The organism is Phytoamicus setariae, assembly GCF_016722925.1.
GTDB lineage: Bacteria > Pseudomonadota > Alphaproteobacteria > Rhizobiales > Rhizobiaceae > Rhizobium_E > Rhizobium_E setariae.
This window is the reverse complement of the sequence record NZ_JAEQNC010000009.1, coordinates 57672-173014: the sequence shown is the minus strand read 5'-3', so window position 1 is coordinate 173014 and position 115343 is coordinate 57672. Positions and strand designations below refer to the sequence as shown.

The window sequence follows — 115343 nt, the reverse complement described above, 5'->3', positions numbered from 1 at the left end:
GGCAGAGTGTGCCACCACCGGGTGCGGCATCGAGCGATATGAGGCCGCCATGCGCTTCTACGATCCGAAGGCAGACGGACAAGCCTATACCGGTTCCCACGCCCTGTGGTTTGGTAGTGAAAAAGGGCTCGAATGCCCGCGCCCGCGTGGCGTCGTCAATGCCCGGACCCGTGTCGAGGATATCGACGACGATGTGACCGCGTCCACGATAGCTCTTGACATTGAGCTTGCGCTCGCCGTCGATCCCGGACATCGCCTGCTGGGCGTTGAGAACCACATTCATGAACACCTGATGCAACTGGTCCGGATCGGCGAAGAATTCCGGCAGGGTCACAAGCCGCTCGCGTATCACATTGATCCCGTTGCTGCGCAGCCCATAGGCGGCCAGTTCCAGCACGTCGTCCATGACGGTATCGACAGAGACATTGCGCTTTTCAATCGGCTTCGAGCGGGCCATCGAAAGGAAGGTCTTGACAATGCGCGCGCAACGTTCGGCGGCGGCATGAAGCTCCTTCGTCCGCCGCTTCGTCGCCTCGTCCTTGGCCATTTCATGCAGCATTCCGGAGTAGCCGACGACGATCGAAAGCGGGTTGTTGAGCTCGTGGGCGACGCCCGCAAGCAGCGAACCGAGCGCGGCCATCTTCTCGCTCTGGTGCAGTGCGCCGCGTTGCTTCTCCAGCTCCAGTTCAACCAGTCTTTGACTGGTCTGATCAACAGCAAACACACCGGTGCCGGTAATCTCACCGTTTTCCGCGCGTACGGGAAAGCGGATGAACATGCTGTAGAGAAACGGGTCGAGCGACGGGTGGTATTGTTCCTCGATCTGCACCTCGCCGGTTTCCATCACCTGCTCGATCGAGCGGTCCATCATCGCCGCCTCGGCAGCCGGCAGGATATCGATGGTCCGCTTGCCGATGATCTCGTGCGCGGGACGTCCCAGGCGCTTGACCGTCTCGGGATTGACGAGCGTGAAGATACCGTTGCGGTCCTTGGCCAGCATGGCAACTGGCGCATGCTCGAGAAAGGCGGCCATTCTGGCTTCGCTGACGCTCAGGGCTTCTTCTGCGCGCACTTTTTCCGTGATATCGCGCCCGATCGCCTGAATTTCGATCAATCTGCCGTCGCCGTCGAAGATGCCGGTATCCGTCCACTCCTCCCAGCGAATATCGCCTGATGGCATCAGCACGTTGCGGATGACGATGGTCGCAGTGGGGGACTCCGGCGTTAGCGATGCGAGATGCGCTTCGTGCATCTCGCGGTCATCAGGAAAAATCGTGTCGAAGTCGCTGATCTCGCGGTTCAGCAGCTCGTCGAGCGACAGGCTAAGGTAGCGGCAATAGGCGTCGTTGGCGAAAGTCGTATGCCCGCTCGGATCATGACGCGCCACCATTTCGGTCTGGGTGTTGATCACCAGTCGGTAGCGTGCCTCGCTCTCACGGATCTGCAGCTCGGTGCGTTTGGTGTCGGTGATGTCATGCAGTAGGATGACCTTGCCGCCATCCGGCATGGCGTTGAGCCATCCGTCGATCCAGCGGCCATCGGCCAGTTCGTACTCGACCTCGGTGCCGTCGACATTGAATTTTTCGAGATCGATGAGAGAAGCGATGTCGACGCCCGCCGCGACATCCGCCTGCTTGTCGCCAGCCAGGTGGCCGGCAAACGCATCGTTGAAGAAGACGAGTTTGCCCTCCGCGTCGGCAATGGCAAAACCGTCGCTGAGACTGGACGTGGCAGCCAGCAGCCGCGCCTCGCTCTGCTCCAGGCGGGCCTGATAGCGGTGCATCGTCGAAACAATGCCGGCGATGGTTAGGAAATGTTTGCGCCAACCCGCTGGCAGGGGTGGGATTGTCGTTTCGACCCCGGCGGCCTGCAGCGTCAGATATTCCGCGAGCTTGAAGCTCGGCGCGATATAGGTGCGATGCAGCAGATAGAAAATGCCGAGCAATGTCGCGCCCAACCCGAGCAGGATCAGTGCATACGGCGCGAAACGCGGCAACAGGTAGGCATTGAGATCGGTTTTCGGCAACACGTAGACGAGGCGGAAGGGTGAGGCTGACGACGCCTGGATACGAACCCAGTCGCTGGCAGTTTCCTCGAAGCCAACCCTGATGTTGCCAAGGGGTTTGGGACCCAGCGCTCCGGTTTTCCTGAGGTAATCGGTCATTTTGGCGCGGTCGCCATTGAACGCCCGGCCGTTGATGCTGAGAATGTCGCCCTTATCGGTCGCAACGGCCAGAAGCCCGAGGGGTTGCGGCATGCGTGCAATGACGGCGTCGAAAGATTCCAGCCGTAGATCGGTGCCGACAACGCCGTAGAAGCGGTCTCCGAGATAGACGGGCGCGGCATGGCTTATCAGCATGCCGAAGCCGGCCGCATCCACATATGGCTTGGTCCAATACGGTTGACGGTTAGTATTGTTCTGGGGAAGGCCAAGCTTGTAGACATCGGAGCCGAGCAGGGATGCGAATAGATCGCCGAGACTGCGGATCGAGTGCTCCACGCCGCTGGCCCAGGCGATCGCTCGCAGGCTCAGGCCGGGATAGACGGCGACGAAATCCGCCTGTGCCGAGAGGAAATAGCTGGAATGCGAGCTCGATCCCGCCTTCCGGTCGATGTGCAGGGAAGAGAGCAGATTTATGGCGGCGTCCATCGGGCCGATGGCGTCAGGCGGCTTTGTCGCAATATCCGGGATCGTAAAGATGCTTCCCAGCGCCGCATTGTGGGCGCCGGGGGCCCATTCAAGGCCGTTTACCTCTGCAGAAGGAAGCTTCACGGAAACGGGATTGAATTCGCCCGCACGCATTCTGGACAGGCCTTCCATGCCTGCTATCCCGTCTACCATCGTCAGTCGCATGCGCGCCAGTTGCTGGTCGTTTTCCGCAACGAGCGTGCCCAGCGCGTGATGTTGTTCGTTCATCACCCGCTCGAGCTCGGTCAGCAGCGTCTTTTGCTGTCGCCAGAACTGATCGACGACGATGGCAACGATCATGAGGGAAAGCGGCAGGGCACAAAGCAGCAGCAATCGCGGCGACGGCCCGATGCGGCCATGCCGTACTACCTCGTTGCCGCCCGCCTTTGCGCGTGTCATGCTCTCTCAACCTCATCCTGGAGCCTGCTGTTGTTTCGTATCAAGCCTGTCGCCCCAAGATAATGCAATGCTTCTGCGGGGCAAAATGGGAGTGCTTTGTTTCACGCCGATGTCGCTGGTCGTTTTGCGGTCCGCCGGACGAGCCGGCAACCACCGCCTGGCGTCTCTTTTTTCGTTGCATTGAGACTGCTTGACGAAATATCCTCGGAGCATGAGAAAAATGGGGCGAGAAGGGGTTAAACAGCCATGGCGCAGCTGATTGTTGTCGATGACGACCAGTCGCTCTGCGGCATGATTGAAGACTTCCTCACGACGCAGGGGCACGTCGTGCGATGTGCGACCAGCGGAGAGAGTCTGGATGTACTGGTCGGGGAGGGGGCGGTAGACCTTATACTTCTCGATCTCAACCTGCCCGGCGAGGATGGCTTAAGCATCGCGCGGCGAATGCGGGAGCATCACGACCTCGGAATCATCATGCTGACCGGTGCCATCGATCTGGTCGATCGTGTGGTGGGTCTGGAAATCGGCGCAGACGATTATGTGACCAAGCCGTTCTCGCTTAACGAACTCAACGCCCGTATCGAGGCGGTGCTGCGCCGTCGGCGGTTCAGGGCCGAGGATATGATCCCGTTCGGGGCCTTTTCCCTCGACCTGAAGCAATGGAAGCTGTTCGAACCCAATGGCGACGAAGTGCCGTTGTTTCCGACCGAAATCGACCTGATCGCGGCCTTTGCAACGCGACCCGGCAAGCTTCTCACAAGGGATGAGATCCTTAGTCTCGCGCCCGCCCATGGTACAGATCCCATCGACCGGAGTATCGATTCCCGTATCAAGAGGCTGCGACGCAAGCTGGAGCAGAACGGCCAGAACGGCGATCTTATCGAGACGGCGCGTGGCAATGGCTATATTTACAAAGGCGTTTCTAGAATTTGAACCGGCTTGCCCGATCCGCCTGTGAATAGAAGTGTATTGCCTAGCGCTAATATTGAAATATCAGCCGAATCAGCGCCTACTGCCGCACGGGCAGCTGTTAGGCGGGGAGCATGGAAATGCGGGCGTCCGGGGTCAGGCGCCCGCATTTTTCATGAAAAGCTAAAAACGCTTTGGGTGTTTGCACCGGTGGATGCAATCAGCCCTTGAATGCCTTGACCTGAATTTCGACCAGGTATTCCGGGGCAGCAAGCTTGGACTCGACGGTAGCGCGAACCGGCGCGTTTTCCTTGTCGAGCCAGACGTCCCACACGGTGTTCATGGCGCCGATCGTCTTGATGTCCGAGAGCCAGATATTGGCGGTCACGATCTGCGCCTTGGAGGAGCCGACGCTTACCAGGAGTGCATCGATCTGGTCGAGAATGTCCTTGGTCTGTGCTGCGGTATCGCCAGAGGTGTCGTTGGCTACGATACCTGCCAGGAATACGAAGCCGCCGGCCTCGACGACCTGGTGAAAACGGACGCCCAAGCCCTTGCGTGTAATCGTCATGGTATTTCCTTTCCCTTAACTGAACTGTCCCGCTGGCCGCTCCAAGGAGCTCTGTTTGCCGGCTCGGAATTCGTTTGCATGTGCTCCATACATGGAAGAACGCGTATTGGCGACCTCATTGGTGCCAAAAGTTGCCCGGAATGTGGTGGCAAGTGGATTGACTATTTTCGATTTATGAATTACGACTGACGAAAATGAAAAATCGTCAGTCGTAATTTTGGACAAGAACACATGGTCGACGCACTGGAAAATCAGATGGACTCCCTGCGTAGCGAGAATGTCACCCGCATTCTCGACAGCGCCGAGCGGCTGTTCCGGCACTATGGCTACGCCAAGACCAATGTCGCCGACATTGCCAAGGATCTGGGGATGTCGCCGGCCAATATCTACCGGTTCTTCGCGTCCAAAACCGAAATCCATCAAGCCATCTGCGCTCGGATGCTGACGGCTGTCTATGAGCAGTCGCGTATGATCCTCAGTCAGCCGATCAGTGCGACCGAGCGCCTGAGGCAATGGGTCCACGCACAGCACAAGACGACCCTCGAGACGATGCTCGACCATGAGAAAGTTCATGAAATGGTGGTCGTGGCGCTGGAGCGTGATTGGCATGTCATCGACAAGCATATCAATCGTATCCACGATCTCGCCGCCGACGTGATCCGCGAAGGCATTGCTTCGGGAGAATTCGCCGAGCAGGACGCGGACGCTGCCTCACGATGTTTCGGCGCAGCGACAGTTATCCTCTGCCATCCACAGATGGTCGCCCAGTGTCTCGCCAAGACCAATCGGGCGACGCCAGACGAATTGATCGAATTCGCGCTCCGGGCCCTCAAGAAATAAGCGCCGCGGCTGCCGTAACGAAACCCTTGTGTTCAGGAGTGCGAAAATGTTTTCGCCAGAAACTCTTATTGTCAGGCGCGCATCCGCGCTCACCGCCGCTTTTTTGGGGCTCGCTGTCCTTGCCTCATGCTCCGAGGAAAAGGTCGAGGCCAAGCAGGTCGTTCGGCCGGTCAAGGTGGTCGAAATTGCACAGACCGGCGAGGTTCGCCGCCTGCAGTTCTCCGGGGCCGTCAAATCCCGCACCGAGATGAATCTCGGGTTCCGGGTAGCAGGCAAGATAACCGAAAGGCTCGTCAATATCGGCGACCGGGTCAACCCGGGCGATGTGCTGTCGCGGATCGATACGACAGACTACGAACTGGCCGTCAAAACGGCCGAGGCTAATCTTGCCGCGGCGGAAAAGGCAGTCGAGACCGCTGATATCGTCAACAAGCGCGCGAAGTCCCTGTTCAAGAGCAGCGTGATGTCGAAGGCGCAGGCTGAACAGGCGGCGCTGAGCTATGAGCAGGCTGTCTCGGTCCGTATCGCGGCGGCGTCCACACTCGATCAGGCGAAAAACCAGCTCGACTATGCGGACCTGAAGTCTGATCGCGAAGGCATTGTCACGGCAATAAGCGCCGACACCGGGCAGGTGGTCAGTGCCGGCACGCCGGTGCTTACCGTGGTGACGGAGAACGAAAAGGAAGCCGAAATCGCCGTTCCGGAAAACGACATTGCCCTGTTCAAACCCGGAAAGACCGTCAAGGCGCGCTTCTGGTCCGATCAGGAAGTGGTTCTCGACGGCAAGGTCCGGGAAGTTTCCGGTAGTGCTGACGCCAGATCCAGAACCTTCTCGGTTCGCGTCAGCCTGCCGAACGATCCTCGGGTGTTGCTCGGGATGACCGCCACGGTCGAAGCCGATGTTGTGTCGCCTGATAGCGGGGTCACGATTCCGCTGTCCGCGCTCGCCAAGAAGGATGGCAGTCAGATTGTCTGGACCGTCGATCGCCGGGGCGAAACCGTGCATTCGCGCGCCGTCAGGCTCGCCGATTTTACCGATCACGGAGTCCGGGTTGCTGAAGGCCTGAAACCCGGAGACGTAGTGGTCGCGGCCGGAACTCAGTTCATGACGGAAAACCTCAAGGTCAAGCTGCCTGGCGACTTCATCGCTCAGGTTGCCGCCGAACTGCTGCCGTAAACCCGATCCATCAAAGCGGAACCACGTCGATGAAAACCTCCGATGAAGGCAAGCAATCCTTCAACCTGTCGCGCTGGGCGATCGGTCACCCCAGCATTGCCCGCTTTCTGTTCGGGTTGATCATCCTGACCGGTGTTTTCGGCCTGATGAACATGGGCCAGAAGGAAGACCCGGATTTCACCTTCCGCGTCATGGTGGTGCAGGCCGTTTGGCCGGGCGCATCGATCCAGGAAATGGAAGACCAGGTGGTCAACAAGATCGAGCGCAAGCTGCAGGAAACGCCGCATCTCGATTTCGTCCGTTCCTACACCCGTGCGGGCAGCGCGATCATCACGCTTCAGGTCAAGGGCGATACTGACGCAGCCGAAGTCGCCGACGCGTTCTATCAGGTCCGCAAGAAGGTCGGCGATATCGCCGGCGAGTTGCCCGAGGGGCTGCTTGGTCCCTATTTCAACGATGAATTCGGCGACACCTTCATTACCCTGCATTCGCTCTCCGGTGCTGGGTATAGCTATCCGGAGCTGAAGAAATTCGCCATCCAGGCGCGCGACATGCTGCTGACCACGCCTGGCGTGGAGAAAGCTGTCATCATCGGCGACCAGCCGGAGAAGATTTACATCGATGTGTCCTCCAAAGCGCTGGCCGAGCGCGGGTTGACGCTGAACGACCTGCAGAATGCGATCAAGGGCCAGAATGCCGTCGATCCCGCAGGTTCGGTCGATACAGGCACCCGTTCGGTGCGCATCTCGGTCGAAGGTGCTGTCGACAGGATCGACGACATCCGCAATCTTCGCCTCAAGGCGGGAGACCAGGTAACGCGGCTTGGCGACATCGCGACCGTCTCTGCCGGCCTCGAGGATCCTTATCAGCGCAAGTTCCGTTTCAATGGCGCCGACAGCGTTCAGATCGGCGTGGTGATGGCCAAGGGCTACAAGGTTACCGATGTCGGCCATGCCGTCGAAGAAACCTATCAGCGCTTCCAGGCATCTCTGCCCTATGGCGTCGAAGTCCAGCAGATCTCCAACCAGCCGGAAGTTGTCACCGAGGCAGTCAGTGAGTTCATGCGCGCACTCGCCGAAGCGCTGGCGATCGTGCTGATCGTGTCCTTCCTGTCGATCGGCTGGCGTTCGGGTCTGGTCATCGCCATCACCATTCCGCTGGTGCTGGCCGCGACTTTCGCCATCATGTACGAACTCGGCATCGATCTGCAGCGCATTTCGCTTGGCGCATTGATCATTGCGCTGGGGTTGCTGGTCGATGACGCGATGATTGTCGTCGAACTGATGGAGCGCAAGCTGGAGGAAGGGCTGCACAAGGTCGATGCGGCAAGCTTCGCCTATACGTCGACAGCCTTTCCGATGCTGACGGGCACGCTGATCACCACGGCCGGCTTCATTCCGGTCGGTTTCGCCGCCTCGACCGCCGGTGAATATGTCCGTTCACTGTTTTATGTCGTCGGCATCGCACTTGTCGTCTCGTGGTTCGTGGCTGTCTATTTCACGCCGTGGCTCGGCAACATGATCCTCAAGCAGCGTGCCCATGCGGGCGACCACCACGATGTGTTCGACACGCGCTTCTATCGTACGCTCCGTTCGACGGTGGGCTGGGCGGTGCGCCACCGGATCATCGTGCTCGCGATGACAATCTTCACCTTTGCCGGAAGTCTCTGGGCGTTCCAGTTCATCCCGCAGAACTTCTTCCCGCAGTCCTCGCGCCCTGAAATTCTCGTCGATCTCTGGCTGCCTGAAGGCACCAGCATCAAGGAAGTCGAGAACCAGGCCAAGGCGCTGGAAACCAGGATGATGCCGGACCCGGACAAGAAGTTCATCGCCACCTACATAGGCGAAGGCGCGCCGCGCTTCTTCCTGCCGCTTGACCAGCAACTTCGAAATCCGAATTTTGCCCAGCTGCTGGTCATGGCCAAGGACGAGCCGGCCCGCGAGCGCCTGATCGTCAAGCTCAGAACCATCCTTGCCGAAGATTTCCCTGACATTCGCGGCAAGGTCGACCGGCTGTTTCTCGGACCGCCGACCGGCTGGCCGGTACAGATGCGCGTCACAGGCCCCGATCGCGCCGAGGTACGCCGCATTGCCGATCAGGTGAAGGCGAAGTTTGCGGAAAATCCGCAGCTCGGCGCGATCCATGACGATTGGCTGGAGCCGGTTCCCGCCATGAAGCTGGTGATCGACCAGGATCGTGCCCGTGCGCTCGGGGTCACTTCCCAGCGCATAAGGCAGATGCTGCAGGCCTCGATGTCCGGCGCACCACTCGACGGCTTCCGTGACGGCGAGGAGACGATCTCCATCGTGGCCCGCGAGCCTGATGGCAGCCGCAACCTGCTGACGGCGGTGGATTCGGTCTATATCCCGACTGATTTGGGGACGTTCGTGCCGTTGTCGCAAGTCGCCAAGGTCGAGCCGGTGCTTGCACAGGGTATCGAATGGCGCCGCAATCGCCTGCCGACGATCTCGGTGCGGGCAACCTTGCCGGACGGCGTGCAGTCCAACGATGTGGCGCTGAAGCTCTTCAAAGAACTCCAGCCGCTGCGCGACAGTCTGGCGCCAGGCTACCAGGTCGAGATCCAGGGCGGAGCAGAGGATTCTGCCGAAAGTCAGGCTTCGATCGCAGCCAAGGCGCCGATCATGCTGGCGGTGATCGTAATCCTGTTGATGATACAGCTGCAGCACTTCGGCAAGGCGATGCTGGTATTGGCGACCGGGCCGCTCGGCATCATCGGTGCGGCCGCAGCCCTGCTGATCAGTGGCGCTCCGTTCGGCTTCGTGGCTATCCTTGGCGTCATCGCGCTGCTTGGCATCATCATGCGCAACTCGATCATCCTCGTCGACCAGATCGACCAGGACATCGCGGCGGGCATGGACCGTTCCGAAGCGATCATCGGGGCTGCCGTCCGGCGCTTCCGTCCCATCATGCTGACGGCATTGACGGCGGTACTCGCGCTGATCCCGATCTCGCGCGGCGTCTTCTGGGGGCCGCTCGCCTACTCGATGATGGGTGGCATTCTGGTCGCGACGATCCTGACGATCCTCGTCCTGCCAGCAGCCTATGCCCTGTTCTTCGGCCGGGAGCCAAAGTGGAATAGCGAGGATTCTCAGCCGGTGGAGGAACCGGACACCGAGTTGGCTGCGCCCGCACGCCCGCTTTCGATCGCAGCCGAGTAGGTTAAGTATCGGCAAGCCGCGGATGGCTTGCCGATCCCGGCTGTCGCGCGTAATGCTTGCGCATCTGGAGATGCCGATTTGCGCACGCGTGACTTCATTGCCGGACTTTCCGTCGCTGGACTTATGCTCCCTGAAGCCGTTGCCTATTCCGGCATCGCGGGACTGCCGCCCGAGAGGGCGATCCTGGCCGCGATTGCCGGCTGCCTGGCTTATGCCGCCACGGGGCGCAGCCGGTTTGCCATTGTCAGTCCGACCTCGTCGTCCGCCGCCATTCTTGCGGCCAGCATCGGCACGCTGCCCGGCACGGGTGCGGAGAAGATGCTGTTTGTCACCGTGCTGATCGGTCTGGTCGCATGCCTGTTCCTCGTCGCCTCGCTGATGAGGCTCGGCGCACTTGCCGCATTCGTGTCGCGGCCCGTGCTTGGCGGGTTTGCCTTCGGGCTTGCGATTACGATCGTTGTTCGCCAGTTGCCGGTGCTTGCCGGGATCCCGGTCGATGGCCGGGATATCTTTCATCTGCTGTATGCTTTTTTCTCGGCCTATTCGGGGTGGCATCTGCCAAGCGTTGCAATCGGGTTGGCCGCCCTTGCGGCACTGTCAGCACTAAGACGTATTCCCGCTTTGCCAGGCGCTTTCCTGGTTCTGGTCGGTGGCGTGGCGGCATCGTATCTACTGGATCTCTCGTCACGCGGTGTTGCTGTGGTAGGGCCTATCGACATCGCTCTGAACTGGGCGTTTCTGCAGGGCATCGATCGGACGCAGATCTTGCGCCTTGTCCCGTTCGCGTTCCCGCTTGCATTTATTCTGCTCGCCGAATCCTGGGGAACCATCCGTTCCCTGGCGCTGCGCAACGGCGATACGATCGATGCCAACAGGGAACTTGGCGCACTTGGCGCTGCTAATTTCGCCAGTGCGCTCGTGCAGGGGATGCCCGTCGGCGCGGGCTTTTCTGCTGGCGTTGCAAACGAAGCGGCGGGCGCGACGAGCCGCTGGAGCGCAGTCGTTGCGGCAATCGGCGTGGCTGTGTTGATTGCAATCGCCGGAGGGTATGTGGCTAAGCTGCCCCACCCGGTGCTGGCCGCAGTGGTGATATCGGCGCTGTTTCACGCGCTCAATCCAGCGCCGTTGCTACGGTTGTGGCGGCTGCGGCGCGATTGGCTGGTCGCGCTGGCTGCGGCCGCGAGCGTGCTGGTGCTGGGGGTTTTGGACGGACTGCTGGTTGCCGTGGCGCTGTCTTTTGCGATTTTTATCCGTCGTGTTGCATTTTCGGGCGTCGCGCAATTGGGTCGGCTGGGCGACAGCCATGATTTCGTTGATATCGCGCGTCATGAAGATGCAAGCGAGGTTCCGGGAATTGGAATCTGGCGACCCACCGAAGCATTGTTCTTCGGCAATGCAGAGTCAGTGCTCGGCCGGGTCTCCGCCCGGGCTCTGGGCAGCCGGGATCTGAAGGCTGTCGTCGTCAGTCTCGAGGAGAGCATAGACTTCGACACCACCGCTCTCGATGCCCTGCTCGAATTCGACGAGCGGATGCGCAAGGCGGGTTTGACGGTGCAGTATGCGCGCATGCACGACCAGGTGAAGGACCTGTTGCTGGCTGCCGCGTGCGGCGATGCCGTCGCTCGCAGCAGCTTCAGCGTCGAGGATGCCGTGAATGCGGTGTTGCAGCAGAGCAAACAAGCCGGAGGTTGATATGATCCACTCCTACGAACCAAAACTCGAGCCCGTGGACATCTCAGAATTGCGCCCAACTCAAATGACGGTTGGCATGCGTGAGGTTGGGGCCAAAAGAGCCGAGTGGCGAAAGCGGATGGACATAGACGGCCCCGAGTTTATCGGGCGGCACATGGTGCCCGTCATCGTCGGCCCCAAGAACAGGTACTATCTGATCGATCATCATCATTTGGTCCGGGCGCTGCACGACGAGGGCGTCAATCACGTTCTGACCAGTGAGGTTTGCGACATCAGCTACCTCAGCAAGCAGGAGTTCTGGCGTTTCGTCGATCATCGAGGTTGGGCCTATCCTTTTGACGCCGAAGGCAGGCGACGGGAGTTCGCCGACATTCCCCGAAGCATTTCCGAGCTTGCCGATGATCCCTATCGCTCGCTGGCAGGTGCGCTCAGGCAAACTGGGGGCTACGCAAAGGACACGCTGCCATTCAGTGAGTTCCAATGGGCGGATTATCTTCGCAACCGGGTGGCAAGCAAGCTGGTGGAGCGCGACTTCGACGCGGCGCTGGCAAAAGCCATGGAACTTGCACGGGGCGAGACGGCAAGTCATCTTCCTGGCTGGTGTGGTCCGGCGGATGGGGCGCGGCATTCGGCCTTGTCCTGACCGGAGAGTTCGTATTCCAGCTGGCCAGCGAAATCTGGCGGCTGAGTCTTCTATCTTTGTCGCTGCAACAGGGTGCGCTCATGACCGAACAATCCAGCAGTTTCGATCTTCATCGGTTTGTCGCTGCTCAAGAGACAACCTTCGAGCGAGCGCTTGCCGAACTTGAAGCTGGTCAAAAACGGAGCCACTGGATGTGGTTCATCTTCCCGCAGCTTCACGGGTTGGGATCGTCCCCCACAGCTCAGCGTTACGGTCTGGTATCGATCGTCGAAGCGCGCGCCTACCTCGCGCATCCGCTGCTCGGGCCGCGTTTGGAACGGTGCACGATGGCGGTCCTGCACACACAGGGCCTTACGCTACATCAGATTTTCGGCGCGCCCGACGATATGAAATTCCGGTCGTCGATGACGCTGTTTGCGCTTGCGTCTGCCGATGGGAACGCGCCTTACAAGCGGGCGCTCGATCGCTTCTGGGAAGGCGAGATGGACCAGAGGACGCTCGATCTGCTGAAAATCGGCTGAACCGATGTTGGTTCCCGGCCGGCATTGACAGGGCCAGTCATTGCCGCGAAAACATGCTCTCGATTGATGAGGGGGTTTTCATGGGGCCAGTGGTGGACGTGGTGCCGACATCGACGGAGATGCCGGCATCGACCGATGTTGTGATTATTGGTGGCGGCATCATCGGGGTCAGTACCGCCCTCTTTCTTGCCCTTCGCGGCGTGTCGGTCGTTCTTCTGGAAAAGGGGCATATCGCCGGCGAGCAATCCAGCCGCAACTGGGGCTGGGTACGGCGGATGGGGCGCGATCCGCGCGAATTGCCGCTGATCGTTGAAGCCTTCAAGATCTGGGACGGCATGGAAGCACTGGTCGGTGAAGATGTCGGCTTCCGGCGCACCGGCATTCTGTACATGTGTGACAATGACAAGGACGTGGCCCACCATCAAGACTGGCTGCGCAAGGCCGACGACTATGCGCTGGACTCGAGGATCGTCACCGGTCCTGAACTTGCCGGACTGCGGCCCGGCGCAGCGAAACCAAGCCATGCTGCACTCTATACCGGCAGCGATGGCCGCGCCGAACCGCAGAAAGCCGGCCCCGCGATTGTACGGGCAGCCATCCGTGCGGGTGCGTCGGTGCTCCAGCAGTGCTCCGTCCGGACAATCGAGACCGAGGGCGGGCGGGTCTCGGGTGTTGTGACCGAGCGAGGCCCTATCCGCGCCAGCACTGTCGTGATTGCCGGGGGCGCATGGTCCAGCACGCTTTGCCACGGGCTTGGCATCCGGTTACCGCAGCTTGCGGTCCGATCCTCCGTGATGCGGACAGGACCGGTGGAGGGTGGGCCGGAAGGTGCTGCCTGGGCGGATGGCTATGCCTATCGCAAGCGTCTCGACGGTGGCTATACGATTGCCGAGGGATCGAGCAGTCGCCACGAGATCGTGCCCGACAGTTTCAGATATTTTCGTGATTTCGTGCCGATGATGCTGCAGGAGTGGCAGTCTTTCAGCCTCCGCATCAGTCCTGATTTCGTTGGCCTGCTGGGTGGAAACCAAGACGGACTCCTCTACGAACGGCACAGGGTGCTCGATCCCGCCCCTGATCTCGCCCTGTTGAGAAGAGCGCAGTCGCGCATCGAAAGGGCGTTTCCGGTTTTCCAGGGTGCGCCGATCGTTCAGCGCTGGGCTGGCTATATCGATGCGACACCCGACGCAGTGCCGGTGATTTCGACGGTCAAGTCCCAGCCCGGTCTGGTCATTGCCACGGGTTTCTCCGGCCATGGCTTCGGTATCGGCCCGGCAGCGGGCAGGCTGACGGCTGACATCGTCACTGGTGACACGCCACTCGTGGATCCCACACCCTTCCGTTATGAAAGGTTTATCGACGGAACCAGACATCGGCCGAGCACCGGCGTCTGAGCAAGGCAGGCGGGTCCTGCGCTTGACGCAAATGGGCGTTTGGCCAGCTCTGACTGAGTAATACCCTTCGATGAATGGTGAAATGCCTATGTTTCTTACAGATCACGATATGTCCCGGCTCATCGGTTTTCGGCACGAGTTGCATCGCTTTCCGGAGGTTTCCGGTGAAGAGGGACAAACCGCCGCGCGCGTGCAGGCGTTTGTCGCGCCGATGGACCCCGATCGTGTGTTGACCGGTCTGGGAGGTCATGGCGTGGCGGCGGTTTTCGAAGGCGCGCGGCCGGGCCCAACAATCCTTATCCGGTCCGAGCTGGATGCACTGCCGATCGAGGAACTCACCGAGGTACCCTACCGCTCCACGGTTCCGGGACGAGGCCATCTTTGCGGCCATGACGGGCATTCCACAATTCTGGCTGCGGTCGGGCTTGGCCTTTCCAGGCAACGACCGGCCAGGGGCCGCGTCGTGCTGTTGTTCCAACCGGCCGAGGAGAATGGGGCGGGGGCTGCAGCCGTGATCGCCGATCCGCGGTTTACAGAAATTGCGCCGGACATTTCTTTTTCGCTGCACAACATGCCCGGCATGCCGCTGGGCCAGGTCGCGCTGGTCGAAGGGGTGGTCAATTGCGCCTCTCGCGGCATGCGCATCGTCCTGACCGGCCGGACAGCTCATGCTTCGATGCCGCATCAGGGCAATTCGCCGATGCAGGCGATGGCCGCCCTGATGCCGGCGCTTGCCGAACTGGCCGCTGGTGCGCCGCCCGATCCCGATTTTTCGCTGGTGACGGTCACGCATGCGCGCCTGGGCGAAGCGGCTTTCGGCATCGCCCCGGGGCACGGCGAGATCTGGGCTACGCTACGGACGCTGACGGATGATAGGATGGGGCGTCTGTGTGCGATGGCGGAAGCGCTGGTGCAAAGGGTCGCTTCCGAGGCCGGACTCGCTCTCTCCATCACCTATGACGACGTGTTCCTGCATTGTGAAAATGCACCCGATGCCGTTGCCCATTTGAAGCGCGCGCTGGATGCCGAAGGCATCATGCATGACGCCGGCGATCTGCCGATGCGCGGTTCGGAGGATTTTGGCCGCTTCGGCAAGCACGCGCCGGCCGCTATGTTTTTTCTCGGCGCAGGCGAGGGTGTCGCGAGCCTGCACAATCCGGACTACGATTTTCCCGATGCCCTGATCCCGATCGGTGCGCGCGTGTTCATGCGCGTTGTCAGCGACATTCTGGGGTAGCGGTGAGGGGGATTCGTAGCCCTCGCCGACCAGGATTGTCTCGAATATTTATTTCAGGGCAATAGCACCGGACGCTCCGCAAAAGCGTATAATTGCTGCCGGGCTTTTGACGATGACTGCGAATTATTATGCAGACGTGGAACAAAGCGCCGATATAAACACTTCTGGATAGGGCGTTTTCGTCCGAAATACCGGCTTGTTTGCGCCCGAGTTCAGTGAAGATCGGGAAGTGGAAATGCGACGATGAAAGCGATCGCGTTACTCTGGCTCACAGCATCTTCGGCACTGGCGTCCGTAGACCCTGTGATCAACGATATTGCCAGTATGCGCCCGTTCCCCGCCATCGAGGCGCCGCGCATACCCACCAATTGTACTGATAGCCGCGATCCAAAATATCTCATGCTGTTTTCGCGGGGAGAAAATGGTCGCGCCAAGCTCGTTGGAATCATCATCGTTCACCCGCCGTGCGGTTAGCCCGGGGCAGCTACCTCACTGGGTCTGTCAAACAAGCTCGACAGCCAATGCCGTAGCTTCGCCTCCGCCGATGCAAAGCGAGGCTACTCCCCGAGAGAGGCCATGCGCCCGCAATGCCGATAGCAGGGTGACGATCACGCGTGCACCTGATGCGCCGATGGGATGGCCGAGCGCACAGGCGCCGCCATGAATGTTTACACGGACTTCCGGCAACTTCAGGGACTTTATGGCCGCCATGGTGACGACGGCAAAGGCTTCGTTGATCTCCCAAAGATCGACATTGTCCACGGTCCAGCCAATCCGGGTGAGCAACCGTTCGATGGCGCCTATGGGCGCGGTGGGAAACAGGTTCGGCGCCTGCGCATGCGTGGCATGCCCGACGATGATCGCGAGCGGCGTCACCCCGCGTCGTTCAGCCTCGGATCTGCGCAATAGTAGCAGGGCCGCCGCGCCGTCTGAAATCGAGCTGGAATTCGCCGCAGTGACTGTGCCGCCTTCGCGGAAGGCGGGGCGTAGCGTCGGGATCTTCTCGATTTTCGCTTTCGGGGGCTGTTCATCGGCATCGACGACCCGTTCGACCTTGCCGGCGATGACTGTGACAGGGGTGATTTCGGCAGCAAACCAGCCACCGGCCATTGCCTGTTGTGCGCGTGTCAGCGAGCGGATTGCAAATGCATCCTGGTCCTCACGGGTAAAACCCAGTTCCTGCGCGCAGTCCTCGGCGAATGTGCCCATCAGGCGACCCTTGTCGTAGGCATCCTCCAGCCCATCGAGGAACATATGGTCCATCATCTGGCCGTGGCCCATGCGATAGCCGCCGCGGGCCCGGTCCAGCAGGTATGGGGCATTGGACATGCTCTCCATACCGCCAGCGATGACCACATCGACGCTTCCCGATGCCAGCATGTCATGGCCGATCATCACAGCCTTCATGCCCGATCCGCACATCTTGTTGACGGTGGTTGCGCCGGCGGAATATGGTAGGCCGGCTGCCAGGGCGGTCTGTCGGGCAGGCGCCTGGCCCTGGCCCGCAGGCAGGACGCAGCCGAATACGACCTCATCGACTGCCGTGGGCGGAAGGTCTGCCTGCTTCAGGGAAGCTGTAATGGCGGCTGCGCCAAGCCCGGCCGCGCGCACGTCACGGAAGTCGCCCATGAACCCGCCGATCGGGGTGCGGGCGTATCCGGCTATGACGATCGGATCTTCTCTCATCGGATCGACCTCCTGGTCTAGCTTTGCAGCAACGCCTTCTGCTGGTGAGCCAGCGTATCATTCCTGCCGACAATGTCGCGGATTTTCATATGCCCTTGGCCTGAGAAAGGGCGGGTAACGCAAATCCTGAAGCGCTTAGCAGCGGTCAGCCATGTTCATTCAGGATCTGTGCATCGGAGAGAAGGAGAGGGCGGCAATCCGACCTTGCGCGGGCTGCAGGCAAAGGTGAAGCCGCATTCAAGGCAATCGACCCAATGCTGGATCGATTGCAATCTTGTCGTGAGGCACGCGGGCGTCAAGCCGCGTGCAATTCAGCGTCCAACGGAATTTCGACATCGATCTCCAGGATGGAGACGTGCTGGGTGCGATCCAACTTGATGCTGACACTGTCCGCATCGAGCTGGACGTGCTTGGCGATCACGGCGAGGATTTCTTCCCGCAGGATGGCAACCAGATCCGATTGGCCGAGCGATGATCGTTCATGAGCGAGAAGTACCTGAAGTCGCTCGCGCGCGGTTGGCGCGGACCGCTGCTTGTTGAATATACCGAAAATGTTCATGCAGCCCTCCGACCGAATATCTTCCCGAACAAGCCTTTCTTTTCGCCGGGAATAGCCATGGGCACTTCCTCTCCCGCGAGCCGGCGGGCGGCGTCGAAATAGGCCATAGCAGGCACGCTGCGGTTGTCAGCCAGGGTTACGGGTGCGCCGATATTGGAGGCGCGCAAAACGTCCATGCTTTCCGGAACGATGCCGAGCAGCGGGATCGAGAGAATCTCAAGCACGTCGTCGACCTTCAGCATGTCGCCCCGGTCGGCACGGTTGGCGTCGTAGCGGGTCAGCAGCAGGTGCTTTTCCATGCGCTCGCCCCGCTCGGCCTTGAGGGTCTTGGAGTCCAGCAGGCCGATGATGCGATCAGAATCGCGCACGGAGGATACTTCCGGATTGGTCACGATGACGGCCATGTCCGCATGGCGCATCGCCAGGGTCGCGCCGCGCTCGATACCGGCGGGGCTGTCGCAGATGATCCAGTCGAAATAGCGCTTCAGTTCATTGATCACCCATTCGACGCCTTCAGGGGTGAGGCTGTCCTTGTCGCGGGTCTGGGATGCTGGCAACAGGAACAACGTTTCCAGCCTTTTGTCCCGGATCAACGCTTGCGGCAACTTGGCGTCGCCCTGAATGACGTTGACAATGTCATAGACGACCCGGCGCTCCGCGCCCATGATGAGGTCCAGGTTGCGCAGACCGACGTCGAAGTCGACGAGGACGACCTTTTCATTTCGCATGGCAAGGGCTGCGCCTAGTGCGGCGGTAGACGTCGTCTTGCCAACGCCCCCTTTGCCAGATGTAACGACTATCACTTTCCCCATCTTGCCTTCGCCCCTTTGCTTCTGTTGATCTTCAAACAAGTTTTTGCGCCTTGATCTCGTCGCCTTCCAGCCAGAGCTGGACGGCCTGCCCTTGCAGGTCGGTGGGCATTTCGTCAGCTGTCGTGTAGATGCCGTCGATGGCAAGCAGTTCCGCTTCGAGCTTGCGGCAGAAGATGCGCGCGGAAGAGTTTCCCAACGATCCGGCCAGTGCGCGTCCGCGCAGCGCCCCATAGATATGAACCGAGCCGCCAGCGATGACCTCGGCGCCTGACGCTACCGAGCCCACAATGGTGACGTCACCTTCCGGGAAAATTATCGACTGGCCAGACCGCACGGGCTCCCGGATGATGATCGATTGCATCATCGGTAGAGGTTCCGGCATCGTCTTCTCAACTGGAGCCGGTTTTGCCTCCTCGGTGACCTTCTCTTGCTGCGCGGCTGGCTTCTGGTGCGCAACCGGCTCCGGCTGCGCAACTGATTCCTGCTGCGTGGCCTCGAAATCCGCCGCTGGCCTGCCGCCTTTCATCGCTGGCGGCATGCCAGGTTCGAACAGCGACGGCCTCGCACCTTCGATACCCATGATGCGGACATTGCGCTGGGCAAGTTCCGCCAGCAGGCCTTTCAGCTCTGAGCGGTCTATTGCGAGGTCGGTCACATCCAACACGATCGGACGCTCGAGGAAGAAGCCTGCCGATCGGGCAGCCAGGTCGTCAAGTTTGACGAGCCACTGGCCGAGCGGCATGTCAGGCGACAGCACCATCGCCAGAAACGAGCGACCTTTGATACGTATGGAGCGAGAATCTGTTAGCACTTTGGTAATCTTCGTGAATTTTGTGTTACCCGAGGTCTAAATCGGGATGGTTAACAAATCCTTAATATTCCATGCCTGCCTGAGGCTGGATCGCGTCCGAAGAACGTCTCGGGCAAGCTTGGCGGCCGCTTTGCCAAAGGGCTTCAACCGGTGATCCTCCGGTCATTCGGGTTGGTCTTCCCGGGCATGCGCTCGCCCATCGCCATCCACCTATGCTGAGCAATGCCGCATAATAAATGCGCGGAGTGTGACATTCTTGCTTTGCAGAAACAGGACGGGCCTGCTGAGATGGACGGCCTCCTTCGCCGGGCACTATCGCGAGGCGGACGATCTGCCCGTGCGGGCAATCTGAATCTGACAACGCGGACTATTGGACGGTGGTTCTCCCGCTTCCATTGAGGCGGCATTCTTGGCTTTGTCTTGGCCCTATGCGAAAAGCGCACAAGAGCAACGTGCAAGGCAAGATTGATGAACTCCGTTACAGGCTATTTCGCCCACGCCGAACTGATTGCGGTGCTCGTCGCGGTTACGGGTGATCAGCCGCGGGTGATGACATTGCGCAATGGGGAGGTGCTGCCTTCCGGTCCCTTCGAGATGGGGCATCGTACCTTGCAATCTGGCCTGCGTGAATGGATCCGCGAGAAAACTGCCTATCCGATCGGCTATCTCGAGCAGCTCTACACATTCGCCGATCGCGATCGCGTGGCTGGCGCCAATGGCCGTCGGACAATCTCCATCAGCTATCTCGGCCTCGTCCGGGAGCAGCCTGCGACAGCCGAGACCCAGACGGGATGGCACGGCTGGTACGAGTATTTCCCCTGGGAGGATCATCGCCTGGGGCGGCCCGCGTTGATCGGAGAAATTTGCGCGCTGCTGAATGACTGGGCAGCGCCGAACCGGCAGCACGGAGACGAACTGCGGCGACGGATCGCCCTGACATTCGGGACGGATGGCAACCACTGGAACGAGGATCTGGTCCTGCAGCGCTATGAACTCCTCTACGAAGCCGGCCTATTGGCCGAATCCGGAAACTCCGAGCACATGGGCCTCGGCTGCGCGATGTTCGCCGATCACCGGCGGATTCTGGCGACCGGCATCGCGCGCCTGCGGGCCAAGATCAAATATCGGCCAGTGGTCTTCGAACTGATGCCGGAAAGCTTTACACTTCTCAGGCTGCAGCGCACCGTCGAGGCCTTGGCGGGGCTGACGCTGCATAAACCCAACTTCCGGCGCCTTATCGAACAGCAGGATCTCGTCGAGGAAACCGGCGAAACGGAGAGTGAAAACGCCGGCCGGCCAGCCAAGCTCTTCCGCTTCCGTCACGCTGTTCTTGAAGAGCGGGCTCTGTCGGGATCAAAGCTGCCGATTTCACGCAATTGACATATTCTCAAAGCGAGAATAAATAACGCCCTCATAATACTCGATTCGAGTATAAATGGGAGGTGAAGCATGAATGCCCCGTTTTCAACGTCTGCGCTCTATGAACGCGTTCGCCGCGTCATTCCCATAGCGGAATGGCTGACCTTCGAAGATGACATTGCCGCAATCATCGAACTCAAGCGGCAGCGAAACGCGGTCATCCTCGCCCACAACTATCAGACGCCGGAAATATTCCACTGCGTGGCCGATATCGTCGGAGACAGCCTGGCGCTGGCACGCAAGGCGATAGACGTGGAGGCGGATGTGATCGTGCTGGCTGGCGTCCACTTCATGGCCGAGACAGCAAAACTCCTCAACCCCGGCAAGACCGTGCTGATCCCCGACACGGACGCAGGCTGTTCACTCGCCGAATCCATCACGCCTGAAGATGTGGCGCTGCTGCGACGGGCGCACCCCGGTGTGCCGGTCATTACCTACGTCAATACCTCGGCAGCGGTGAAGGCTGCATCCGACATCTGCTGCACTTCGGGCAATGCCAAGCAAGTGGTGGAATCGCTCGGCGTTCAGCGCGTGCTGATGATCCCGGATGAGTATCTGGCACGCAACGTGGCACTGGAAACCGATGTCGAAATCATCGCCTGGCACGGCCATTGCGAGGTGCACGAACGGTTCTCCGTCGAGGACATCAAGGAACTGAGGGAGAGCCATCCCGGCATCACGGTGCTCGCCCATCCCGAATGCCCACCCGAGGTCGCGGCTGCGGCAGATTTCTCGGGCTCCACGGCTGGCCTTTCCGAATTTGTCGCAACGAACAGGCCGCCGCGCGTGGTGCTGCTGACGGAATGCTCGATGAGCGACAATATCGCGGTGCACTATCCCGATATCGAGTTCATCCGCCCCTGCAATCTTTGCCCGCATATGAAGCGCATCACACTTCCCAGTATTCGCAAGGCGCTCGAGGAGAACCGGCACGAAGTGACGCTGGACCCTGCGACGGCTGTTGGGGCCAGGCATGCGATCGAAAGGATGCTGGCGGTATGACTGGAGAGCTTGCAGCATTCGAGGGCCGTATTGCGATTGTCGGTAGCGGCATTGCGGGGCTTATGACGGCGCTCGAGCTCGCGCCGGAGCCCGTCGTCCTCCTGACAAAATATGGACTTGGCCTGGGGACGTCGAGCGCCTGGGCGCAAGGCGGCATTGCGGCAAGCCTTGGGTCTGATGATAGCGTCGGGTTTCATTTGGCTGATACGCGCGCGGCAGGTGGCGGGCACTGCGACGAGCGCGCTGCGGCCACGATCATCGGGGAGGCGCAGGCAGCGATCGATGCACTTGAGAGTTGGGGTGTTGCCTTCGATCGCAATACGGATGGGAACTTTGCTCTGGGGCTGGAAGCGGCGCACAGCCACAGGAGAATCGTGCACGCTGCTGGCGACGGTACGGGCGTCGCTATCGTCCGTGCACTGGCAAGAGCCGTTGCCGCTACGCCATCGATCACGGTATTGGAAGGAGCAGACGTTCGTCGACTCCTCACATCCGGGGGCAGGATTGCCGGTCTTGTCGGTAAACAAGACGGACAGGCGTTCTCGCTTCGAACAACGCGGGTGGTTCTCGCAACCGGCGGTGTCGGCGGGCTCTACGATGCGACGACAAACCCGCCTGAGAATTTCGGGCAAGGGATAGCGCTTGCCGCTCGTGCGGGTGCGGTGCTGGCCGACATGGAGTTCGTGCAGTTCCATCCGACCGCGCTTGCCCTGGCAAAACAGCCTCTGCCGCTGATCAGCGAAGCCGTCCGCGGCGAGGGGGCCTTGCTGGTCAATGAGCGCGGCGATCGCTTCATGGCTGACACTCCGGGTCTGGAACTCGCGCCAAGAGATGTGGTGGCCCGCGCCATCGGAGCACAGATTGAGCGCGGAGGACGCGTGTTCCTTGACGCTCGAAACTGTGGTGTCCCCTTTGATGCGCGGTTTCCGGCGATATCCAAGATCTGCCGACAGAATGCCATCGATCCGACAACGGAGCCGATTCCAGTTTGCCCGGCTGCCCATTATCATATGGGCGGGGTCGCGACCGACCTCAGCGGACGCAGTTCCGTCACTGGACTTTGGGCGGTGGGCGAGGTGGCTTGCACCGGGTTGCATGGCGCCAACCGGCTTGCCAGCAACTCCCTGCTTGAAGCCACGGTGATGGGATTGAGAGTGGCGCGAGATCTCCTATCCTCGCCGATTGAGCCTGGCAGGCCGTCGCTTGCCAAATCATTGCTTGCGGGAAGGATACTCCTGACGCCCGAAAGTCAAAAAGTGCGTCGCGTCGCATCCAGACATCTCGGCATCGTGCGGCAAGGTTCTGGGATAGAAGAGGCGATCGCAACCCTGCTGCCATGGGCCGAAGGGTTCTCTCCGGCGACAGACCCCGCAACCGTCGGCCTGCTGATCGCCGTCTTCGCGCATTTGCGCCAAGAGTCGCGCGGTGCCCATGCGAGGAGCGATTTCCCAAACAAACAGCCGGTAGGCGATCGTACCATGCTGACCCTATCTGAAGTGCTCGACCTTGCCTGGTCGATCGTTCCGCAAGATTACGCCAGGAGCGCCTGACATGACACTCGTTTCCCCTTCTCGCCTAATCATCGAACCCATCGTGCGGACAGCACTTCTGGAGGATCTCGGCGTGGCCGGTGACATCACGTCGAACGCCGTCATCGCACGGGAGCATCGGTCCTCCGCATTCATCGTCGCGCGCAAACCCGGCGTCGTTGCCGGTCTCGATGTCGCCGAACTGGCCTTCGAGATGGTCGATCCTGCTTTGGTGTTGGAGCGTCGCGTGGAAGATGGTGCATCCGTTGCTGCCGGCGATCTGATCGCCGAAATCCGTGGGCCGACGCGTGGCATGCTGACCGGGGAGCGCACCGCACTCAATTTCCTCGGCCACCTTTCCGGTGTCGCCACGGTCACCGCCGGAATTGTCGACGCGGTCAAGGGGATGGGCGCTGCGATTGCTTGCACAAGGAAGACGACGCCTGGCCTGCGCGCGCTGGAGAAATATGCGGTGCGTGCCGGCGGCGGCATGAACCACCGTTTTTCGCTTTCCGACGCGGTGCTGATCAAGGACAATCACATCGCTTTTGCCGGCGGCGTGGCAGAGGCGATCCGCCGCGCAAAGGCCGGTGTCGGCCATATGGTCAAGATCGAGGTCGAGGTTGATACGCTGGAACAGCTCGAAATGGCGTTGAGCGAAGGCATCGACGCGGTGCTGCTCGACAACATGACGACGGATGATTTGCGACGCGCGGTTTTGATGGTGTCCCGGCGCGCAATCACCGAGGCATCCGGCGGCATCACGCCACAAACAGCGGCCACAATCGCCGCGACGGGGGTCGACTTGATTTCGATCGGTTGGCTGACGCACAGCGCCCCGACCTTGGATTTGGGGTTGGATGTCAACCTGGACCGATAGGATTGGGCCGGCCGCCAGTTCGAATCTACTCAAGGCGACGAATTAAAGTATTGCGCAGCATAGGAGTATTGCCGGCGTTGTCACATTGTTTGTCGGTTAATGACAGTCAGCGGGACGTGGGTACACCAGCTGTCAGCATGCTGTGCAAAGCGCGATGCCTCCTTCGCGATATCCGCAAGCTCTTTCGCTTGCGGCATTTTTTGGGTCCGTCCGGCGATTACCCACCCAGTGCGGTCCGAATGGCATGCACCGCTGTGAGCGCAGTGCGCGTGCGTTGCGTATTCAGGAACTCCGGCCAGCTCGATAGTATCACGACAGCGAAGTCAGAACTTGGATCGATGTAGATCAATTGACCAAAGACGCCCCGCGCCATGTAGGCCCGACGGTGCGGGTCCTCGATCCAGAACTGATTGGAGTAAGCCCCTTGCGGCAGCGTCTCCCTGTAGATGTCTCCAAACATTTCGGGCTTGCCATCGCGAATTTTCTCGATCCAGGAGGCTGGCACCACGCGCCGCCCATTGATCTCGCCTTGTCCGAGATGCATGAGTGCAAAGCGCCCGTAGTCGCGCAAGGTCGCATTGAAGCCACCGTCTCCCAGGGCGTAACCTGCGGGATCGACGGTAAAATAGGCATCCTCCTCCGCGCCAATCGGAGCCCAAAGCTCATGGCTCACCAGGTCGGCAAGTGACATCCCGCTGGCACGCTGCAATACAAAGGCCAGGACATCGGTCTCGATCGAGCGATAGCGGAACGAAGCGCCATGTGCGCATTCGGCCTGCTTGAGCGTCAGAATCAATTCCCATACCGTTTTGGGCCAGGCCGGTTGGCGACCTTTTTTCCAGCCGCTGGCAACGTCCAGCTGCGCCATGTGGGAATCGAGCGCGACGTAGGTTTCATCAAACAGCACGCCACTGGTCATGTCTAACACGTGCTGCACCGTTGCGCCGCGATAGGCTGAGGTCTCCAGTTCCGGTAGATACTGGGTAATCGGAGCGCCCGGATCGACCTGACCACGTCCGATAAGGATCCCGGCGACAGTGCCGACAACGGACTTTGCCACAGATTGCGATAAATGCGGGGTTCTGGCGGCCATTCCATTGAGGTATCGCTCGGCAACCACCTTGCCGCGATGCAAGACGAGGAAGCCGTCGGCATAGTTCGTCTGCAGGAATCCCGAGATGGTCTCCGTTCGACCGTCGATGTCAAACGCGATGCTGTCGACGTCCTGAAGCGCTGTCGGCAGCGGGCTTGCCGGACCCGGGCCACGCCAGACCTGGGTCGTGGGAAGGATGTCGCGTACATTCTGAAAGGACCAGCGGTTCCAGGGCGCGCGATCCCAATCTTCCCGTGGAATGAGGGGGGCGCCCGGAGCATTCGGATCACGGAATGCCAAATCACCATCAAACTTCATATTATAGTGCTTTCATTATATTGGGTCGCGTCAATCCTTGCGCCGCAGGTAGCTTCCACCGACGAACTCGCCGAAGAGGGTCCCAAGCTCGCTCATCGTCGCAAAATTGCGCTTGGCCTTTGGCCCGAGCTTTATGGCGACCGAGTCGATCATCAGGTTGAGGATGACGCCGAGGCTGGCCGTCGAATCCCAGAATGTTTTCACATGCGTGTGGCCCTCGAAGACGAGTGGCGTATAGGTGAAGCCCCAATGACTGTACTTGTCGGTCACGATAATCAGCGGCATTTCCAAAGCCTTGAGCTTTTCTGCCAGTTTCACGCCGCGTGTCGCGTAGGCGGCGGTATCCACCAACACGACAAGGCTCTGCTTGGTGTCGGCTGCGATAATCTCGCCAAAAGTCCCGGTCGCATTTTCCACGAAGATGACGTTGGGGCGCGCCCAAAGCAAACGGCTGGCGAAATCCATTGCCAACCCTTTGGAAGCCTGGAACCCCACCACGTAAATGGTTCGCGTCTTGGCGAGTGCCGTGGCTGCCTCGTCCCAGAGATCTGTGGTGGCGAGCGCATAGGTCTTCACGATCGCATCCAGCTCCAGCCGCAGGCTTTCCTGCAGTTCCTGCTGACGACTGTTGCGCACTTGGAAGCGCGCCATGTAGTCGTCTATTTCTCCGTCCTTCTCGGCGACTGAATCACGCATCCGGTTCTTCAGATCACGAAGGCTCTCGAAGCCAAGGCCGCGCACAAATCGGGTCACGGTCATCTCGCTGACGCCGACGGCGCGCGCGATACTGCTTCCGGTTTCGAAAGGCAGAATCTGGATGTTGTCGATCATGTAGGCGCAAAGGCTCTGCTCCGACGGCGACAATTCGTTCATGCGAGCGCGCAATATCGCCTCGAGATCGATTTTGTCTCCGCTCAGCTCTTGGCCGTCAGTCGGCTTATCACCATTCGTCATTGCCACGTTGATTGCTCCTGGACCTTACCTGCATGCACGGCAGGCACTCCCTGTCCCCAGATGCCCTGACCTTGCTCTAGAATTTCCTCAAGTTGCCTGGCAACTGCAAGCAGCAAATCTTCGCGACCATACCGGGCGATCAACTGACCACCAATCGGCAAGCCGGCTACCGATTGACTGATCGGTAGTGAAATGGCCGGTTGTCCGGTGGCATTGAAAAGTGCTGTAAACGTCTCCTTCGGTTCGAGATCGGCGAAAACACCATCGGCATCGATGCCCGGTCGGGCCGGATCATAGGTGCCGGTCGGCTCGGGAAGGATCGCGCTCGTCGGGGTCAACAGCAGGTCATAGTTGCCGAGGAACCTGCCCAACTGCCGCGTCACCCGATCATAGATCGCAAAAGCGTTGACCAGATCGGCGCCGGTTACCGTGAGGCCGTACCTATAAAGGGCGAGCACGCTCGCTCCCAAGGTGTCCGCATTGATTTCTCGCCTCATATGCGCAGCCATCGCTGGCATACCGGCGGCGCTATCTGCGGCCCAGATCGTCTTTTGCGCCCAGAGAAATTCTGCATAGTCAAATTGCGGCACGGCTTCTTCGACATGGTGGCCGAGGGATTCCAGCCTGGCGCCGGTGGCTCTCACCGCGGCAGCAATTTCCGGCGCGACTCGGCTCCCTGACCAGGACGCCGTGCAAAGCGCGATGCGCTGGCCCTTCGGTGCGTGTTTCATGGCGTTGCTGTAGGTTTCCGTTGGCTGGACGATCTCATACCCATCGCCAGCATCGGGGCCATGGCACAGATCCAGCAGAAGGGCAGTGTCGCGCACCGATCGCGTCAGCATGAATGCCGATGAAAGGCCAAGCAGCGGCGCATTGGCGCGCGGCGAGCCTGTCACGCGCCCGCGTGAGGGCTTCAGACCGATGAGACCGCAGAAGGCGGCCGGGTTGCGGATCGATCCACCACCATCGCTTCCCTGCGCGAAGGGGACAATACCGGCGGCAACTGCCGCCGCAGCGCCGCCACTCGACCCGGCAACGCCACGCGTGGGATCCCATGGATTGCGTGTCGCACCATAGAGCAAAGTTTCTGTGGTGGCAGGCACACCGAACTCCGAGCTCGTGGTGCGGCCGACATTAACAATTCCGCCGTCCCGCAGGCGTTGCCAATACACAGCATCGTGGGCGGCACGGTTTCCCTTTGCAAGCCGGCTGCCGAATTCGGCAGGGCGGCCGGCTTCAATAGGGAAATCCTTCGTCAATGTCGGAATGCCGCAAAAGGGCCCGGCCCGGGGTGTTTCAGGAAGACTGTCGATTGCGTCTCCATAGAGCTCAACAACGGCGTTTATCGTCGGGTTGACGGCTGAAACCGCCCCCGCGACACAGACGCCAAGCTCTCTCGGCGTGACGTCGCCTTTTGCCAACAATTGAGCCAGGCCAACTCCGTCATAGGTAACATATTCATCAAGGTGCATGGCCTATTCCTTGTCGTGCATGGCTATTGGAAGAAATGTGCGTCACCGAACCCACGAGTTCGCGCGTATAGGGATCTTGCGGCCGGTTTAGAACCTGCTGTGTCGGCCCGTTTTCGACAATCCGGCCTCCTTTGAAGACATAGACTCGCTGGCAGATGTTGTTGACGACCGCAAGGTCATGGGAAATGTAGAGAAGCGTCAGCTTCTGCTCGCGTTGCAGGCGGCCCAGGAGTTCAAGAATTTGGGCTTGTGTGGTCACGTCCAGTGCTGAGGTGATTTCGTCAGCGATCAGCAAACGTGGCTGCAAGGCAAGCGCTCTTGCAAGACCAACACGCTGGCATTGGCCACCTGAGAGCTGGCGCGGCTTGCGCCCTCGCAGCGCGCTTGGCAGCTCGACCATGTCCAGCAGTTCATTTGCGCGAACAAGCGCGGAACGACGATCTGCAAGACCATGCCTCCAGAGTGGTTCGGCGACCGCTTCGCAAACGGTCATCCGTGGATTGAGCGAGTCGTAAGGGTTCTGAAAAACCATCTGAACCCGCTGCCTGAAGCGAAGCAGATCGTTGCCTTTTAGTGCATGAACGTCCTGTCCTTCGACACGGATGACGCCAGCACTCGGTCTGTTTTGCAGCACGATCGCCCGAGCCAGCGTACTTTTTCCTGATCCGCTTTCTCCGACGATACCGATCGTTTCGCCAGCGGTAATCTGCAGATCAATCCCATCCAAGGCCAAGAACGAAGATGCACCCTTGGCCGCAGGGGGCCCAAGAAGGCCGCGCGCGGCAGAGAAGGATACTGAGAGCTTTTCGACACTAAGCAACGGCGCGGCTGCCTCCGAAATGGCGGCCTTGTCAACGGAACTTCTCCAACGCCCAGGTTGGGAAGCGATCAAAAGCTGGGTATAGGCGTGCGTCGGCCGATTGATGATCTCCTCAGTCGGGCCCTGTTCGACAATCTCGCCATGGCGCATCACCACGACACGCGAGCAGATTTTCGAAACTGCGGCGAGATCGTGGGAAATCAGGATAATCGCCAACCCACGTTCCCGGTTCAGATCCTTCAAAAGCTTGAGGATGCGTGCCTGAACGGTGACATCGAGGGCCGTGGTCGGTTCGTCGGCAATAAGCAATTTCGGGCCGCATCCGATTGCGGCCGCGATCATCGCCCGCTGCTTCATTCCACCGGAGAATTCGTGCGGATAGGACCGGGCACGCTTTTCGGGATCCGGGATGCCCACATCCTCGAGCAGACCGATTGCCCGGTGCATAGCTTCGCGCTTGGAAAGCCCCAGATGGCGAACCATGGGGGCAGCGATCTGTTTTCCTATGCGGCGCAATGGGTCGAGATGGGAAGCGGGATTCTGGAAGATCATTCCGAGCTCGCGGCCGCGAATGGAGCACAACTGTTCCTCCGCCAGGCCAAGTAGCTCGCCGCCCTGGAACTTTACCCGTCCCTCCGCTGTTGCAGATCCGGGCAGAAGACCCATCAGGGCGCGACAGGTGATCGACTTTCCGGAACCGCTTTCCCCGACAATACCGAGAATTTCCCCGGCCCTTACGTCGAACGAAACCCCTTTCACGGCGGCAAGCGACCCGAAAGCGACAGTGAGGTTTTCTACTTGCAGGAGAGGTGGCGCGTTGTTCGTCATGTTCATATGGCTACCTCACGGCGTTGCATTTGCCCCAAGCCATCTCCGAGGAAGGCAAAGCCAAGCCCAAGTGAAATGGCGGCCAGGCCCGGAAACAGGCAGATCCACCAGGCCTGCTGCACAAAAGCTTGCCCGTCCGCGATGATCACTCCCCATTCGGCAAGTGGCGGCTGGGCACCCATGCCGAGAAATCCGAAACTCGCACCGGCGAGCATCACGAGCACCGCGTCGCTGACAGCGTAGGCGATAATCGGCCCGAAGGCGTTCGGCAGCACATGGCGAAAGAGGATCGCTCGCTTTGGGTAGCCGAGGCACTCCGTCGCCCGTATGTATTCGCTCTGGCGAACGGTCAGAACTTCCGCCCGGACCAGACGCGCATAACTGACCCAACCGACAAGGGTGAGGGCTATCACGAAGTTTATCAGGCCAGGCCCAAGAACGCCGACGATTGCGAGAACAAGTACGAAGAATGGGAAGGCCACGGTCAAATCATATAGCCGCATGAAAAGGCTATCGATCAGGCCGCCGAAATAGCCGCTCAACAATCCGACAAACGTACCGATAAGAAGCGGCGGCAGAACGCCGATTACACAAAGGAAGAGATCGACGCGAGCGGCGTATATGACCCTTGAAAAGACATCGCGCCCGACTTGATCGGTGCCGAACCAATGTGCTGTACTCGGTGCTGCCAGCATGCTGCCAAAATCGATCGCGTCGGGATCGTAGGGGGCGATCAAGGGCGCCGCCAGCGCAACAAGGAGCCATCCACCGAGTATCGCAATCGCGATCATCATCGTCGGGCTCAGATGGATGGCGCGCCGAGTTGCTGCGGTTGACGTGGAAACGTATGACATGGTGGTTTTCCTCACAGTCTTATGCGCGGATCGATGACGGCCGACATCAGGTCGACTGCCAACGTGACCAGAACCGTCGAACAGGCAAAGACTAGAGTTAGCCCTTGGACGACATAGTAGTCCCGGCCGAGAAGCGCGCTGACCATCAGCGAACCAAGGCCGGGGATCGCATAAACGGTCTCGACGATGATTGCCCCGCCGATCATGAAGGCGATCATGACCCCGAGCAGGTTCAATGTCGGCAGAACGGAGTTCGGCAGGATCGTGTTCCAGAATATCTCCCGTTCACTTGCTCCTTGCGCGCGGGCGGTGGTGACGAAATCGGCGGTCGCCTTTTCGATCAGGGCGGCGCGAAGACTTTGAATTAGCACCGGAACTAGCCAAATCGCCGTGGAAAGAGCCGGCAGGAACAGGTGATGCAGATGCTCGGTGAATCCATCGCCGTAGCCTGAGACTGGAAACCAGCCGAGACCCACCCCGAAGAACCGCGACATCATGATGCCGAGCCAGAAAACCGGGATGGTAAGGCCGACGATACCGATGACACGCACCACCTGGTCAACCGTACCTCCGGGTTTGCGGGCGCTGGCGATGGCAAGCGCCACGGTCGGAGGGACGGCAAGGACCACTACGTATCCAGTGAGAAACAATGTCGGCCACATGAACCGCGAGATCAGTTCGCTGACAGGCCGCTGGAAGCGCAATGACAGCCCGATATCACCACTGAGCAGGTTGAAAAAATAGGTCGCATATTGCCGCCAGAGGGACTGATCCAGCCCGTATTCCGAGCGGATAGCAGCGATTGTCTCAGCGCTCGCCCGGTCGCCAGCGAGCAAGCGCGCCGGATCGCCTGGGGCAAGATGCAACAGCAGGAATGTTACGGCGCTGATCCCGATCAACACGCCGAATAGCTGCAGCAGCCGCCGCATCATGAGTAGCAGGAGGTTCAATCTCATTCTCCAATGAGGGGGAACGGCGGTGTGCTTTCTGGATCTGCACACCGCCGTTTTGTTTCCGCTTACTTGGTGAAGGTCGTATCTTCGAGCGTCCACTGCAGTGTCGGGGTGAGTTTGATCCCCTCAAGGCGCTTGGAGTAGGCGACCGCGTTTGGAGCGTAGTAGAGCGGAATCTGCGCCACCTCTTCGGTCGTGATCCTCTGGATTTCCTTGTAGATCTCAGCGCGCTTCACCGGGTCGCCTTCCTTGGTTCCCTGCTCCACCAGTTCATCCACCTTGGGATTGTTGTAGAAGGTGTTGTAGGAATTCGAGCCACAGGAGCCGCAAACCGCCCAGCGAACGGCGAGATCCGGGTCAGGCGTTTCGTTGTACCACCAGTTGGCCGCCGCATCGTAGTCGCCCTTGCCGGTCGCATCCCACCACGCGCCGGAATCGACGTTCACGATCACCGGCTTCAGGCCAATCGCCTGCCACTGTGCCTGAAGGAGGAGAGCCATTTGCTGTTCGGTAGCGCCCGAGGTCGCAAGGATCTTGACTTCACGGCCCTCCATGCCGGACTCGGCCAGCAACTGTTTTGCCTTCGCAATATCGACGGGAATGCCTGGATTGTCCTTGTCATGGAAATCGATGCTGCCCGGAAGGGTCGTGTTGGCGGGCTGGGCATAGCCCCGTGTAATCGCCTTCGCCATGGCCTTGTTGTCGATTGCATAGGCCGCGGCCTGCCTGGCCTTCATGTTGGAGAAGGGTTCGCGTTTGTTGTTAAGCAGGGTCATGTAGATCGTGGTCGACGGTTCGAGCCGCATATCGACGCTGTCGGTCGCCTTTAGATCGTCGATCTGTGCCCACTGCACCGAGCGCATGACGTCAGCCTCGCCGGCTTTCAGCATGGCGACACGGGTCTCCGGCGAGGCCACCTCGCGAAGCTCGACCGTTGCATCCGATTTCGGGTAACCCTTGCGCCAATAGTGCGCATTCGGTTGCAGCACCAGCTTTTCGTTGGGCTTCCATTCCTTCACCGTATAGGGTCCAGAGGTGATCGGGGCGGTTGCGAATGCCTTTTCTGCTCCCTGCTTTTCGACGTCGGCCTTGGACACGATGCCCATGTTCCAGATTTCGAGATTGCCGAGGAATGGCGCAAAGGCCGACTTCAACGTGATCACAACCGTCTTCGGATCGGCTGCAGACACAGCCTCGACCGCACCCAAAGGCGCCGGATAGGCCGACTTCTTGTCGCTGCGGATGCGCTCGAGGCTGAAGGCGACGTCGCCGGCAGTTATCGGCGAACCGTCAGAAAATTGCGCGTCACGCAAATGGAACGTGTAGGTGCGTCCATCGGCAGAAACATCCCAGCTCTCTGCAAGCCCAGGCTCCAGCGCCCCGGTGGTTGGGTTTCGCTGCAAGAGACGGGCATAAAGCTGGCCATAGGTCTCGATGTTTCCCGCTCCGGCGGAGCGCATCGGGTCGAGCGTTGTCGTCGGAAAAGGTGAAACGATCCGGATAACCTCGGCAGCGGTAGCCGGCAGCACCGCGAACGCGGCAACGCCAACTGCTAGACTCGTCGCAATCAACCTTAAAATCTTCATGGTCGCGTTCCTCCCGGCGCTGTGTGGCATCAACGTTATGACGCCTACGAGTTCAAGCTATGTTATTTTTTCAACATGAGTCAACATAAAAGATGAAAAACTAACAGCGCTTGGATCCTGTTTGCAAACCGGTTCGTGAGAAAACATCTGAGAGGGCAAGGCCGTTCGCCCCGTATGATGATCGACTGACAAGCTCCGGTCCCATGGCGCCGCAAAACGCGAAATGCCCAGCGTCTGGTTCCGCTCGACGTCAAACAGGGCGGGAAAATCCATACTTAAGGTCAGCAGTCCGTTAAGCGCGAAGATTTGTGACAGATCAGTTTTTTCCTAATCATTGGCCCAGCAAAGACTATTTCGCTGGAGCGAAGTCACACGATAGACCGTCATCACGGATGGGGCGGGCGAGCATGACCATCAAGGTCTACTCAGGTGCCGGTTGCAGCGCCATGCGATGATTCAACAGAGCACGGGAGACTTCCTTGACAGCGATGACGGAACCAGAACGCATAGAAGTGGACTCAATTGGTCCCGTGGCGATCCCAGTTGATGCATACTATGGGCCACAGACTGCCCGCGGCATCGTCAATTTCCCTATATCGGGCATTCCGATAAGTCATTTTCCGCGCTTCATAAAGTCGCTTGCATACGTGAAAATGGCCGCAGCCCGCGCCAACGTCAGACTAGGCGGTCTAGATCCAGGCAAAGGTGATGTGATTTGCCGCGCCTGCGAGGAGATCATATCCGGTCAGCATCTTGGTGCGTTTCCTCTCGATGTTTTCCAGGGAGGTGCTGGGACTTCAACGAACATGAACATCAACGAGGTTATCGCCAATCGAGGTCTCGAGATTCTTGGGTTACCCCGTGGCGACTATGCGGCCTTGCACCCGAACAACGACGTGAATCTCTCGCAGTCGACTAACGACGTATACCCCACCGCCATTCGCCTCGCGATCCTTTTGTCACATGAACAGCTTGGCGAAGCACTTGAGCTCCTCGCAGGCGCGTTCGAGGCGAAGGCAAGCAGCTTTGCCGACATACTCAAACTCGGTCGCACACAGCTGCAGGATGCGGTGCCGATGACGCTGGGACAGGAGTTCGGGGCGTACGCCATAACGTTGCGCGAGGACGTCGCCAGACTTGGAGAAATCACATCGCTCTTTCGCGAGGTAAATCTTGGGGGAACCGCGATTGGAACCGGAATCAACACGAGTTCCGACTACCAAGCCGCAGCCGTCGATGAATTACGCAAAGTCACGGGACTGCCCGTCGTGTTGGCAGGTAATTTGATCGAAGCCTGCTGGGACACGGGTGCCTTCGTCCTGTTTTCGGGCATGTTGAAGAGGACTGCCACGAAGCTGTCGAAAATCTGCAACGACCTTAGACTTCTTTCAAGCGGGCCGCGCGGTGGTCTGAATGAAATAAACCTGCCGGCTCTGCAGCCCGGTTCATCGATCATGCCTGGCAAGGTTAATCCGGTTGTGCCCGAGGTGGTCAACCAGGTCGCGTTTCAGATCATCGGCTATGACCTGACGATCACTCTTGCCTCGGAGGCCGGGCAACTCCAGCTGAACGTGATGGAGCCGGTTATCGCATACAACGTGTTGCATTCGATCGAGCTCCTCACGAATGCGGTCAACACACTGCGCACGAAGTGCGTCATGGGAATTTCCGCAAACCCCGAGACCTGCAGGAAACATCTTGAAGCCAGTACCGCCGTAGCCACAGCGCTTACACCAGCAATCGGCTATGAGCGTGCGGCCGACCTGGCCAAGCAGGTACTGGTCACCGGAAAAACGATCCGCGAAATCCTTTCGGAACAAGATGACCTGTCCGAGGATCTTATCGCCCAAACTGCGGATTTGCACATGTTGGTACGACCGACGCCGTCCAAGATAGCGTCATAACATTTCCTACTTTCGTTCCCAGCAGGCCACAACCTAAGCCCTGCCAACTGCTCGGCGTTTTTTGAAACGCCGAGCTTTTCCACGACATCCTTCGGCATCATTCCAAGTCGAAGTACGATGAGCAGGTCAAAAACCCAAGAAGTCGGCTATTGGAGGCAGACTTCGAGCGAGGTTTTGCAGCCAGCTGCCGCTAGAGATAAAGATGACGGATCGTGTCATCCTTTAGAAGATCAGCGCTCAGCCCGCTGAGAACGATCCGTCCCCGGATCAGGAGATAGCCGCGCTCGGCGATTGACAATGCGGTCTCTGCATTCTGTTCGATCAGCAGCACGGCTTTGCCCTCGTCGCGAATTCGGGCGACGATCTGGAAGTATTCGTCGATCAATTTGGGCGAGAGGCCAAGTGACGGTTCATCCATCACGACAAGGGAGGGATCGGCAATCAGCGCGCGGGCTAACGCCACCATAGCCTGCTCGCCCCCGGACATTGTTCCCGCCTTTTGCCCCAATCTCTCGCGAATACGAGGGAACAGATCCGCCATGCGATCGATCTGAGATTTGAAATCAAGCGCCGGGTTGCGCGCGGCATCGAACGCAAGACGCAAGTTTTCGCGCACTGTCAACGTGGGAAAGAGACGCCGCCCCTCGGGGACGAAACCTGCGCCGAGACTCGCAAGCCGCTCGGTGCCACGCTCCTTTACGTCCCTTCCGGCAATGCGAATTGTGCCGGTGTCGCTGCGCAAGAGGCCGCAAATGGCGTTGAAAGTCGTGCTTTTCCCTGCGCCATTGGGCCCGAGCAGACACACCATCTCGCCTGGCCCAACGTGCAGGGATACATCGCGGAGCATCGGCACTGGGCCGTAATTGGTACTGACAGAGTTCATCTCAAGCATGTTTTGCGGCCTTTTGTCCAAGATAGGCTTCCTGTACGCGCGGCATCAGCCGCACTTCGCTGAAGTCGCCGTCGGCAATCTTCCGGCCGTAATCGATCACGGCAACCCGGTCGGGCAACGTGGCGACCAACCGCATGTCGTGTTCGATGATCAGGAACGAAAGGCCCGGCCGTTCGACCATGAGCCGGCGCACGTCAGCGATGAGCGCATCGGTATCGCGGTCATCCATGCCGGAGGACGGTTCGTCCAGCATGATGACCTTAGGCTCGGAGGCGAGGGCGCGGGCGATTTCCAATCGACGACGGTCGGCTTGCGGCAATGCACCCGCAAGCGTATGTCGACGTGCGTAGAGGTGTGGTGAGACCGCGCGGATCAGTTCGCCCGCTCGCTCGGCTGCGGCCTCTAGTTCAGCCCTCGCCTTGGCAGGGCGAAGCAGGGCGTCCAATACCCCGGAACTGGTGCGCGTGTGCATTCCTATCAGCACGTTATCAAGCAAGGTCAAGTCGTTGAAAAGCCGGCTGGACTGGAAGGTCCGAGCAATGCCCGCCGCAGCGATACGGTGGACGGGCCATCCTGTGATGTCCTGTCCCTCCAGCTTCACACTTCCCTGGGTCGGGCGATAGATGCCCGAGATCAGGTTTAGCAGCGTGGATTTCCCGGCGCCATTCGGGCCGATGATGCAGACGATCTCGGAAGCGTTGAGGGCGAGATTGACCTCCGCTACCGCGACAAGGCCGCCAAAGCAGATCGATAGATCGCGAACATCCAGGAGCGGGCGGTTCATTGGTTGGCTCCGTAGTTTCTGGCGCGCTGCGGGAAAAGTCCCTGCGGGCGCAAGATGAGGAACAGAATGACGACAACACCAACGAAAAGAAGCCGATAGTCCGAGAAGATACGAAGCTTCTCCGGCAGCATCGTCAAAAGAAATGCGCCGATGATAACGCCGAGCGTGTTGTCCATGCCGCCGACGATAACCATCGTCATGATCGTCACCGAGACCAGGAAGGTGAAGTTGTCGGGAGAGATGTAGCTGACGTAAAATGCATAAATTGTGCCGGCGAATGCTGCGAGGAAGGCGTCAACGCCAAATGCAAGCATCTTGTACCGCACGATGTCGATGCCTTGGCAACGCGCGGCAAGCGGGTCGGCGCGCAAGGCGTTCCACGCCAGTCCCACGCGGCTTTCGTGGAGCCGTCGAGCTGCGACAATCGACAGGCCAACCAGGGCCGCCGACAGGTAGTAGAAGTTGGCTTGGCTGGGCAGGCGGAATCCGAAGATCTCAATCGGCCGGGCAAAGGAATGTCCGAATAGGGTCGGGGCCGGGATGCCCACCACGCCATTCGGACCGCCAGTCCAGGTGAAATTGTTCAGGAGCTGATGGACGACGATGGCAAACGCGATTGTGACGAGCGCAAGATAGCTGTCCTTGGTGCGCATCGACGGAAAGCCGAGCATAAAGCCAAATAGCGTAGCCACGACTGCCGATACGGGGAGGGTAAGCCAGAAAGAGACACCGAAGTTGACCGCCAGAAGGGCTGAAGTGTAAGCCCCGATCCCATACGAAGCACCCGTAGCGAAATTCGGAATGTTGGCACTTCCAAGCTGGAAATTCAGCGCCAGAGCCAGAACGGCGTAAAGTTGCGACACGATAAGAAGGTGAAGCACGTAGCTATTTCCCTGCATGAAGAAGGGATATGCAACGACAAGGATTGATCCCAGCACGACAGCGAGGCGCCGTTGGTCATGGAAAGCGGCGACGATCCGCTCCTCGATCTGTGGGCGCATTTGAAGCAGGCCAAAGATGGCGCCCATCACCGCGAGCAACAGGACGACGATTGCGGTTATGTCCGTGAGCAGGAAAGCACCCAGAAGGGCCGCTCCTCCTATCTCTACCGCAGTAACGATTGCAGCATTTGTTACAACACCCTGGCGATCAACCAAGACGTCGGTGTCAATTCTGGTTTGTGACATGGATCAGACTTTCTCGAAGACGGGCTTGCCCAATAGGCCTGCGGGTTTCAGCACAAGGACCAGAATGGTCAGTACGAACATGAACACGAGCCGGTAGGATGCCCCGTCAGGAACTGCGATCTGGACGAGTACATCGACGCCAGCAATCAACAGACTGCCGAGGATGGCGCCCTGCATCGAGCCGAGCCCTCCGATCACAGCCGCGGAGAAGCCGATCAGGCCAAGCTGAACGCCAAAATCGAAACGCACCACCCCGGCGTGGCTGACGAAAAACACAGCGCCGATCGCGCCCACTGCCGAGGCGATGAAGAAGGTGATGGCAAAGATCTGGTTCGGCCTGATAGCCATCAGGCGCGCAATGTTGCGATCTTCGGCGACGGCGCGGATCCGCATCCCGACAGACGTGTGAGTGAGCAGGGCGAAGAGTGCCACGACCATGGCGACACTGACGCCAATTACGATCAGGCTGAAGGTCGGTATGACGAATTCCCCGATTTGAAACGCCCCGGTTGAGATCGCGGGGAAGGGCTTGGGGTTCGAACCCTGGGGATAGAAAGTGCGGATCATTTCGCGGATCACGGTTCCGAGCGCCACGGTTGCTACCAGCGCCATCATAGCCGGCGCACTCCGGAACCGCCGGATCACCAGCCAGTCAAGCAGAACGCCCAACAGGCCGATCGCGACCATCGAGGCCAGAATAGCCAGCAAAAGCGCGACAGGCGCGCCCAGCGGCGCGGCGACAGTCGTAACGGCTTGCACGGCCGCAAGCGCCACGAATGGCGCGACCATCGCGACGTCGCCATGGGAAAAATGGATGACGTCCAGGACGCCGAATAGCAGACTGAAGCCCAGCGCAAGTAAGGTATAGATGCTGGCGAGCACCAGCCAGTTGAGCAAATGCTGCGCAACCAGAGCGTCCATATGAATTCTCCCTCATTATTGTGCAGCGGCTTTTCAAGTCTTCCTCGTGACCTGGCGCTGTTCTGGGGGATTATTGGCCTCATCCGAGCCGACGCAAGTGAAAGCTCGTGGCCAATGGCAAGGGTTTTCTGATCCAGCCCATCAGAAATTACGACTTTCTGACTCCGCTCTCATCCAGCAGCTTTCATGCGTGGCTGACGCATAGGGCGATTTCGGAATGCTTCCACCAGATCGTCACGGCCAAAAACAGAAACGAGAGGGTGAACAAAATGAAAGAACTGATTATGCGCCGTCGGACTATTTTGGCCGGGCTGATGCTGTCAGCGACGATGACCGCAATGCCGGCGGCAGCTCAGGAAAAGCCTCATATCAAGCTAGGCTTCATTGGCCCTATCAGCGGCGGCAATGCCCAACAGGGTCTCGGAGCTCGAAACGGTTTCCTCTTGGCGATCGAACAGGCGAACGCCTCGGGCTATCCCTACCAGGTGGAGTCAACAGCACTCGATGACGCCTCAGATCCCCAAACGGGCGTTGCGGCGGCATTGAAGCTCGTCAACGATCCCGGCGTCGTTGCGGCGATTGGACATTGGAACAGCCCGGTGGCCCTGGCAACCATGCCGGTCTTCAACCGCTTCCAGGTTCCAATGATCGTTTGGGGCGCCATCAGCCCCAAGATCACCGAACAGAACCTGCCGGAGATTACCCGCGTCACACCGACTCTCGTCACTGAGAACAAGCCATTGGCGGATTGGGCAGCTACAAAACTCGGCGCCAAGAAAATAGCAATCATCGCAGACACCAGCGATTACGGGACCTCCAATACGGAGGCTTTCGACAAGTTTTTCACAGACGCGGGCGGCAAAATCGTCGGCAAAGATCTCTTCCCGGTTGGTACGGTCGATTTCCGCACGACCCTCACCAAGCTGCGGGAGACCGCTCCGGACGCCATATATTTCGGAGGCGTGATCGCCGAAGCCGGGATCCTGCGCAAGCAGATGGTGGAGATCGGGCTAAAAATCCCGATGATTGGCATATCGGGCTTCTACGATCCTGAATTCATTACACTTGCCGGCGCGGCTGCCGATGGCACCATGGTCAGCTACCCGGCCTCGCAATCAAATCCCCGGCTCGAAAAGATGAACGCCGACTATAAGGCGCGCGCTTTTGTCGAGGAGACCAGTCCATACACCAAGTACGCATTCGACGCGACGAACATCCTCCTGGCCGCAATCAAGGAAACGGGGATCGAAGACAAGGAAGCGCTGGCCAAGGCTATTCGCGCGATCAAGTACGACGGTGCGCTCGGCGAGACGACTTTCGATACGAACGGACAAACCCAGATACCGGTCGCGATTGAAATCAAAGAGGTGCGCAACGGCACGTGGGAAACCCACTCCCAGTAAGCACGCCCCTCCGATGCCGGAAACGTCCGGCATCGGAAAAACTGCTGCATAGCCACAGAAACCCATATTTTCCGTCTGCGCTGCGGCTTGTTAACACAGACAGGAGCCCCCGCGGCTCGATGGCGAAAGCCAAAATATTCATAAAAACAAGAGGATCACCGATGATCAGGACAGGTCAACAGTATAGGGATTCGATCCGCGATGGCCGGCGCATATGGGTAAATGGAGAACGCGTAAGCGACGTCACCACCCATCCCCAGTTTAAGCCGATCGTGGATATCCGAGCTCGCATCTTCGACATGCAGCATGAGGAAGCACACCGCGACATCATGACTGTCGTACAGGATGGCGAGTGCAACGCACTTGGCAGCGCCCTTCCATACACGCAAGACGACTGGTGGGCCAAGCGGCGCGCGACGGACCATTTGCTCAACGAGGTGGGCGGTGTGGTCACTCGTGTCGGCGACGAGACCGTGGGTGAAATGTGGTCGCTCTTCGACGGGCAGGACGTTCTCAACGAGGTCGATCCGCAGTTCTCGAAGAACATCAAGCATCACATCCATCGGGTGCTGAGGGAGGATCCCTTCCATGTTTCGGCAAATACCGACCCGAAGGGCGATCGATCGAAAGCGCCCCAGGATCAAGATCCCGATATGCTGTTGCATGTTGTGAAGGAAACTGATGCCGGCATCGTAGTCCGTGGTGCGAAATATGAAACCGCTGCTGCCTATGCCAATCAGGCCTTTACCAAGCCAACCATCGCCAACTGGGGCAACAATGCGTTGAGCGATTATGCCGTAGGCTTTATTTGCGATCTCGGCAGCCCGAACCTGAAATTCATTTGCCGGACAGGCTTCGCCGGCCGAGCTTCTAAAAAGGACTATCCGTTGGCCAACGGGTTTGACGAGGTCGACACGATCGTGATCTTCGACGACGTGCTGATCCCGTGGGAAAACGTTCTGTTCTATCGGCATACCAAGGCCGCGACGTTTATCCGTGCAACTCTTCACCGCTATTCGGCGTTCGCATTTGTCCAGCGCAACCTCAAGGTCGCCGACATGATGATCGGTGCGGCGTTGTTCAATGCGCGCCAGACGGGCCTCGACAAGCAGCAGGCAGTGCAGGAAAAGCTTGCCCAGCTTGCTGTCTATCGTGAAGGCATCAACGCGCACCTTACCGCCGCAATCGCCTTGGCTGAGCGCTCGCCCGCCGGCCTGATGATGCCGAACCAGTCCCTGCTTTACACGGGTCGCGTTCTGGCTTGCTCGCAGCTTCACGAGATGATGCACATCGCCCGGGAACTCTGCGGCGGCCAGATTTGCGTAACGCCGGATGCGGCTTCGTTCGAAAACCCGGAAACCAAGCCATGGCTCGACAAGTACTACAGCATTAACGATGAATGGGTCGCAGACGACCGCCGGAAGCTGCTGGCATTTGCTCGCGATCTTTTGAACTCGGATTATGCCGGTCACCGGCTGACTTTCCAGCTCTTCGCTCAGTCTCCACCGTTCGCACATCTTGCCGCAGTCTATCGCAATTTCAACTGGGATAGCCCGCTGGCATTCGTCAAGAATTCCGCCGGATTGTCGGATCGCGTTTTGGGTGGGCAGACTTTCTCCGCAGCCGACAGCGCAATCTCCAGCTGGTTCTCGAACGACATCAGCACACAGGCAAAACGCGTTGCTGCTGAATGAGCCTCAGGGGGCAGCCTCGTTGGCTGCCGCCAAATCCATAACCTCCCATCGGCCGAATTGGTCGGCTCAATAAACGGAACCCAGAAATGATTCATAAACGGCTTCGTCCCTTCAACACCAAGCAGACCTATCCTGAGCAAAACCTCGACAACGATCTGAGCCAGGGCGTGGTCGCTCGCGGTGCCATGGTCTTCCTGCGTGGCCAGGTCAGCCAGGATCTGGATACCCGGGAATGCTTGCATGCCGGAGATCCCGGCAAGCAGACTGCCAAGACGATGGAAAACATCAAGATGTTGCTCGAAGAGGCCGGCAGCGAGATGGCGCATATTTGCCGGATCGTCGTCTATCTGACCGACATCCGCTACCGTGAAGCGGTTTATCAGGAGATGGGAAAATGGATGAAAGGTGTGCATCCCTGCTCAACCGGCATCGTGGTCCCGGCGCTCGCGCGACCGGAATGGGTGGTCGAAATTGAAGTGACCGCTGTCATTCCCGACGCGGCTTGAGGGGCGCCACGATGACCTTCTCGATTTCCGCACACTGCCCTGAGACCGGCATGTTTGGCGTTGCCGTCTCGTCTTCCTCGCCTTGCGTGGCCGCTCGCTGCGCCCATGCCAGGGCTGGCGTGGGCGCGGTCGCGACACAGAACATCACGGACCCGCGGCTCGGTCCAAAAGGGCTCGACCTTATGGCCTCGGGCCTGTCGGCCGGTGATGCACTCGAGGTGTTGAAGCGCGACGCTCCGTACCTGGAATATCGTCAACTGGCACTGGTCGATTCCCAGGGCCGCACGGCTTCCTTTTCGGGGGCGCAAACGCTCGGGACCCATCGCGTTGCAACTGGCGCAGGCGTAGTAGCCGCCGGCAATCTCCTTGCGAATCCGGGCGTTCCGGAGGCGATGGTAAAAGCTTTTGCCGAATCCGCGGGCCAAAGCCTGGGGGACAGGTTGCTGACTGCCATGCGTGCCGCCGAAGCAGCCGGTGGCGAGGAAGGTCCGGTCCATTCGGTCGGGATGATCCTCGTGCGAAAGGAGGCCTGGCCGATCGCGGATCTCCGCGTCGACTGGGCTGACAACGATCCAATCGGCCAGCTGGCGATCTTATGGGAACGCTGGAAGGGCGAAATGGAAGCCTATGTCTCGCGCGCCCTGAACCCGTCCGAGGCGCCGAGCTATGGCGTGCCGGGTGACATGTAGGCCGATGATTGAAATGTCCTCCCAGACATGACTACAAACGGGGCGCCAAAAGGCGTCCCGCCATTTCCGGACCTGAAATGATGAACACGCTCGATATCCTAGAGAGGCTGATTGCCTTCCCCACCGTCAGCCGGACATCCAACCGGGCGCTGATCGATTTCATTCGAAGCCTGCTCGACGGTGTGGGTATCCCGTCAATGCTTGTGGAAAGCCCCGATGGCACGCGGGCGAACCTGTTTGCCATCATCGGCCCTGGCGACAGTGCCGGCGTCGTGCTTTCCGGCCACACGGATGTCGTCCCTGTCGAAGGACAGGATTGGACACGTGATCCGTTTCGCCTTTCAATCGCAGATGGCCGAGCCTATGGCCGCGGCACCGCCGACATGAAAGGGTTCGTCGCTTCGGCAATCGCCGTGGCGCTAAGGGCGGCTAACCGATCCCTGCAGGTTCCGCTCCACCTGGCCTTTTCCTATGATGAAGAGATCGGCTGTGTCGGCGTGCGAGACCTTTTGCGGGACCTGGCGACACGGACAATACGCCCGATGGCCTGCATTGTCGGAGAGCCCACCGGGATGCGGATCGCAACGGGCCACAAGGGCAAGCTCGCCCTCCGCGCCTGCTGTATGGGCCATGCTGCTCATTCTGCCCTTGCCCCGAAAGCGCTGAATGCACTGCATCTCGGTGCGGATTTCCTCAGCGTGCTGCGTCGTGAACAACAACGTCTTGCGGAAAATGGTGCCAAGGACAACGCCTATGACGTTCCATTCAGCACCATCCACGCGGGTTGCATGCACGGGGGACAAGCCCTCAACATCGTCCCCGATCGCTGCGAGATTGATTTCGAAATCCGGAATGTAGCCGCCGATAACCCGCAGGCGATCCTCGCTCGAATCTTCGACGGAGCCGAAGGGATTGTCGCTCCGCTGCGCGCGCGGTTCCCCAAGGCGGCGATCATCATCGATGAAGTGAACGCCTACCCTGGTCTGGAGACCCCCGAAGAGGCTGACATCGTCAGGCTTCTCCGCCATATCACTGAAGATAACGGCCCAACATGCAAGGTCGCCTTCGGTACCGAGGCAGGGCTTTTCCATGATCAACTCGGCATCCCCGCGGCTATCTGTGGACCGGGGGATATGGCACAGGGACACAAGCCCGACGAATACATTGAGATCGATCAACTGGCGGCCTGCGATACCATGCTTGATCGCCTGGTCGACAAGCTCGCATCCGGGTTGTGACTTGCGTTGAAACGACGAGCGCTGCTCACCTGAAATCCAGCATACTTTGCGTCTGTCGATGCAGAGCGCGCCAATTGCGATGTCGATCGATCCACCTATACGCCGGGCGCGAATAGTTGCCTGCGATTGGCAGGAACCTGCTTTGGCCCCTTGGTTTCGGGTACGGTTATTCGCAATCCCGAGGACGTGGACATTCACCTGAATACAACGGACTATCCGCGACTGGCCATAGCGGCAGACACGGTGAATCCCGTTCGGTGCGGGCATTCTACTGGTCGCCGCCAATACGGAGATAGCATGCGCTTTACACTTCGACAGTTGAGTTACTTCATTGCTGCAGCAGAGACCGGAAGTGTCACGCGTGCCGCCGAACAGGTCAACATCTCCCAACCATCGATTTCCGCAGCGATCTCTCATCTCGAGATTGAATTTGGTGCTCAACTCTTTGTCCGCCATCATGCACAAGGTTTGTCGCTGACACCTGCCGGGCAAAGGTTGCTCGTCGCCGCAAAAGATGCGTTGCGCACCACCCAAGGTCTCTATGAAGTCGTAAATTCAGCGATGGGAGTGGTTGCTGGACCAATCAATCTCGGTACCTTTCGAACTTTCACGCCGTTGATTGTTCCGGAACTCTGGAAGGGCTTCGTTACGCGTTTTCCCGACGTGCAATTGCATATCACCGAGGGGAGCGAAGCGGAGCTTCTGGAAGGCCTCCGAAATGCGCGGCTCGACGTCGCGCTGACCTACGAAATTAGCCTGACAGCTGACATGAATTTTGTGCCGCTGGCTGAACTGCCGACCTACATTCTGCTCGCCGCGGACCATCCCTTGGCGACACGCCCCAGGTTGAAACTGACGGATTTGGAGAAAGAGCCGTTTATTCTGCTCGATCTTCCGCTGACCCGGCAATATTTCCTGTCGTTGTTCGAGCGGGCCGGAATAGCGCCGAGAGTTGTCGCCGAGACCAGCCTACCTGCAGCAATCAGATCCTACGTAGGTGCCGGGATTGGTTTCTCGATGATGACCGTCCGGCCACGTAATATGAGCGCGGAGAACGGTTATCCGCTCGCTTATGTCGAGTTGGAGGACGATTATCCTCCCATGAAGCTCGGCCTTGCCAGCCTCAAAGAGCTGAAGCGATCGCGGGTGGCGGAGGCGCTGGAGGAATTCTGTCGCGAACTGATCTGCGATGGAAGCCTGCCGGGCATGGTACCGATTCCGCCATCCCTCCAGCAGACTGACAAGTCCTCCCTCCTAAGTTTTTCTTGAGGCAAAACGCCAGAAAAGCATTCTTTTCCACTGGTCGCTACGCTGGAACAATGCATGCGTAGTTTCCGCCTCCGGGCGGTCTCATTCAACCAGTTAGAAAGACGGAGTGCTGGGCTTGGACGCGAAGATTGAACAGACCGTTCGCAACAGGTTTCTCGAGGGGATGAGCCATGCTGCCTGCACGGTGAACATCGTTACCACCGACGGGCCAGCAGGTCGCGCAGGTGTTACAGTTTCTGCGATGGCCTCGGTGTCAGCCGACAGCGAGTGGCCGACCATGCTTGTCTGCGTACATCATCTCAGCCCGGCCGCCGCAAGAATCGTGGAGAACGGCGTTCTTTGCGTGAACGTGCTCCGGGACGATCAGTCCTACATCTCCGACACTTTTGCCGGCCGGTTTAAGGATGAGGTCAGCGACAAGTTCGAATGCGCGGAATGGGTATCCATGCCGTCAGCGGCTCCACGCATCGACGACCCGCTCGTTGCGTTCGATTGTCGACTGGTCTCTTCGGAGAAGGTCGGAACCCACTACATCTTCCTTTGCGAAGTGCGGGATCTATACATTTCCCGTTCAGGCTCGCCACTCATCTACGCAAACAGAGCATATGGCGCTTCGATGCGGATTGATGGCGCCCGATCGCTGGCCGCAGCCCGAGCGAATGCCGGAACCCGGTTGTCTGTCGCCTGCTTCCACACTTTTGGGCCTTTCATCATGCCGAGGCTCATCCAGCGGATGGAGGGTATCGGTATCAGGTTGGTCGAAGGCGACCAAAGACGGTTGCGCGAAAGCATCCGCGCCGGCGAAAGCGAACTTGCCTTGTTGTACGACATCGATCTGGACGACGATCTTGTGAAAATTCCGCTCGACCAGTTGCAGCCATATGTACTGCTACCTGACGGCCATCGCCTTGCGGCGCAATCCGAGATCGAGGCGACGGAATTGGCGGAAGAGCCGATGGTGCTGCTCGACGCGCCTCCTAGCGCGGATTATTTCGTCGGTGTAATGCGTGCGGCAGGCGTTGAACCGCTGATTGCCCATCGCACCATCTCCTTTGAAATGGTGCGCGGTATGGTCGGACACGGGCTAGGATATGCCCTTCTCGTCACCAAGCCCGCGTCGGACATGACTTATGACGGTATGAAGCTGGTGGTGCGGCCGTTGGTGAGGCAGCAGGCACCGTCCTCGATCGTTATCGCCCACCGAAAACATGAAATTCTGTCCGCTCCAGCGCGGCGCTTCATTGAATGTTGCCTTGAAGTCTTCAAAGGCTGAGCAGCAACGAGGCAGGCCATCGTGCCTGCCTCGCGGCGCAAGACTGTCAAACCGCTGTGGTGGGTCTTAATGGAACGGTGAGAACTGCAGCTCCTTCGGCCAGTGTCAGGTGGGCAGCAGCGTTCACCAATGCGCTGTCGCCCTGGCCGAGAGAGATGGTTTGCTCCGAATCCGACAGACTGGAGACACCACGGAGCGCAAAGACAACATTCAATCCCCCTGGTTCCGGCCGCAAGACCATCTCTTCCGTCAGGACATTTGCCGGAGCGAGCTGCCATACATCCCGCGCGGCCATGACATTGACGACGCGCACGGCCCCCGCGGTTGGAGCGCCGACCGGAGTCAGGCCCGAGTCAAATGTATGAGGCTGTCCAAGTCCAAGCACCACGGTATGGTCAGCAAATTCCAGAGCGAGGCCCGCGCCCTCGATAAGGGTAATGGTCCTTTCCACGCCGAGAAACGATGAGAAAACGCCTGGGACGGATATGGTTGCTCGACTTACGCGCAGGTCGAACTGCTCGCGTGACGCGCTGGTGGGGAGCAGGCAGATTTCGTCAGTGGATCCAGTGCCATTCTTCCAGGGCATCGTGACATATCCTGTTGACGGCAAGTAGCTTATTGTCATGCATATTCCTTTCAAGCGGCGGCAAAGCGATAGCTGCCTTGTCCTGGGTGATGAAACCTATCGAATTGGCTTCTGCGCATTATCAGCAGGCCTAAAAGGCACCTGGCGCACGTCCGGCCTTTTTCGCACGACCTGTGCTTCCAGCCGCCACATTGTCGGTGTGGCCCGAACTGCCTGCGGCCCGAGCGGCAGGAACTCGCCGGCAGATGTAATATCGATGCAGCGGCGCTCGCCCCGCCCATCCGGCCCATCAACAAAACCGACATAGCGCCCCGCCCGAGGCTTGCAGAGATCATGATGAAGCTTGAGGCCGCCGTTCGGCGTTTGCCGGGTTTCAACGAGCCAGCCGTGCCCCAGAAGCCGGCTTGCCCCATGCAGGTCACCTGCCTGAATCGCTGCGCGGATTAGTGTGGAGGAGACGCGGACGCCCGCGTGCGTGATGTCCGGTGCGATGCTGACGCTGAAGCCTCGCGCTGCCCCGAGTTCCGACAACAGGCTCATGTCGCCCGCGCGCCGGTTGCCGAACCGGAAGTCCGGGCCGGCAATTACCCCTCGGACGCCAAGCGCATCGACAAGGATCCGGTCGACGAACTCTATTGGACTGAGACCGGCAAAGGCATGATCAAACAATGGCGAATAGATGAAGTCCACTCCGTATTGACCCAACTGCCAGCGCTTGGTCGCAGGCGTTGCAAGTCGAAACGGAGCATTTTCTTTACAAAAAAAGCTGCGCGGATGGGGTTCGCACGACATCACCGCCACCGGACGCCCGGCGGCAAGTCGATGCGCCATTCCAGCCAGAGCCTGATGGCCCAGATGAAATCCGTCGAAATTGCCGAGAGCGAGGACAGCGTTTCTGAGCGGATGATCCGAAGCGAGGTCATCCGTGACCACGTCGGGCAAATCGGTCGTCCCGCCGAACAGCGGATAGGCGTGTGACGTTGAGGCCATCTAAGATCGCTCCGATTGAGATGGCCCACACTAGAGTGCGGCATCAATGAGAGAAAATCCGATGTTTCGTGGCTTTGCATAGGGAAATCCTTGTCACCTCCATATGCGGGTCACAGCCCGCTTGTTCGCTGGCTGACGCAAAAAGCCTTCGTTCTCGCTGGCGAATCCCGACGGGCAAATCTTCCTGCGACATCAAGATCCGAAATTCTGAACCCTAGGATCAGGAAATCGTCGTTCCCTTTCGTGGAAGCGCGCTTATCCTCGCCTCTAATTATCTAGAGGTGGTCTCATGACCCTTTATGAAGTCCTCGACGTGTCTGCTGATTGCGCCGCAGCCGAGATTGAAAATGCCTATTGGTCAAGGCGTTCGGCGTCTGGCCACGCTGGCCTGCTCGGCCGGGCAATCGAGTCCCTCCAGATGACCGCAGACGTCGACTACGCTTACTTCGTACTCTCCGACGCGCAACGTCGCCAGGACTACGACAGGTCTCCGGATGACTTTCTGGAGTTTCATCTCGTGTCAATTGTCATCTAACATTGGGGATCAAGCATGCTCGGTACAAGAAGATGTGATGAACCGATTTTGAATGCCGCTGCCGCTGCCGCGCGGGGGGACCGGGAGGCGGTAAGGGCGGCAATCAAACGGTCAGAAGAGCTGGCAGCGCAAAGCGATATGCGTTCGATGTTGCAACTTTCCCAAGGGATTTCGCACGCTTTTCAATGGCTCATTTCCAAATGGCGACCGTCGTGAATCGTCGTTAGACTGAAATCGGCGTATTTCGGCTCGAAATACTGGCTCGGATTCACATCTAACGCAGTGTGATGGATTAACTCCTTCACAACTTCTTTCGACCGCCGCTTTAGCGGCAGATGAATACTCAATATGGCTGGGCTGCGAAAGAGTGCCTAGGCGATGTGAAATATCGGGACAAGCGGTCGACCCTATCTAAAGGAGAAGATCCTGACCTTCATGACGCGTGAAATTGCAAACACGGGTCGTCACGTCTGATATATTTGCGGAGTACGCTTGTGAATTCCGATTGAGGAGATGCCACATGACTGCCCCGCACCCGTCCAGAACACATATCGGCAATCACGCCCTGCATCCTGAAACCCAGATGCTGAACTACGGATATGATCCCGAACTCTCCGAAGGGGCGGTCAAGCCGCCGGTCTTTCTCACGTCGACCTTCGTGTTCGGCTCGGCGGAGGACGGCCGCGACTTCTTCGACTACGTTTCGGGCCGAAAGGAACCGCCGGCGGGCAAGGGAGCCGGGCTTGTCTACTCGCGCTTCAACCATCCAAACAGCGAGATCGTCGAGGACCGCCTGGCGGTCTACGAGCGGACAGAAAGCTGTGCTCTGTTCTCGTCCGGCATGTCGGCGATCGCGACGATGCTTCTCGCGTTTGTGCGCCCCGGCGATACGGTGCTGCATTCGCAACCGCTTTACGGTGGAACCGAAACGCTGCTTGCGCGGACGTTCCTCAATCTGGGCGTTTCCGCGGTGGGTTTTGCGGATGGGGTCAGGGAAGAGTCGGTCAGGGCCGCTGCTGAGGCTGCCATGGCAAAGGGCCGCGTTTCAGTTGTTCTGGTGGAAACTCCTGCAAACCCGACCAACAGTCTGGTCGATGTGGCGATGATCCGACGGGTTGCGGACGCGATCGGCGAGAAGCAAGGCCACACGCCCGTGGTGGCCTGCGACAATACCTTGCTGGGTCCGGTCTTCCAACGACCGATCGAATTTGGAGCGGACATCTCGCTTTACTCGCTGACCAAATATGTCGGCGGACACTCGGACTTGATTGCCGGAGCGGCACTTGGCAGCAAGGCGATCATGAAGCAGGTGAAAGCCTTGAGAGGTGCGATCGGCACCCAGCTCGATCCGCATTCCTGCTGGATGCTTGGTCGATCACTCGAAACACTGCAGCTCCGCATGGAGCGCGCCAACAGCAACGCAAGCGCCGTTGCGGATTTTCTGCGCGAACACCCTAAAGTCGACACGATCCACTACCTGCCGTTCCACGACCCGGACTCCGACGTTGGCCGGACATTCGCCGTCCAGTGCAGCGGCGCTGGTTCGACCTTCTCGTTCGATATTAAGGGCGGTCAGCCGGCCTCATTCAAGTTTCTGAACGCGCTCAAGATAGTCAAGCTCGCCGTCAGCCTGGGTGGAACGGAATCGCTTGCTTCGCATCCCGCCACGATGACCCATTCGGGTGTGCCAGCCGACGTTCGGCATCGTATCGGGGTTATGGAATCGACAATCCGGCTCTCGATCGGCATCGAACATCCCGACGACCTGATTGCCGATCTGGCGCAGGCGCTCGACCACGCGTGAGCGCGACCTGCCTGGCGGCTGCTGTTGTGGAATGGATATTTCCCGGAATGGCCGATTCCGGGAAATCCATTTCTGGCAAAATCTGTCCTGTCAGGGCAATGGTGCATTCGTCTGGAACCCAGACTGTGTAGAACAAGGCCGATCGAATGCTACGGATAATAACCTGTCTGCGAATGTATCGCGTCTTTGCATGACGCTGGGGCGATGCTATTTCGCCGGGATGCCCTGACAGAAACCGTGAGCTGAAAATGATATTCCCAACTGTCGCGGCCGATACCGTCTCGCAAGAGCGAGAGTTGGCCGCCCCCATGATTACCTTCGAAGGCGTGACCAAGCGTTACGGCGACGATGCAAAGTCCTTCACAGCGCTTGACGGCATTGACATGACCGTAAGCCGCGGCGCGATCACCGGTATCATCGGCCGCTCCGGCGCTGGAAAATCCACGCTGATCCGGCTTGTCAACGGCCTCGAAAAGGCGAGTTCGGGACGGGTGGTGGTGGATGGCACCGAGGTCGGACAACTGAACGACGCCGGTCTGCGCGGGTTGCGGCGCGAGGTGGGAATGATCTTCCAGCATTTCAACCTGCTGTCCTCGCGCACCGCCTTCGACAATGTCGCCCTGCCGCTGGAAATTGCCGGTCTGGACAATGTTGCGATCAAGCAGAAGGTCGGGCCGCTCCTGGAACTCGTCGGCCTCGGTGACAAGTCGACGCGCTATCCGTCCGAACTTTCGGGTGGGCAGAAGCAGCGCGTCGGCATCGCCCGGGCGCTGGCGACGTCGCCGAAACTGCTATTGTCCGACGAAGCGACCTCTGCGCTCGACCCGGAAACGACCCAGTCGATCCTGGCGCTGTTGAGGCAGATCAATGCCGAACTCGGCCTGACGGTTCTGCTGATTACCCACGAGATGGAGGTGGTCAAGACCATTGCCTCTCATGTCGCAGTCATTGACAAGGGGCGCATAGTCGAGCAGGGTCCCACCTTCGACGTCTTTACCGCGCCGAAGCACGAGACGACGCGGATCCTTCTGGCGTCCACACTGGGTACGACCCTGCCGGAATGGCTGCACTCCCGCCTGAAGGCAGAACACTCCGTGGGCGACCGAATTCTTGTGCGGCTCACCTTTTTCGGCGCGACGGCCTTCCAGCCACTGACCGCGCGGCTGGTCAGCGAAATCGGCGGCGACGTCAATATCCTTGCCGGCGCCATCGAAGAGATCGCCGGCGAGCCCTTCGGCACGCTTGTCGTCTCCTATCCGGCCGCCCCCGAGGTTATCGAGCGGGCCAACCGCTTTTATGCCGCAACCGGCCTGTCCAACGAGGTGCTCGGCTATGTCGCCTGAGATGCTTTTCGACCTTCTCTGGAAGTCGCTCTTACAGACGTTGCACATGGTCGCCGTATCCGGCCTCTTCGGATCGCTGATCGGCCTGCCGATCGGGGTTTTCCTCGCCACCAGCGGCAAGAACGAGCTTTTTCCGGCGCCGGCGCTGAACCATGCGATCGGGCTCGTCGTCAATGCAGCCCGTTCGACGCCGTTCATCATCCTGGTCGTGGCGATCATCCCCTTCACACGGCTTTTGACCGGCACCTCGATCGGCACCACCGCGGCAATCGTGCCGTTGACGATCGCCACCATCCCCTTCTTCGCCCGCCTCGTGGAGGCGGCCATCCGGGAGATCGACAAGGGGCTCATAGAGGCGGCCCGCGCCATGGGCGCAACGCCAATGCAGATCGTCTTCAAGGTGCTCCTGGCCGAGGCGCGGCCGGCCATCCTCCTGGCCTTCACCATGACCATTGTTAGCCTAATCGGCTATTCGGCCATGGTCGGCGCTGTTGGCGGCGGCGGCCTCGGCGACCTCGGTATCCGCTACGGCTACCAGCGTTTCATGCCGGAGGTGATGCTGGCCGTGGTTATCGTGCTGATCGTCCTCGTACAACTCGTCCAGAGCGCCGGCGATGCGCTGGCCCGCCGCTTCGACAAGCGAAACCGCAAAAGCTGATTAAAACTCCTCCCAAGTCGCATAACATAAAGGAAAGACAGATGATGAAGTTCCTCGCCACGGCAGCATTTGCCGCACTTCTCAGCGTTCCGGCGTTTGCCGAAGACATCAAGGTCGGCGTCACGCCCGGAGAGCACGCGCAGATCATGGAAAAGGTCAAGGAAGTCGCGGCCAAGAAGGGCCTTAACATCGAGATCCTCGAATTCTCCGACTATGTCGTGCCGAACCAGGCACTCGCCGACGGCGACCTCAATGCCAATTCGTTTCAGCACCAGCCCTATCTCGACAGCCAGATCGGCGATCGCGGTTTCGATCTCGTAAGCGTCGGCAAGACCATCACCACGCCGATGGGCGTCTATTCGAAGAAGGTGAAAAGCCTCGGCGAACTCGCCGACGGAGCGACTGTCGCCATTCCGAACGACCCGACGAACGGTGGCCGCGCGCTTCTCATTCTCGCCAAGGAAGGCCTCATCAAGGTCAAGCCGGAAGCGGGTCTGAAGGTCACTCCGGCCGACGTCACGGAAAATCCGAAGAACATCCAGTTCTCCGAACTCGACGCCGCCCAGCTTCCGCGCTCGCTCGACGATGTCGATGCAGCGGTCATCAACACAAACTACGCTCTGGAAGCCGGACTGCATCCGAACTCCGACGCTATCGCCATCGAAAACCGGGAGTCGCCCTATGCGAACGTGATCGTCGTGCGCCGCGCCGACAAGGATGCGCCGTGGGTCAAGACGCTGGTCGACTCCTATCACGACGAGAGCATCAAGACGTTCATCAACGAAGAGTTCAAGGGCGCGCTGATCCCGTCCTGGTAACAGCCGGGCGCGGACCCACGTCCGCAAGATGCTCGAACTCTGACGCCCGGCCGGCCCAGCGCCCGCCGGGCGTCGCTTTGGATCGGACATCGTCGCTGCGGGCTTGCGACAGCCCGGTCCGGCAGCAAGCCTCCCTCGACGATTAAAACGGCGGTTGATGAAGGGCTCCTGCATCCAGATTTGGTCCACTATGTCACCAAGCATCTCCAGCAAGGCGACGGTCATGGCCTTCATTCTGGAAAGGGCAGGGCACATTCAATTCGGCCGGCGGCTATCTCCGAACCCTGACGGACCGGGCGAGGAAAGGAGAATTCGGGCTTGGACCGATGCTGATGGCTTTGCTCAAGGCAAATGGCGGCAACGTGCGGAAAGCCGGGTAGTATGGCAGCAACAGTTCAATGGGTGCGAATGTCCGCGTGGGCCTGAAGGCATCTTGCTCCTCTATTGCCAGCTAGTGGGGATGGCAACGACTTGCTGAGCCCGTTGTCTCGATTTCAAGGGTTTCCGTCGGCGTGCCTTCCTCCTCTGAAAAGTTGTTTGCAGCGCTTGCCCGGCCTTCTGGAAGCGACTGCAGGTGCTTTTCAGGTGGGTTCGTAGGCGATAGGCTCTCATTCGAACAGGAATGATCGGATTCGCATGCCTTCCCAACTCGATATGTTTTCGCATGACAGCGTGCACTCCCGGGTCACAACGCGCGCCAAAGGTCAGTCCAGGCCTCAAAATTCCGCGATGACCGAACAGGACATGCAGAGGTCGCTTGAGGCGACGGGCCGCTATCGCATTCTCACAAAACTTCAGCCCCGGGCAGTCGCTCCCACACCTCGACCAGGTTTCCCTTTGCGTGGGGTCATTCTCGACACGGAAACGACTGGCCTCAATGCCCGCACCGATGAAATCATCGAGATTGGCGTTCTTGCCTTCACCTTCAACGCAGACGGCGGGATCGGCGATGTCAGTGGGCTGTTTGGCGGCATGCGGCAGCCGTCTGGCAAAATCCCGGCGGAGATTACCCGTCTGACCGGAATTACTGACGAGATGGTTGCCGGCAAATCGATCGACATTCAGGCGCTCGAACGGCTCATCGCACCGGCCGACCTGCTCATCGCCCACAACGCCGCTTTTGATCGGCCCTTTTGCGAAGCCTTTTCGCCGATGTTTGTCAACAAGGCCTGGGCATGTTCGGTCGCCGAGATCGATTGGCGCGCGCGCGGCTACGAAGGCACCAAGCTCGGCTATCTCATCGGCCAGTCGGGGTATTTTCATGACGGGCATCGCGCGGTCGACGACTGTTTTGCGCTTCTGGAAGTGTTGTCGGGCGGAGGCCAAAAGCCCGGGCGATCGGCGTTTGCGGAACTCTATGCCGCCAGCCAGCAATCACGCGTCCGGATCTACGCCGAGCAGAGCCCGTTTGACATGAAAGATCAGCTCAAGGCGCGCGGCTACCGCTGGTCAGACGGCAGCGAAGGGCGTCCCAAATCCTGGTGGATCGAACTTCCCGAGGATGCGCTCGATGACGAGCTGCTTTATCTCCGTTCGGAGATCTACCGGTGGCAGGATGCAGATCCGCCGGTCGTTCACCTGACGGCCTTCGACCGCTTCCGTACGCGGAAATAGTCTCTCGCTTGCCAGGTGGGGCAGGGATGGTGACATCGACCTGATCCACATTGGCAGGGCCGTCACCCCCCGATCTATCGGTCCTGCTCATAGGTGCTATGCACAATCGCACTCTTGTCGTTGGTGCGATGCAGCATTATATCTAGGTCATGAAGCCGATCACCTCCTCCCGATTGGCTCCAGCGACCACCGGCACTCCTCCTCCCAGCCGTTGGTCAATATCAAGAAGCTCGGTGCACCTCCTCCCGCACCGGGCTTTTTTTGTATTTGCCAGATCATGACCCGGCATGCCTGCGCCAGGGAACTGGCTTGTCGGCCAGCTTGCTTGTTTCGGACTCCGGAACCCGATCATAGCGGCGCGATCGGACATGGGGCCGGCATCCTTGCGCTCCTTGGCGATCATGAGCGGGCGCGCGAATGGGCGTCGCGTGCCAGCCTGCTGGAGCCCGACAATATTCAGCTGCAATCAAACCTTGCTTGTGCCTGGGCGGTCAGCGGGGATGCCGCTGCTGCGCTGGAGACACTCGAGCGCATTGCGCCAAAGATGAGCCTTGAATTGCTGGTATGGATGGAAAACGACAACGACCTGGACAGCTTGCGTGGCCTGCCGCGGTTCGCTGAAATCATCCACACAATCAGGGCGCGCTTCCAGAACGAGGCGTCACCTGGCGACCCGCCTAACGCCTACCGCCAGCCCAGCGCCGGCGCGACCTGTTTCAGGATCGCCTCGATCACATGGGCGTTATAGTCGACACCGAGCTGGTTGGGGACGGTCAGCAGCAGCGTATCGGCTTCGGCCCGCCAACTGTTTGATCAATTGTTATTCGCGCCGGCGAAAGAAGGCCAGGTCAAGCTTGTGGGCGGGATCATCGTGAACGGGCCCTGCTGAAAGCGGTACGGTCGCGTTGAAAAGAAGGCGCCAATCCGTGCGCGGCAAGGCAACTGCTTCATGGACAGATCTTGAGAGATCGTATTCCGCAATCGGTTCGATCCATGCACCACCGCCGTTCGAAGCCTGTGGTGTGACCAGCATCGCACCATCAGTTCTTTGCGCCTCGAAAGCGACGAGGTTCCGGGTCTGATATGATTTTTTAGAGCGACGTCCTTTTGAAAATGAACTCGGGAAGAGCACGAATGATCAGCATTATCGGCTCCCAGACCCATTTGACGTGGACCACGTTTTTTCGCTTCTCTACGGCACGATAGATTGCCTCGGCAACCTCCTGAGGTTGCGCCGTCAGTGCGGTTGGCAGGTTCATTCCCTCGGTCATTCGTGTGGCGACGAATCCTGGCTTGATCGTAATGACGTGCACACCGGCCTGCGAAAGCCGGTTGCGCAGACCCGATAGGAACGCTGTAAATCCTGCCTTGGCCGAGCCATAGACGTAGTTGCTGGCCCGTCCACGATCGCCTGCTACCGACGATACCCCGACGAGCGTACCCCGACCTTTTTTCTCCATTTCCTGAGCGAACAAGCCCAAGATCAGCGCGGGCCCTTCATAGTTCGACCGCATGACAAGCGCGGCAGCCTCTGGCAATCTCTGGCTTTCTTCCTGGTCTCCCATCGTGCCAACTACACAAATGACAATCTCTGGCGCAGGGGCCAGGCTAGCTACGAAGCCTGCCATTGCCGGTGTGTCCAAGATATCAAATTCCGCCAACTGTGCCACGATGCGGTGGCGGAGCTCGATGTCGATCCGCGTCTCCTCGAGTGTAGTGGCGTTCCGCGCCGCAAGTGTCACCGCGTGGCCGGCCTCGGCGAAACGGTGCGCAATTGCGAGGCCAATGTCTGAGCGTCCGCCGAGTACCAGAACCTGCCCGCTCAAATTTTCAACCTCTCCGCTTGCGCCGAACAGAAACTCACGTCGAGGCCCGCCGCGCGCCGCATTTCACGAAAATTCTCTGCACGCGGATCGGCTCGGCGGAGCGTTGCCGCTGCCAGCCGCGCGTCCTTGGCGAGATAAAAGCGCCCACCGTGGTCGATCGTAATCGCGTCGAGTCTGTCCAGAAGGTGCAACGTCTCCCGGTTGACGGGAAAATCGAGCGCCAGGGTGTAACCTGCCATCGGGAATGAAAATGGACTTTTCTGCTCCCCAAGTCGTTTCAGAACTGCCAGGAACGAGCCTTGGCCCGCCGTCGCCGTCGCGTTCAGCAGTGCCGTGAGGCCCGACGCGGACGCCTCAAGCGGAAGAACGCACTGGAACTGCACAAAACCCCGCCTGCCGTAGATCCGGTTCCATCCCAGAACTGCGTCGAGCGGGTAGAAGAAACTATCCCAATCGACAAGACGCTCGCCCCGAGCAAAACGCCCCCTAAGCCAATATGCCGCGTTAAATGCACGGACCGTGTAGCTATTGAGTGCAGCCGCCGGAGCATCGAACCTCATTCGCCACTTCACGCGCTCGGGCGACTGCAGCGGTCGTTCACGTCGGTCCGGCGGCAGCAGGCCAGCTGCCGCGTGTTCGCCAGTTGTGATGATCGATCGGCCAACCGCATCTCCGCGCGCCAGGCAGTCGATCCATGCGACCGAATAGGTACTATCATCCGCTGCCTCGAATGCCGCCAATGCCTCGAAGAGGTTCGGTGCCAGGACGGCTTTCTCATGGATCCAGGCACTCTCGACCGGCTTGAGACGGATCGCCGCTCTTAGGATGAGGCCGGTAAGCCCCATCCCGCCCAGTGTAAACTCGAAGAGATTGGCATGCTCGATGCGGCTGGCGCGAGTCACACTGCCGTCCGCGCCCATAATGTCGATCCAATCAACGAAGGTGCCGAACGAGCCTTCCTTGTGATGGTTCTTGCCATGCACGTCGGCGGCGATAGCTCCCCCGATGGTGACGAACTTTGTCCCTGGCGTCACATAGGGGAACCAGCCCCGAGGCAGAAACGCCTTGATAACGTCACCAAGGATCACGCCGGCCTCGGCTACGAGGCGACCTGACGACTCATCGAACGACAGCATCCGGTTCATGCGGCGCATATCGATGGTAGTCACGGTGCCTATTGCGCTGTCCCCATATGCGCGCCCACTGCCGCGAGCTACAACACCGCCTGCTCCGACAAGCCCCCGAAGCGTATCCTCGTCCCGCGGTGTCTCAACGCGACAATCTCGCCGCGGATAACCTCCCCAACCTGCGAGTTCGACCTTCATGTAGGACCGGCTTTCTCACCAGAGGAAATGCGATCGGTGAAGACAAATTGCCGGTCCAGATTGTATTTAATAAAGTAGCCCACGACGAGTCCGAAAATGGCGCCGGCTTCGCGTGCCAGGGTCGTTCTCCAGATTAACCAGAAGGCTGTTTCGGTACCCCAGAAGATAGCCGTCGTCACGATGCCCGTGGCCGTGTAGAGCGTGAACTTCCGACCGTGAGATACTAAACCGGACGCACCGTCGAAGAAGATCCACCGCTTGTCCAGAATGTATTTCAGCACTAGCCCGACCAAGGTTCCCAGTCCGACCGCCGTGACGAATCCGAGCGCACTGTCATCGATCGCAAGCATGATCCTTTGCGTAGTCAAGTTGGCGATTATCGAGGCCGCCGCGAAAGCAGCGTAACGCAACATCCGTACCTCTGGCGTCATAAAATCGTCCCCGCCAAAGCCAGTGCAAAGACCAACGCGCCACAAGCATGCGATATCCTATCACGTGCCGCGAACACCACAGGGTCGTCATGCATCAAGCCCCGATGGGTGATCATCACCATTCGGCTGATCCAATAGAACAGAACCAGGCAGATACCCCACAGCGGCAGCGGGTTGGCGTAAAGCACATGAACCGAGTCGGATTGGAGATAAAGCGCAAGCACCAGAATAGCCACATAGCCAGACGAAACCGCCATGCTCGCCATCAAAGGCATGTCACCCACCTCGTAGCGCCGGCCATGTGCTGTAAGTTCGCCGGCGGCCACGCCCGAGATCAGTTCGGCCTGCCGCTTCATCGCTGCGAGTGAGAAGAAGAAGAACATCGAGAATGCCAGGAGCCACATTGACAAAGTAATCGACGGAGCCACACCGCCGGCGACGATGCGCAGCGTATAAAGGCACGCCAGTGCACAAATGTCGACGATCAGGAGGCGCTTGAGCTTGAATGAATAGGCGGTCGTGACGGCATAGTAGCAGACCATCACCCCAAAAAAGAGCGGTCCCAGCAGAAGCGAAATAATCATCCCCACGGCCATCAGTCCTGGGGCGAGTACGGTTCCCGTGGCGAGCGGCAGCGCCCCGCTCGCAAATGGGCGGTGCCGTTTGCGCGGGTGTAGCCTGTCGGGGCCTAAATCGACCAGGTCGTTCAGGAGGTATACGGATGACGCGATCACACTGAAAGCGACGAAGGCCAGTATCGTGCGCCCGAGGGTGATTGCATCGAACTGGTGTGCAGCCGCCATCGGCAGAAATATCAGCACGTTTTTCATCCACTGGTGTGGCCTCAGCGCCTTCAGGAGCGCTGCACCCCGGCTAGCGCGGGTAGTGAGGTGCTCGGCATCCTTCACCAGCGCGTCGACCCGGACCCGTCGACCCGGTGGCAAGTCGACCGTCACCGCCGCTTTGGCGATGCGCCAGACGTCGATGTCGTCCTCCGCATCGCCAATGTAAGTGAAGCGAAATTCCCCATAACGTTCTGCGAGGAAGGCGGCCTTTTCAGGTCCCTTGAGGTTTCGCGATCCGTTCGAGCCGTGTACTTCGTCAAATAAGCCCAGATGCGCCGCGACCGCGTCAGCCAATGTTTGATCCGACGCTGTGACGAGGGCCGTCCTCCCTCCGGAGTCGCGCCACTGGCGGACATGATCTACCACAGCGTCGTTGTATGGCAGATGCGTGACGTCGATCGGTCCAAGTTTGGCCAAATTCCGCTTGAGGGCTGCACGCCCTTCAATCAGGCTGCGGGCAGCTATCGGAACAACACTCAGTTGCTGCTTGGAAAGGGCGGACCAGAACGTTTCAAACAGTAGATCAGTTCGAGTGAGCGTACCGTCGAGATCGACGACCATGACCTCACCTATTTTGCTACTTGGACTCCGGAAATGGCGGATTGACGCCTCTGCCTCCATCGCCCCATCGAGCATAGTCGCTGGCTTTTCCCGGCTTAGGGTCGAACCACGAAGCGCTTGTTCACCACCGACCTCCTGTTCCGTATCGACAAGGCTCGAAAGGTAATTTAGGCCGACCGGGGGCGCTGACCGATCATCATGGTCTAGAGCGGGCCCCAGTTGAATGAGATCTTTTCCCAATTCAGGTGTCCCCCGTGTTCGAAGAACCGGCTCGCCTGCTGGTTCGAAGGTAGTTGCAGTCTCTGCTGGAAAATAGCCCTTTGCTAGTCAGCCAAAGGACGACAGACTTCGCCTTTTGGCTGAATGCCGTTGAAATAGCGCCTTACAGTGTAAACAAGAAAGACCTTGGTGTGCGGATCGGTAATGGCGTTGGCGTAGGTGAGCGGCAAGCTCTGCAGCCGACGGCCGTCTCGATGAGCGAACGCTTGCCGTAGCAGATGGCGGCTTGCCACTTCATCCCGATGTCGGGCTCGATCGCCACGATATGTTGGTCTCGCTGGCGGGAGGCGCCGGAATTGGATCGTCGACAGCGTTGGCGTGTGGCGGAATGACGACCGCTGCATCGGGGCTGGGCTTGACGATGGCATCGTAGGCCGGCTTTCCGTCATGGGTGCCGCCGGCGGTGAACCGGCAGATTGGGACGTCGATCAGGTCGAGTAGCACCCACCTGCGAGGCGTCGCCCATACCGTGATCCGTCATAAAGGGGTTTTGCGAAACGCCCCGTAACATCTCTTCTTACGGGCAAGCAAATAGGCTTTGTCATTCGCTCTTGGGGGTAGCACCTCCGAAGGGCTTAGACGCGACGACTTCATTTGATGGTAGGCAAGCGCGCTGGAGGTAAGCGCACCTTCGTTTGTACTCGTTGCAATGCGGATGTGACCGGATGATGGTTCTTCGAGCAGTATGCCAAGGCGCCGCCCTTCACTGTCATGACCCTAGCTACGGCTGGCTCTGGCTAAATGTCTTCATGATCATGGTCTCGATAGTGATACTGACCGAGACCTTTTTTTGGGCGCCGAACGACGTGATTTTCACGCTTTTTGCCACTGCCGTCATCATGTTCTCGCTCTATGCGCCCGCCGTCGCAACCTATCCCGGTATACAGCGACGCACGCCGGCACGTGGTGCCATGAGGGAGTTGTAAGTCCGATGAAACACTGTTTGCCGATAATCTTGGGCATACTCTTTGTCACACCGTTCCCGCTAGAGGGAAGTTCTGCAACAGCGTGGCCGGATTCCGATGCGTTTAATCGCCAGCAACAGTTGATCAGACAAGCTACTTGTGTGGGAGGTTCGGGATCAACGTTGTCGACGGAGTTGAACGCGGCTATCCTTGGCGGTGAAACGACCACAGAGCCCGCGACCAGGACGGTATTCCATGTATCTCCAGATGGCGACGACAAATGGAACGGCCTTCTTCCCTCACCAAATCTTGAGCGCATGGACGGTCCTTTCGCCAGCATTGAGAGAGCCAGGGATGCCGCGCGCGCAATTGGCGGCCAAAACACGATAGCGTTGGGCAGCGGCGACTACTATCTCGCCAAGCCAATCGTGTTTGACGCTCGCGACGCTAATTTAATCATCACCGCAAGATGCAATGAAACACCTGTCCTGCATGGCGGTCCACTCGTGCACGGGTGGAAGCGGGGGGGCGATCGTCGCTGGTCGGCACCATTGAGTTTGTCGGCGGGAGGAGAAGTTGGCGACCTCTTCGTCAACGGTGTCGTTCAGACGCGGGCGCGCTTTCCCAACGCTCCCAATAATGGAGATCCGACCAAGGGCTGGCTGTTTGCGGCCAAATGCGAACCGCCTATCGACCCCTGGCAAGGCAACACACGCTTTTGCTTCCATCCCGGTGATCTTCCGGCATTGGGAGATCTGAAAGGGCTTGTCGCCAACATTGTCGGCGGTTTCCAACCTGGAAGCCAATGGAGCAACGACACGCTTCCGGTGGTTTCAATCGACGCCGCATCTCGGACTATAGGCACTGAGGGCACCGGTTATTTCTTCACCGCTGAAGGCAGCCGTTACTTCCTGGCCGGCGGGGAGGCTTTGCTAGATGTCCCTGGCGAATGGTGGTATGACGCGGTCGATAGCCAGATCGACTACATCCCCACCGACCAATTGCTTCCCAACTCTGGCGTTGTCGCAGGCGTCCTGGCAACATTCTTCAGGCTGGAAGGGGCCGATGGGATGGTTGTGTCGGGGCTTCAGTTTCGTGATGGGGCTCCACAGGGTAGCGGCAAGGTCGGTACAAACACCAGAGGGTTTGGCGCCATCCGACTAGAGCGCGCGAACCGTGTAAGGCTGCTAGGCAACGTCATCAAGAATATCGGGGTCGGCATTCACGTATCTGAAAGTGAGGATGTTTTAGTTGCAGGCAACTTGATCGAAGACGTGGCTGGAAATGGGATTTACATTGGCACCACCTATGGCAGCTTCGGAAAATCGAACGGCGCCAGAATATTATCGAACTATATACATGATGTTGGAAGGGTTTACTTTGAGGCAGCCGGCATATCTTTCCAAGCCGCAGACAATATCCGGATCGCCAACAACTTGATCGAAAACGTTGCGCAGTTCGGTATCGGCGGTGGCTCGGCGTGGGGACCAGAAGACGCTGTACATGGCGCCGTGATCGAACATAATGTGATCCGCAATGCAAACCAGCGTACGGCAGATGGCGGCGCCATCAAGCTGATGGGCGCGCAGGCCGACCCTCTGAATAGCACCATTCGCTATAATCTCGTTACCGGAACAGGGCATCTCATGAACCGGGCCGACGGGACGTTTTGGCCCCCCGGATATGACAATATCAATGAATGGCCGACCCCTATCAGTTGGGCTATCTATACCGATGGAAAGGCCAGTGGCGTGCGCATAGAAGGAAATACTCTTTCAGGCAACGTATCGGCGATCGGAATCAATGGCGGCTGGAACATCCTGGTGACAGGTAATCTCATCGCACACGGATCGGGCGCGGTTTTTCGCGTTGACGATGCTACCGGTAGGGGGTGGCGCCCGCAATGGGCGCGCCCTAATCGTATCGAGGAAAATACTGTATCGGTTGACAGTGACAGCGGCATTGTAGCGTGCGTCAACGCTCCCGACCATGGGCTTGGATATGTGCAATTCGCACGCAACCGCTACAGCGGCAACTTGAATGATAGGAGCTTCCGATTAAATCCGGGGATTATGCCGTGGGGAAATTTTGGCAGCCTGAGTGATCTTCAGAAGGCTGGGGTGGACAAAGACAGCGTCATCGGCGTCTCGAGCGGTAAATGACACACTGAAGAGGTGGGTATATTTGCCGGAGCAGTTCAGCGCGCCATTTTTGTCAATGTTGCCAAGCGGCTCGGGGTCGTTGGCTATCCGCGCCAGTGCAGCGGCCAGGTCTTCTTCGACTAACGTGCGACTTTTGTCGAACCACCACGCCACGGCTCGGAGCGACCATCTGCAGACATTTGGTCGCAAGGTTCTTAGACGTGCTCTAAACTAACTCCGTCATACGCCAGATAGTCAAGACGAAATAGCCCATGAAAGCTATGAGCGTAAGAGCATCCTGACGGGGGCTCTTACGCTGCAATCGCGCCATTCCGAGGCACAAAAGAAGCAAGACGGGAATCTCCGCGTAGCGCTGCCAGCTGAACCTTTGCGCTGCTTGAGCTGCGAAGTAGCAGGCGAATAAGGACAGTTCTGGACTTAGCCGGAAGCCATCTCTCCATCCGCGCCGCCAATAGGCAAACGCCACGACCACACCCATTGTCAGAAGTGGAAGCGTCAACAGCGGGCGACCATAAATCGTCGGCAGGAACGCTGCCGCGTTCCATACGACCGAATAAGGCCTGGGGCCACCATCCTCCGGGACAAGGAGCCACAGCATGAGAGAAATTGCTGCGATGATGATGACCTCGCGTGCTCGGGCGCGTACGTCGCCGACGAGGTCCTCTTCGCGGAGGAATAGCCAACCGAAGACGCCGAGAAGCATCAATCCATGCAAGACCGGTCCAAGCGAGAATCCGGTGTGCATCTCTTGCCATTCCGGAGGCGTCAGTCCGCCCCAATGTAGGACGAGTACCGTGACAACTAACAAGGACGGCCCGAGCGTCAGTACAGCGAGGCCAATCATCCGCCAAGTGAAGATCCGAGGCCATTGTTCGACCACAGCCATGAGTCCGAATGCTCCGGCCGCGCTGAGGAAGTTTTGCCGTGCGATAGTGGACGCCGCTGCCGCGACGCCGAACGCAAATGGCTGGCGCGGACGAACGGCGAGTGAATAGGCCATTGCGAAAAGCCCAATCATCGAGAGGCATTCGCTTACAGGATGCAGAGCCGGAGTCCAGAAATAGCTCGAGGAGACCAGTGGGAAGCCGATCACCAGAGTCCGCAGCGGAGAAGCGCCGCTGGATCGCAATGCAGCGTAGAAGAAAAGAAGCGCGATTGCTGTCAGGAAAGCAGGTCCGAATGTGGACTGCCAGCTGTTCTGATCGAGCGCTTCGGCTCCAGTTAGCTTTGCAAGGATAGCCATCAGCCAGTGAAATCCGGGACCGCTTGCCGACCATGCGGGGTAGTTCCACTGGACGCCCCACTCTATGAACCAGTTGATTTGGGGCAAGTGATACAGTTCGGCGTCGAGCGCGCCCCATTGTGTCGGATCGAGATCTGAAGACAGCGAGGCGACAGTTGCCGCATACGCAAAAAGAAGACCCGGAACGGCATAAATGTCACGGTTCAACCAAGAAATTTTCATGGCGTGCCCAGATCCATGGCTACGCGGAATCCGACGTCGGGCCTTCTAGCGCCAGGCGTCAGCCTATAACGTGCACTCGCCCTGGCAAACCCCGAGGGAAGAAAGTAGGATCCACCTCGCACCACGCGCACCCTGCAATCTGCCGGATCTTGCGCGGAGCCGTCTTGTGGCGCATGGCCGTAATTGCCGTAACAGTCCTGCACCCACTCCCATACATTGCCGTACAGGTCGTGAAAGCCCTCCGGTGTAGGTTTAAACCTCCGCACTGGCGCGATGGACTCGAAGATATCCAAGCCCTGGGCCGCGCCGCGGCAGCAATACTCGTCGCCAAAGTTGCCAAAAGCGGGATCGAGATTGTTGCCCCACCAGTAGCGCGATTGCGTGCCGGCACGGGCAATCCGTTCCCACTCTGCTTCGGACAGCAAGCGGTAGCGGTGGCCGGTCTGCGCGCTCAACCACGCGGCATAGGACTGAGCGTCGCGCCATGCTACGCCGGTTACAGGATAGTCGTCGTTTTCCGCCTTGAAAAGCGGTGCCCGACAGGCCCTGGCGCGAACACATGCATCATACTGCGAGGCAGTAACCTCGGTTTGCGAGACGGAGAACGAACTTATGTCAATGATGCGGTTGCCTCGCTCGTCAGGGGCCGCCCAATCGTCGCGATCGCCGCCCATCTCGAACTTGCCTGCCGGCACTATGATCATATCCGGCGTCGGTTCAAATGAACCAGCCGCCGCATCGCTGAATGCAAGCACTAAAAGTCCAGCAAAAAGCCATCCTGTCGAGAACACAAGTATTAGACCATCAACCATCAAAGCAAAGCAGAGAGCCAATGCCGAAGCAAAAGAAGTCCGGACATTGGAAGGGCGAAAAATCTTGCATTGGAAGTATTACAACATGGTGCTAGGCACCAGTCAACCTGCTCCCCTCGACCGGCAATTGCCAATGTTTGGGCAAGTGATAGTCAAGGTTGGAGATCAGCACCTTGAAGACAACACGCTGGTGGCCACCGCTAACCTGCTGCACCACGCTATGGGGCACGATCCATTTCGTGCCGCCAGGGAGAGCATGAAGGATGTCCGCGGCCAAATAGTCCCATTTCAGGAATAAGGTAGTGGCTTCGCGTCGGAACCACTCAGCACAAAATGCCACGAACATGCTCGCTGCGGTGCCGTCCTCCTGTAGTAGTTGAGGGGTCGACTGGCGAAGGCTCTCGCGGAGCTCGGCGTATTCCCGGTCGGTCATCCGGTGCTGATGAAGTGGCCTGCCGTCAGGATCTTGCAGACCGCGCCTCAAGAGAAATGCAGCAAGCCATCCTCTACCGGACATTGGTGGAGCGGTGGATCCGGCCGCTTTCCTCAGCTTGGATATCGATATGCCTCTCCCGAATAGAGGTGCTCTATCTTATATGAAAGGTAACGGTGGAACAGCGAGGTTCGCACATGCACCATAGTAATCGCAGCATTGCCAGTCGTCTGTGGAGTGTCGTCAAGGTCGTTTGGACCGTCTCAATCATCGTATTGGCGACCGTCGTTGGCGCTCTCATAGGATGGAGCAACCATGGCATTGCTGGTGCTTTCGCCTTGGGATTTGTCGGTTTTGTCGCTGGGGTGTTTCTCAGTTCCCCCCAGTTCCTGTTGCAAATTCTAGGCTAAGCATAGGACGGGCTGTCACTGCGGTTTGAGGGTAACGGCGACTGCATATAGTGTCACTCTGCTGCCTCGATGCGCGTCGAAGCCCTCTGCCGTCTGGCGATCACCTCCGGATCGTTCGTGAAATCCGTCCTTGGCCCGGGCTTGGTGCCTCGCGACTTGTAGCCGACCTTCTCGCTATTGGTCTTCACCTTCGGTGGGCGCATTTGGTCTTGGCGCTCCCTGATGAACTCAAGCACATCCCCGAGCCGCTTATTCTCCGTGACGGCCGTATGTGTCACGCGCTAATCCTTGTCAAACACAGTGTAGGGCAGGGAGTGTCCCTTCCACCTCACGTCGAGGCGTCCATCTGCAAACGCGTAGGTCTCGATATATTTACCCGCCAGGCCACGCGACACCTCTGTCTCGGCAAGCATGATTTTCTTTCGCTCAAACGAGAAACTGAGCTGAGCACCGACATAGCGCTGTTCTCGCTTGCAGAGAATGTCGCGAAGCCGGTCCGGTGCCATGTTCAACGGACGATGCAGATTGTCGGGCCGGAAGGGTGTCCGCGCAAATCTCTGATTATGCTGGGTAATGAAGCTCAGAAGAAATTGGTTGCCAGAGTCCATGTCTGATATCCCCGCGAGACGCAATTCTTTGACCAGGCGGTCCTGCAGGGTCCGGTTCGCACGCTCCACGCGGCCTTTCGCCTGGCTGGAATTGGCGCAAAGAATCTCGATATTGAGTTCCGATAGTGCTCGGCCAAATTGCGTGTGCCGGACCGCCGCGGCTCCATCTCATTCAAACACGTCGAGCAGTCGTCTAATCTGTCGGGTCGATGCCGCCAGAACCGAACTTGCCGCCACGATCGTCATTCGACCTTCGACAATCTTCGACAGCACCTCGATACGCTGCAAATCGCGCTCGCTCATGACAATCAGTCCCATCCTGCAGCCTCCCGCCAGCACTCAGAACCGGGGGAGAATGACATTCTCACTTTGCTGACTCAGGACATTTTAGCTTTGCGCTTACACACAAAGATAGCATAAGATATATTATGGAACTGATGGTGTGGTCGCCTGCCTTGGCGGTTTGCTGTCCGGACTTCGATGTTGTCTATGCCAGAGCCGGACCTCGTTGGCGCCCGGATTGCCGTTTTGAAACTTTCAGGTGGTGTATCCTGGCTGGAAAACTGGCGATTGACAGTCTCACGAGAATGAGCATTAATCACTTGTATACATATGAATTGAGGAGCCGAAGAGCTCCCGCCGGGGAATATGCGACAAGGCCGTTGCCTTGCGTCGTTACATGCATCGCCATAGACTGAATTTTGACAAACTGGGGATTGCCATCATGACGAAATCTATCTTTTCGGGAGGCTCGATCACACGTCGAGCCACGCTGCAAGGTCTTGCCGCCGGGGCGTCGCTCCTGGCGTCGCCGCTGGTCGTTCGCAGCGCTTTTGCGCATGAGGGCAAGATCAAGCTTGGCGCGCCATTTCATCGCACGGGCATCGGCGCTTCCTATGGCCGATGGTACGAGCGGACCGCTCAGGCGGCGCTGAAACTGATCAACGAAGGCGGCGGTATCAACGGCCACCAGGTAGAAATGATCGTCGAAGACGATGGCACCGACCCCAAGCGCGGCACCGAGGTGATCGAGAAGTTCGCGGCGGAGTACAAGGTAGATGCTGTTTTCGGCCATCTGTTTTCGCATGTCGTTGCTGCGGCGGGGCCGCGCGCGGGCGAACTTAAGATGCCCTACCTGGTGTGTTCGGAAGGTCACCAACTGGCTGGCGGCGGTCTCAACCGTTACACGTTCCAGCCGGGCATCACCGACGTCAAGTCGCAGGTATCCTCGATGGCACCGTGGATTTCGAAAAACCTGGGCAAGAAGGTCACGATGATCTTCCCGGACTATGCCTTTGGTCACGACCATCGCGACTACTTCTCGGCCGCGATCAAGGCGCAGGGCGGAGAAGTTGTCGGCCTCATTCCCATTCCGCCGACGGAAAGTTCGTTTACCCGCTATTTCCCGCAGATCCCCGCCGAGACGGAAGTCATCTACCACGTCATGGTCGGGCCGGCGGTGCTGACCTTCGTCAAGGAACTCGGCGATCATTTCGGCAGCCAGCGTCCGGAGATTTTCGGCTTCATCGATTCACTCGAAGCCGTCGATCTGGCGACGCCGCAGCTTCAGTATCTGGAAGGCACGTATTTCTGGGAGGCCTATCCGCGCTACGCCCAGCCGAAGCAGACGGAATTCGACAAATTCTTCCGAGAAAAGGTCGGTGTCGACGCCAACGGCGCCAGCATCAGCGATCCGAAGGATGTTTCTACCTATTCCCACATGTTTTCTGTCTGGGAAACTTTGTTCGTCATCAAACAGGCGATGGAGATGGCGAACTACAACGGACCCGAGCAGAAGAAGGATTTCATCGTCGCACTGGAATCGCTGGAGAAATTTGGCGAAAGCAACGAGCACCCGCAGGGCGACAAGATCTTCAGCGGCAAGACCCATCAGGTGTTCGGCAAACAGAACATCTCCAAGGTCGAAGCATCGAAGCTGAATGTCGTCCATACCACCTCGATCGAGGACGGCATGTATGAGCCCGAGGTCGATTACACCAAGATGGAACTCTGAGATCGGTTACGGCTTAGGCCGGGGATCTCCGAATGGATGCCCACGCCGGATAATCCCGGCGTGGCAGTCACAGGGATAATTGTGTCCACCGTCATGCGTTGGCGGAGGGGCGGTCGAAGGTGTGATTGCTTATGGGGCTGGGACCCTATCTTTTCCTCGCAGTGCTTGAAGGCCTGGTCCAGGCTTCGGTGTTGACCGTTACAGCTGTCGGGCTGTCGCTGGTTTTTGGCGTCATGCGCGTGGTCAATGTCGCCCATGGCGAGTTCTTCATGCTGGGCGCGGTGTTTGCCTGGTTCGTCTCGACGCTCTTGACCGGTCATCCCGCGCTCGGTTTCATCGCGGCCCTGATCGTCAGCCCGCTGCTGGTAGGAGCGATCGCTTTTGCCAGCGAACGGCTGGTGCTCAAGCGGCTTAACTACGATCCTGAAGCGACCATCGTCGCCACCATCGGCCTGCTCTACATTTTCCAGCAGTCGGCGCTGATCTTCTTCGGGCCCAACGCACAGGCGGTCGAGCCGCCGTTCTACTACACGATCCGCTTTCCGTGGTTTGGTTATTCGGCCTACAAGCTGTTCGTCATTGCCGCTGCGATCGTGCTGATGGCCGGAGTCTGGTTCCTGATGCGCAAGACCAAGATTGGGCTGGTGATGCGCGCCACCCAGCTTGACCGGGATACCGCGCAGGCGTTCGGCATCAGCGTCGATCGTGTGTCGGCGGGCGTCTTTACCTTTGGCGCGATGCTGGCGGCGGTCGCAGCCGTGCTGGTCGTGCCGATCCAGCAGGCCCACTATCTTATGGGGCTGGATCCCCTGCTCCTGTCTTTCATCGTGGTGATCATTGGCGGGTTGGGAAGCATACAGGGCACGGTGGTCGCGGCGATCCTGATCGGCTTGTCCGACGGCATTCTGTCGGTGTTCTTCTCGCCGACGCTGGCCAAGATCGTCTCGACGCTGGTCGTCGCCTTCGTGTTGGTCTTCAAGCCGAATGGCCTGTTCGGAAAGGCCGAGCGATGACGCCCGAATACATCCGCCGTAATTTCATTGTGCTGGCGCTGGCGCTGGCGGGGCTATTCCTGCTGCAGTTCCTGCTGCCGGACTATTATGTGATGACGGCGACGCGAATGATGGTGCTCGCCGTATTTGCTGTCGGCTACAACATGTTGCTCGGCTATGTCGGACTGCTCAGCCTCGGGCACGCGATCTTCTTTGCCGCGGGATTGTACGGCGCTGGCCTGGCAGCTGTGCATCTGGGCCTGGCCGTGCCGTTCGCGTTCCTCGTCGGGGTTGTCGGCGCGTTCATCCTGGCATTTCTGATCGGGTGGGTGGCGCTGCCGACCATCAGGGTGTCGTTCATGATCGTCACGCTGATGTTCTCGCAGGTCGGCTTTCTGACGACGCTTTATTTCGCCAAATATACCGGTGGACAGGATGGGCTGCCCCTCCCCTCCTCCGCGCGACGGTTTGCGATTGGTGACTGGACCGTCGATCTCGCCAGCGAAACCGTGCGCTACAATATTGCCTTCGGGCTTCTTTTACTGGCCCTTGCCGTGTCGTTTGCCGTGCTGACCAGTCGCAAAGGGCAGATCTTCGCGGCTATCCGAGAGAATGAGGGCCGCACCGAGATGCTCGGTTTCAACGTGTTTGCGGCTAAGCTAGAAGCCTTCCTCTATTCCGGCACCATCGCCGGTGCGGCAGGCGCGGCCTATGGGCTGCTGTTCGGTTACATCGGCTCGACATTCGCCTCAATTCAATATTCGATCGAGGTGCTGCTATTTACGCTGCTGGGCGGTGCGGGCACCTTGCTCGGACCGTTGATCGGCGTCGTACTGATGATGACGATGATCGACCGGCTGAGCGAGTTGACGACGGCCTACCTGCTGGTCATTGGCATCGTGCTGATCGCGCTGGTTCTCTGGTTTCCCAAGGGCATTCTCGGAACGATACGAGAGAGGTGGCTGCCATGGCTGATGTAGCGCCCATTCTCGAAACCCAGGGGCTGAAATGCCATTTCGGCGGGCTCAAGGCCGTCGACGGCATCGATTTCCGGCTTCGGGAAGGCGAAATTCGCGCCATCATCGGGCCGAATGGTGCCGGCAAAACCACCTTCGTCAGCTTGCTCTCCGGACGCACCCCCGTCACATCAGGGACGATCCGGTTTCGTGGTGAGGACATTACCCGTATGCCTGCCTTCAAGCGTGTGCGGCATGGTATCGCCTATACATTCCAGATCACCAACATCTACCAGAAGCTGACCGTGGCGGAAAATGTCCGCATCGCCGTGCTTGGACGCATGCAGCGCGACGGCAGTGCAGATCTCGACGACAGGCGGGAAACGGCGGAAGCTTTGCGGGCCGTTGGGCTCAGCGATCGGGCGCAGGAGAAGGCGGGCGAACTGGCCTATGGGCACCAGCGGCTGGTGGAGGTGGCCATGGGGCTGGCGCTCAGGCCATCGGTGCTGATCCTGGATGAGCCGACGCAGGGACTGTCGGATTCGGAAATTGAGGATTTCTGCGCGCTGGTTCGTGAGATCGCCAGAACCGCGACGATTCTGCTGATCGAACACAATATGGATGTGGTGATGCAACTCGCAGACCGGATCACCGTACTCAACCGCGGCAAGTTGCTCGCCGAGGGCACACCCGCCGAGATCCGCGCCAATGCCGAGGTACAGGCCGCCTATCTTGGGACCGGCGCATGATGCTCAAGGTCGAAGGTTTCAACAGCTATTATGACAATCTGCAGGTGCTGCGCGATTTTTCCGTCTCGGTGGCCGCAGGCGAAATCCTCTGCCTTCTTGGCCGAAACGGGGCCGGGAAAACGACGGCGCTGAAATCGATCATCGGCATCGTGCCGCCGCGCAGCGGCCGGATCGAGCTTGATGGTCTGGACATATCCAGTCTCGCGCCCGAGGCCATTCCGCGCCAGGGCATCGGCTACGTGCCGCAAGGGCGCCGGCTGTTCAAGGAACTGACGGTGCGCGAGAATCTCGAGATCGGCCTGATGACCCGCAAATCGGGACCGGCGGCTCTGGAAAGGGCACTGTCCTATTTCCCGGCGCTGGGCGAGCGGATGGGCCAACAGGCGGGAACGTTGTCAGGCGGCGAGCAGACGATGGTGGCGATCGCGCGCGCGCTTTGCATCGAGCCCAAGGTCATCATGTTGGACGAGCCGACCGAAGGCCTGATGCCGTCAATGATTGCGGCGATCCGCGATGTCGTCACCCGGCTCAGGCACGATGGGGTGGCCGTGCTTCTTGTCGAGCAGCGCATCGATGCGGTGCTGCCAGTCGCCGACCGCATTGCCTTCATGGACCATGGCGTCATCCAGGCCCAATGCAGCGTCGACGAGGTGCGTAACGATCCGACATTGGTGCAAAAATATCTGGGCGTTGGGCACTGACCCGATCATATCCGCGGCGTGGCGAGCAGCCAGAGGCCGAATGCGGTGTAGGAAACCATCATGACAGCCAGCGGGATCTGGCTCAGCACAGCGGCCTTCGGTGTTTTGAATATCCGCAGTGCGATCAGATGCGCCATGACGATGCCGACGACATGCCCCGCCGTGATAATGGCAGTTTCAGCGTTGAAAATGCGGGTGACGCCATCGAGCGTGTTGAGAAAGGACGTCGTGGTATGATCATCGGCCGTGCCGAACAGGTTCCAGCCAAGCGAGAACGGATCTGAAATGGCAATCAGGGCATTCTGCCCGTCTATCAGCACGGTCGTCAGATAATGTGCGGCCTGAAAGGCCAGAGAGATCGGCACGATGCTGTAGATCAGTCGTCCGGCGGCCGCTTTCCAATGCCCAGTCGAACCAGCGAGTGCGCATCCCAACGCCACAGATCCCAGATAGAGCGTGGATTGGGCCACGAACATTCCGATCAGTCCCAATGTGCCTGAGGTGACGACGACACTGCGTCCGGGAAACTCGAGCGGATTGATATCGATTGCCGAGAGCCACAAAAAGGTGCGGGAAAAACCGTCGAAAGCGACGGTGGACAGCGTCAGCAGGATGAACAGAACCGCGATCAGCGGCAGGCCGGCGGTATCGATCAGTCCCCTGCCCGGCCAAGCGAGCGCGATCTGCGTCCGATCCCCTTCGATCGGTTTTCGGTCGAACGGCGACAATCGTCCGATCAGGCCGAAGAAGATCGAAAACGGTTCGGCATACCGCATCCAAAAGGGCTCGCCGCAAAGCATGGCGCCGAGAAGATTGACCAGCCAGTATCCGCTGACGGCCATGGCAAGCCGTTCCGGGTCGCTCGGGGCAAGATCGATCAGTTCGAACCAAGCAAACATGGAAAACTGGGCAATGGCGATCAAATAGCCGATCGATGGCCGCAGCGGTAGAGCCGCCCCCTCCCCTGCCGGTCGGCCGCTCAGTTTTCTCAGGATGAAGCGAGGCCCTGTCCACGGATTGAGATGCGGCCAGAGTGGGCCGGTGATCGACTGCAGGACGGTGAAGCAGACCCACCAGATCGTCCAGATCATCGTTGGCAGCGGGTTTCCCACCGGATCGCGCGTCCCCAACAGTCCTGAAGCGACCAACGTCGTCAGGAACAAAAATGCGAGGCTGCTTGATATCCATGGGGCGAGGTTTGGCACCGAGCCGAGCGGTAGGCGCGCTGCGGCGATCTTGTCAGACAGGTGCACGGGCATGAAGGCCAGCAGCAGAAAGGATGCCGCAACCGCCAGCGCAGCGCCGGCAAGATAATAGCCTGTCGGCAGCAGAAGGACGATCGATGCCTCGCTGCCATGTGCCGAGGCGCTGCCGGGAATAAAAGAAATACTGAGGGCTACGGCTGCGCGGAAAAAGCCGGACGGCTTCATGGGAGAGTCTTTCGTGATGCAATCAGCGCATTGAAGCCACTGTTGGACACGAAGGCAAGTCTCTCAGGTTGAGGAACAATGTCGGCTCAGCCAATTGTATCGTTGAAGCTCACGCGATGGCCGATAGTGCCGCCTGTTGCAGGGGCTTTTGCCCCTCCCCTGCTCCATAAGCGCGCAGGAACGTACGGACAGCATTGCGCGCTGCGCTTTCAAGCTGTTCGTCGGAGGGCATTTCGCCCAGCAAAGTCAGCATCTGCAGATCGGCATTGGAAAGCGCAAGGAATTGCCGTGCGGCCAGATCGAAGTCGTCTATCTTCAGCGCACCTGCCACGCTCAGTCGGGCGAAGAGCGCCGAAAGTGCATTGGTGAGTTTCAGGGGGCCATGCTGCCGCCAGGATTCGAACAGATGCGGATAGCGTTCGCCCTCGTTGAGGACCAGCTTGCGGATGAACTTGCCGTCGCTGTTGCAGACGCAGTTCTTGTTGAGGCGAACCGCAAATGCGGCCAGATCGTCCTCGATGTTGTCTGCTTTCTCGGGAAAGGTAGACAGAACTGAAAAAAGCATGCCGTTGGCGCGGGACATCACGTCGTCGATGACCGCCATCATCAGAGTGTCCTTGTCGCGATAATGGTTGTAGACGGTCTGTCGCGAGACGCATGCTTCTGCGGCGATCTCATCGATACTCGCAGCGGCGAATCCGTGTCGGCAAAAGACGTTGGCCGCAGCCTCCAGTATCGAGAGCCGCTTGGCGCATTGCCCGCGTGACATGGTTTCCGCGCGTGCGGCGGGTGTCGTTGTTTTCTTCATAAAATATAAGATAGTGCGCCTTGACGTTTTAGACAATGGTGTCTAATTTTACAGCTGTGTCCAAATATATGGACGACATGAATACCGAGGTCGGTGTGCTCCCAAGCTCCGTATCCTCAACGGCATCATACAATCTGAAGAGAAGCGGAAGGCAAACCATATGGGATGCCAGGGCGCTCTGTTTCGTGAAAGTTTACCCCCATGACGACATCCTTTATTCGTACCGCGATCATACTCGGTCTGCTGTCGGCGATCGGGCCATTCGCCATCGACATGTACCTCCCCGCACTGCCCACCATCGGTCAGGATCTCGGCGCTGACAGCAACGTCACCCAACTCAGCCTGCTGGCTTTCTTCATTTCCTTTGCGCTTTCCCAGCTTGTCTATGGACCGCTGTCCGACATGTGGGGGCGCAAGTTGCCGCTCTACATCGGCATCACGGTGTTTGCCATTGCAAGCGTCGGCTGTGCGCTTGCGACCGACATCGAGACGCTGATCGCGTTCCGGTTTCTGCAGGGTATCGGCGGCGCCGCCGGCATGGTTATACCGCGGGCGGTCGTCCGTGACATGCATACCGGCGTCCAGGCTGCCCGCCTGATGTCGCTGCTGATGCTGGTGTTCTCCATATCTCCGATTCTTGCGCCACTCACCGGCAGTGTCGTCATCGAGTTCTATGGATGGCGGGGTGTCTTCTGGGCCGTCACGATTGCTGCGGCTGTCGGACTCGTGCTGCTTTCGACCCAGTTGGAGGAAACCCGACCAAGCGAGCACCGCGCCGAAAGCGGGCTCGGCAGTGCCATTGCGGCCTATCGCCGTCTGTTGAGTGACCGCAACTTCCTGACGCTGACATTCATCGGCGGGCTGAGCATTTCCAGCTTCCTCGTCTACCTCGCCAACTCTCCCTTCGTGCTGATCGAACATTATGGACTGACGCCGACGCAGTACAGCATCGCCTTCTCCATCAATGCTGTCTCGTTCTTCACGGTGTCGCAGTTCACCGGTTGGTTCGGCGAGCGGTTCGGGTTGGTCCGTGTCATGAGAATAGCGGTTACAGCCTTCGGTCTCGTGATGGTCTCAATGGCCGTGGTGATGGGTGCAGGCTTTGACCAGCTACCCGTGCTGGCGACGTTCCTGTTCGTGGGCTACGGCCTGCTCGGCCTCGTCATCCCGACCAGTGCGGTGCTGGCGCTCGAAGACCACGGAGAGATTGCCGGAACCGCTTCGTCGCTGATGGGGACGCTCCACTTCGTCACCGCGGCGGTGGCGATGGTGATCACCAGCACCTTCTTCGACGGCACGGCCACGCCGATGGCTTTCGGTATCGCACTGGCCGCAGCATTTGCCTTTGTGCTGACCCAGGCGACGATTGGGCGGAGGCGCTCGGCGGAGGTTCCCGCGGAGTGATTCCCTGATACCGATTCTTCGTCGCCCACATCCGATTGCACGGGTGTGGGCGACTTACCTGTGCATGACGGCGACGGGCTCTTGATGAACCCACACCCCCTCCCCTACCGTGTTTAAAGGCATTTGACGGTATACCCGGAAGGGTCGTTAACCTTTTGTTTACTATATTTTTCTTGTCAGCTTGAGAGAATCGGACATAATGACGCTAATTCCGCTCAAATGAGCAATCTAGCGCTATTATGGTAAAATACGATGAACGCGATTCCCAGGCTCCCGTCCTTCGAGTTCGATGAAAAGATCCTCATGCAGGGTGCGGAGATATCCCGCCGCCTCGACCAGCTTCGCATGGAGAAGTTTCCGCCGAACGCCCAGAAGGGTTTGCGGCAGTTCTCGATGGCCGAGGTGGCACACTATCTTGGCGTCAGCCCCAACAACCTCAAGCGGCTTCATCTTGAAGGCAAGGGCCCGATTCCCGCGACCTCGACTGGCGGCCGGCGGTTCTACACCGCCGCCCAGATGCAGGAGCTGCGCTTCTACCTGGACAAAACAGGCAAATCCGACGCCAAGAAATATGTGCCGCACCGCAAGGGGCACGAAAAGCTTCAGGTTGTCGCCGTTGTCAACTTCAAGGGTGGCAGCGGCAAGACCACCACGACGGCCCACCTCGCCCAGCATCTGGCTCTGACCGGACACCGCGTTCTGGTCATCGACCTAGACCCTCAGGCTTCGCTTTCCGCACTGCATGGCTTCCAGCCCGAGCTCGACAAGAACCCGTCGCTCTACGATACGATCCGCTACGACAGTGAACGCAAACCGATCAGCGACATCATTCTGCCGACCAACTTCCCGGGCCTCGACATCATCCCGGCAAATCTCGAGCTGCAGGAATACGAGTACGATACACCGCTCGCCATGCAGACCTCCAACGAAGGCAAACGGTTCTTCAACCGTTTGGGTAAGGCGTTGACCGAGGTAGACGAGCGCTACGATGTCGTCGTCGTCGACTGCCCACCACAGCTGGGCTACTTGACGCTGACGGCGCTGACGGCGGCAACATCGGTGCTGATTACCGTGCATCCGCAGATGCTCGACCTGATGTCGATGAGCCAGTTCCTGCTGATGCTCGGCAATATCACCAAGACCATCAAGAAAGCGGGCGCCAGCGTCAGCATGGATTGGCTGCGCTATCTGATTACCCGCTATGAGCCGACCGATGTGCCGCAAGCACAGATGCTGGGCTTCATGCAATCGATGCTGGCGGAAGAAATTCTCAAGAGTCCGATGCTGAAGTCTACAGCTATTTCCGATGCGGGGCTGACGAAGCAGAGCCTCTACGAAGTCGAGCGGTCGAATTTCACCCGCGAAACCTATGATCGCGCGATCGAATGCATGGATGCGGTCAATTTCGAGATCCAGGGCCTGATCCACAAGGCGTGGGGGCGGCTATGACCGCGTTGACTGCCGTAAAAAACCTCAATTCCCGCATTGTTTTCATTGCGTTAGGTCGGGAGAAGGGAGCTCCTCGTGGCACGTAAGAACCCTTTTGCAAATCTGATGGACGACAAGCCCGCCAATGAAGGGCTTGTTGCGCTCGACTATACGATCAAAGGCGCTTCCCGCTCGATCATCAGCTCAATCGATGAACTTGCCGAGCGCGCCGACAAACTGCTTGAGGGCGAAACGGTCGTCGAACTGGATCCGGCCACGATCGACGAATCTTTCGTGCGGGATCGGATCGAGGACGATGCGCAGGAATTCGGCGAACTGGTGAACGCTATCCGAGAGCGGGGTCAGGATAGCCCCATTCTCGTGCGTCCACATCCCCGGGAAACCGGCCGCTATATGGTGGTCTTCGGACATCGTCGCGTCAGGGCGGCGCGTGAACTCGGGCGCAATGTGCGCGCCGTGGTCAAGGCGATCGAGGATCGCGATCACGTCGTCGCACAGGGCCAGGAAAACTCCGCCCGCGCCAACCTGTCCTTCATCGAGAAGGCGGTGTTTGCCGGCAAGCTGAGCAAGCTGAATTACGACAACGATAACGCCACGGTGCTAGCCGCGCTGTCCGTCGACAAGGCGACGCTCTCCAAGATGCTGTCGGTGGCTGCCCTGCCCTCACCCGTTCTGGGCGCCCTCAGTGGCGCAAAGTCGATTGGCCGGGATCGCTGGTATGAACTCAAGCTGCTGCTGGAAAAGCCCGCGACGCTCGAGAAGGCATTTTCGGTGATCGAAGATGAAGCCTTGCTGGCGCTCGATCCCGACCTCCGCTTCGGTGCGCTGGTCGATCATCTGAAGAGCAAGCGGAAGGCGTCGAAGCCGAAAGCAACGCCCGCGAAAAACTGGGTTCCCGCAGACAAATCAGTCTCGGTCGATATCAAGAACGATGGAAAACGCTATGTGCTTGCATTGAAAGCACGCGATGCCGTCGGTTTTGGAGAGTTCATTTCCGCCAATCTGGATGCGCTCTATGACGATTTCAGACGGCAGAAGTCGATGAAGCAAGGAGACTGAGAACCAGCAAAAGAAAAAGGCCCCCAAACGTTGCCGTCCTGGAAGCCCTTCTCGTGTCTAAGCAACTAGAGAATCGCATTTCCCGGAATCCCTGTCAAGAGTCTTTGGCGCCGATTTGGTGAGTAGATTTCTTTTGCCTTCTTGAAAGGTGAAGAGACATGGAAAATGGAAGTGTGACGACGCCCTTTGGGCGGCGGCCGATGACGCTTGGAATGTTGGCAAATCAAATTGCCGCACAGCAGATCGCTCCGGAAAAGTCAGTCGACAAATGGAAGCTGTTTAGAGCGCTGTGCGAGGCGAGAGTGCAGATCGGTATCAGCGATCGCGCGCTTTCGGTTCTCGACGCGTTGTTGAGTTTTTATCCAGCCGCGCAGTTGAACGAGGCGCAGGGCCTTGTCGTGTTTCCTTCGAATGCCCAGCTTTCGGTACGCGCCCATGGGATGGCGCCAGCGACGTTGCGCCGTCATCTTGCCGATCTCGTGCAGGCTGGACTGATCCTGCGCAAGGATAGCCCGAACGGCAAGCGCTACGCCCGCAAGGACCGCGACGGCGATATCGAGCAGGCGTTCGGCCTAAGCCTGGCGCCATTGCTTGCGCGGGCCGAGGAAATCGAAGCCGTTGCCGGTCAGGTGAGGGCAGAACAGCAGCTGCTGCGGGTGACGAAGGAGCGCATCACGCTATGCCGGCGCGACATCGCCAAGCTTATCGAGACTGCCATGGCTGAAGCCGCACCGGGCAACTGGGAGCAGGTATTCCTCCAGTTCCGCAGCATTATCACGGGCATTGCGCGGAATGCGACCAGGGGCCAGCTGGAGGCTGCGCTTGAAGAACTGGAGATGCTTCGTGAAGAGATCATCAACATTCTGGAAATGCTGGTAAATAGCCAAAAAACAAGCGCCAATGAGTCCCATACTGAGCGTCATATACAGAATTCAAACCCACAAACTATTACTGAACTTGAACCGCTCTCTGAAACGAGAGTGGGGCAAAGTCGCGACAACAAACGACCGGACGTAATACCGGAGCTGAAATCTTTCCCACTTGGATTGGTTCTTCAGGCCTGTCCCGAAATTGCTATGTACGGGCAAGGCGGGGCAATCGCCACTTGGCGCGACCTGATGACCGCGGCCGTGGTGGTCCGTTCAACGCTGGGCATCAGCCCGAGCGCCTATCAGGAGGCTTGCGAGGTTCTCGGGCCGGAAAACGCCGCCACTGTCGTTGCGTGCATGCTTGAACGGGCAGGGCATATCAACTCGGCGGGCGGGTATCTCCGGACGCTGACCGACCGGGCGCGGAAGGGTGAATTCTCACTCGGCCCGATGGTGATGGCTCTTCTGAGAACGAATGGCGGGCATCTCAAAAGCGTGGGGTAGGTCAAGCTAGGCTTCGATATCAAGGGTGAGGGGCCGTCGAAGTGCGGTTGATGATCTCGACGGGGAGTTTTTCGTTTCTTGGGGAATTCCTTGAGATAGGTGCCGGTGGAAAGCGGTGATGTTTGTAGCTGACGGGTGATGGCGCGTGCGTTAATCTGGCAGCACCGTTCGGCGCCATTGCTCATTTCGAAAGACGTCTCATCTCGAGAGCGACCAAGGGATGGTATTGCCGCTGCGCGGGCGAAAGGCAAACAGCCCGGCCGCCAACCGCTCGACATGATGAAGATCGATGTCGGCAATGAAACGCTGGAACGTCCACCGGCTGAAGCAGCAAAGCGGTTAAATCTGCGCCGCTCTGGGTGAGCCGGTCTTCGGGAGTGGGAACCACATGATTGTTCAAGCCTGTCTCAACGGCGCCCGCGCCAGCGATTTCCATTCGCGAATTCCGCTTAAGCTGGAAGCCATGGCGCAAGATAGCGCACTCTGCATCGACGCGGGGGCGGCCGAGCTTCACCTCCATCCGCGTGGAACCGACGGGAATGAAAGTCTTGTGGCTGTGGACGATACCATTCTGGCCGTTCGGCGTACCTGCCCCGGCACGTTTATTGGTGTTTCGACGGGAGCGTGGATTGAGAATGACGAAAATCGAACCCGCGCTTGCATTGCCCAATGGAGGGAACTGCCGGATTAAGCCTCAGTGAACCTGTCGGAGCATAATGCACCTGCCATCATGGAATCACTTCGACATCGTGGCGTTGGAATTGAAGCTGGGCTCGCCTCGATTGCCGACGCTGAGCGCTTTGTAAAGCTTCCTGGCCATAGTCGAGTTTTGCGTGTTCTGATAGAGCTCGAAGAGCAGACTCTGAGTGTAGCATTTCAGGTCGCGAATGACATCGAAGCCGTGCTTGATCGTGCCGGCCTGCGGTGCCCCATTCTCCTGCATGGGTTTGACGCTACCGTGTGGCCATTCGTTGAACTTGCACACCAACGTCGCTGGTCCACCCGGGTCGGTCTAGAAGACGGCAAACACCTCAAGGATGGGACGATCGCGACCGATAACGCTGCCCTTGTGGCGGACGCCGTCAAAATTTTCCGTGGAGCGTCTGCTGACTGATCCGTACTTGGTCTCCAGCGCGCCCACCCGGATACGTAAATTCGAATGCCCCGTTTATCGTTTTTGATTTGAGTTCTCCTGCCGTTGTTTAGGATGCCCTCCATGAATTCGCCGTCTTCGGCGCTTGGATCAAGCGCAGGGGCGCCCCAATGCGCCCTCTTGCCATGCCGCTGAAACGCTAAGCCAGTCGTCTGCAGAGCCTGCCGCAATACCGCGGCGGCAGGTGCATCGGTGCAGTGTTCAGATGCGCGATCGCCTCAGACGAACAGTCTCGCCGCCCGGCCCAGCTTGCGCTCGGCTTCGTTGTAGTAGCTGGCGGCCTGGGCGACGGATTTATGGCGCGACTGGCCCATCGCCTCGGGCAGCGAGATGCCGCGCCGGGCCGCTTCGGTCAGATAACCGGACCGAAGCCCATGGGCCGAAAACGCCTTCGGATCCAGTCCGGCCTGCTGCGCGCGCGCCTTGACGATCAGATTGACGGTTTGCGGCGTGATCGCCCGGCGGTCGACATGGCCCCACTGGTCGATCTTGCGAAACAGCGGACCGCTGTCGATCGCCGCCGCGGCCAGCCAGGCCTGCAGCGCAGTCACCGGCCGGCCGATCAGCAGCACGGTTTCACCCTCGTCGGCGTTGGTGGTCTTGGTGCGGCCGAGATGGATCGTCAGACAGGGCAGCTGCGGCGAGGCCGGATCTTGTGGGTCCGATGGCAGCGGATCTTCGTCGACCAGATCCTCACGGCGCAAACCGGCCACCTCCGAACGTCGGCGGCCGCCGGAGGCAAAGGCGACCAGCAGCAGGGCGCAATCCCGCAGATCGACCAGCCGGTCGCCGCTGCAGGCAGACAGAAGCTGGACCAGAACATCGCCGGTGATGGCCTTGCCGCTCTTGCGTTGCCGCGGCCGGGCGGCGGCGCGGATCGCCAATCTGAGCGCGCTCTTCAGCGCCGGCGCGGCAAACGCCCCCTGCAGTCCGCGCCAGCGCGTCAGGATCGACCAGCTTGTCAGCCGCCGCCGGACCGTCGCCGGCGCGTGCGGCCCGGTGCTGCGCAACAGCTTTTGCGCCCGCAGAGCGGCCGAAACGGTGTCGGGCAGACCATGCTCAGGATTTCTCTCCCGTTCAACCGGGTCCCACAGATGCTGGGCGACGAATTTGAGCAGCAGGCTTTCAGGTGCTGGCCAGGGCAGGGGCGCGCCGGTGGCCGCCACACACCAGGCTTCGAGATAGCCGAGGTCGGAGGCCAGCGCCCGCAGGGTGTTGTCGCCCATGCCGGCGCTGGCCAGATGTTTCAGCGTCGCGACATCGTCGTCAGTCAGCAATGCGGCAAGCTGGTCGCGGCGATCAAACGGCAGGATCGCATCGAGCGCGTCGAGTTCCTCTGCGCGCTTGATTAGCGTTGCGGTCGTCATTGCTGTGTCGACTGCGGGTGGCATTTCACGTCGGTCTTGGCGAAGTCATTGCCCTTGAACAGGAGCGGCGATTTGCCGACCGAGGCAACCGCATAGGAAAAGCAATTGCCCATGTTCAGAGCTGCTGGGTGACGACCTTTGCCGTAGTGCGCATAGGCGTGTTCGGCGGCCCTGTAGTGCTTATTGTCAAACGCGATAGCGGACACGTTGGGTGCCTCGGCCAACCGTGCGACAATGGCGCCGGCATTGGCAAAACCTTTGGCGGAAAGCACGATCCGGGTTTCGAACAGGGTCGGCCAGCCGATCAGCAGTGGTTCCTGACGCAGCACCGTCTTGAAGGTTTCTGCCTCCGGCTCGTCGAGCGCGATCGCCAGGATCACCGACGTATCGATCGCAATCACTCCGGCAGCCCACTGTCGTCATAAAGGTCGTGGTGGTCGGAGGTGGCGCCGGCCGGTACCGTGCGCCGGCCCTCGGCGGCCAGCTCCCAGACCGCATCGATCGGGTGGCGGTTGTTTTCGTGACGCAGTGCGCCATCGTAGTGCTCGAGTGCCTGCTCGACGAGCCTGTTCATCGGCATCCCGGTGCGGCGGGCGAGCGCATGGGCCAGTTCTTTGGCCTTGGCGCTGCGGATGGACAATTGGGGTTCAGACATGCTGGCTGTACGCTCCTGGTGGCGATTTTCACTGAGAAGATAGCAACACGGGGCAAAGATAGCAAGCAAATGGCCTTAGATGGCACACTATCGATACTTGCTACCTATCGTTAATGATGTGGCTTTATGGTTAACGCAGCAGTTACGAAAGCGAGCATCTATATAACTTTGATAAAAAGATAGAACGACGCCATATCAATGGATTACGCGCGACTGATCCTGCCTCTGCAGCCGGCTCCGATATGGTCTCGGCGTCATGCCGGCACCGAACCGCTTGGCCGTGCGGATTGCCCAATTTCCGGTCGGGAAACGTTCGCTGTGCGTCGATGCCGCCGTCTCGCAATCGATCGACGGCGGGCTCGTACATCTCGAGGACCTCGTCCTGCACGAGGCCGGCATGGGGTTGCGCACCCGCGACTTCCCGGTCTGCAGGTTTTGGCGAAATGCCCAAAATGTGAGAATTCACTCACATTTGCCAAATTGATCTGCTACGGAGTGCCGAAGAATAAAGGCGAGCATTATTGGTTGCCCTTTTTGCCGACCCACCGCACTTGCGGCTTAGTAAGGATAGAATATGACGGATCTGACACTCACACCCACGCAGATCAGGGGACTCAAGCTGGCTAGGGAAGGCAATCTCTTTCCTCAGCCGATGAAAAAGTGGACGCACCTTAACGCCGAGGTGACATATGCAAAGACCGACAGGTTTCGCGAAAGGCCTCAAAAAATCAAATTCGTGACGACAACCACTCTGGAGGAACTTGGGGGGTATGGTCTGTTGGCGCGATGCAATCTGGCTGACAAGGCCGATGAGGATTCCCACGAGATTACGATGGCAGGAAAAATCTGGCTTATGAGAAATAAGTGATTTTTGTGCGCGGTGGCGTTTGTTGCAATTGGCTGTAAACGTCGCCGCTTTCGTCCGGGCAAATCGTTTCCGTTGAGGCAATCCGGAGATGGGGGCCGATAGTTCTGCCCCGTCTGTGCCATGCACCAAGGCGTTGCTGCACAAAGAAGATTGAAACCTTAACCTGACAGCAGGTTAATGTTGATGCGCGTGTGTATGCGTACTCAGTTGGGAATAAACGCCTGGCCATTCAAAGCCGCCGTTTGCGATCCAGTCATCGGTGCTGCGCGCGGCCCGTTCGATGAGTTCGGCCGTCTGCGAAAAATCGTAGGGCGATCCGACTAGTGGGCATAGCGGCGGCAGGATGAAGAAATCAATGCTCTTGTCCAGAGTCTCCAGTTCGCTCCACAATTGCCTGACGACAAGCAGCGTCAGCGCATGCAGTGCGTTGGCGATCATCCCAACGGGCGGCTTGTCCAGCGCACAGGCATAGCCGGTCGGCAGAACGATCAGGCGCTGGGCGCCCTGTTCCACCGCCACTTTGATCGGTGTGTTGCTCGAAACGGCACCGTCGGCAAGATAGAGGCCGTTGAAATTCACCGGCGCAAAGGCCGCCGGGATTGCCGCACTGGCGATGATCGCCTGCGCAGCCGAACCCTCCGACAAAACGACCGTTCCGCCTGTCAGGATGTTTGTCGCGACGATATGGATTGGGATCGCCGCATCTTCCAGATTCCGATAGGCAAGATTGCGTTCGACAAGGCGGTGCAGCCCATCGGACGCGACGAGGAAATCGCGCCGATATAGAAAACTCAACATTGCCTTCAGCCGTAGCGGAAACACGTCGCGTCGCCTAAGTCCACGCCAGATCGCTTCCAGCCGCTCGACACCGGCGGCCGTGGGGTTGCCGGCATAGTAGGCGCCATTCAAGGCGCCGACGCTTGAGCCGACAACCATGTCCGCTGTCATGCCTCTCCTTGTCAACGCACGCAGCATCCCGACCTGAATGGCACCGAAGCTGCCGCCCCCGGCAAAGATGAAAGCGGTTTTCGGTCGAGGGGGAATATTGGCCATGAGCGAAGCTCCCAGGTGGCGATAGATTTTTCGGCAATCGTCACATGCCGATCGACGAAAGGAACTCACGCCTGAGACCCGCATCGGTGTCGAAGACGCCGAGCATTCGCTTGGTGACCATGCGCGTGCCGTGCACGCAAACCCCACGCGTGGACATGCAGCCATGCTCGGCTTCGATGACGACGGCGACACCGCCTGGCCGCAGGGCATCGTCGATGGCGCAGGCGATCTCGTCTGTCAAGCGTTCCTGTATCTGCAAACGCCGTGCGCAGGCCTCTACCACTCTTGCCAGTTTGGAAATGCCCACGACCCGGTCTACAGGCATATAGGCAATGTGCGCCTTGCCGCGAATGGTCGCCATGTGGTGTTCGCAGACTGAATGAAAGGGTATGTCATGCAGTTCGACCGCCTGACTGTATCCACCGATCTCGTCGAATGTGCGCTCGAGCAGGCTTGCCGGGTTCTGGTTGTAGCCCTCGAACCATTCCTCATAGGCGCGGACGACCCGGGCCGGCGTGTCGAGAAGCCCCGCCCGTTCCGGATTGTCGCCCGCCCAGCGGATCAACGTGCGCACTGCCTCTTCCGCTTCGAGCCGGCTTGGCTGTCCAGCGCCAGTTGCGTTGAGCCGTGGATGGCCGAACAATGCCTGGCCTTCGTCATGAGTTGAACGCTCCTCGGTTCGCTCCAGAATTTCAGTGTGCAGGTTCATCAAAATCTCTCTTTCTTGTCGGCGTGAATGGGCGTTTGATGCTTGATCCGGCGAAAAGTTCCCGGCCAGCCGTTTGGGGGAAAGATCTGAGTGGCATCTGCGGGAACTTTTTGCCGGATGCTGCGTCCAATGCTTATGCTCGACGCCGGATTGGCCGACGCCGGAAGATAGCGAAGGAGAACCGGGATGGCGTCGCATGGGACAAATGAAACCGGCCCCGACCTGGCCGCCGGCGTGGCGATCACCGCGTTCGGGGCCAAGAGCCTGCTACAGGGACATGTCGCGGGCGAGCCGGTGGTGCTGGCACGCGTGGGAGACGACGTGCTGGCGGTCGGCGGCATGTGCACCCACTATGGGGCGCCACTGGCGCACGGGGTTGTCGTCGGCGACACGGTGCGTTGCCCCTGGCATCACGCCTGCTTCAGCCTTCGCACTGGCGAAGCACTGCAAGCTCCCGCGTTCGATCCGCTGCCGCGATGGAAAGTCGAACGCCAGGGCGACAGGATCTTCGTGACGGACAAGATTGCTGTCGGCGAGCAGGCCGTGCCGCAGCTTGCCCGGGATGTCCCGCCTTTGCCGGAACGGATCGTCATCGTCGGAGGAGGGGCCGCCGGCTTTGCTGCGGCGGAAATGTTGCGCCGGCGCCATTTCTCCGGGGAGTTGACCATGCTCAGCGCCGATACCGACGCGCCCTATGACCGGCCCAACCTGTCGAAGGACTATCTGGCGGGCTCAGCCAAGGAAGCCTGGATTCCGCTCCGCTCCCAGGCGTTCTACACCAAACGAAATATCGGCCTTCATCTGCAGACGAATGTCGATCGTATCGATACCGTCCGCCGCAGCGTGATCACGGACGATGGCCGCGTTTTCCCATTCGATCGGCTGCTTTTGGCCACGGGGGCAGAGCCCATCCGTCTGTCGATCCCGGGCGCCGAGCAGTCCCATGTATTCGTGTTGCGCTCGCTGAATGACAGTCGGGCAATCATTGCACGCGCCGGGGAGGCGAAGGTCGCCGTCGTGCTTGGCGCCGGCTTCATCGGACTGGAAGTCGCCGCTGCCCTGCGCAGCAGAAACATTGCGGTTCATGTCGTCGCGCCGGGCGCGCGTCCTCTGGAGACAGTGCTGGGTCCGGAACTCGGCGATTTCATTCGCTCCCTGCATGAGCAACACGGGGTCGCCTTCCATCTCGGGGCAACCGCTGTGCGTATCGACGAACGGACGGTCACCTTGAGTGACGGCCGTGTGTTCGACGCGGATCTTGTCGTCGTCGGCGTGGGCGTGAAGCCGCAAGTGGTGCTGGCGGCAGAGGCCGGCATCGCCTTCGACAAAGGGGTGCTCGTCAATGAATTCCTGGAAACGAACATCCCCGGAATATTTGCCGCCGGCGATGTCGCCCAGTGGCACGACCTGGACACCCGTCAGTCTCGGCGCGTCGAGCACTGGGTCGTGGCGCAGCGTCAAGGCCAGGTCGCGGCGGAAAACATGCTCGGCGTTAGCAGGGCCTTCCAGAGCGCTCCGTTCTTCTGGAGCGCCCATTACGACCTGTCGATCCGCTACGTAGGCTATGCCCATGACTGGGACAGGATAGAGATCGACGGTAGCATGGCCAAGCGCGACTGCATGGTCCGGTACATCAAAGGTGACAAGGTCATCGCTGTCGCCGCCATCGGGCGTGACATCCAGGCTCTGGAATTTGAAGCATCCATGGGGTGGCCGCGACAGTGACTTGGCCATCCGACGCCATTCTCAATAGTGGGGAATGTAATCCAACCCGCTGTCGATGCTTGCCGGACGCCCTTCGAGAAACAGCGTGCCGATGCGTGGCGCCGACCGGGCGATGACCTTGCCGCGACGGATCACCGCAAGCCGGGTTGGCTTGAGGCGTAGCGCCTCAAGCGTGTCGGCCGCTTGAAGGATGACGAGATCGGCGTTGCAGCCTTTTTCCAAGCCGTAGCCCTCCAAGCCCATCGTCTTGGCCGAATTGACCGTCAGTGCGCCGAAGATCTTCTTCTTGTCCTCGATTCCGGCCATCTGCGCGACATGGACGGCCATGTGACCGACTTCCAGCATGTCGCCGGAGCCCATCGAATACCAGGGATCCATGACGCAATCGTGCCCGAAGGATACGTTGAGCCCGGCATCCATCAGTTCGCGCACGCGGGTCATGCCCCGGCGCTTCGGATAGGTGTCGTGACGGCCCTGCAGCATGATGTTGATCAGCGGGTTGGGAATGACGTTGATCCTCGCTTCCGCCATCAGCGGAATGAGCTTGGAGACGTAGTAGTTGTCCATCGAATGCATCGATGTCAAATGCGAGCCGGCGACCCGGCCCTGCAGCCCGAAGCGGATGGTTTCGGCCGCGAGCGTTTCGATATGGCGGGAAAGGGGGTCGTCGGTCTCGTCGCAATGCATGTCCACAGGCAGGCCGCGATCGGCGGCAATGCGGCAAAGCGCTTCCACCGAAGCCGTGCCTTCGCCCATCGTGCGCTCGAAATGCGGGATGCCGCCGACGATATCGACGCCCATGTCGAGCGCCCGGTTGAGCGCGTCTATCGCGCCCGGCGAGCGGTAATAGCCATCCTGCGGGAATGCGACGAGTTGTAAGTCGATATAGGGCGCGACTTTCTCACGGACCTCGATCATCGCCTCGGCGGTCACAAGTCGCGGATCCGATGTGTCGACATGGCTGCGGATGAACAGCAGTCCCTGGGTAACCGCAAGATCACAGTAGCGCAGCGCGCGGTCGACCAGTTCCTGCCTCGTCACGATGGGCCGCAACTCGCCCCAGAGCGCGATGCCCTCGAGCAAGGTGCCGGAAACATTCATGCGGGGTAGACCGAGCGACAGCGTCGCGTCCATGTGGAAATGCGGATCGACGAAGGGCGGCGTGACGAGCCGGCCGGTCGCGTCGATTTCCTCTTTCGCCGTGGCCTCGATCTTTCGCTGGACTGCGGCGATCTTGCCCTTTTCGACTGCGATGTCGATGCTCGTGCGGCCATCGGGAAGATTTGCGTCGCGGATGATCAGGTCGAACATGGAAACTCCTCGGTATTATCTTTCGCCGCGCCGGTAAGGCTGCATCAGCGCCTGCGGAACGCGGGCACGACGGGCCATGATGGCAAGGGCGACGATGGACAGTATATAGGGCGTCATCAGGAAAATCTGGTAGGGCACGACACCGCTCAGCACCGTTTGCAGGCGCAACTGGAAGGCATCGAAGAAGGCAAAAAGCAGGGCGCCGAAAAGCGCGCGTCCCGGTCGCCACGAGGCGAAGACCACGAGCGCGATGCAGATCCAGCCGCGGCCCTGCATCATGGTCGGAAAAAAGCTGTTGAAGGCCGACAGCGTCAGGTACGCGCCGCCCATGCCCATCAGCGCGCTGCCGGCGATGACGGCGCCATAGCGCACCTTCATCGGATTGACGCCCTGCGCCTCAGCGGCATGCGGGTTCTCGCCGGTCATCCGGATCGCCAGACCTACCGGCGTGCGAAAGATGATGTAGGCCATCAGCAGCGCGATGACGATGGCGAGATAGGTGGGGGCGGTCTGTGTGAACAGCGCTTGCCCGATGAACGGCAGGTCCGATAGGCCCGGAATGGCAATCGGCTGGAACGGCACGATGGTCGGCGGCGTATTGGCCACCGGCACGATCAGCCGGAAGACATAATAGCTGAAACTGGAAGCAAACAGCGTTACGCCCAGTCCCGCCACATGCTGGGACAGGCCGAGGGTGACGGTCAGCGCCGAATGCAGCAGGCCGAAGACGCCACCAGCAATGGCGGCAATCAGCAGCCCGGTCCAGAGATCGGCGCCATGATAGACCGACAGCCAGCCGATCATCGCGCCAAAGGTCATGATGCCCTCGATGCCGAGATTGAGCACGCCGGCCCGCTCGCAGAGCAGGGCGCCGAGCGTGCCGAAGATCAGCGGCGTGGCGATGCGCAGCACGGCGGCCCAGAGCCCGGCAGACGCGACGATGTCGAACAACTGCATCATCGGCGGATCCTGTATTGGGTAAAGAACAGCGCGATCAGCATGGTCAGCAGCGACAGCGCCACGGTGACGTCGGCGATATAGGTCGGAATGCCGAGGCTGCGGCTCATGCCGTCGGCACCGACAAACATGGTCGCGGTGAACAGCGCCGCCAGCACCACGCCGAGCGGGTTGAGATTGGCGAGCATGGCGACGACGATGCCGGCATAGCCGAAGCCGGGCGAAAGATCCGTTGTCACATAGCCCTTGACGCCCATCACTTCTATGGCACCGGCAAGTCCCGCCAGTCCTCCCGAGAGGCAGGCAACCTTCACCAGCGTCCGTCCGAGCGGCACCCCGGCAAAGACCGCGCCCTCCGGATTAAGGCCGGCGGCGCGCGACTGCATGCCGAACACCGTGCGCGACTGGATGAGATGGACGAGGATGGCGAGCCCAATGGCGATCGCAAAACCGATATGCAGGCGTGAACGGGCGATCAGTTTGGGCAAGGTTGCCGCATCGCTGACAGGTTGGGACTGTGGCCAGCCAAAGGCCATCGGATCCTTCAGCACGCCGTCGATCAGCATCGAGACGAACAGCAGCGCGATGAAATTGAGCAGCAGGCTGGTGACCACCTCGTCGACCGAAAAACGCAGGCGCAGCCAGAGCGGAATAAGGATCAGCGCCATGCCGGCAATTGCCCCGATCACCAACAGTAGCGGGATGACGACGGGCGCAGGCAGGCCGGCAAGCAATTGCGAACCGGCGGCTGCCACGGCGATGGCGCCGAGATAAAACTGGCCTTCGGCGCCGATGTTCCACAACCTTGCCCGAAAGGCGACGGCTGCTGCAAGTCCGGTCAGCATCAGCGGGGTGGCCCGCGTCAGCGTCTCGGTGGCCGACAGGCGCGAGCCGAACGCGCTGGTCAGGATGCGCCAATAGGCTTCGAGCACGGGCGCGCCGGCGATGGCGATCAGAATACCCGACAGAGCAAGGGCTGCGATGACCGCAAGCACCGGCGTCAGAACCAGCAGATAGAGGGGGCGATGGTCGCGGCGCTCAAATCGCATGGCCGGCCTCGCTGTTTGCTTGCCATTCGCCGGCCATCATCAGGCCAAGCATGCGGGCATCGGCGTCATCTGCCTCCACCGGCGGCGACAATCGGCCTCCGACGATTGCCTGGATGCGATCGGCCAGGGCAATGACTTCATCGAGATCTTCCGAAATCAGCAGCACCGCGGTGCCCTGCCGCCGGGCCTCCAGCAGGCGAGAATGCACAGCGGCGACCGCGCCCTCGTCCAGGCCGCGCGCCGGTTGGGCGGCGATGAGAATGCGGGGCCGTTCATGAAGATTGCGGCCGAGGATCAGCTTTTGCATGTTGCCACCCGAAAGCAGCCGGGTGCGGCTTGCCGGATTGCCGCCGCGAACATCGAATTGGTCGATGATCTCCCTGGCGAAGGCCATGCCGGCCTTGCGGTTGACAAAGCCGCCTCGCGAAAACGAGGTAATCCGTTCCAGCACCGCATTTTCCCAGATCGCCATTTCGCCGATGGCGCCCTCCGTGTTGCGGTCCTCGGGGATGCGACCGATGCCGGCGCTGACGACATCGGCAACGCCGAGATTGCCGATGGGCTCGCCAAACAAACGGAGATCGCCGGCGTTGCGCGACAGCGTGCCGGACAGCAGATGTGCAAGTGCCGCCTGACCATTGCCCGAGACGCCGATAATGCCGAGGATTTCGCCCTCGCGCAGCCGGAAGCTGACGCTTTTCAGTCGATCGACACCGCCGATCCTGACCGTGATGTCGGCGGCTTCCAGCACCACGGCGCCCGGTTTCGAGGGCTCGCGCACCGGGCGCGTCACCCGGTGGCCGACCATGAGCTCGGCCAGTTCGGCCTTGTTGGTGTCTTCAGCCTTGCGCTCGGCGACCATCTTGCCGCCGCGCAGCACGACGATCCGGTCGGCGGCGGCCATCACCTCGTCGAGCTTGTGCGAAATGAAGATCAGCGAGAGACCCTGGCTGGCCATTTCCTTGAGCGTCGTAAACAGCCGCTCGGCCTCGATATTGGTCAGAACCGCCGTCGGTTCGTCCAGGATCAGGATGCGGGCATCGTTGTACAAAGCCTTGAGGATCTCGACGCGCTGCTGTTCGCCGACCGAGAGGTCGCCTAGCCGCGCATCCGGGTCGACCTTCAGGCCGAAGCGCTCGGAGATGTCGAGCAACCTGTTGCGGGCCGCAGATGTTTCCGACCGCCACGACAAGAGCTTTTCCGTACCGGTCATGACGTTTTCGAGCACCGTCAGATTGGGTGCGAGCGAGAAATGCTGGTGCACCATGCCGACGCCCGCGCGAATGGCGGCGCGTGGCTTGCCCGGCGGCAATTCCACTCCGTCGATCAGGATCCGGCCTTCATCCGGTACATAATGGCCGAAGAGAATGCTCATCAGCGTCGTCTTGCCGGCGCCGTTTTCGCCCAGCAGCGCCACAACTTCGCCCTTGGCGAGCGTCATCGAGATGTCGTCATTGGCGAGATTGGTGCCGAAGCGCTTGCTGACACCGGCGATTTCCAGAACCGGTGCCGTCATCATGCAAGTCCTGCGATGGGAAAACGATGCTGCCAGCGGCATTCGGCCTCGAGGCGGGCGGCGAGCGACAGCAGCAGCGGTTCGTGACCCATCGGCGCCATGATCTGAACCGGCAGGGGCAGGCCGCCCGCGTCATTGCCGAAAGGCAGGGTGAGGGCGGGAAATCCCGAAACATTGGCGAGGGCGGCCAATGGCGCAAACGCGTTCATCCTGTCGAGATGCAAATCCGTATCCTGATGATCCGATGGAAACGAACCGATCGCAAGCGGCGCGGACGACAGCATCGGCATGAGGATGCAATCGACAGTATCGAAAATGCTCCAGAGGTCGCGGCTGACCAGCACGCCGGCGTTCAGTGAATCCCAGAGCGCGGTCGCGGCCATGGCTTGTCCGCGTGCGACGAAGGCCTGGGTAAGCGGTTCGGTGTTGGCGACGTCGAGCGCCAGCGTTTGAAACAAGGTGGCGAGATTGACGGAAACGATATCGCCAAAAGCCCGGCTAATGGCGGCGACGCCCGGTTCGAAATCGGCCCATTCGAGTGGAACGATTGTGTGCCCATCGGGTCCGAGAGCCCGCGCTGCAGCCTCGACGGCTGCAAGCCTGTCGGCATCGGTCGGATACTGCCTTCCGGTGTCGAGGAGCACGCCGACACGCAAGCGGCGATTTTCGACATCTGCCACAGCGGGGTCCGGAAACGGCCCTCTGGCTTTGCCGCGCAAGGCGTTGAAAATCTCAGCAGTGTCGCGCACCGTACGGCAGACCGCGAGTTCGCTGGCAATGCCGCCGAGATGATTGCCGAAGGCTGGGCCGGCGGGCATTGCACCGCGACCCGGTTTCAGGCCCACGAGACCGCAGCAAGCGGCCGGTACACGGATCGAGCCGCCGGCATCGGTGGCATGGGCGATCGAGACGATTCCGGCAGCAACAGCGGCGGCGGAACCGCCCGACGAGCCGCCGGCGGTCCGCGTCGGGTCCAGAGGATTGCGGCAGATCGGGCCGATGGCCGGTTCGCTTGATAGCGACAGGCCGAATTCCGGGCTCGTGGTCAACCCGAACAGGCAAAAGCCGGCGTCGCGGAAACGGGCGGCGAGATCGGAATCCGCTTGGCCGCCCTCTCGCTTGAAAAGGCGCGAACCGGCGGTCACCGGCAGTCCCGCGAACGGTCCGCCCAGATCTTTGGCCAGCGTCGGCACGCCGGCGAAGGGCCGGGCAGCAAAACGTTCAGGCTCTCCCAGCCGTTCCATGTCCATGGCTGCCGCTCCCGCCAAACCCATCCCGGAATCGAGATGGGCAATGGCGCCGAGCGAGGCATGGACTTCTGCTGCTGCAAGAGACGCCTGCATGGCGTCCGTGCAGGTCAGGCCTCCGGTCCTGAGCGCGTGTGCGAGATCGGTGGCGTCGGCTGAGGCGGTTTTATCCATGGAAGAGCCGAATTACTTCGGCTCTTCCATCATCTTCGGAACCTCGAAGGTGCCGGCCTTGATCTCGGCGCGCTTGGCTTCCATCGCAGCCTCCGCGTCGGCCGGTGCTGTGCCCTTGACATAGACGATATCGCTGCCGCCCTCCTTCATCAGGCCGAAAGCGGTGTAATTGTTGCCTACCGGTTTGCCAGCCGCGACATCGGCGATGGCGGCGTTGAGAATCGGGCGGAAGCCCCAGAGCGCGTTGGCGAACACGGTGTCGGGATAGCGCGGTGTGTAGTCGATCAACGAACCGACTGCCTTGATGTTACGTTCCTTGGCTGCGTCGGCAGTGCCGATGCGCTCGCCGAAAAGGATGTCAGCACCGGCATCGATCTGAGCAAGCCCGGCCTCGCGGGCCTTTGGCGGATCGAAGAAGGTGCCGATGAAGGAGACGAGATGCTTCGCGTCGGGATTGACGGCCTTGACGCCGGCGGCGAAGGCATTGATCAGCATGTTGACTTCCGGGATCGGGATAGCGCCCACCGAGCCGACGACGTTTGACTTGGTCATCTTGCCGGCCAGCATGCCGGCAAGATAGGCACCGTCATGGTTCCAAGTGCCGAAGACGCCGAAATTGCTGCCCGCCTGCTCGCCGCTGGAGCCCAGCACGAAGGCGGTGTCGGGATAATCGGCCGCGACCTGGCGGGCTTCCTTTTCCACGGCATAGGCTTCGCCGATGATCAGCTTGTTGCCCTGTTCGGCATATTCGCGCATGGCGCGCGGATAGTCGGTGCCGGAGACCCCCTCGGAGAATACATATTCGATGACGCCTTCCTTGGCGGCATCCTGCAACGCTTTATGCAAACAGGAATTCCAGGCATTTTCGACCGGCGAGGCATGAATGCCTGCAACCTTCATTGGCGCCGCTGCTCTTGCCATTGGCGCCAAGCTGCTGACGCCAAGTGCGATGCCCGATGCGATCACTGCACGGCGTGATATCAGTATATCGTTGGTCATTGTTTGGTCCCCGGTTTTTTATCATTTGGATAAAAACATAGGCAGTGCCCAAAAACGTGTCAAGCAAGAAAGGTGCTCGAAAACCGGGCTGTTCGACATGGTTGGACGCCAGCACTCTTTCCCTGATCTTGGGCAAAGTGCGATGCCGAAATGTAAATGCATAAGTGTTTGTTATTTGCTCATTAGGTGAATAAATTTCTGTAATGTGTGGCGCAAAGTTAGTCTTGGCCGTCTTATCCCAGAGGAGGAACAGCGGATGACTGACGATATGTTGCACGTGATGAAGTGGCATAATGGCGAGAAGTCATTCTCGCCCTTCTCCGATGCCGAAATGAGCCGCCGCCAGAACAATTTGCGGGACTGGATGGCGAAGAACGACGTTGATGCGGCCCTGTTCACCTCATTCCACTGCATCAATTATTACTCCGGCTGGTTGTACTGCTATTTTGGTCGCAAATACGGCATGGTCATCGACCACGACAATGCCACGACCATCTCTGCGGGCATCGACGGCGGCCAGCCGTGGCGGCGCAGCTTTGGGGACAACATCACCTACACCGACTGGCGCCGTGACAACTTCTACCGTGCCGCACGCCAGCTGACACAGGGGTCGAAACGCGTCGGCATTGAATTCGATCATGTGTCGCTCGACTTCCGGCGGCAACTGGAGGAAGCCCTGCCTGGTGTGGAATTCGTCGATATCAGCCAGGCTTCGATGTGGATGCGTACGATCAAATCGCTAGAAGAGCAGACGCTCATCCGCGAAGGAGCCCGCATCTGCGATGTCGGCGGCGCGGCTTGCGTCTCGGCGGTCAAGGCTGGCGTGCCGGAGCATGAAGTTGCCATTGCCACGACCAACGCCATGGTCCGCGAGATTGCCAAGTCGTTTCCGTTCGTCGAACTGATGGATACCTGGACCTGGTTCCAGTCAGGCATCAACACCGATGGCGCGCACAACCCGGTCACCAACCGCGTCGTTCAGTCCGGCGACATCCTGTCGCTCAATACCTTTCCGATGATCTTCGGCTACTATACGGCGCTCGAGCGCACGCTGTTTTGTGATCATGTCGACGACGCCAGCCTCGACATCTGGCAGAAGAACGTTGCGGTGCACCGCCGCGGACTGGAGCTGATCAAGCCGGGCGCGCGCTGCAAGGATATCGCGATCGAGCTCAACGAGATGTATCGCGAGTGGGATCTGCTGAAATACCGTTCCTTCGGCTATGGTCATTCGTTCGGCGTGCTTTGCCACTACTACGGTCGCGAGGCCGGCGTGGAACTTCGCGAGGATATCGAGACCGTGCTCGAGCCGGGCATGGTCGTCTCGATGGAGCCCATGGTGATGCTGCCATCAGGCATGCCTGGGGCTGGGGGGTATCGTGAACATGATATCCTGATCATCAAGGAGGATAGCGCCGAAAATATCACCGGTTTCCCGTTCGGCCCGGAGCACAACATCATCAAGAACTGAGCGTGTTCCTTCTTGGTATCCTGCAGGGCGGTGGGGCGACAGGTTCGCCCCACCGCGATTGTGTTGAGCTTTACCGAGCAGGCAAGCCCAGCCTGAACCGGTGGTCCAGACAAAAAAGGCCGCGGAGTGTGCCGCGGCCTGCTTCCCGATCTAATTAGGACTATCGTGGGAATTCTGCGTTCAAAGCGCCGACGATGCCCTCGACGCAAACCTGCAGAAGGATTTCGCCCTTTTCCGCAGAGGCTTCCTTGGGCGACGAGAGCGTGCCGCTCACGGGCGTCCACTCGGGCTTCGGTGGATAGACGTCGTAAGGCGGAAAACTCGCCGGTGCGTGGTCGACGGCTCGTTCCAGGCTGACCTGATGGGGATAAAGCGCAAGCATCAACGAAGTTTCCAGCACGCCGCCATGTTCGAGATCCCACCCCGCAAAGCCGTTCGGATAAAGACGCGCGATCGTCGGTTTGTCGACAAAATCCCAGTAGGACAGGACGACGATCTTCATGTCCGATATGCCGCCCCACTTGAGCTCGCGCAGCGCCAGATCGATGCCCTCGACGATGAACCACGAGTTCTCGAAATGACCGTTGACCAGGCAGATCCGGCGCACGCCGTGGCGGGCAAACTCCTTGATGACATCGCGAAGTGCAGCGACGAGCGTGGCGCCATCGAGGCTCGTGGTGCCGGGCAGGTGGTTGCCCCCGCCCGACTTCTGGTGCGATTTGTAGCCGTAGGTAAAGGGCGGCGCCACAAGCGCACCGATCGCGCCCGCTACGCGACGGGCAAATTCCACGGGGAGCAGCACGTCGACATTCATCGGCATGTGATGGCCATGCTGCTCCATGGAACCGACCGGAAGAAGGATGGGCACTGATCCGTCCCTGACATAAGCATCATAGTCCGGCCAGGAAAGCTCGGCGGCGAATATGGTCTCTTTAGGCATGGCTCTCTCCCATTTTGACTTGAAAGCCCATGATTTGATGCTATCCATACGATATGAGAAATTTATAATTATCATCCACGCATAAGGGTTGGAAATACATGCGCAACATTGTGAATTTCCAGACCGACCTCTTGCGAACGTTCGTGTCGGTGATCGACCTCGGCGCCTATACCAAGGCCGGCGAAGTTCTCGGGCGCACCCAACCGGCGATCTCGCTGCAGATGCGCCGGTTGGAGGAGCTGGTCGGGGCACCGCTTATCCGGCAGGCTGGACGCTCGCTGCTGCTGACCAGCGAAGGCGAGATGTTGCTGAGTTATGCCCGCGAGATCCTGCGCCTCAACGACGAAGCAGCGTCCTATTTCAACCGCGCCAAGATTGCCGGCGTGCTGCGCGTCGGTCTGCCGAACGACTATGCCGTGGCATTCCTGCAGGGTGTTATTACGGAATACACCCGCCAGCATTCGGAGATATCTCTGGAAATCTATTGCGGCTGGAGCGCTGAAATCCTCGACCGGTTGCGCGCTGACGAGCTCGATCTGGTCATCGCCATGGTCAACACCGAGCGCGCCCAGTATCTGTCGCGTTCATGGATCGAACGGCCGATCTGGGCGGCGGCAGAAGGCGCGGTCTTCGACCCCGCTCTCGGCATTCCGCTCGCTGCACATCCGGAGGGATGCGCCTATCGCGCACGGATGATCCAGGCGCTGGATGCAGCACAGATGCGCTGGCGCGTCGCCTATACCGGGCCGGGCATTTCGGGGCTTCAGAATGCGGTGACCAATGGCCTGGGCGTAAGCGCATTGACACGTTACACCATGCTTCCGGGCATGCGCCCACTCGACGAAGCCGATGGCTTTCCGCCGCTCGCCGAAATACGTGTCGGCCTTTTCTACAAGCATCCTCGCCTGTCCGACGCGGGGATCCTGCTGGTCAACCACATCATTTCACGTCTGGACGAAGCCGGAATTTCGGGAGACCCGGCGCGACGACATACGGAGCTCGATCGCCAATAAGCGGCGTTAATACGTCAATTACAGGAATTAATTTTTCATATGCTTTGGTGCTGCCTATCCTCCCTACAATAATAACCAAAAGGGGAATGCAATGACAACCAAAGCGAGAATATTGAATCCGCATACACGACGCGAAATTCTAAAAGGTGCGGCTGTATTGGGCGGTGGTATCCTGGCAACGCCTTATCTGAGCCGGAGCGCCTTCGCCGCGCCGGTAGAACTGACGATGCTCGCCTGGTACGGGCATGCCGAGCCCGACGTGGTTGCGGAATTCGAGGCGGAAAACAACGTCAAGTTCAAGCCCAAATACTATACCGGCGGCGACAACATGCTTGGCCTGATCGCTCAGTCCCCTCCCGGAACGTTCGATGTCGTGCTCTCGGATGCGGAATATGTCCAGCAGTTGAATGCAGCGGGCTATATCGAGGAACTCGATCCCAAGGACTATGCTTTCGACGATTACTTCCCCGAGTTCCAGAATTTTACCGGCCACTGGCAGGACGGAAAGCTCTATTCGGTCTTCACGCGCTTCGGATTCCTCGGTGTTGCCTACAACACCGACGCGATCACGGAGAAGGAAGCATCGACCTACAATGTTTACTGGGCCGAAAAGCTGAAGGGCAAGGTGGGCCATTTCGACTGGCATCTGCCAAATCTTGGCCAGATCAGCCTGCTCGACAGCAATGCTTCTCCCTATGATATCGACGCCGCGGCCTGGGGTAAACTCGAGGAAAAAATGACCTCGCTTCGTCCGCAGATCGGTGGTTTCTTCGATTACGGCGGCACGTTCTCCTCTCTCCAGAACGGTCAAATGCTGGCGATGGCAGGCATCGGCGACTGGATTACCGGAACGTTGGAAAAGAACGGCGCCAAGGTCCGCAGCGTCATACCGGAGGAAGGCGGGCTGCAGTGGACCGAATCCTTCTCGATCGGCAAGGGATCGAAAAATGCCGACCTCGCCAAGAAATGGATCCAGTACATAACCTCGGCCAAGGGGCAGGTGAAATCGGCCAATATGGCGGCCTATCCGGCGCTCATTCCCAACAGGAAGGGATGGGAGCTGCTCGCCAAGGAAACACCTCTGGAGGCGAAACGCCAGGGCATGCTGCTCAACGAAAGCAACGTCATGGACATGATCCGCGCCGGGCGCATCAAGTACCGTCAGTTGCCGGTACAGCAGAGCCTCGAAGACTGGAACGACTTCTGGTCGGAATACAAAGGCGCCTAGGCTGAACGGAGCCGGGATCCTCATATCTCTGTTGTGCGTGTGGGCGGGCCATTGTGCCCGTCCGTTCATCCCGGCGCTCCGGCTTCGTGCGCGCCGGGTCTAGCCATGTCTTCAATGTGGGACAGACGTGATGCGGAAATCGATAACTCTCTACGGGCTGACGTTCTCACTGCCGATTCTGATCTGGCAGATCTTGTTCTTCGTCGCCCCCTTGGCGTTTCTGGTCGCGCTCAGCTTCTGGACCGTCAAGAACTTCCGGATGGAGCCGGCATTCGACGCCGTCAACTGGATGAAGGTGCTCAGTCGCGGGATCTTCTGGGATGCCTATTTGCGCACGGTTGCGCTCGCGGCGGCGACAGCCGTGATCACCAGCGCCCTGGCCTTCCCCTGCGCCTATGGAATTGCCTTCAAGCTGTCGGACACCACCCGGCGGTGGGTGGTGTTTCTGATGGTCATCCCATTCTTCACCAGCTATCTCGTGCGTGTCTACTCCTGGCAGATATTCCTGTCCGACCACGGTATCTTCAACGCGCTGTTTGCCAAAGTGGGGATCGGGCCGTTCGGTATGCTGAATTCGGTCTTCGGCCAAATGATCGGCTATCTGACGCTGAGCTTTCCGCTGGTGGTGCTGCTGCAATTGTTCAGCCTCGTCTTTGTCGACAAGACATTCATCGAGGCTGCGCACAATTTGCGTTGTGGCCGATTGCGCACGGTGTTCGAGGTGGTCGTTCCGGCCGCTAAGGTTGGCCTGGTCATCGCAGCGCTGTTCTGTTTCATTCTGACATTCGGCGATTTCGTCAGCCCGCTCTATCTCGGCGGCGGCGATCCCCCGACGCTTTCCATTCTCATCACGGACACCACGAAGTCGGGCCAGCAATGGCCGCGGGCAGCGGTCATCGCAATCGTCATGATCGCTACACTGCTCGCCGTTGCCTTCGCAGCGGTAAGTTATGCCTACAAGGAGCGCGGACGATGAGTGATTTCAACCGCAACCCCGCGATCGACTGGGCGCTGAAAGCCTATATCGTGCTGGCGCTGGCATTCATTTTCGCACCCATCGCCGCCAGCTTCGTCTTCTCGTTTAATGTCGACCGCTTTCCCTCGCTGCCGCTCGGAGGCTTTTCGATGACCTGGTACGAGGCCGTGGCATCCGAACCGCTGGTGTGGGAAGGGTTGCGCAACACCCTGATCGTCGGTGTCGTGGTATCGGTGCTTTCCACCCTGCTCGGCTTCGGCGCGGCCTATACCGATTTCCGCTACAGGTTCTTCGGCAAGACCTTTTACATCGCCCTGGCCATGCTGCCGCCGACGATTCCGGTGGTCATTCTGGGACTGGCGATGCTTGCCTTCCTCTCCAACATCGATCTGTCGGGTGCGATCTACTCGGTGGTCATTGCCCATGTGGTGATGTGCGCACCATTTGCCATGGCGATCACCAGGCTGCGGTTGTCGCAGATGGATCCGTCGCTGGAAGCGGCGGCGTGGAACCTCGGCGCCTCGGAATGGATGGCGATGCGCCATGTCATCCTTCCCTTTTGCATGCCTGCGATCTCCGCGGCACTGCTCATCACCATGGCCGTGTCTTTTGACGAGTTTGCGGTGGCCTGGTTTGTCTCGGGACTGAACGAGACGCTGCCGGTCAAAGTGCTCGGCTTCCTGCAGGGACAGGTCAGTCCACGCATCAACGTCATCGGGACGTTTGTGTTTCTGGCATCGATCACCTTGGTCATCCTCGCCCAGATTCTTCTTATGAAACGTAGCGTCGTGCCCGCTTCTGCGGCGGCCGGCAGCGGAGCAAGCAAGTCATGACCAACACGCCACTCGTCGTCTTCGAGAACGTCGTCAAGCGATACGGCACCTTTTCCGCGGTGGGACCGATCGATTTTGAAATCCGCAAGGGAGAGTTTCTCGCCATCATGGGATCCAGCGGCTGCGGCAAGACAACGACGCTGCGGATGCTTGCGGGGTTGGAAGCCCCGTCGGACGGTGAAATCCGGCTCGCCGGCAAGCGCATAAACGATCTGCCGACCTGGCAGCGCGACACGCCGATGGTCTGGCAGAGCCTGGCGCTGTTTCCGTTCCTGACGGTGCGGGAGAATGTCGAGTTCAGCCTGCGGATGCGCGGCATCGCCAAGGCCGAACGCCAGCAGCGTGTCGACAAGTGGCTCGAGCGCATGCAGATCACCGAGTTTGCCGAGCGCAATGTCGCCCATTTGTCCGGCGGTCAGCGCCAGCGCGTGGCGCTCGCCCGTTCCCTGGTGACCGAGCCGGAGATCCTCCTGCTCGACGAGCCATTGTCGGCGCTCGACGCTCATCTCAAGGTTCGCATGCAGACAGTTCTGTCCAATCTGCAGCGTGAACTCGGCATCACGTTCGTCTATGTCACGCACAGCCAGTCCGAGGCTTTCTCAATGGCTGACCGCGTCGTCATCATGAGCCGTGGCCGGATCGAACAGATCGGCAATCCGCAGGAAATATACCGTGCACCGCGCACCAGGTTTGTCGCCGAATTCCTCGGATCATCGAATATCTTTGCCGGAAATGTATCCGGTGTGGATAGCACGTCGGTGAGGATTTCGACCCCGTCTGGCGAGTTCGATGTCGCACCCAGCCAAGCCAAACCTCTTTCAAAGGGGGATAAGGCAACCTTTGTGGTGTCCGGCGATCGCGTCAATCTCAGCAACCGGCCACCATCCAATGACTACAATCGGCTGGAGGCATCGGTTGTCGGGGAGGAATTTGTCGGTGCTACCGCGGTGATCCACCTCGAAGGCATGGCACAGATTGAAATCAAGGCGCAGAAAAGCCATGATGAACTCGACCAACTCAATCTTGAACCTGGCGCCAAGGTCTGGGTGTCGTGGCGGCCCGATGCCGCACATATCCTGCCGGGCGAATAGTCCGGCTCAACCTGGATCCAATACGGAGCTTACGTGGCAAAAATCGATGCGTCCGCGCCGGCAAAACCGGCACTCAGGGTCGGCTTCATTCTCGCCCGGCATTTCACGCTGAGCGCATTTTCGCTGTTTGTCGATACGCTGAGGCTTGCAAGCGATGTTGAAGACCGCTCGGGCAGGGTGCTCTGCGACTGGGACGTGATCAGCGCCGATGCGCATATGATCAAGTCGAGCAGCGGCATCCAGGTGTCGCCCACTGCACGGCTGGGTGATCCCGAGCGTTTCGACTACATTGCCGTCGTCGGAGGCCTGCTCAATGTCGAGGAGCCTCTGGATCGCGATACGATTGCCTTTCTGCACGACGCGTCGAAAAAGAAGGTCCCGATCATCGGTGTCTGCACTGGCAGCTTCATTCTTGCCGGGGCCGGGTTGTTGCGTGACAGGCTGGCCTGTGTCAGCTGGCTGCACCACGAAGAATTCAAGGCACGGTTTCCGCAGATCCGGCTGACGTCGCATCGTCTGTTCGTGGAGGACAAGGGCATCATTACCTGCGCTGGCGGCAGTGCGGTTGCCGACATGGCTGCATTGCTGGTCAGGCGGCATGTGGGTGTAAGTGCCGAGAAGAATGCGCTCGAAATTCTGCAGGTCGAGCGCTGGCGCGAAGGCAGTGAGTTGCAAAGTCGGATGCCGATCACATTGCCGATGCAGAACGATCCTCGTATCAAGGCGACGCTGCTTTACATGGAGCAGAATATCGACGAAAAGATTGGAATTGACAGGATCGCCGAGAATGTCGGTCTCTCGCGCCGCCAACTCGAACGCCTTTTCCATGAAAAGACCGGCACCTCGCCTGCCGCGGCCTATACAAAGATCCGCATGAACAAGGCGATATTTCTCGTCGAGCGTACCTCCAAGTCGTTGATCGAGATTGCGCTTGACGTCGGGTTCGAGAACAGCTCCCATTTTTGCAGGAAGTTCCGAGAGAACTTCGGGATGACGCCGACAACGTTGCGCACAAAATCCAGAGCGAATTCCATCGAACGGGATGCTCCCTAGCGATCAGGGTTGATGCCACATCGTCTGTGGCATGCATGAGATCATCGAAACAGGTCTACGCCGTAGTCGCCGCGCACCATCACGCCAAGAATCTTGTCCGAAGTGACTTCGGCATGGACGTCGGCACGTCGTCCCATGAATTTACCATCGGCACACCTGTGCGCCCGCCGGCAGGTTTCCCCTGTTACATCGGGATGGCTGTTCCCAAAACCATGAACTTGTGATCCGCCGCTTGACACGGTCATATATCGTGGCTAGTAAGTTGTAGGCCTAACCCTACATTTGAGCGTCATGACACGAATGAACACCTCATCTCCTTCCTCGGCACAAGCTCCGGATCTGTCGGTAGCGACCCTCTCCGTGCGCCGCTTGCGTCACCCTGGCCGCTGGATTAGCGGCGCGATCGTCCTGGTTCTTCTGGCGCTGGTGGTTCGCGCATTTGCGATCGGGCAAATCCGATGGGATGTGGTCGGCGAGTTCCTGACGGCCCGCGTGATCATCACCGGTTTCGGCTGGACCCTATTGATCTCGGCCTGCGCGCTCGCACTCGGCGTGGCGCTGGGCTTTGCCTTCGGCATCATGCGGCTGTCCGAGAACCCGATCCTGCGCTTTGCTGCCTGGCTCTATGTCTGGATTTTCCGCGGCACGCCGGTGCTGCTGCAGCTACTTATCTGGTTCAATATCGGGTTGGTTTTTCCGCGCCTCTATATTCCTGGCCTGATCGACGAACGGATGGTCGATGTCGTGACTCCTTTCGTGGCCGCGGTCCTCGGGCTGGGCGTCAATGAGGGGTCGTACCTGACGGAAGTCGTGCGCGGCGGTATCGGATCTGTTGATCGCGGCCAGAAGGAAGCGGCTCACACGCTTGGTATGACTCCCGCTCAGACAATGCGGCGCATTATCCTGCCGCAGACGCTGAGGCTGATCCTTCCGGTTCTCGGCAACAGCGCCATCGGGATGCTCAAGTTTTCTTCGCTCGCCGCCACGATTGCGATGGGTGAAATGCTGAACGCCGCCCAGCGGATCTATTTCATCAACGGCGCTGTGATCGAGCTCCTGTTCGTCTGCGCCACCTGGTACCTGCTCGGAACCACGGTTCTGTCAATCGGGCAATATTATCTTGAGCGGCATTTCGGTCGCGACGCTGCCACCGCTCCGGCGGGCAAGCAATGGTTCAAGTCCTGGGCACGGCGCCCTGCTGTTGAGGGAGAAGCATGAGTCTCGCAGTCAAGGCGGTCGGAGTCCGCAAAAGTTTTGGTCGCCTCGAGGTGTTGAAAGGCCTGGATCTCGAAGTCGAAAATGGTGAGGTGCTTTGCATCCTCGGTCCATCGGGAAGTGGCAAGAGCACGTTCCTGCGCTGCATCAATCATCTTGAAGTGCCCGATAACGGTTACGTCTGGGTCGATGGCGCGATCATGGGATACGAGCTGCATGGCAATGTGCTGCAAGAGCTCTCCATCCGCCATCTGCGCGCCCAGCAGAGCCAGCTGGGAATGGTGTTCCAGCACTTCAATCTCTTTGCGCACCGCACCGTGCTGGGCAATGTCATCGAAGGGCCGATGGTCGTTCGTGGACTGCGTCGTGCTGCAGCGGAAGCGCGCGCGATGGAACTGCTGGAACAAGTCGGCATGGCCGGCAAGGCATCGAGCTATCCGTCGCAGCTCTCGGGTGGCCAGAAGCAACGCGTCGCCATCGCCCGAGCGCTGGCCATGGAGCCGCGCGTGATGCTGTTCGACGAGCCGACCAGCGCGCTGGATCCGGAGCTCGTCGGCGAGGTGCTGGAGGTCATGCGCAACTTGGCCCGCGGGGGGACCACGATGATCGTCGTTACGCATGAAATTGGTTTCGCTCGCGAGGTCGCCGATCGGGTCGTGGTGATGATCGACGGCGAAATCCGCGAAATGGGAGCGCCCGGGCAGGTCCTGAGCAATCCTTCCGACTCGCGCGTGCGCACATTCCTCAGCCGCGTGCTGTCCTGAAAATTCACAACTCACAATGGGAGAGAGAGTAAAATGAAACAATTGCTACCGATGGTCCGGGGGCTTGCCTCGATCGCACTCATGAGCGTCGCTTTGAGCGGCGTGGCGCATGCGGCCGCCGACGAAAAACTGGCCGCAGCCGTGCCGGAAGCTGTGCGCAGCGCCGGCAAGCTGAACGTCACGATCAGCCTTGCCTATCCGCCAATGGAATACAACGATGCCGGGTCCACGGAACTCAAGGGTTTCGATATCGACCTTGCCAAGGCGATCGCCGAGCGTCTCGGCCTTACGGCAGAGTTCCAGAACGTCGAGTTCCCGCAGCTTATTCCGCAGATCGTCACCGGTCGCGGGGACATGATCATTACGGCCTTCTCCGACAAGGTCGAGCGCCAGACGCAGCTGGATTTCATCGACTACTTCCAGACTGGCAACGTCTTCTATTCTTCCGTTGAGCACGAGGCCGAGATCAAGGTTGAAACCGATCTTTGCGGCAAGACCGTCGCGGTCGCGACCGGAACGAGCTGGGTCACCTGGGCGGAAGACATGGGCAAGTCGATTTGTGCAGCCGACAAGCCGATAACGGTCATCCAGATCCCGACACAGGCCGAGCATATCATGCAGATCCGCCAGGGACGCGCGCAGGCCTCGATCATCGGCCTAGAAGGTCTTCTGGACCTGATGAAGCAGGAACCGGGCAAGTTCTACCAGATCGGCAAGCCCGGCGACGTCAATCACTACGGTATCGCCTTCGCCAAACCGAACACCGGGCTGCGCGACGCTGTTCTGGGCGCACTCAACGCCATGAAGGCGGATGGCACCTATGCACAGATTCTTGATCGTTATGGTCTGGCGCAAGCCGGCGTGGAAGAGTTCAAGATAAACGGAACAACGAAATAACGGATCCATGCCGGAGCCTGCCTTGACCAATTCATCCGTCCCTGATGCGCAATCCGCCGAAGCCCCGCCGTCCGATGCCAGGCTCCACCAGTTGCAACTCGACCAGTATTCCGGTGAGCAGCTCTACCGGCAGCTCTATCGGGCATTGCGCGCCGCTATCCTGAGTGGTGATTTCGCCGAAGGGGAGTCGATCCCCTCGGAGAACCAGATGCGCGACCAGTTCGGCATTGCCCGGACGACGGTTCGCAACGCAATGTCACTTCTGGTGTCGGAAGGCCTGGTCCAGCAGGTTCGCGGGCGTGGAACCATCGTCTCGCATCGCCCTATCAGCCACAATATCTGGAACTTCGGCAGTTTCACGGAATTGGCGCGCCGGCAAGGCCAGCGCCCGGTCACGCGGGTGCTGGAACACCGGGTTGAAAACGGCGAGTTGCTGCTGGTTCGTGCACGCGGACTGGCCAGCAACGAGGCGACCAGCTGGCTCAATGTCGACACATCGAGGCTGGACCTCGGTCATTACCCCGGCATCGAGCGCTACGATTTCGCGGCGCAGTCCCTCTATGAAGTGCTGCGCCGCGATTACAACCGCCATCCCTTGCGATCGGAGCTTCTGCTGACGGTCGTGCCGCCATCCGACCAATTGAGGGAGGTCTTCGCAACGGCACCCGAGGTCCCGGGTTACCTCTGCGCGAGCGGCGACGTTCTTGATGGCGACGACCGATTGGTGGAGCGCACGTCGATTGTCTATTCGCCGGCGGTCCAAATGAAATTTGCAACGCGGTGGGGGCGCGATACAGCGCAACTGTCCCCGGCGCGCGGCGCAGGAGAAGAGACATGAGCCGTTTCGGCGATATTTTTACTACCCCCAAGCCCATTCTAGGAATGCTGCATCTGGCAGGCGAGAGCCGCGAAGCCAAGCTTGCGCAAGCCGTGGAAGAAGCCCGCATCATGAGTGGAGAGGGCGTCGATGCGCTGGTCGTCGAAAACTACTTCGGCGACGCGGACGATGTCGAACGGGTGTTGGAGCATCTGTGTGGCCTCGGCCTCGGTGCGCGGATCGGGGTCAACGTACTGCGCGACAGCGCGCGGGCCTATAAGCTCGCAAAGCAATACCCGGTGCAGTTCATTCAGATCGATTCCGTAGCCGGCCACTTGACGCCGGAAGCCGACGTGCCGTTTGCCGAAGAGATGGCGACCAGGCGGGTCGATGTGCCGGTGCTTCTTTTGGGCGGGGTACGCTTCAAGTATCAGCCGGTCCTCTCTGGGCGGTCCGAAGAAGTGGACGTCCGGATCGGGGCCGAGCGTTGTGATGCGCTGGTGGTAACATCGGATGCAACGGGACAGCCGACCGACATGGACAAGGTAGCACGCTTCCGGGCCGCCACTGGTGGTGCCGTACCGCTGGTGATCGGTGCCGGCCTGACGGAAAGCAATGCCGCCGAGCAATTGTCCATCGCCGATGGGGCGATCGTCGGGAGCTGGTTCAAGCATGACCATAAGGATACGGGCCAGGTGGATGCGCGCCATGTCGCACGCCTGATGAGCGCCGTTCGATCGGTGCGGAGCGCACTATGAGCATTCCGGTTCCGGATCATATCGTCGCGCAGCCAGCGACAGCCGAAAATTTCGCTCGCTTCGGCACGGTCTACGACCTTCTGGGGGACAGCGATCCCCAGGTGATCTGGACCAAGGGCGACGGCTGGACCGACGGATTCACGGCAACGCCGCTGATATCAGGCAGCGGCCATCTCGGGATGACGCGCGGTGGCGCCGCCCCTTGGGACTGTGCGCAGATGGAACGGCACCACAAGACCGAGGAAGCGCTCTTCTGTGCGGGCGAGCCGGTGGTGCTGGCGGTGGCGCCGGCATCGGATGCGACAGCGCCGCGCCGTCATGAGATTGAGGCCTTTGTCATCTCGCCTGGGCAGGTCGTCGTGATGAAGCGCGGCGTGTGGCACGATGCGTGCCGGGGCGCCGCCAACCCGACGCCCTATTTCTGGATGGCGATGTGCGGTCTGGAGGTGAGCCCCTGGGTGTCCGTGGAGGACGGTCCGCTGACGGTTCGCGTCGAAGCAACCGATGGGCAGTCCACATGACCGCCTTCTTCATCGGCGACGTCGCGATCGACGAGTATTACACTGCCGACCGTTGGCCGGGCCGCGCCGACAAGGGCATGGTCAACGAACTGCCGGCAGAGATCGGCGGATCGATTGCCAATGCCGCGGTTGTTCACGCGGCGCTCGGAGGCGAGACGCAATTCATCTCGCTGCTCAACGACAGCCTTCTCTCTCGGCGCCTAATCGCCGATCTTCGTAATAATGGTGTCGGCGTCAGTCACATGCTCACCGATCCCGCGATTCCGGAATCGCGTAACCTGATCTTCCTCGTCGACGGCGAGCATATCGTCCTGACTGTCGAGATGGGCGATCAGCCGATGTGGCTGTCGTTCGAAAGCCTTGAAGCGCTGCGCCAGCCGGGCTTTCTCTATACCACCCTCTATCGTGTCCGCCGTTTGCGTTGTGATACCGGGAGCGGCGTGCTGGCGCAGGCCGCGTTGCTGGACGACCTGCGGAAACATGGTCGGCGGGCGATCTTCGATCTCGACGTGGGTGGCTGCAGGCAAGAGGACATGCCGTATCTGACCGGTGCGGCGGTGGTCATCTTCAATCAGGTGGGATTCCGGACAGCCTTCGGCCATGATGACCTGTCCGCGATCGGCGACTGGATGCGCGCCGCCGGTATCGAGTGGGTCGTGCGCACGCTCGCTTCCGATGGCGCCGAAGCAAGCGACGGATCGGCGATCCTGCGTACCGGGGGCTTTCCAGTCGAAGTGGTTGATGTGACGGGTGCAGGCGATACCTTTGGCGGCACCCTGACCTGGTGCCTGACACAGGGACAGCCGTTTGCCGAGGCACTGGACTTCGCCGTTGCTGCGGCCTCCCGCTCGGTCACCGTCCACGGACCGCGCGGCGGCAAGGCGAGCCATGACGAGATCCGCCGCTGGCGCGATACACGGCGCCAGGTCTGACGCCGGTTAGGACAGGCTGCACGGCGCCCTAATGTTAACGCCGTGAAAACACTGCCCCAAATATCGGGAAGTTCATCAGTGGAGCGGCATCATCAGATGCCGCCCATGCAGAGATATTTCATCTCGAGATAGTCCTCGAGGCCGTGGCGCGAACCCTCCCGGCCGATCCCGGATTGTTTCATGCCGCCGAAGGGGGCGGCCTCCGAGGACATGCGGCCCGTATTGATGCCGACCATGCCGTATTCGAGCGCTTCGGCGACACGCCACACGCGCTTCAGGTTCGACGCATAAAAATAGGCGGCCAGGCCATAGATAGTATCGTTGGCTTCACGCACGACCTGGTCGGCATCTTCGAACCGGATGATCGGGGCGAGGGGGCCGAACGTTTCTTCCTGCGCGACGCGCATCTCATGGGTAATGCCGGTCAGAACCGTGGGCTCAAAGAAAGTTCCCACATTTTCGATACGATGACCACCGCAACGAATTTCGCCGCCCTTGGCCTTGGCGTCAGCCACATGCGCCTCGATTTTTTCAATGGCGTGGCCATCTATCATCGGGCCAATTGTTATGCCGGGGGAGAAACCGTCGCCGACCTTCAGTTCGGCGACGCGGGCCACGAACTTTTCGGCGAATTCGTCGTGGACGGCAGACTGGACGTAGATTCGGTTGGCCGAAACGCAGGTCTGACCGGCGTTGCGGAACTTTGCCTGGATCGCACCATCGACCGCTTCATCGATATCGGCATCATCGAAAACGATGAAGGGTGCATTGCCGCCGAGTTCCAGACTGACTTTCTTGATCTGGTCTGAACATTGCCGCATCAGCAGCCGGCCGACTTCGGTCGAGCCGGTGAAGCTGATCTTGCGGACATTCTGATTCGTGCAGAGCTCGGTGCCGACGGCAGCTCCCTCCGAGGCGTAGATCAGGTTGAGAACGCCGGTGGGAAAACCGGCCTGCTGGGCGAGCACGAACATCGCGCCTGCCACCAGCGGTGTCTGCTCGGCCGGCTTCAGCACGATCGCGCAGCCGGCGGCGAGCGCCGGCGAAATCTTGCGGGCTACCATCGATGCGGGAAAATTCCATGGCGTGATGGTGCCTACGACGCCAACCGGCTGCTTGATGACAAGCATGCGCCTGTCATTGGAAGGGGCGGAGATCGTCTCGCCATAGATTCGATTTGCTTCCTCCGCGTACCACTGGATGTAGGCGGCCGCATGCGAAACTTCGGATTTCGCCTCGGCCAGCGGCTTGCCCATCTCGGCCGTCAGGATTGCCGCGAGATCGTCGGTGTGTGCAACGATCAGCTGGTGCCAGCGGCGCATCACCGCGCTCTTGTCCTTGGCGGGTAGTGCTGCCCACTCGTGCTGTCCTTCGACGGCACGATCGATCGCGTCCTTCGTCTCGGCTACACCCATGTCGGGCAATGTCGCCAGCAATTCGCCGGTGGAGGGATTGAAGATATCGAAGGTAGGTCCATGCCAGTCGCGGCCCGCATGGGCTATCCGTTCGAGATTGGCGAAGAGTCCGGCGTCGTTGAGGTGCCGGTTCATGGCGGGTGAGAGGGGCAAGATGATCTCCCTGGAGTGGCGGCCAAGCTGGGTGGCGTCCTGCCTCTTCCGGCTGTCGAGTGCAGTCGGTTTCGTCGGGCAAGCGGGAGGTAGATAGCGGTCGGGCGGTCGGGCGTCAATCGCCGCCACCCAACGGCGTTTCAGATTACCGCAACGCGGGTGCAGACGATGAATTGACAGACGCGGCCGCGGCAAAATAGGTTCCGCTTCATGAAGATAGCTCTATATGCGCCACTGAAGCCGGCAAGCCATCCAGTTCCGTCGGGAGACCGATTGATGGCGCGGCTGTTGAAATCCGCGCTCGAACATGCCGGCCATCAGGTTGACGTCGTTTCGGAATTGCGCACCTACCTGAAAGAACCGTCGTCCGAGCTCTATTCGACCCTGAAGAAGCAGGCCGAGGCCGAGTGCGAGAGGCTTTCGGCTCTCTGGCTTCGCGAGGGCGCGCCGGATCTCTGGTTTACCTATCATCCCTATTACAAGTCGCCGGATCTCATCGGTCTGGATCTCGCCCGGTCGTTTTCGCTGCCATATGTAACCGCCGAGGCATCATACTCCTCCCGTCGAAATATTGGTGTGTGGGCGCAGTCACAGGCCGAGGCCCTCGCGGCGGTGGAGCAGGCTGCGGTCAACATTTGCTTCACCCGGCGTGACCAGGAGGGGCTAATCAAAGCACTGCCGACGGCGCGAACGGCCATGTTGCCACCGTTTCTCGATTCCAGCAGGGTTCGATCCCTTGAGCCAAATCCACAGCCGGGCCGGCTGGCAACGGTGGCAATGATGCGCGAGGGCAACAAGCTGGAGAGCTATTGCATGCTGGCGCGGGCGCTGGAACTGCTTCTGGATCTGCCCTGGACGCTGGCAATCGCCGGTGACGGCGTTTGCCGAAAAGAGGTCGAGGCAGCATTTGCCGCTTTTCCTCCCGGCCGTGTCGAGTGGCATGGTTTGAAGCCGGCCGAAGAGGTTGCCGTGTTGCTATCCGAGGGCTCCATATTCCTGTGGCCGGGGTGCCGGGAAGCCTATGGGTTGTCCTATCTCGAAGCGCAGGCCGCCGGCCTGCCGGTCGTTGGGCAGGCGGAAGGTGGGGTGCCGGAAGTGGTCGTGGACGGCCGCTCGGGAATCCTGACGCCATCGGGCGACCTTCAAGCCTACGCGGATGCGATCCGCCTGCTTTTGACCGATGACGTGCAACGCAAGGCGCTGGCAGCCGGTGCGCTGCAGTTTGCCCGGCAGGAGCGCTCTTTTCAGGCGGCGAGCGAACGTCTTGCTGCAATTCTAGATCAGTTTGTTGGTGGGATTTGATGGCGAATGACGTATGGAACCCGTTGACTAGGGAACTCGACCGTTGGCGGGCGGGCGGCAAGATCGCACGCTTCTGGTTGAGGGATGACGATGCTGTCGAGCCGACGGCGGCACTCTCGCGGCTGCTTGAATGCGCAGGCCGCCACGCAGTCCCCGTAACGCTTGCGGTCATCCCTGTTCACACGGGGCAGGCCCTTGCCGGCTATCTCGATAAGATGCCTTTGGCAAATGTCGCCGTCCATGGCTGGTCGCATACCAATCACGCGGCAACCAATGAAAAGAAGCAGGAACTCGGCGCACACAGGCCGCTTGAAGTCGTGGTTGCGGAAATCGAGGCGGGCTTCGAAAGGTTGCGCAATTTGCATCAAGGTCGCTTTGCCGCCGTTCTCGTTCCGCCCTGGAACCGGATCGCTCCTTCCATAGCCGCTCAGCTTCCGGGCCTCGGTTTCGAGGCGCTATCGGTGTTCGGACCGGAAAAGCCGGCCTCGATCCGCCTCATCAACACCCATGTCGACCTGATAGACTGGCATGGAACCAGAGGTGCGCGGCCCCGCGAAGCCCTCGTAACCGATATCGTCAAACGCCTGCGGGAGATGTTCGACAATGGCGGCAGCATGGGATTTCTGACGCATCATCTGGTGCATGACGAGCAAGCTTGGCACTTCATCGACAGCTTGTTGCAAGTCACTGCAGGCCACGCTGCCTGCGCCTGGACATCGCTGCCGGAGTTGCTGCGCGAAAGCTGATCAGAGATCGATGACCTGTCCCTGATGGGCTGAGAATGCGCCAGCGAATTGCTGCACGGCCATCCTGTCGATCGCCTTGATCTGCTTGTCGGTTCTCAGTGGTGAATGATGTATGAAAGCCACCTTCTTCGCATCGGCGGCCTTGGCGAGACGAATGGCCTGTTGCCAGGACGAGTGTCCGTAGCCGGCATGCCGGGCCATTTCCTGATCCGTGTAGGTCGTGTCGTAGAGGAAGATATCGACCCCGTCGATCAATTCGAGGACTGCCGTGTCCAGAACCCCCGGCAGGTGTTCCGTATCGGTGATCAATGCGGCGGAGTGTCCCTGCCATTCCACACGGTAACCGATCGCGCCACCCGGGTGATTGAGATTGCCGGTCTTTATCCGCAGACCCGGAAACGGTTCGAGCACGTCAGGCGCCTTGAAATCACGGCAACGAAGATTGGCGCGGCAGGCATTTATTTCGATAGGAAACCAGGGTGGGCGGATGAATTCGGCAATCATCTGCCGCGTCGTCATCTTTCCAGCCATGTGGCCAGTCCAGACATCCACTGTCGAGCGGGCATCGAACAAAGGTGCGAAATACGGCAGGCCGATGATGTGATCGTAGTGGCAATGGGTGAAAAACAGGTTGAACGCCGACACATCGTCTTCGAGCAATGCCTTGCCGGCGGGAAGGATGCCGGAACCGGCGTCAAACAACAGCCTGTGTTCTCCGCATTGCATTTCAATGCAGACAGTATCGCCGCCGTAGACCCGGAAGTCGGGCCCGGAAACCGGCAGGCTGCCCCGAACCCCCCAGGCACGCAATCGAAACACGCTGTTACTCTTCCCTGTTTGCAAGTCCGACTATCCCCCGGTTCGTCGCACTCTGGCTTCATTCACTATAGAGTTCTTGGCTCATTTGAAAACTGTCCTGTTTTCATAGCTCCTGCATGCTAGCCAAACCAGGATGCACAAGCGAGCATAGATTTCATGGCGCGAGAAGATATATTCGACCTGGCGATGGCGAACGCCTGCAATGAAAAGGTACTACACCGTCCGCGCTATAGCGGGAACGTTGGATGCTTGCATTCGTTCCAGTCTCCGTGGCGTCTAATGTACCGACTCAGCGTGGCTGCGGGCTTCCGTCAGTTCCGTCGTTGTCTTGTTGAGACGATCTGCGAGGACCCGCATGATTTCGATCGCGATTTCCGGGTAATCTGCGAGCAGCTTCAGGAAAATGTCCTTGCGGATGCGCAAGGCCTCCATCGGCATCGTCGCTTTTACGGTCGCTGTTCGCGCAATATCGCAAAGAATAGCGATTTCGCCGACAATCGTATTGTTGCCCAATTCCGCAACCTTGATCTGCCCGCTCGGGGCATCCGCCAGAATCTCGGCCTTGCCCGTAAGAATGACATAGGCAGAATCACCGGGGTCACCCTGATGAAACAGCGCCTCGCCGGCCTTGTAGCTGACGCGATCGGATGTGAATGCCAGAAGCTTCAGCTTTGCCGGTGCGACGCGGGAAAACAGTGGAACCTGGCGTAAAATCTGCACTTCGTCCTGTAACATCGTAGTCCTGTCCTGTTGGTGGTATCACCACTACCTGCTGTACTTATTATGACACAAGTTCTCTAAAAATGCCGTTGCTCTCGATGAGCGCTGCATGCGTCCCATCTTCGACGAGCTTGCCTTTGTCGAATACCACGACACGGTCGAATAGCTCCGACATAGAGGAATTCGAGAGCACCCATAGAATTGTGGGCGCGTCGACATTCTTACGGAGCAATTCCAGTACGTTGCGAAGAATCTGATCCTGAATGCGAAGATCGAGGCTGGCCAGCGGGCGATTGAAGACATAGAGCGCCGACCGCCGGATGATCGCCCTGGCCAGGTTCAGTTTTTGTCGCTGAACCGAGGTAAGACGACGTCCCCCGGCACCGACGTTGAACTCAAGGCCAATCGACAGGACGCTTTCGTAAAGCCCCAGGGAGAAAAGCAACTTGCGGATGATGGAGCGAATTCGTTCCGATCCGTCCGGATGCTTGTGGCTTATTTTCCCGAGCAGAACGTTGTCGAGCAGGGTCGCTGCCGTCATGTAGCGCTCGGGGTCGTAGCGCTCGATTGCGTCCGAAAGATCGGCCGGCAGCCCCTCGTGGAATTCCTGTCTGACGGCGACAATCTTCGCCATCAGCTCGTCTGTGAGAAGGCCAAAGCGGTGCCGCGGCTCGATATAGAGGAAACTCAGCCGGATGATACTGACCAGATCATCTGGAGCGACATCTTCAAGGCGCTTGCCTTTCAGCTTTTGCAGGAGGAGCTGGTATTGCGGCAGGTCGTCTGCCGTCATGAAGGTCAACTGCTGGAAGAACGGGTGATCGGGCGGCAGATCACCGAACAGGTTGACCGCATTTTCGGCAATCTCGAGCCCCATTTCGTACAGGATGCGGTCGAGCCCGGTTCGGCGCATGACAGACAGGAAATACTGGTTGCTGCCGATCGCGCGTCCCATCAACTGTGG

General features: G+C 59.5%; 103 protein-coding genes and 6 pseudogenes (2 of these 109 cut by a window edge). 62 read left to right on the top strand and 47 right to left on the bottom strand.

Annotation, left to right across the window (positions count from 1 at the left end):
• Positions 1–3088 carry the 5' portion of a PAS domain S-box protein gene (locus tag JJB09_RS17135; protein ID WP_201660745.1) on the bottom strand. The gene continues 485 nt to the left of window position 1, outside the view, so 3088 of the gene's 3573 nt are visible here — the first part of the coding sequence; it begins with the start codon at positions 3086–3088; its stop codon lies beyond the left edge, outside the window.
• Positions 3089–3334: 246 nt separating this feature from the next.
• On the opposite strand from JJB09_RS17135, the gene JJB09_RS17130 reads away from it, so the two are divergent.
• Positions 3335–4021, top strand: a complete 687-nt coding sequence (locus tag JJB09_RS17130; protein WP_201660743.1) for a response regulator — start codon at positions 3335–3337, stop codon at positions 4019–4021.
• 196 nt (positions 4022–4217) lie between these two features.
• On the opposite strand, the gene JJB09_RS17125 is transcribed toward JJB09_RS17130, so the two are convergent.
• Positions 4218–4568 (bottom strand): RidA family protein, encoded by a 351-nt coding sequence (locus JJB09_RS17125; RefSeq protein WP_201660741.1) that lies wholly within the window; start codon positions 4566–4568, stop codon positions 4218–4220.
• A gap of 231 nt (positions 4569–4799) precedes the next feature.
• Between JJB09_RS17125 and JJB09_RS17120 the strand changes: the two genes are divergently transcribed.
• From JJB09_RS17120 to JJB09_RS17080, 9 genes are all read left to right on the top strand, one after another.
• Positions 4800–5408 carry a TetR/AcrR family transcriptional regulator gene (locus JJB09_RS17120; protein WP_201660739.1) on the top strand — a complete coding sequence of 203 codons (609 nt, stop codon included), beginning with the start codon at positions 4800–4802 and terminating at the stop codon, positions 5406–5408.
• Between the two features lie 46 nt (positions 5409–5454).
• Positions 5455–6585: an efflux RND transporter periplasmic adaptor subunit gene (locus tag JJB09_RS17115; RefSeq protein WP_201660737.1), complete on the top strand. Its 1131-nt coding sequence runs from the start codon at positions 5455–5457 to the stop codon at positions 6583–6585.
• Between the two features lie 29 nt (positions 6586–6614).
• Positions 6615–9764 (top strand): efflux RND transporter permease subunit, encoded by a 3150-nt coding sequence (locus tag JJB09_RS17110; RefSeq protein WP_201660735.1) that lies wholly within the window; start codon positions 6615–6617, stop codon positions 9762–9764.
• Positions 9765–9842: 78 nt separating this feature from the next.
• The gene (locus JJB09_RS17105; RefSeq protein WP_281431838.1) at positions 9843–11456 is read left to right on the top strand and encodes a SulP family inorganic anion transporter; all 1614 of its coding nucleotides are present in this window, start codon (positions 9843–9845) and stop codon (positions 11454–11456) included.
• A gap of 1 nt (position 11457) precedes the next feature.
• Positions 11458–12099, top strand: coding sequence for a ParB-like protein (locus JJB09_RS17100; RefSeq protein ID WP_201660733.1), 642 nt, complete (start codon positions 11458–11460; stop codon positions 12097–12099).
• Between the two features lie 80 nt (positions 12100–12179).
• The gene (locus JJB09_RS17095; RefSeq protein ID WP_201660731.1) at positions 12180–12620 is read left to right on the top strand and encodes a DUF1810 domain-containing protein; all 441 of its coding nucleotides are present in this window, start codon (positions 12180–12182) and stop codon (positions 12618–12620) included.
• 80 nt (positions 12621–12700) lie between these two features.
• A complete protein-coding gene (locus JJB09_RS17090) occupies positions 12701–14014 on the top strand; it encodes an NAD(P)/FAD-dependent oxidoreductase (protein ID WP_201660729.1) in 1314 nt (437 codons plus the stop codon).
• An 88-nt stretch (positions 14015–14102) separates the two neighbouring features.
• On the top strand, positions 14103–15251 hold the full coding sequence (locus JJB09_RS17085) for an amidohydrolase (RefSeq protein WP_201660726.1): 1149 nt from the start codon (positions 14103–14105) through the stop codon (positions 15249–15251).
• 243 nt (positions 15252–15494) lie between these two features.
• Positions 15495–15725 (top strand): hypothetical protein, encoded by a 231-nt coding sequence (locus tag JJB09_RS17080; RefSeq protein WP_201660723.1) that lies wholly within the window; start codon positions 15495–15497, stop codon positions 15723–15725.
• 27 nt (positions 15726–15752) lie between these two features.
• On the opposite strand, the gene JJB09_RS17075 is transcribed toward JJB09_RS17080, so the two are convergent.
• The 4 genes from JJB09_RS17075 to minC all read right to left on the bottom strand — a co-directional run bounded on the left by JJB09_RS17075 (position 15753) and on the right by minC (position 19128).
• The gene (locus JJB09_RS17075; RefSeq protein WP_201660720.1) at positions 15753–16937 is read right to left on the bottom strand and encodes an acetyl-CoA C-acyltransferase; all 1185 of its coding nucleotides are present in this window, start codon (positions 16935–16937) and stop codon (positions 15753–15755) included.
• Between the two features lie 295 nt (positions 16938–17232).
• Complete coding sequence (gene minE, locus JJB09_RS17070) at positions 17233–17496, bottom strand: cell division topological specificity factor MinE (RefSeq protein ID WP_201660715.1); 264 nt, start codon at positions 17494–17496, stop codon at positions 17233–17235.
• The gene (minD, locus tag JJB09_RS17065; protein ID WP_201660712.1) at positions 17493–18308 is read right to left on the bottom strand and encodes a septum site-determining protein MinD; all 816 of its coding nucleotides are present in this window, start codon (positions 18306–18308) and stop codon (positions 17493–17495) included. The genes minE and minD overlap by 4 nt, the downstream gene beginning before the upstream one ends.
• A gap of 31 nt (positions 18309–18339) precedes the next feature.
• On the bottom strand, positions 18340–19128 hold the full coding sequence (minC, locus tag JJB09_RS17060; RefSeq protein WP_201660972.1) for a septum site-determining protein MinC: 789 nt from the start codon (positions 19126–19128) through the stop codon (positions 18340–18342).
• A 459-nt stretch (positions 19129–19587) separates the two neighbouring features.
• Here minC and JJB09_RS17055 point away from each other — a divergent pair, with 459 nt between their 5' ends.
• The 4 genes from JJB09_RS17055 to nadC all read left to right on the top strand — a co-directional run bounded on the left by JJB09_RS17055 (position 19588) and on the right by nadC (position 23949).
• Positions 19588–20499, top strand: coding sequence for an NUDIX hydrolase (locus tag JJB09_RS17055; RefSeq protein WP_201660710.1), 912 nt, complete (start codon positions 19588–19590; stop codon positions 20497–20499).
• 69 nt (positions 20500–20568) lie between these two features.
• Positions 20569–21540 (top strand): quinolinate synthase NadA, encoded by a 972-nt coding sequence (gene nadA, locus JJB09_RS17050; protein ID WP_201660707.1) that lies wholly within the window; start codon positions 20569–20571, stop codon positions 21538–21540.
• Positions 21537–23090 carry an L-aspartate oxidase gene (locus JJB09_RS17045; protein WP_201660704.1) on the top strand — a complete coding sequence of 518 codons (1554 nt, stop codon included), beginning with the start codon at positions 21537–21539 and terminating at the stop codon, positions 23088–23090. The genes nadA and JJB09_RS17045 overlap by 4 nt, the downstream gene beginning before the upstream one ends.
• A 1-nt stretch (position 23091) precedes the next feature.
• Positions 23092–23949, top strand: coding sequence for a carboxylating nicotinate-nucleotide diphosphorylase (nadC, locus tag JJB09_RS17040; protein WP_201660701.1), 858 nt, complete (start codon positions 23092–23094; stop codon positions 23947–23949).
• 217 nt (positions 23950–24166) lie between these two features.
• On the opposite strand, the gene JJB09_RS17035 is transcribed toward nadC, so the two are convergent.
• The 7 genes from JJB09_RS17035 to JJB09_RS17005 form a co-directional block, all read right to left on the bottom strand.
• Complete coding sequence (locus tag JJB09_RS17035) at positions 24167–25360, bottom strand: serine hydrolase domain-containing protein (protein ID WP_201660699.1); 1194 nt, start codon at positions 25358–25360, stop codon at positions 24167–24169.
• Between the two features lie 30 nt (positions 25361–25390).
• A complete protein-coding gene (locus tag JJB09_RS17030; protein ID WP_201660969.1) occupies positions 25391–26314 on the bottom strand; it encodes a MurR/RpiR family transcriptional regulator in 924 nt (307 codons plus the stop codon).
• Entirely contained in the window at positions 26311–27786 is a 1476-nt protein-coding gene (locus tag JJB09_RS17025; RefSeq protein WP_201660696.1) for an amidase, read from the bottom strand. Before JJB09_RS17025 ends, JJB09_RS17030 begins: the two co-directional genes overlap by 4 nt.
• The gene (locus JJB09_RS17020) at positions 27776–29440 is read right to left on the bottom strand and encodes an ABC transporter ATP-binding protein (protein ID WP_201660693.1); all 1665 of its coding nucleotides are present in this window, start codon (positions 29438–29440) and stop codon (positions 27776–27778) included. The genes JJB09_RS17025 and JJB09_RS17020 overlap by 11 nt, the downstream gene beginning before the upstream one ends.
• Entirely contained in the window at positions 29437–30288 is an 852-nt protein-coding gene (locus tag JJB09_RS17015) for an ABC transporter permease (RefSeq protein ID WP_201660690.1), read from the bottom strand. The genes JJB09_RS17020 and JJB09_RS17015 overlap by 4 nt, the downstream gene beginning before the upstream one ends.
• Before the next feature lie 11 nt (positions 30289–30299).
• On the bottom strand, positions 30300–31244 hold the full coding sequence (locus tag JJB09_RS17010) for an ABC transporter permease (RefSeq protein ID WP_425523736.1): 945 nt from the start codon (positions 31242–31244) through the stop codon (positions 30300–30302).
• A gap of 62 nt (positions 31245–31306) precedes the next feature.
• Positions 31307–32827, bottom strand: coding sequence for an ABC transporter substrate-binding protein (locus tag JJB09_RS17005; RefSeq protein WP_246748762.1), 1521 nt, complete (start codon positions 32825–32827; stop codon positions 31307–31309).
• Positions 32828–33315: 488 nt separating this feature from the next.
• On the opposite strand from JJB09_RS17005, the gene JJB09_RS17000 reads away from it, so the two are divergent.
• The gene (locus tag JJB09_RS17000) at positions 33316–34731 is read left to right on the top strand and encodes an aspartate ammonia-lyase (RefSeq protein ID WP_201660963.1); all 1416 of its coding nucleotides are present in this window, start codon (positions 33316–33318) and stop codon (positions 34729–34731) included.
• Between the two features lie 190 nt (positions 34732–34921).
• Here JJB09_RS17000 and JJB09_RS16995 read toward each other — a convergent pair whose 3' ends face one another.
• From JJB09_RS16995 to JJB09_RS16980, 4 genes are read right to left on the bottom strand one after another with little or no spacing between them, the layout of a single operon-like run.
• Positions 34922–35623: an ABC transporter ATP-binding protein gene (locus tag JJB09_RS16995; RefSeq protein WP_201660684.1), complete on the bottom strand. Its 702-nt coding sequence runs from the start codon at positions 35621–35623 to the stop codon at positions 34922–34924.
• Positions 35616–36407, bottom strand: coding sequence for an ABC transporter ATP-binding protein (locus tag JJB09_RS16990; protein ID WP_201660681.1), 792 nt, complete (start codon positions 36405–36407; stop codon positions 35616–35618). Before JJB09_RS16990 ends, JJB09_RS16995 begins: the two co-directional genes overlap by 8 nt.
• A complete protein-coding gene (locus JJB09_RS16985) occupies positions 36404–37594 on the bottom strand; it encodes a branched-chain amino acid ABC transporter permease (protein WP_201660678.1) in 1191 nt (396 codons plus the stop codon). The genes JJB09_RS16990 and JJB09_RS16985 overlap by 4 nt, the downstream gene beginning before the upstream one ends.
• Positions 37595–37597: 3 nt before the next feature.
• Positions 37598–38515 carry a branched-chain amino acid ABC transporter permease gene (locus JJB09_RS16980; RefSeq protein ID WP_201660675.1) on the bottom strand — a complete coding sequence of 306 codons (918 nt, stop codon included), beginning with the start codon at positions 38513–38515 and terminating at the stop codon, positions 37598–37600.
• Positions 38516–38784: 269 nt separating this feature from the next.
• Between JJB09_RS16980 and JJB09_RS16975 the strand changes: the two genes are divergently transcribed.
• From JJB09_RS16975 to JJB09_RS16945, 7 genes are all read left to right on the top strand, one after another.
• Complete coding sequence (locus JJB09_RS16975) at positions 38785–39918, top strand: branched-chain amino acid ABC transporter substrate-binding protein (protein ID WP_201660672.1); 1134 nt, start codon at positions 38785–38787, stop codon at positions 39916–39918.
• 161 nt (positions 39919–40079) lie between these two features.
• Positions 40080–41612, top strand: a complete 1533-nt coding sequence (locus JJB09_RS16970; protein ID WP_201660669.1) for a 4-hydroxyphenylacetate 3-hydroxylase family protein — start codon at positions 40080–40082, stop codon at positions 41610–41612.
• 86 nt (positions 41613–41698) lie between these two features.
• Positions 41699–42118: a RidA family protein gene (locus JJB09_RS16965; protein WP_201660666.1), complete on the top strand. Its 420-nt coding sequence runs from the start codon at positions 41699–41701 to the stop codon at positions 42116–42118.
• Positions 42119–42129: 11 nt separating this feature from the next.
• Positions 42130–42807 (top strand): DUF1028 domain-containing protein, encoded by a 678-nt coding sequence (locus tag JJB09_RS16960; RefSeq protein ID WP_201660664.1) that lies wholly within the window; start codon positions 42130–42132, stop codon positions 42805–42807.
• A gap of 77 nt (positions 42808–42884) precedes the next feature.
• On the top strand, positions 42885–44045 hold the full coding sequence (gene argE, locus JJB09_RS16955) for an acetylornithine deacetylase (RefSeq protein ID WP_343229043.1): 1161 nt from the start codon (positions 42885–42887) through the stop codon (positions 44043–44045).
• A gap of 297 nt (positions 44046–44342) precedes the next feature.
• Positions 44343–45314, top strand: coding sequence for a LysR family transcriptional regulator (locus tag JJB09_RS16950; RefSeq protein ID WP_201660661.1), 972 nt, complete (start codon positions 44343–44345; stop codon positions 45312–45314).
• Between the two features lie 115 nt (positions 45315–45429).
• Positions 45430–46587 carry a LysR substrate-binding domain-containing protein gene (locus JJB09_RS16945; RefSeq protein ID WP_201660659.1) on the top strand — a complete coding sequence of 386 codons (1158 nt, stop codon included), beginning with the start codon at positions 45430–45432 and terminating at the stop codon, positions 46585–46587.
• 46 nt (positions 46588–46633) lie between these two features.
• On the opposite strand, the gene JJB09_RS16940 is transcribed toward JJB09_RS16945, so the two are convergent.
• Both JJB09_RS16940 and JJB09_RS16935 read right to left on the bottom strand, forming a co-directional pair.
• Positions 46634–47173: a HutD/Ves family protein gene (locus JJB09_RS16940; protein ID WP_201660657.1), complete on the bottom strand. Its 540-nt coding sequence runs from the start codon at positions 47171–47173 to the stop codon at positions 46634–46636.
• A gap of 96 nt (positions 47174–47269) precedes the next feature.
• Complete coding sequence (locus tag JJB09_RS16935; protein ID WP_201660655.1) at positions 47270–48163, bottom strand: hypothetical protein; 894 nt, start codon at positions 48161–48163, stop codon at positions 47270–47272.
• A gap of 289 nt (positions 48164–48452) precedes the next feature.
• Between JJB09_RS16935 and JJB09_RS16930 the strand changes: the two genes are divergently transcribed.
• From JJB09_RS16930 to JJB09_RS27125, 9 genes and pseudogenes are all read left to right on the top strand, one after another.
• Positions 48453–48698, top strand: a complete 246-nt coding sequence (locus tag JJB09_RS16930; RefSeq protein WP_201660653.1) for a hypothetical protein — start codon at positions 48453–48455, stop codon at positions 48696–48698.
• A gap of 520 nt (positions 48699–49218) precedes the next feature.
• Positions 49219–50502, top strand: a complete 1284-nt coding sequence (locus JJB09_RS16925; RefSeq protein ID WP_201660651.1) for a cystathionine gamma-synthase family protein — start codon at positions 49219–49221, stop codon at positions 50500–50502.
• 248 nt (positions 50503–50750) lie between these two features.
• On the top strand, positions 50751–51845 hold the full coding sequence (locus JJB09_RS16920; protein ID WP_425523735.1) for a methionine ABC transporter ATP-binding protein: 1095 nt from the start codon (positions 50751–50753) through the stop codon (positions 51843–51845).
• Positions 51835–52503 (top strand): methionine ABC transporter permease, encoded by a 669-nt coding sequence (locus tag JJB09_RS16915; protein WP_201660648.1) that lies wholly within the window; start codon positions 51835–51837, stop codon positions 52501–52503. The genes JJB09_RS16920 and JJB09_RS16915 overlap by 11 nt, the downstream gene beginning before the upstream one ends.
• Before the next feature lie 41 nt (positions 52504–52544).
• Complete coding sequence (locus tag JJB09_RS16910) at positions 52545–53321, top strand: MetQ/NlpA family ABC transporter substrate-binding protein (RefSeq protein WP_201660645.1); 777 nt, start codon at positions 52545–52547, stop codon at positions 53319–53321.
• 132 nt (positions 53322–53453) lie between these two features.
• A pseudogene (locus JJB09_RS26670) lies at positions 53454–53537 on the top strand (IS6 family transposase); the annotation flags it as partial.
• Positions 53536–53701, top strand: a pseudogene (gene repC, locus JJB09_RS27130) (replication initiation protein RepC); the annotation flags it as partial. The pseudogenes JJB09_RS26670 and repC (JJB09_RS27130), both read left to right, overlap by 2 nt.
• A gap of 256 nt (positions 53702–53957) precedes the next feature.
• Positions 53958–54935 carry a 3'-5' exonuclease gene (locus JJB09_RS16900; RefSeq protein ID WP_201660642.1) on the top strand — a complete coding sequence of 326 codons (978 nt, stop codon included), beginning with the start codon at positions 53958–53960 and terminating at the stop codon, positions 54933–54935.
• A gap of 277 nt (positions 54936–55212) precedes the next feature.
• Positions 55213–55551 (top strand): annotated as a pseudogene (locus JJB09_RS27125) (TPR end-of-group domain-containing protein); the annotation flags it as partial.
• Between the two features lie 68 nt (positions 55552–55619).
• Here the strand turns inward: JJB09_RS27125 and JJB09_RS16895 are convergent.
• The 6 genes and pseudogenes from JJB09_RS16895 to JJB09_RS16870 all read right to left on the bottom strand — a co-directional run.
• A pseudogene (locus tag JJB09_RS16895) lies at positions 55620–55733 on the bottom strand (LLM class flavin-dependent oxidoreductase); the annotation flags it as partial.
• Between the two features lie 293 nt (positions 55734–56026).
• On the bottom strand, positions 56027–56761 hold the full coding sequence (locus tag JJB09_RS16890) for an SDR family oxidoreductase (protein ID WP_201660639.1): 735 nt from the start codon (positions 56759–56761) through the stop codon (positions 56027–56029).
• Positions 56758–58086, bottom strand: a complete 1329-nt coding sequence (locus JJB09_RS16885) for an FAD-binding oxidoreductase (protein ID WP_201660637.1) — start codon at positions 58084–58086, stop codon at positions 56758–56760. The genes JJB09_RS16890 and JJB09_RS16885 overlap by 4 nt, the downstream gene beginning before the upstream one ends.
• Positions 58083–58517, bottom strand: coding sequence for a GtrA family protein (locus JJB09_RS16880; protein ID WP_201660634.1), 435 nt, complete (start codon positions 58515–58517; stop codon positions 58083–58085). The genes JJB09_RS16885 and JJB09_RS16880 overlap by 4 nt, the downstream gene beginning before the upstream one ends.
• Entirely contained in the window at positions 58514–59923 is a 1410-nt protein-coding gene (locus JJB09_RS16875; protein WP_201660631.1) for a UbiA family prenyltransferase, read from the bottom strand. Before JJB09_RS16875 ends, JJB09_RS16880 begins: the two co-directional genes overlap by 4 nt.
• 513 nt (positions 59924–60436) lie before the next feature.
• On the bottom strand, positions 60437–60646 hold the full coding sequence (locus JJB09_RS16870) for a hypothetical protein (RefSeq protein WP_201660628.1): 210 nt from the start codon (positions 60644–60646) through the stop codon (positions 60437–60439).
• Positions 60647–60867: 221 nt separating this feature from the next.
• On the opposite strand from JJB09_RS16870, the gene JJB09_RS16865 reads away from it, so the two are divergent.
• Positions 60868–61128: a hypothetical protein gene (locus JJB09_RS16865; protein ID WP_201660625.1), complete on the top strand. Its 261-nt coding sequence runs from the start codon at positions 60868–60870 to the stop codon at positions 61126–61128.
• 5 nt (positions 61129–61133) lie between these two features.
• Positions 61134–63269, top strand: a complete 2136-nt coding sequence (locus JJB09_RS16860) for a right-handed parallel beta-helix repeat-containing protein (protein WP_201660623.1) — start codon at positions 61134–61136, stop codon at positions 63267–63269.
• A 205-nt stretch (positions 63270–63474) separates the two neighbouring features.
• Here the strand turns inward: JJB09_RS16860 and JJB09_RS16855 are convergent, their stop codons facing one another.
• Complete coding sequence (locus tag JJB09_RS16855) at positions 63475–64734, bottom strand: hypothetical protein (RefSeq protein WP_201660620.1); 1260 nt, start codon at positions 64732–64734, stop codon at positions 63475–63477.
• The gene (locus JJB09_RS16850; RefSeq protein WP_201660617.1) at positions 64731–65438 is read right to left on the bottom strand and encodes a formylglycine-generating enzyme family protein; all 708 of its coding nucleotides are present in this window, start codon (positions 65436–65438) and stop codon (positions 64731–64733) included. Before JJB09_RS16850 ends, JJB09_RS16855 begins: the two co-directional genes overlap by 4 nt.
• Between JJB09_RS16850 and JJB09_RS16845 the strand changes: the two genes are divergently transcribed.
• Positions 65431–65844, top strand: coding sequence for a hypothetical protein (locus tag JJB09_RS16845; protein ID WP_201660614.1), 414 nt, complete (start codon positions 65431–65433; stop codon positions 65842–65844). The two genes, JJB09_RS16850 and JJB09_RS16845, sit on opposite strands and share 8 nt — an antisense overlap.
• A gap of 598 nt (positions 65845–66442) precedes the next feature.
• Here the strand turns inward: JJB09_RS16845 and JJB09_RS16840 are convergent.
• Positions 66443–67141: pseudogene (locus JJB09_RS16840) on the bottom strand (transposase family protein); the annotation flags it as partial.
• A gap of 24 nt (positions 67142–67165) precedes the next feature.
• Positions 67166–67315 (bottom strand): hypothetical protein, encoded by a 150-nt coding sequence (locus JJB09_RS27120; protein ID WP_425523734.1) that lies wholly within the window; start codon positions 67313–67315, stop codon positions 67166–67168.
• Between the two features lie 406 nt (positions 67316–67721).
• On the opposite strand from JJB09_RS27120, the gene JJB09_RS16835 reads away from it, so the two are divergent.
• From JJB09_RS16835 to JJB09_RS16815, 5 genes are all read left to right on the top strand, one after another.
• Positions 67722–69011, top strand: a complete 1290-nt coding sequence (locus JJB09_RS16835; RefSeq protein ID WP_201660611.1) for an ABC transporter substrate-binding protein — start codon at positions 67722–67724, stop codon at positions 69009–69011.
• Positions 69012–69142: 131 nt separating this feature from the next.
• The gene (locus tag JJB09_RS16830) at positions 69143–70024 is read left to right on the top strand and encodes a branched-chain amino acid ABC transporter permease (RefSeq protein ID WP_201660608.1); all 882 of its coding nucleotides are present in this window, start codon (positions 69143–69145) and stop codon (positions 70022–70024) included.
• Positions 70021–70983: a branched-chain amino acid ABC transporter permease gene (locus tag JJB09_RS16825; RefSeq protein WP_201660606.1), complete on the top strand. Its 963-nt coding sequence runs from the start codon at positions 70021–70023 to the stop codon at positions 70981–70983. Before JJB09_RS16830 ends, JJB09_RS16825 begins: the two co-directional genes overlap by 4 nt.
• Positions 70971–71708, top strand: a complete 738-nt coding sequence (locus tag JJB09_RS16820) for an ABC transporter ATP-binding protein (protein ID WP_201660603.1) — start codon at positions 70971–70973, stop codon at positions 71706–71708. The genes JJB09_RS16825 and JJB09_RS16820 overlap by 13 nt, the downstream gene beginning before the upstream one ends.
• Positions 71708–72409 carry an ABC transporter ATP-binding protein gene (locus tag JJB09_RS16815; protein ID WP_201660954.1) on the top strand — a complete coding sequence of 234 codons (702 nt, stop codon included), beginning with the start codon at positions 71708–71710 and terminating at the stop codon, positions 72407–72409. The genes JJB09_RS16820 and JJB09_RS16815 overlap by 1 nt, the downstream gene beginning before the upstream one ends.
• Positions 72410–72414: 5 nt before the next feature.
• Here the strand turns inward: JJB09_RS16815 and JJB09_RS16810 are convergent, their stop codons facing one another.
• A complete protein-coding gene (locus JJB09_RS16810) occupies positions 72415–73839 on the bottom strand; it encodes a hypothetical protein (RefSeq protein WP_201660600.1) in 1425 nt (474 codons plus the stop codon).
• 109 nt (positions 73840–73948) lie between these two features.
• Entirely contained in the window at positions 73949–74683 is a 735-nt protein-coding gene (locus JJB09_RS16805) for a TetR/AcrR family transcriptional regulator (protein ID WP_201660597.1), read from the bottom strand.
• Positions 74684–74848: 165 nt separating this feature from the next.
• Here JJB09_RS16805 and JJB09_RS16800 point away from each other — a divergent pair, with 165 nt between their 5' ends.
• The 5 genes and pseudogenes from JJB09_RS16800 to JJB09_RS16780 all read left to right on the top strand — a co-directional run bounded on the left by JJB09_RS16800 (position 74849) and on the right by JJB09_RS16780 (position 81046).
• Positions 74849–76051: a multidrug effflux MFS transporter gene (locus JJB09_RS16800; RefSeq protein ID WP_201660594.1), complete on the top strand. Its 1203-nt coding sequence runs from the start codon at positions 74849–74851 to the stop codon at positions 76049–76051.
• A 252-nt stretch (positions 76052–76303) separates the two neighbouring features.
• Complete coding sequence (repA, locus tag JJB09_RS16795) at positions 76304–77500, top strand: plasmid partitioning protein RepA (protein ID WP_201660591.1); 1197 nt, start codon at positions 76304–76306, stop codon at positions 77498–77500.
• Positions 77501–77575: 75 nt separating this feature from the next.
• Positions 77576–78559, top strand: coding sequence for a plasmid partitioning protein RepB (gene repB, locus JJB09_RS16790; protein WP_201660588.1), 984 nt, complete (start codon positions 77576–77578; stop codon positions 78557–78559).
• Between the two features lie 158 nt (positions 78560–78717).
• Complete coding sequence (gene repC, locus JJB09_RS16785; RefSeq protein WP_201660585.1) at positions 78718–79932, top strand: plasmid replication protein RepC; 1215 nt, start codon at positions 78718–78720, stop codon at positions 79930–79932.
• Positions 79933–80320: 388 nt separating this feature from the next.
• Positions 80321–81046 (top strand): annotated as a pseudogene (locus JJB09_RS16780) (3-keto-5-aminohexanoate cleavage protein).
• A gap of 257 nt (positions 81047–81303) precedes the next feature.
• Here the strand turns inward: JJB09_RS16780 and JJB09_RS16775 are convergent.
• Genes JJB09_RS16775 through JJB09_RS16765 form a run of 3 tightly spaced genes read right to left on the bottom strand, consistent with a single transcriptional unit; the run spans position 81304 to position 83107 of the window.
• Positions 81304–82452: a site-specific integrase gene (locus JJB09_RS16775; protein WP_201660583.1), complete on the bottom strand. Its 1149-nt coding sequence runs from the start codon at positions 82450–82452 to the stop codon at positions 81304–81306.
• Entirely contained in the window at positions 82449–82853 is a 405-nt protein-coding gene (locus tag JJB09_RS16770; RefSeq protein ID WP_201660580.1) for a PIN domain-containing protein, read from the bottom strand. The genes JJB09_RS16775 and JJB09_RS16770 overlap by 4 nt, the downstream gene beginning before the upstream one ends.
• Positions 82850–83107, bottom strand: coding sequence for a type II toxin-antitoxin system VapB family antitoxin (locus tag JJB09_RS16765; protein ID WP_201660577.1), 258 nt, complete (start codon positions 83105–83107; stop codon positions 82850–82852). The genes JJB09_RS16770 and JJB09_RS16765 overlap by 4 nt, the downstream gene beginning before the upstream one ends.
• A 574-nt stretch (positions 83108–83681) precedes the next feature.
• On the opposite strand from JJB09_RS16765, the gene JJB09_RS16760 reads away from it, so the two are divergent.
• Positions 83682–83975 carry a hypothetical protein gene (locus JJB09_RS16760; protein WP_201660574.1) on the top strand — a complete coding sequence of 98 codons (294 nt, stop codon included), beginning with the start codon at positions 83682–83684 and terminating at the stop codon, positions 83973–83975.
• A 174-nt stretch (positions 83976–84149) separates the two neighbouring features.
• Here JJB09_RS16760 and JJB09_RS16755 read toward each other — a convergent pair whose 3' ends face one another.
• Both JJB09_RS16755 and folE read right to left on the bottom strand, forming a co-directional pair.
• Complete coding sequence (locus JJB09_RS16755; protein ID WP_201660571.1) at positions 84150–85028, bottom strand: patatin-like phospholipase family protein; 879 nt, start codon at positions 85026–85028, stop codon at positions 84150–84152.
• A 40-nt stretch (positions 85029–85068) separates the two neighbouring features.
• A complete protein-coding gene (gene folE / locus JJB09_RS16750) occupies positions 85069–85737 on the bottom strand; it encodes a GTP cyclohydrolase I FolE (RefSeq protein ID WP_201660568.1) in 669 nt (222 codons plus the stop codon).
• Positions 85738–85923: 186 nt separating this feature from the next.
• Between folE and JJB09_RS16745 the strand changes: the two genes are divergently transcribed.
• Positions 85924–87462 (top strand): FAD-dependent oxidoreductase, encoded by a 1539-nt coding sequence (locus tag JJB09_RS16745; RefSeq protein WP_201660565.1) that lies wholly within the window; start codon positions 85924–85926, stop codon positions 87460–87462.
• 21 nt (positions 87463–87483) lie between these two features.
• Here JJB09_RS16745 and JJB09_RS16740 read toward each other — a convergent pair whose 3' ends face one another.
• From JJB09_RS16740 to JJB09_RS16715, 6 genes are read right to left on the bottom strand one after another with little or no spacing between them, the layout of a single operon-like run.
• Complete coding sequence (locus JJB09_RS16740) at positions 87484–88773, bottom strand: amidohydrolase family protein (RefSeq protein ID WP_201660562.1); 1290 nt, start codon at positions 88771–88773, stop codon at positions 87484–87486.
• A gap of 15 nt (positions 88774–88788) precedes the next feature.
• On the bottom strand, positions 88789–89733 hold the full coding sequence (locus JJB09_RS16735) for an ABC transporter permease (protein WP_201660559.1): 945 nt from the start codon (positions 89731–89733) through the stop codon (positions 88789–88791).
• Positions 89730–90779: an ABC transporter permease gene (locus JJB09_RS16730; protein WP_201660556.1), complete on the bottom strand. Its 1050-nt coding sequence runs from the start codon at positions 90777–90779 to the stop codon at positions 89730–89732. The genes JJB09_RS16735 and JJB09_RS16730 overlap by 4 nt, the downstream gene beginning before the upstream one ends.
• Entirely contained in the window at positions 90769–92295 is a 1527-nt protein-coding gene (locus JJB09_RS16725) for an ABC transporter ATP-binding protein (RefSeq protein ID WP_201660951.1), read from the bottom strand. Before JJB09_RS16725 ends, JJB09_RS16730 begins: the two co-directional genes overlap by 11 nt.
• Positions 92295–93716, bottom strand: coding sequence for an amidase (locus JJB09_RS16720; protein WP_201660554.1), 1422 nt, complete (start codon positions 93714–93716; stop codon positions 92295–92297). The genes JJB09_RS16725 and JJB09_RS16720 overlap by 1 nt, the downstream gene beginning before the upstream one ends.
• A 12-nt stretch (positions 93717–93728) precedes the next feature.
• A complete protein-coding gene (locus tag JJB09_RS16715; RefSeq protein ID WP_201660550.1) occupies positions 93729–94715 on the bottom strand; it encodes a BMP family protein in 987 nt (328 codons plus the stop codon).
• A 256-nt stretch (positions 94716–94971) separates the two neighbouring features.
• Here JJB09_RS16715 and JJB09_RS16710 point away from each other — a divergent pair, with 256 nt between their 5' ends.
• Positions 94972–96186, top strand: a complete 1215-nt coding sequence (locus JJB09_RS16710; protein ID WP_201660547.1) for a M24 family metallopeptidase — start codon at positions 94972–94974, stop codon at positions 96184–96186.
• 160 nt (positions 96187–96346) lie between these two features.
• On the opposite strand, the gene JJB09_RS16705 is transcribed toward JJB09_RS16710, so the two are convergent.
• Positions 96347–97126 carry a creatininase gene (locus JJB09_RS16705; RefSeq protein WP_201660544.1) on the bottom strand — a complete coding sequence of 260 codons (780 nt, stop codon included), beginning with the start codon at positions 97124–97126 and terminating at the stop codon, positions 96347–96349.
• A gap of 98 nt (positions 97127–97224) precedes the next feature.
• On the opposite strand from JJB09_RS16705, the gene JJB09_RS16700 reads away from it, so the two are divergent.
• The 13 genes from JJB09_RS16700 (at position 97225) to JJB09_RS16640 (ending at position 109224) form a co-directional block, all read left to right on the top strand.
• The gene (locus JJB09_RS16700; RefSeq protein ID WP_201660542.1) at positions 97225–98139 is read left to right on the top strand and encodes a LysR substrate-binding domain-containing protein; all 915 of its coding nucleotides are present in this window, start codon (positions 97225–97227) and stop codon (positions 98137–98139) included.
• Positions 98140–98230: 91 nt separating this feature from the next.
• Positions 98231–99367 carry a polyamine ABC transporter substrate-binding protein gene (locus tag JJB09_RS16695; RefSeq protein WP_201660539.1) on the top strand — a complete coding sequence of 379 codons (1137 nt, stop codon included), beginning with the start codon at positions 98231–98233 and terminating at the stop codon, positions 99365–99367.
• 130 nt (positions 99368–99497) lie between these two features.
• Positions 99498–100343, top strand: a complete 846-nt coding sequence (locus tag JJB09_RS16690; RefSeq protein ID WP_201660537.1) for an ABC transporter permease — start codon at positions 99498–99500, stop codon at positions 100341–100343.
• Positions 100340–101176 (top strand): ABC transporter permease, encoded by an 837-nt coding sequence (locus JJB09_RS16685; RefSeq protein ID WP_201660534.1) that lies wholly within the window; start codon positions 100340–100342, stop codon positions 101174–101176. Before JJB09_RS16690 ends, JJB09_RS16685 begins: the two co-directional genes overlap by 4 nt.
• On the top strand, positions 101173–102267 hold the full coding sequence (locus tag JJB09_RS16680) for an ABC transporter ATP-binding protein (protein ID WP_201660530.1): 1095 nt from the start codon (positions 101173–101175) through the stop codon (positions 102265–102267). The genes JJB09_RS16685 and JJB09_RS16680 overlap by 4 nt, the downstream gene beginning before the upstream one ends.
• 33 nt (positions 102268–102300) lie before the next feature.
• Positions 102301–103320 carry a helix-turn-helix domain-containing protein gene (locus JJB09_RS16675; protein ID WP_201660528.1) on the top strand — a complete coding sequence of 340 codons (1020 nt, stop codon included), beginning with the start codon at positions 102301–102303 and terminating at the stop codon, positions 103318–103320.
• Between the two features lie 300 nt (positions 103321–103620).
• Entirely contained in the window at positions 103621–104538 is a 918-nt protein-coding gene (locus tag JJB09_RS16670) for an amino acid ABC transporter permease (RefSeq protein WP_201660525.1), read from the top strand.
• Positions 104535–105299: an amino acid ABC transporter ATP-binding protein gene (locus JJB09_RS16665; RefSeq protein ID WP_201660522.1), complete on the top strand. Its 765-nt coding sequence runs from the start codon at positions 104535–104537 to the stop codon at positions 105297–105299. The genes JJB09_RS16670 and JJB09_RS16665 overlap by 4 nt, the downstream gene beginning before the upstream one ends.
• 33 nt (positions 105300–105332) lie before the next feature.
• A complete protein-coding gene (locus JJB09_RS16660) occupies positions 105333–106196 on the top strand; it encodes an ABC transporter substrate-binding protein (protein ID WP_201660520.1) in 864 nt (287 codons plus the stop codon).
• A 22-nt stretch (positions 106197–106218) separates the two neighbouring features.
• Positions 106219–107034, top strand: a complete 816-nt coding sequence (locus tag JJB09_RS16655; protein WP_201660517.1) for a GntR family transcriptional regulator — start codon at positions 106219–106221, stop codon at positions 107032–107034.
• Positions 107031–107771, top strand: a complete 741-nt coding sequence (locus JJB09_RS16650) for a BtpA/SgcQ family protein (RefSeq protein WP_201660514.1) — start codon at positions 107031–107033, stop codon at positions 107769–107771. The genes JJB09_RS16655 and JJB09_RS16650 overlap by 4 nt, the downstream gene beginning before the upstream one ends.
• Positions 107768–108292, top strand: a complete 525-nt coding sequence (locus tag JJB09_RS16645; protein WP_201660511.1) for an ureidoglycolate lyase — start codon at positions 107768–107770, stop codon at positions 108290–108292. The genes JJB09_RS16650 and JJB09_RS16645 overlap by 4 nt, the downstream gene beginning before the upstream one ends.
• Positions 108289–109224, top strand: coding sequence for a carbohydrate kinase family protein (locus JJB09_RS16640; RefSeq protein ID WP_201660507.1), 936 nt, complete (start codon positions 108289–108291; stop codon positions 109222–109224). Before JJB09_RS16645 ends, JJB09_RS16640 begins: the two co-directional genes overlap by 4 nt.
• 92 nt (positions 109225–109316) lie before the next feature.
• Here the strand turns inward: JJB09_RS16640 and JJB09_RS16635 are convergent, their stop codons facing one another.
• On the bottom strand, positions 109317–110774 hold the full coding sequence (locus JJB09_RS16635) for an NAD-dependent succinate-semialdehyde dehydrogenase (RefSeq protein WP_201660949.1): 1458 nt from the start codon (positions 110772–110774) through the stop codon (positions 109317–109319).
• A gap of 228 nt (positions 110775–111002) precedes the next feature.
• On the opposite strand from JJB09_RS16635, the gene JJB09_RS16630 reads away from it, so the two are divergent.
• Both JJB09_RS16630 and JJB09_RS16625 read left to right on the top strand, forming a co-directional pair.
• On the top strand, positions 111003–112094 hold the full coding sequence (locus JJB09_RS16630; RefSeq protein WP_201660504.1) for a glycosyltransferase family 4 protein: 1092 nt from the start codon (positions 111003–111005) through the stop codon (positions 112092–112094).
• Positions 112094–112840 carry a polysaccharide deacetylase family protein gene (locus JJB09_RS16625; protein WP_201660502.1) on the top strand — a complete coding sequence of 249 codons (747 nt, stop codon included), beginning with the start codon at positions 112094–112096 and terminating at the stop codon, positions 112838–112840. Before JJB09_RS16630 ends, JJB09_RS16625 begins: the two co-directional genes overlap by 1 nt.
• Here JJB09_RS16625 and JJB09_RS16620 read toward each other — a convergent pair whose 3' ends face one another.
• The 3 genes from JJB09_RS16620 to JJB09_RS16610 all read right to left on the bottom strand — a co-directional run.
• Positions 112841–113650: an MBL fold metallo-hydrolase gene (locus tag JJB09_RS16620; protein WP_201660946.1), complete on the bottom strand. Its 810-nt coding sequence runs from the start codon at positions 113648–113650 to the stop codon at positions 112841–112843.
• Positions 113651–113935: 285 nt separating this feature from the next.
• A complete protein-coding gene (locus tag JJB09_RS16615) occupies positions 113936–114394 on the bottom strand; it encodes a cyclic nucleotide-binding domain-containing protein (RefSeq protein ID WP_201660499.1) in 459 nt (152 codons plus the stop codon).
• Between the two features lie 46 nt (positions 114395–114440).
• Positions 114441–115343 carry the end of an ABC transporter transmembrane domain-containing protein gene (locus JJB09_RS16610; protein WP_201660496.1) on the bottom strand. 1812 nt of this gene lie beyond the right edge of the window, so 903 of the gene's 2715 nt are visible here — the last part of the coding sequence; its start codon lies off the right edge, out of view; it ends in the stop codon at positions 114441–114443.

What these genes read in the sequence shown, in the direction of transcription:
- JJB09_RS16990 (WP_201660681.1), bottom strand. Translation starts at nt 36,407, where the DNA reads ATGAACCGCCCGCTCCTGGATGTTCGCGATCTATCGATCTGCTTTGGC.
- JJB09_RS16845 (WP_201660614.1), top strand. Translation starts at nt 65,431, where the DNA reads ATGATCATATCCGGCGTCGGTTCAAATGAACCAGCCGCCGCATCGCTG.
- JJB09_RS16760 (WP_201660574.1), top strand. Translation starts at nt 83,682, where the DNA reads ATGACGGATCTGACACTCACACCCACGCAGATCAGGGGACTCAAGCTG.
- JJB09_RS16720 (WP_201660554.1), bottom strand. Translation starts at nt 93,716, where the DNA reads ATGGATAAAACCGCCTCAGCCGACGCCACCGATCTCGCACACGCGCTC.
- JJB09_RS17025 (WP_201660696.1), bottom strand. Translation starts at nt 27,786, where the DNA reads ATGCACCTTGATGAATATGTTACCTATGACGGAGTTGGCCTGGCTCAA.
- JJB09_RS16950 (WP_201660661.1), top strand. Translation starts at nt 44,343, where the DNA reads ATGCGCTTTACACTTCGACAGTTGAGTTACTTCATTGCTGCAGCAGAG.
- JJB09_RS17110 (WP_201660735.1), top strand. Translation starts at nt 6,615, where the DNA reads ATGAAAACCTCCGATGAAGGCAAGCAATCCTTCAACCTGTCGCGCTGG.
- JJB09_RS16690 (WP_201660537.1), top strand. Translation starts at nt 99,498, where the DNA reads ATGCGGAAATCGATAACTCTCTACGGGCTGACGTTCTCACTGCCGATT.
- JJB09_RS17090 (WP_201660729.1), top strand. Translation starts at nt 12,701, where the DNA reads ATGGGGCCAGTGGTGGACGTGGTGCCGACATCGACGGAGATGCCGGCA.
- JJB09_RS16835 (WP_201660611.1), top strand. Translation starts at nt 67,722, where the DNA reads ATGACGAAATCTATCTTTTCGGGAGGCTCGATCACACGTCGAGCCACG.
- JJB09_RS16865 (WP_201660625.1), top strand. Translation starts at nt 60,868, where the DNA reads ATGATGGTTCTTCGAGCAGTATGCCAAGGCGCCGCCCTTCACTGTCAT.
- JJB09_RS16800 (WP_201660594.1), top strand. Translation starts at nt 74,849, where the DNA reads ATGACGACATCCTTTATTCGTACCGCGATCATACTCGGTCTGCTGTCG.
- JJB09_RS16810 (WP_201660600.1), bottom strand. Translation starts at nt 73,839, where the DNA reads ATGAAGCCGTCCGGCTTTTTCCGCGCAGCCGTAGCCCTCAGTATTTCT.
- JJB09_RS16775 (WP_201660583.1), bottom strand. Translation starts at nt 82,452, where the DNA reads ATGACGACCGCAACGCTAATCAAGCGCGCAGAGGAACTCGACGCGCTC.
- JJB09_RS16940 (WP_201660657.1), bottom strand. Translation starts at nt 47,173, where the DNA reads ATGCCCTGGAAGAATGGCACTGGATCCACTGACGAAATCTGCCTGCTC.
- JJB09_RS17005 (WP_246748762.1), bottom strand. Translation starts at nt 32,827, where the DNA reads ATGAAGATTTTAAGGTTGATTGCGACGAGTCTAGCAGTTGGCGTTGCC.
- nadC (WP_201660701.1), top strand. Translation starts at nt 23,092, where the DNA reads ATGACACTCGTTTCCCCTTCTCGCCTAATCATCGAACCCATCGTGCGG.
- JJB09_RS17120 (WP_201660739.1), top strand. Translation starts at nt 4,800, where the DNA reads ATGGTCGACGCACTGGAAAATCAGATGGACTCCCTGCGTAGCGAGAAT.
- JJB09_RS16700 (WP_201660542.1), top strand. Translation starts at nt 97,225, where the DNA reads ATGCGCAACATTGTGAATTTCCAGACCGACCTCTTGCGAACGTTCGTG.
- JJB09_RS16660 (WP_201660520.1), top strand. Translation starts at nt 105,333, where the DNA reads ATGAAACAATTGCTACCGATGGTCCGGGGGCTTGCCTCGATCGCACTC.
- JJB09_RS16705 (WP_201660544.1), bottom strand. Translation starts at nt 97,126, where the DNA reads ATGCCTAAAGAGACCATATTCGCCGCCGAGCTTTCCTGGCCGGACTAT.
- JJB09_RS16855 (WP_201660620.1), bottom strand. Translation starts at nt 64,734, where the DNA reads ATGAAAATTTCTTGGTTGAACCGTGACATTTATGCCGTTCCGGGTCTT.
- JJB09_RS16960 (WP_201660664.1), top strand. Translation starts at nt 42,130, where the DNA reads ATGACCTTCTCGATTTCCGCACACTGCCCTGAGACCGGCATGTTTGGC.
- JJB09_RS16815 (WP_201660954.1), top strand. Translation starts at nt 71,708, where the DNA reads ATGCTCAAGGTCGAAGGTTTCAACAGCTATTATGACAATCTGCAGGTG.
- JJB09_RS16735 (WP_201660559.1), bottom strand. Translation starts at nt 89,733, where the DNA reads ATGATGCAGTTGTTCGACATCGTCGCGTCTGCCGGGCTCTGGGCCGCC.
- JJB09_RS16615 (WP_201660499.1), bottom strand. Translation starts at nt 114,394, where the DNA reads ATGTTACAGGACGAAGTGCAGATTTTACGCCAGGTTCCACTGTTTTCC.
- JJB09_RS16755 (WP_201660571.1), bottom strand. Translation starts at nt 85,028, where the DNA reads ATGGCCAATATTCCCCCTCGACCGAAAACCGCTTTCATCTTTGCCGGG.
- minD (WP_201660712.1), bottom strand. Translation starts at nt 18,308, where the DNA reads ATGGGGAAAGTGATAGTCGTTACATCTGGCAAAGGGGGCGTTGGCAAG.
- JJB09_RS16730 (WP_201660556.1), bottom strand. Translation starts at nt 90,779, where the DNA reads ATGCGATTTGAGCGCCGCGACCATCGCCCCCTCTATCTGCTGGTTCTG.
- argE (WP_343229043.1), top strand. Translation starts at nt 42,885, where the DNA reads ATGATGAACACGCTCGATATCCTAGAGAGGCTGATTGCCTTCCCCACC.
- JJB09_RS17130 (WP_201660743.1), top strand. Translation starts at nt 3,335, where the DNA reads ATGGCGCAGCTGATTGTTGTCGATGACGACCAGTCGCTCTGCGGCATG.
- JJB09_RS17115 (WP_201660737.1), top strand. Translation starts at nt 5,455, where the DNA reads ATGTTTTCGCCAGAAACTCTTATTGTCAGGCGCGCATCCGCGCTCACC.
- JJB09_RS16680 (WP_201660530.1), top strand. Translation starts at nt 101,173, where the DNA reads ATGACCAACACGCCACTCGTCGTCTTCGAGAACGTCGTCAAGCGATAC.
- JJB09_RS17100 (WP_201660733.1), top strand. Translation starts at nt 11,458, where the DNA reads ATGATCCACTCCTACGAACCAAAACTCGAGCCCGTGGACATCTCAGAA.
- JJB09_RS16695 (WP_201660539.1), top strand. Translation starts at nt 98,231, where the DNA reads ATGACAACCAAAGCGAGAATATTGAATCCGCATACACGACGCGAAATT.
- JJB09_RS16860 (WP_201660623.1), top strand. Translation starts at nt 61,134, where the DNA reads ATGAAACACTGTTTGCCGATAATCTTGGGCATACTCTTTGTCACACCG.
- JJB09_RS16915 (WP_201660648.1), top strand. Translation starts at nt 51,835, where the DNA reads ATGTCGCCTGAGATGCTTTTCGACCTTCTCTGGAAGTCGCTCTTACAG.
- JJB09_RS17080 (WP_201660723.1), top strand. Translation starts at nt 15,495, where the DNA reads ATGAAAGCGATCGCGTTACTCTGGCTCACAGCATCTTCGGCACTGGCG.
- JJB09_RS16685 (WP_201660534.1), top strand. Translation starts at nt 100,340, where the DNA reads ATGAGTGATTTCAACCGCAACCCCGCGATCGACTGGGCGCTGAAAGCC.
- JJB09_RS17125 (WP_201660741.1), bottom strand. Translation starts at nt 4,568, where the DNA reads ATGACGATTACACGCAAGGGCTTGGGCGTCCGTTTTCACCAGGTCGTC.
- JJB09_RS17085 (WP_201660726.1), top strand. Translation starts at nt 14,103, where the DNA reads ATGTTTCTTACAGATCACGATATGTCCCGGCTCATCGGTTTTCGGCAC.
- folE (WP_201660568.1), bottom strand. Translation starts at nt 85,737, where the DNA reads ATGAACCTGCACACTGAAATTCTGGAGCGAACCGAGGAGCGTTCAACT.
- JJB09_RS17030 (WP_201660969.1), bottom strand. Translation starts at nt 26,314, where the DNA reads ATGACGAATGGTGATAAGCCGACTGACGGCCAAGAGCTGAGCGGAGAC.
- nadA (WP_201660707.1), top strand. Translation starts at nt 20,569, where the DNA reads ATGAATGCCCCGTTTTCAACGTCTGCGCTCTATGAACGCGTTCGCCGC.
- JJB09_RS16925 (WP_201660651.1), top strand. Translation starts at nt 49,219, where the DNA reads ATGACTGCCCCGCACCCGTCCAGAACACATATCGGCAATCACGCCCTG.
- JJB09_RS16885 (WP_201660637.1), bottom strand. Translation starts at nt 58,086, where the DNA reads ATGAAGGTCGAACTCGCAGGTTGGGGAGGTTATCCGCGGCGAGATTGT.
- JJB09_RS16670 (WP_201660525.1), top strand. Translation starts at nt 103,621, where the DNA reads ATGAACACCTCATCTCCTTCCTCGGCACAAGCTCCGGATCTGTCGGTA.
- JJB09_RS16715 (WP_201660550.1), bottom strand. Translation starts at nt 94,715, where the DNA reads ATGACCAACGATATACTGATATCACGCCGTGCAGTGATCGCATCGGGC.
- JJB09_RS16625 (WP_201660502.1), top strand. Translation starts at nt 112,094, where the DNA reads ATGGCGAATGACGTATGGAACCCGTTGACTAGGGAACTCGACCGTTGG.
- JJB09_RS17045 (WP_201660704.1), top strand. Translation starts at nt 21,537, where the DNA reads ATGACTGGAGAGCTTGCAGCATTCGAGGGCCGTATTGCGATTGTCGGT.
- JJB09_RS16875 (WP_201660631.1), bottom strand. Translation starts at nt 59,923, where the DNA reads ATGGTCGTCGATCTCGACGGTACGCTCACTCGAACTGATCTACTGTTT.
- JJB09_RS16935 (WP_201660655.1), bottom strand. Translation starts at nt 48,163, where the DNA reads ATGGCCTCAACGTCACACGCCTATCCGCTGTTCGGCGGGACGACCGAT.
- JJB09_RS16825 (WP_201660606.1), top strand. Translation starts at nt 70,021, where the DNA reads ATGACGCCCGAATACATCCGCCGTAATTTCATTGTGCTGGCGCTGGCG.
- JJB09_RS16640 (WP_201660507.1), top strand. Translation starts at nt 108,289, where the DNA reads ATGACCGCCTTCTTCATCGGCGACGTCGCGATCGACGAGTATTACACT.
- JJB09_RS17035 (WP_201660699.1), bottom strand. Translation starts at nt 25,360, where the DNA reads ATGAAGTTTGATGGTGATTTGGCATTCCGTGATCCGAATGCTCCGGGC.
- JJB09_RS16975 (WP_201660672.1), top strand. Translation starts at nt 38,785, where the DNA reads ATGAAAGAACTGATTATGCGCCGTCGGACTATTTTGGCCGGGCTGATG.
- JJB09_RS16630 (WP_201660504.1), top strand. Translation starts at nt 111,003, where the DNA reads ATGAAGATAGCTCTATATGCGCCACTGAAGCCGGCAAGCCATCCAGTT.
- JJB09_RS16725 (WP_201660951.1), bottom strand. Translation starts at nt 92,295, where the DNA reads ATGACGGCACCGGTTCTGGAAATCGCCGGTGTCAGCAAGCGCTTCGGC.
- JJB09_RS16820 (WP_201660603.1), top strand. Translation starts at nt 70,971, where the DNA reads ATGGCTGATGTAGCGCCCATTCTCGAAACCCAGGGGCTGAAATGCCAT.
- repA (WP_201660591.1), top strand. Translation starts at nt 76,304, where the DNA reads ATGAACGCGATTCCCAGGCTCCCGTCCTTCGAGTTCGATGAAAAGATC.
- JJB09_RS16930 (WP_201660653.1), top strand. Translation starts at nt 48,453, where the DNA reads ATGACCCTTTATGAAGTCCTCGACGTGTCTGCTGATTGCGCCGCAGCC.
- JJB09_RS16980 (WP_201660675.1), bottom strand. Translation starts at nt 38,515, where the DNA reads ATGGACGCTCTGGTTGCGCAGCATTTGCTCAACTGGCTGGTGCTCGCC.
- JJB09_RS16645 (WP_201660511.1), top strand. Translation starts at nt 107,768, where the DNA reads ATGAGCATTCCGGTTCCGGATCATATCGTCGCGCAGCCAGCGACAGCC.
- JJB09_RS16765 (WP_201660577.1), bottom strand. Translation starts at nt 83,107, where the DNA reads ATGTCTGAACCCCAATTGTCCATCCGCAGCGCCAAGGCCAAAGAACTG.
- minE (WP_201660715.1), bottom strand. Translation starts at nt 17,496, where the DNA reads ATGAACATTTTCGGTATATTCAACAAGCAGCGGTCCGCGCCAACCGCG.
- JJB09_RS27120 (WP_425523734.1), bottom strand. Translation starts at nt 67,315, where the DNA reads ATGGGACTGATTGTCATGAGCGAGCGCGATTTGCAGCGTATCGAGGTG.
- JJB09_RS17075 (WP_201660720.1), bottom strand. Translation starts at nt 16,937, where the DNA reads ATGAGAGAAGATCCGATCGTCATAGCCGGATACGCCCGCACCCCGATC.
- JJB09_RS16880 (WP_201660634.1), bottom strand. Translation starts at nt 58,517, where the DNA reads ATGACGCCAGAGGTACGGATGTTGCGTTACGCTGCTTTCGCGGCGGCC.
- JJB09_RS16830 (WP_201660608.1), top strand. Translation starts at nt 69,143, where the DNA reads ATGGGGCTGGGACCCTATCTTTTCCTCGCAGTGCTTGAAGGCCTGGTC.
- JJB09_RS16745 (WP_201660565.1), top strand. Translation starts at nt 85,924, where the DNA reads ATGGCGTCGCATGGGACAAATGAAACCGGCCCCGACCTGGCCGCCGGC.
- JJB09_RS16970 (WP_201660669.1), top strand. Translation starts at nt 40,080, where the DNA reads ATGATCAGGACAGGTCAACAGTATAGGGATTCGATCCGCGATGGCCGG.
- JJB09_RS16995 (WP_201660684.1), bottom strand. Translation starts at nt 35,623, where the DNA reads ATGCTTGAGATGAACTCTGTCAGTACCAATTACGGCCCAGTGCCGATG.
- JJB09_RS16850 (WP_201660617.1), bottom strand. Translation starts at nt 65,438, where the DNA reads ATGATCATAGTGCCGGCAGGCAAGTTCGAGATGGGCGGCGATCGCGAC.
- JJB09_RS16910 (WP_201660645.1), top strand. Translation starts at nt 52,545, where the DNA reads ATGATGAAGTTCCTCGCCACGGCAGCATTTGCCGCACTTCTCAGCGTT.
- JJB09_RS17095 (WP_201660731.1), top strand. Translation starts at nt 12,180, where the DNA reads ATGACCGAACAATCCAGCAGTTTCGATCTTCATCGGTTTGTCGCTGCT.
- JJB09_RS17020 (WP_201660693.1), bottom strand. Translation starts at nt 29,440, where the DNA reads ATGAACATGACGAACAACGCGCCACCTCTCCTGCAAGTAGAAAACCTC.
- JJB09_RS16965 (WP_201660666.1), top strand. Translation starts at nt 41,699, where the DNA reads ATGATTCATAAACGGCTTCGTCCCTTCAACACCAAGCAGACCTATCCT.
- JJB09_RS16740 (WP_201660562.1), bottom strand. Translation starts at nt 88,773, where the DNA reads ATGTTCGACCTGATCATCCGCGACGCAAATCTTCCCGATGGCCGCACG.
- JJB09_RS17000 (WP_201660963.1), top strand. Translation starts at nt 33,316, where the DNA reads ATGACGGAACCAGAACGCATAGAAGTGGACTCAATTGGTCCCGTGGCG.
- JJB09_RS16920 (WP_425523735.1), top strand. Translation starts at nt 50,751, where the DNA reads ATGATATTCCCAACTGTCGCGGCCGATACCGTCTCGCAAGAGCGAGAG.
- JJB09_RS17015 (WP_201660690.1), bottom strand. Translation starts at nt 30,288, where the DNA reads ATGTCATACGTTTCCACGTCAACCGCAGCAACTCGGCGCGCCATCCAT.
- JJB09_RS16900 (WP_201660642.1), top strand. Translation starts at nt 53,958, where the DNA reads ATGCCTTCCCAACTCGATATGTTTTCGCATGACAGCGTGCACTCCCGG.
- JJB09_RS16710 (WP_201660547.1), top strand. Translation starts at nt 94,972, where the DNA reads ATGACTGACGATATGTTGCACGTGATGAAGTGGCATAATGGCGAGAAG.
- JJB09_RS16635 (WP_201660949.1), bottom strand. Translation starts at nt 110,774, where the DNA reads ATGAACCGGCACCTCAACGACGCCGGACTCTTCGCCAATCTCGAACGG.
- repC (WP_201660585.1), top strand. Translation starts at nt 78,718, where the DNA reads ATGGAAAATGGAAGTGTGACGACGCCCTTTGGGCGGCGGCCGATGACG.
- JJB09_RS17055 (WP_201660710.1), top strand. Translation starts at nt 19,588, where the DNA reads ATGAACTCCGTTACAGGCTATTTCGCCCACGCCGAACTGATTGCGGTG.
- JJB09_RS16650 (WP_201660514.1), top strand. Translation starts at nt 107,031, where the DNA reads ATGAGCCGTTTCGGCGATATTTTTACTACCCCCAAGCCCATTCTAGGA.
- JJB09_RS16665 (WP_201660522.1), top strand. Translation starts at nt 104,535, where the DNA reads ATGAGTCTCGCAGTCAAGGCGGTCGGAGTCCGCAAAAGTTTTGGTCGC.
- JJB09_RS17010 (WP_425523736.1), bottom strand. Translation starts at nt 31,244, where the DNA reads ATGAGATTGAACCTCCTGCTACTCATGATGCGGCGGCTGCTGCAGCTA.
- JJB09_RS16985 (WP_201660678.1), bottom strand. Translation starts at nt 37,594, where the DNA reads ATGTCACAAACCAGAATTGACACCGACGTCTTGGTTGATCGCCAGGGT.